The organism is Mycobacterium sp. (genome assembly GCF_036488105.1).
Taxonomy (GTDB): domain Bacteria; phylum Actinomycetota; class Actinomycetes; order Mycobacteriales; family Mycobacteriaceae; genus Mycobacterium.
This window is the reverse complement of the sequence record NZ_DASXHW010000082.1, coordinates 1-103,346: the sequence shown is the minus strand read 5'-3', so window position 1 is coordinate 103,346 and position 103,346 is coordinate 1. Positions and strand designations below refer to the sequence as shown.

Below are 103,346 nucleotides of genomic sequence, written 5' to 3'. Positions count from 1 at the left end.
CCACCGTCCGTGACATTTTCGCCCTTTCTTGTAACGCGCCCGCCGCAGGCTCAGCGTAATCGCAGCCACTCCCGCCTTCCATACTCGCGTCCATATCCGGGGTCTCAGACGTGGGCTCCGGATAGTTGGCGGGGCGTGAATTAGTGAGTTTAGACACGTTTGGAACGGGCTAATCGCTGCGGACAATCGCAGATTCGGTGCGCAAGGGCACCCTGGATTCAGGAGCGTGACCGCCATGAGTTTGGCCTATTTCCCAGTAGCGGAGATTGGTTACGACGAGCGTGACTACGACAACTGGCTTGCCACGCTGACTCAAGCGTCGGAGCGTCTTGACACCTTGCAGACCGTCGTCGACGAGCTGCGTGAGCTTTGCCGGCACGAAGACGTCGTCCAGAGCAGTGAAGTCCTAGAGGTGCTCGAGAAGCACCACGCCGTGGCCTGAGCGCCGCGCCGTCGCGGTCAGTACCGTGAGCCAGATGAAGTATCTGGACGTAGACGGCATCGGCAGAGTCAGCCGGATCGGACTGGGCACCTGGCAGTTCGGATCCCGCGAATGGGGTTACGGCGACAGTTACGCCTCCGGCCCCGCACGCGACATCGTCCATCGCGCACGCGCTTTGGGCGTCACCTTCTTCGACACCGCCGAGGTATACGGGCTCGGGAAGAGCGAGCGGATCCTCGGCGACGCACTTGGCGACGAGCGCGACCAGGTTGCCGTGGCCAGCAAGATCTTCCCGGTCGCGCCGTTTCCCGCGGTAGTGAAACAACGCGAGCGTGCCAGCGCGCGGCGGTTACAGCTCGAGCACATCCCGCTCTACCAGATTCACCAACCCAACCCGGTCGTCCCCGATTCGGTGATCATGCCGGGCATGCGCGACCTGCTCGACAGCGGTGCGATCGGCGCCGCAGGCGTCTCGAACTACTCGCTGTCTCGATGGAAGCAGGCCGATTCCGCACTCGGGCGACCGGTCATCAGCAACCAGGTGCATTTCTCACTTGCCCACCCGCAGGCGCTCAAAGGTCTGGTGCCGTTCGCCGAGCAGCAGAACCGCGTGGTGATCGCCTACAGCCCACTGGCCCAAGGACTTCTGGGCGGCAAGTACGGCGTGGAGAACCGGCCCGGCGGCGTTCGCGCGATCAACTCGCTGTTCGATACCGAGAACTTGCGCCGGATCGAGCCGCTGCTGCAGACGTTGCGCGACGTTGCCAAGGACGTCGACGCCAAGCCCGCGCAGGTGGCGCTGGCCTGGCTGATCAGCCTGCCCAACGTCGTCGCCATTCCCGGGGCATCCAGTGTCGAGCAGCTCGAATTCAATGTCGCCGCAGCCGATATCGAGCTGAGTGCGGATTCCCGCAAGGCACTGACCGACGCCGCCCTCAACTTCCACCCGGTGTCCACGAAGCGGTTTTTGGCCGACATGGTTCGGGAGCGACTCGGCTTGCACTGAGCTCCGCTAGCGCAAGCTCACGAGTTGGTCGACCGCTCTAGAGGATGTACAGCATCTCCTGATAGGTGGGCAGCGGCCAGAGATCATCGGCCACAATGCCTTCCAGTGCGTCGGCGGCGGTCCGGATCGTGTCCATCGCCGGCAGCAGCTCGTGCTGTGCATGCTTGGCCTCGTCCAGCACCGACTCCGCCGAATGGTCGGACAGCGCTGCTTTCAGCGTTGCCAGGCCCGCCTCGAGCTCAGTGATGGGAGCCGAAACCGCCTCCAGTGCAGTGATACTCGCTGCCAGGCCAGCCGCCTTCAGCGCCGCGACGTTCTGGGCTAGCTCCGTCTGGTAACGGATCGCGGCCGGCAGAATGATCGTCGAGCCGATCTCCAATGCGAGCTTGGCCTCAACGGCGATGGTCAGCGCATACTGCTCCAAACGCACCTCGTAGCGGCTGTGCAGCTCGCGCTCGCTGAACACCCCGTACTTCTCGAAGAGTTCGACCGCTTCCGGCTTGACCAGCTCCGGCACGGCGTCCAGCGTGGTCTTGAGGTTCGGCAAGCCGCGCTCGGCCGCCTCGATCTGCCACTTCTCCGAGTAGCCGTCGCCGTTGTACACCACGTCGCCATGTTCGGTGATGATCTCGGTAAGCAGCGCCTGCACTGCCTTGTCGAAGTCCTCACCGTTTTCGATGGCCTTCTCCAGCTTCGTTGCCATGTAGTCCAAGGAGTCCGCCATGATCGTGTTGAGCACGATCAGCGGCACCGCAACCGTCTGCCCGGAGCCGGGCGCCCGGAACTCAAACCGGTTGCCGGTGAACGCGAACGGGCTGGTGCGGTTGCGGTCACCCGGATCGGTCGGCAGCGGCGGCAGGGTGTCGACCCCGATGATCATGGTGCCCTTGCCCTTTGATGAGGTCGCGGCGCCCTTGGCGATCTGCTCGAACACGTCGGCCAATTGCTCGCCGAGGAAGATCGAAATGATGGCCGGCGGCGCTTCGTTGGCACCCAACCGGTGGTCGTTGGTGGCCGACGCGACCGAAACCCGCAGCAACCCGGAGAACTTATGCACGGCGCGGATCACCGCGGCACAGAACACCAGGAACTGGGCGTTCTCATGCGGGGTGTCGCCCGGGACCAGCAGCGAACCCAGCTCTGAGTTGCCCATCGAGAAGTTGACGTGCTTACCCGATCCGTTGACGCCGGCGAATGGCTTCTCGTGAAACAGACATTCCATGCCGTGCTTTTTGGCGATCGTCTTGAAGACAGTCATCGTCAGCTGCTGGTGGTCGGAGGCGATGTTGGCCCGCTCGAACATCGGCGCCAACTCGAACTGGCCGGGGGCCACCTCGTTGTGCCGGGTTTTGGCGGGAATACCGAGTTTGAACAGCTCGCGCTCGGTGTCCATCATGAAACCGAGGACACGCTCCGGGACCGCGCCGAAGTAGTGGTCGTCGAACTCCTGGCCCTTCGGCGGCTTGGTGCCAAACAAGGTCCTGCCGGCATTGATCAGGTCCGGGCGGGACAGGAAGAAGTGCCGGTCGACCAGGAAGTACTCCTGCTCAGGGCCGCAGAATGACACGACGTGATTGAGGTCTTTGTGCCCGAACAACTTCAAGACGCGCTCGGCGTGCACGCCCATGGCCTGCTGGCTGCGCAGCAGCGGTGTCTTGAAGTCGAGCGCTTCACCGGTCATCGAGACGAACACCGTCGGGATACACAGCGTGTTGCCGTTCGGGTTTTCCAGGATGTACGCCGGGCTGGTGACGTCCCAGCCGGTGTAGCCGCGCGCTTCGAAGGTGCTGCGCAGACCGCCGGACGGGAAGCTGGAGGCGTCGGGCTCACCCTGGATAAGCGTCTTGCCGGCGAATTCGGCCAGCGTCTGGCCGTCGGAGACGGGTTCCAGGAAGCTGTCGTGCTTTTCGGCGGTCAGGCCGGTCATCGGGTAGAAGACGTGGGCGTAGTGGGTGGCGCCCTTCTCCAGCGCCCAGTCCTTCATGGCAGCTGCGACGGAGTCGGCAACGGCGGGGTCTAACTTGGCGCCCTTGTCGATCGTCGCAACGATCGACTTGTACACGGCTTTGGGTAGCCGTGCCTGCATCTCTGCTTTGGTGAAGACGTTGGAGCCGAAGACCTGGCCCGGCGTCTCACCTGGATCAAAGCTGATAGCAGGAGGCACGTACGCCTCTACGTTGGTAATTGCCGCCAGGCGTACTGCGTTGCCGCTCAATCGAGCCCCTATCGCCACGATGCATCGCATCGGAATTGTCAGACCGTTGTGCGGCTGACGTTAGGGACGGTCGGTTCCGGGAATGTTACGTCGCTGTCAAACTCTTCGCGTGCACCGTGAATATTCCGGACAGATGGACCCGCTCGCGCGATTGGTCGGGCCCTAGAGCTTGAAACGGCCGGCAAACCCGCGCAGCGGCAGGTCAGCGCTGGTCATCAATCCCGGGGGTGCCGCGACTACGCCGGCAATGGCGGACAACGCGGGCATGCCCGTCACGGTCATTCCGATAGACGCGAAGTTTGCCGGATTGGACAGATCCACACCGGGCTTGGGGAAGATCATGTGCTTGTTGTAAACACGCGGGTCGCCGGTGATCTGGGTGATGTAGCAGCCCTTGATATGCCAGCTCGGGTCGGTGTGCGGAGTCATCTGCCACTCCAGATGCGTCTCGACGCGCGGGACGCCGTCCACCATTCCTTGATATTTGATGTAGTTGCCACCCAGTGATCCCTTGGGCAACGTGTACCAGCCCAGGTCCACGTCCTTCGTGCAGGCGCCTAGCTCATAGCTGAATTTCACCTCGTCCAGCGGCAGGTCGAAGCAGTCGGCCATCATCAGAACGCTGTCGGCGAATACCCGGGTGTACTTCTCCAGCTTCGTCGGGATCTCGGGATCGTCGACCGGAAGGCCGTAGCCGACCTCGATCCAGGTGTCCTTGGAGTGATGGCAGGAGACGTCCACCGATTCGATCGTGGTGACGTTCTCGATTTCGGCGACGTCGGCCGAACACACCACGCCCAGAATCTGATTCAGCCCGGGGTTCATGCCCGTGCCGTAGAACGATGCGCCACCCTTCTCGCAGGCCTCCTGCAGAAGCTGGCTCACCGGCTTGCCGGACGGGTGCGGGTGGTTGGTGTCGCGGTGCCACCCGGTGATCCAGTCCGCGGTGGTGACGATATTGATGCCCGCCTCAAGCACTTTGACGTAGAGGTCCTCGTCGGGAAACACCCCATGGAAGGTCAGCACGTCCGGCTTGGCCGCGATGATCTCCTCGATACTGCCGGTGGCCTTGACACCATTGGGCGCCGCGCCGGCCAGTTCACCACTGTCCTTGCCGACCTTATCCGGCGAGTAACAGTGCACGCCAACGAGTTCCAGATCCGGGCGCAGCGCGATCCGCTTGATCATCTCCGAACCGACGTTGCCGGTGGCCACTTGGAACACGCGCAGCGGTGCATTCATTCGGATCAGCCTTTCTGAGATGCGGCGTACACTTCGGCGGCGCTGCCACCGATGCCGTCGGGATAGAACTGCTTGGCCCACTTGCGAATTGCGGTGAAGCCCTCGTATTCAGCGGTCGCCAGCGCGGGCGGATCCGAGTACCGCTGGTGCCGCCAGATTTCGACGTCCTGCTCGAATTGGCGGATCACTTCTTCCCCGAATTCGCGCGCCTTGGTTTCGGCGCGCTCGGTGTCCTTGCCCGGTGTTCGGCCGATATAGACCATGAATCGGACGTCGGAGGTGGACTCGTCCACCGGGGTGATCGCCGAGATGGTCCGGTTGTCGATCATGCCCCAGCTCTTGGTCACCGCAATGCCCAAACCACCGTTGATGGCTTCCACCCGGCTGTCGATGTCCTCGATCTTCTGGTTGTCGTCGCCTTCGAAGGTGATGGTGAAGTCGACGAAAGAGACCGGTTCGGCGAAGTCGTGGCGGGTGAAGACGGGCACGATCGGCGTGTTGTGCACGTACTTGAAATGCGCGAAATCGACGCCGTTTTCGAGCACATACTGCGGGTGCATCTCCAGTCGCTCGCGATACAGCCGCTGCTGCGGGTAGTAGCCGTCGGCGCTGCTGCCGTCGTTGAATCCGGCGAAGATATCCGGCGCCTCGAAGAAGGGTTCACGGCCCTCGACGTCGTGCCAGATGTAGACCGACTCGTTGCGCTCCACGACCGGATAGGTGCGGATACGCCGGCCCCGGTTCGGGCGATCCTGATACGGAATACAGACGTTGCGACCCTCGTGGCTCCACTGCCATCCGTGAAACGGGCATTGCAGAATCTCGCCGACGACTTTGCCGCCGAAGCCCAGATGCGCGCCGAGGTGTTCGCAGAAGGCGTTCATCACGGTGAGCTGGCCGGACTCGGCGCGCCAGGCGACCATCTGTTGACCGAAGTAGGTCATTCTGTGGACGTCGCCCACGCCGATCTCGTCGGACCAGGCAACCTGGAACCAGCCGGTCGGCTTCATCGACAGCGGCGGTCTAGCCATGTCAGCGGATCCTTCCTGTTGGTCTCGGGCCGACGACATTGGATGTTAATGCCCCCGGCCGAAAATTCATAGTGGGTTCTATGAAATTCACGCAAGTCGGCTACCATCCAGTGCATGGCTCCCGCGGACGTGCAGCAGCGGCGCAGTAATAAGCGTGGCCTGGCCACCCGCGAAGCGATGCTGGACGCCGCGGTGCGCTCGTTGGCTTCCGGCGATCCGGGCGCGGTGTCGGCCAGTCGCATCGCTAAGGAAAGCGGCGCCACCTGGGGCGCGGTGCAGTATCAGTTCGGCGACGTCGACGGGTTCTGGGCCGCCGTCTTGCATCGCACCGCCGAGCGCCGTGACAAGACGATGTCGGCGTTCACCAGTGCCGAACCCGAGGCGCCCCTGCGCGACCGGGTCGGCGCGATCATCGACACCTTGTATCACGGTCTGGCGTCACGGGATTCGCGTGCGATCGAGAATCTGCGGGCCGCACTCCCCCGCGAACCCGACGAGCTGGAGCGGCTCTACCCACGCACCGCGGCCGAACTGTTCTCGTGGGGCAAAAGCTGGCAGGACACTTGCCAGCGCGCTTTCGCCGGTCTGGGCGTCGACCAGAAGAGGGTGCGCGAGGTGGCTGCCCTGATTCCCGGTGCGATGCGCGGTCTGGTGTCTGAGCGTCAGCTCGGCTCCTACGCCGACCTCGATGAAGCCCGCCGAGGGCTAACCAACGCGCTGGCAACCTATTTGGAGCACTCGCGTCCTACGTGACCCACTCGGGCTGCTGCTCGGTCTCGACCGCGGAGAAGTCCTTGTGACCCAGGCCTGCCGTGCACCCGCCGTCGACGACGAACTCCGAACCAGTCGAGTAGCTGGACTCGTCGCTGGCCAGGTAGATGACGAGGCTGGAGACTTCCCTGGGCTCGGCGGCACGCCCCAGTGCGGTCTGGAAGAGGTCGTCGGGCACCCATTCGGTCATCGGTGTCTTGATCAATCCCGGATGGATCGAGTTGACCCGAATTCCGCTGGGCCCCAACTCCAGAGCCGTGGATTTCGTCAGGCCGCGCACGGCGAACTTGGTGGCGGTGTAGCCGTGACAGGCGATGGTGCCGGCCATTCCCTCGATCGACGAGATGTTGATGATCGATCCGCGCCCGGCCGCCTTCATCGGCCCGACGACCGCTCGGATACCGAGGAAGACACCGGTCAGGTTGATGTCGAGAATGCGGTGCCACTCCGAGAGTTCGTATTCCTCGATCAGGCCGACGTTGATGATGCCGGCGTTGTTGACCAAGATGTCGACGCCGCCGAACGTTTCGACCGCGGTGGCGACGACACGCTCCCAATCGTCGGGTTGGGTGACATCGAGGTGTATGTAACGGGTCGCGCTGCCAACTTCTTTGGCGACCGCTTCACCTTCGGCGTCCAGGATGTCGCCGAAGACCACCTTGGCGCCCTCGTCGGCGAGCGCCCGAACATGCGATGCGCCCATGCCGCGGGCGCCGCCACTGACGACGGCGACCTTGCCCGCCAACCGACCTGCCATCGATTCCCCCTGCTGGAACGAGGCGACGTGAGTGTCGCCCAGCCAGGCAGCCTAGCGGCAGGACCGGATTGTCTTGCAGGTATTCAGAAAAGCACGCTGCCCGCGATTTGGAGCTGCGTCCACAACGCTTCGAGGCTGTTGACCATCGAGTCTTGGATGGTGAAGTAATTGGTCAAGCCGTCTACTACTGGAGCGCCCGCGGATGCGATTTCTTGCGCCGTCAAGCCAAGGTACTCGAGGTGGTCGCTCAATAGGCCCGCGTCGTTGAGGCCGTAGTCGTAATTCGTCCATCCATCCCCGGACAGCGCGTAGACGTCGGTCGGGTAGTAACTGTCGGGCGTTACCTGTCCCAGCACGACATCGGCGCCGAATGCTTTGAACATGTCGACGATGTACGGCTGCCACGATGTTGGGAATTCATCGACAAATGCAGTCAGGAATCCACCTTCAGCCGATGCACTGTCGCCCACCATGACAAAGTGCAGGTCGTCTGGCTTTATGGCGCCGTTGTCGTAGGCGGCGATCTGCTGTTCGGCCATTCCCATGACGACGTCGCTCTGTGAGTAGCCGAAGACATAAAGCGGACCATCGGCCATGTCACCGGCGTTGTAGTCAGCTTCTACGGTGCTTACCAGTGATGCCACGCCCTGGTTAATCGCGTCATTCAACGTGCCGCCCGGCACAACCTCCGGCATATCGAGCGTGGCGACGTTGCTGTAGCCGGGGTCAACGGTGAAACCTGCCGCATGGAGGTACAGATTCGCGGCGGCGTCCGCGTACTCCGGGTTGTCGACCGGAATGATGACTAGTGCTTCGTCGACCAATTTGTAGTCGACGTGTTGGGCATTGTGTGTCGGGGTGAGATAGGCCGCTCCGGCCATGAGCGTTGGTGCGGCAACAAGTGCACTGACAATTGCCTTTTTCATTGACTACGCTCCGCTGGCTTGAGAGGTAGCGGTGTTCACATACATCGGGCGGTTCCGATCTTGAGCTGAAAGCTCTTTTTGGTGGGCGGATATCGCATGGCGCTGGGGCCAGACTTGGGGCCGAATACCAGCTGGACTCCGTGTCGTCGATCCGCCGTGCCCGCGTGCTCGCGACAACGCGATGTGGCCGGCTGCGGCCACCGGACGCGCACCTGCGCGAACCGATACACGTCGTGCGGAAAATCGGGGGTAATACTCTCCCCTGACCCTGGGCGTCGAAGTCAGTCGCGGAAGACGACGGAAGTTACGGTAGCCCGTTCTTGTCCGGCTGTTCGGCAGTCTGAGAAATTCATAGGTAACGCCAAGCGGCCGTGCGATGCGGTTCTGACCTGATGGTGGGAACCGGGCGAGCAACGGCCGCCGCCCGCATCTCCCTCAGATCACCGGGCGTGTTCTGCCGTCACGGCATGTCGTGGGCAACCACGGTCACTCCGGTGCAGCGGATCGATTCTTGGACGACGAGGCCCCACGAATCGGCGGCGATTCCGCCGCCGTACCCCGTCCCGTCAGGAACGGACCCCCAGTAGTCGTCGCTCGATCACATCGGCGCCGTGCACAACGCCACCGGTTGCCTTGAATCCCTCGGCGACGCGCTTGGCGCCGGCAGTCATGGACATTGCTTGCAGAACTTTGGATTTCAACCTTGCCGCAGTGAGCTTCCGTGCCGGCAGCCGCTTCGAGGGTCACCTCGCGACAGGGCTTGCCGCACAATGAAATAACACGCCGCTGACGCGGAAACAGCTAAGCAAGCGGCCGCTAACTCGTTGAGCCGGCTCGAAATTCCTCCTCAACCTTCTTGCCGAGATCTGCGTCCACATTGCGCCAGTACTCGAAAACCCGCGACAGGACCGGCTCTTTCACACCCTTGGAGACATGGCCAACGATGTTGTGCACCAGCCGATCCCGCGCGTCGTCATCGAGCACGTCCCGCACCAGGGTTCCGGCCTGCCCCCAGTCGTCGTCTTCCTTGCGCAGTGTGTAGGCGGCACGGATCATCTCGCCATCAGCCTGCCAGCGCACCTCGGCGGCGCGCGCCGCGTCCGCGTGCGGGCCACCGTAGGAATTGGGCGCATACACCGGATCGGTGACGTTCTTGATCCGCATCGCGCCGTCTTTGGAGTAACTGTCGACCTCCACATGGGGGGTGTTGACCGGGATCTGCTTGTAGTTGGTTCCCAACCGGGCGCGGTGCGCGTCAGCATAGGAGAAGCCGCGGGCCAGCAGCATCTTGTCAGGGCTCAGCCCGGTGCCGGGCACGATGTTGTTCGGCTCGAAAGCGGCCTGTTCGATCTCGGTGTGGTAGTCGGTGACATTGCGGTCGAGCGTCAGCTTGCCCACGTCGATCAGCGGGTAGTCGCCGTGCGGCCACACTTTGGTCAGGTCGAACGGGTTGAACCGGTAGGTCTTGGCTTCCTCGAACGGCATGATCTGCATTTTCAGCGTCCAACTCGGGAAGTCACCACCCTCGATCGCGTTGTAGAGGTCGCGTTGGTGGTAGTCGCCATCCTCGCCGGCCAGCTGATCGCCCTCTTCCTGGGTCAGGAACTCGATGCCCTGATCGCTGATGAAGTGGTATTTCACCCAGAAAATCTCGTCGGCTGCGTTGATCCAGCTGTAGGTGTGGCTGCTGTAGCCGTTCATGTGTCGCCAGTTCCTGGGGATACCGCGGTCGCCCATAAGCCAGGTCACCTGGTGAGCAGACTCCGGTGACAAGCTCCAGAAGTCCCACTGCATGTTGTGGTCGCGCAAGTTCGTTGCCTGCATGCGCTTCTGGGAGCGGATGAAGTGCTGGAACTTCAGCGGGTCCCGCATGAAGAAGACGGGCGTGTTGTTGCCGACCATGTCGAAGTTGCCCTCCGACGTGTAGAACTTCAGCGAGAACCCCCGCGGATCGCGCCAGGTGTCTGGGCTGCCCCGCTCACCGGCGACGGTAGAGAAGCGAATCAGAGTGTCGGTCTTGGTGCCGGGCTGGAACACCGCGGCCCTGGTGTACTTGCTGACGTCGTTGGTCACCTCGAAGTGGCCGAACGCCCCGCCGCCCTTGGCGTGCGGTTGGCGCTCCGGGATGCGTTCCCGATTGAACTGCGCCATCTGCTCGATCAAGTAGTGGTCCTGCAGCAGGATTGGACCATCCGGCCCGACAGTCAGCGATCGTTCGTCGCTGGGCGCGGGTGCGCCGCCGTCGGTCGTGGTGTAACGCTCAGTCATGAAGTACCTCCTCGTCGCGCAGCGGCCCCAGGGCTGCGGGGCTGCTGTCCGGTAGTGGTACCCGCAACGAGCGCCAAATATCGACCCTCGGGCTACAGAAGTATCTTCGTCCGTTTTCTGTCCGCCGTACACCGATCGGCTTGCGGTCGGGAGATGAACATCTTCCGATGGTCGGCGACGGCGTTGATCGTTTCGGTCGCGCTCGCGGTGGCCGCGCCGGCGGGGAGTGATCGATGCAGCGAAGCACGAGCTCTGTCCGGACACACTGGGGCATTGAAGCCCGTAAGCGCTCGAGCGGGGCCGAAGGGTGCTGCCGGACCGCGCTGCATCTAAGTTGCGCCTGGGATCGAGAAACGCTTGGGAGCCAAACGATTAGAGCCGTACCCGCTCACCACAGAGCGGGTACGGCTTCTTAGTCTCGCGGGTGGGTTAGAGTGCCCGAACCTTGCTGGCCTGCGGACCCTTGGCACCCTGGGTGACCTCGAATTCCACCTGCTGGTTCTCTTCGAGGCTGCGGAAGCCTCCGCCGTCGATCTCGGAGTAGTGGACGAAGACGTCCGGACCCTCCGTTTGCGCGATGAAGCCGAAGCCTTTTTCAGCGTTGAACCACTTCACAGTTCCCTGTGTCATTTTGTATCTCCTGTGTCAGGATTCCGATCCGCGCCATGCGGAACGGCAGCCGAATGATCAGACGGCTACTTCTGGCTTGCCCTGCAAGGAGAAAGAGACGCCCGCACCAAGTTTCTGCGCGAGCGTGTGTGGAACACGAACACTTAGAATTTCGACTACCTGCATACTACGCGATCTACTGATGAAGTTGTTACACGGCCTCGGGGTGCGGGGCCCCGGCAGGCGGATTAGCTCATTCCACCGCGAGCGCCGCCGTTGACGGAGCCCTTACGACTCAACGGTTTCAGCCGAGAGCAGCGCCGACAACGTCGCACGCAACTCCCCGAATCGGCGTTCTCCCAAAACATCGCGCCAGCGCTTTTCCACTTCGAGCGCGTTGGATCGCATCACGCGCAACGCTTGGCGGCCCCGCGGCGTGAGCTCGATGATCCGCGCGCGAGCGTCGGAGGGATGCGGACCTCGAACGACGTAGTCGTGGCGTTCCAATTCGGCTACTGCCTGCGCCACGGCCTGCCGGCTAACCCTGAGCCGGTCAGCCAGATCTGACGCGTGCAAGCCGCCGGACGCCAGCGGCACCAAGGCGACCGCCTGCCCGGGCCGAATCCCGTCAAGCCCAGCGGCCGAGAAAGCCGCCCGCAACCCGGGCGCTCCGGACGCGGCCACCAGATTCACCAGAGCTGGCACCGTGGGCTCCCACTTGGCGTCTTGAGCGGCTCGCATGGCCTAAGAGTCTGCCACTAGCATCAAAATTGACAAGCTACTTGTCAAACATCCGCGGGGCTGCCACGATGGCGGCATACAATCTCGATACTTCCGGGCACTTGTTGTCAGTCTCCTGGCGGCCTCGGTGGTGGTACTCGGCGGATGCTTCGGTGGCGGCCACGCGCTGGGAACGCCGGGCGCGCAGTCAATTCCTGACGGGCAGTCCACACACACCATCGACGTCGGCGGGGTCGGCCGAACCTTCCATCTGTACCGTCCACCAGGGCTCAGCGGCGGCGCCCCGCTGGTCGTGATGATGCACGGCGGTTTCGGCACCGGGGCGCAGGCCGAACGCTCCTACCACTGGGACAGCGAAGCCGACGCCGGCCATTTCCTGGTCGCCTACCCTGATGGACTCATGCGCGCCTGGAACGCCGGGAGCTGCTGCGGCGAGCCGCAGCACACCAACGCCGATGACGTCGCCTTTATCACCGCCATGGTCGGCGCGATCGAGCAAGATATGCCGATCGACCGGGCGCGCGTCTATGCAACCGGCATGTCGAACGGTGCCATGATGGCGCTTCGCTTGGGTTGTCAGACAGACACATTCGCGGCGATCGCCCCGGTGGCCGGCACACTGCTCACCGGCTGCTCGGGAGCACGGCCGACATCGGTGTTGCAGATACACGGCACCGCCGACGACCGAGTCCCCTACAACGGCGGTCCAGGCAAGGCGTTCTCAGCCGACGGGAAGGCGCGCGTCGACGGCCCGTCGGTGGAGGCCGTCACTGCGACATGGCGCGGGATCGACGGCTGCGGACAACCCAATTCGACTACTGCCGGGGACGTGACGACCCAGACAGCCGGGTGCGCCGACGGGCACACCGTAGAACTGATCTCGGTGACGGGCGCGGGCCACCAGTGGCCCGGCGGCGAGCCGAGCCCGCTCGCGCAGAGGATCGGCAACATGCCGGAACCGTCGACAGCACTCAACGCTACCGACACCATCTGGCAGTTCTTCGCCACGAATCATCGATAGCGGGAAGCGGCCGGCCTTGAGCCACCGACCCTCGATCTGGCGGATAGTGAGCTTAACGGTCAGCGGGATCGACGAAGACTGGCTGCTCTCCCGACATTCCGGCCATAACGGCCGCGATCTGATTAGGTTTGCCGATCAACCCGACTTGTAGCTCGGATTCACGTATCAGGGCAGCGGCGGCGTCGTCACTGACCCATGTCTGGTCGTACAGGCGTTTGGCGGCACGGACGGCGTCAGGAGATTTCTGCGCGATCTCGTCTGCCAGTGCCAGCGCCGAGGCCAGCGGATCGTCACTATTTCGAGTGACCAGTCCGAGCGCCAAAGCGTCGCTTCCAGAAACGATGCGGCCGCTGAACGTCAACTCCTTGGCGACGTCGATAGGTACTAGTCGCGGGAGTGTCTGCGTGATGCCCATGTCGGGAACGAGGCCCCACTTGATCTCCATAATGGACAGCTTCGCTTCCGGCGCGGCGATCCGGATGTCGGCGCCCAGCGCGATCTGGAGACCGCCGCCGAAGCAATTCCCGTGAATCGCGGCGATCACCGGCGCCGGCACCAACGACCAGTCGTAGCTCACCCGCTGAGCAAAGTTGGCCAGCCGGTCGCCATCGCGCTCCAGCAGAACCCCGGTGCCACCCCCTCCGGACATGAAGCTGGCAACGTCCAGCCCCGAGCAGAAGCTCTTGCCTTCGCCGTGCAGCACCACCGCGCGAACCGAAGCGTCTTCTGCCAGTTGGGCTGCGGCATCCATCAAGCCCTCGAACATGGCTTGGTCAAGCGCATTGTGCTTGTCGGCGCGCACCATCGTCACCGTTGCCACGCCATTAGCACCAATTCGCACACGCACTCTGTCTTCGCTCACGTGTGGGAACTTACCGCGACGTCGAACCACACCAACCGCCGCGCATCTGCACTGGCGAGACCCCCAGTCAAAGAAAGCTGTTCGGACGCACAAACTGGCGCACAGCAATCACCGGTCGCCGCGCGGCGTCCAGATCGCTGGCCGTCACCCAGCCAAGCCGCCGATCGCCAGCAGCGGTCTCCCCCGCGGCACCGCACGCGAGGGCTATCCGATTGTCGGGCTGGGCGGCCATCGATGACCGTTCAACCAACCCGCTGGTAGAGGGCGACCGGCGGGGCGGCGTTAAGGGCAGGTGGCGTTCTGCAGACTGAGGTTGGCCGCAACCTTTTCCAGCAGTCGGTGCAATTCGGCGCGCTCGGCAGTGTCGAGTGCGGCGACGGTGCGCTCTTCCAACGTCTTTTGGGCGGCTTCGATTTCGGGACGAAGGGCGCGGCTGCTTTCCGTTGCTTCGACGAGCACGGCGCGTCGGTCGGCGGGGTCGGTGGTCCGGGTGACTTTGCCAGCGCGCTGTAGCCGCTGAAGCATCTTGGTCACGGTGGACGGGTCGAGACCCAGGGCGTTGATCAGGTCGGCCTGGCGCACGACCCCTGCTGCCCATAGATGCATCATCAGCACCTCCTGCCCCGGGTACAGGCCGGTGCTTTTGAGGAGTTCGCCCGCCGCGGCGCGGTGAAGCCGAACCACCTGGGCAAGGGCCCGGCTCACCGGGCCACCCGGCCCGACGTCGAGCGGATCGCGGCTCGGTTGCTGGGGTGTCATGCCGTCAGCCTAACTGGTTGGCCGGCCAAGTAACGTGCTACACTCACGGTAGAGCATTAGTTGGTCGGCCAATTATATCGAGGAGATCCGCACATGAAGCTGGGATTGGGCCTGCCGCACCATGGCGTCGAGGCCACTCCGCAGAGAATCGTGGAGTTCGCGCAACGCGCCGAGGCACTCGGTTTCGACTCGCTCTGGGTGTTTGAGCGGCTGCTACGAGCGGTGAAACCGGCGGAGGGGTGGCGGACTCCGGAGTGCTACGCCAACGTCTTCGCGGCCGTTGGAGACATTGACCTACGTTGCCGTCCATACCAGCACGATCCGCTTGGGGACCAGCGTCCTCGCTGCGCTCTTCCACGTGCCGGTAATGCTCGCCCGCCGCCTCGCGACGCTGGACCATTTGAGTGCCGGACGCCTCGTCGTGGGTCTGGGACAGGGCTGGTCGGCCGACGAGTTCGCTACCGCCAATGTGCCGATGGGACGCCGCGGTAGCGGTTTCGAGGAGTTCATCGAGGCGATGCGTGCCACCTGGGACCCCGACCCTGTCAGCTATCAGGGCCGTTTCTATCGGATCGCGCCGTCGCAAGTCAGCCCCAAACCGCTGCAGCCCGGCGGCCCGCCCATTCTCATCGCAGCAGCGCCGGGAGTCGACGCCTCCGTGCAGCGCGCCGCACGGTTAGGGGTCGGACTGAACCCGGGGATCCACGAGTGGAAATCCTTTGAACAGCAACTCGCGAGCTTCCGCACCGCCGTACCCGCTGGTGAGAGTCCCGGCCCGATCGTCGTGCGCGTCAACAACCCCGTGACCGAAGCCCCGCTCGAGGAGGCCGATCGCTTGCCGCTGTCCGGGTCCGTCGGCCAGATCAAACGCGACCTGCTCGGGGTTGCCGAACTCGGCGTCGACGAGGTCATGTGGGACCTCACCCAGGCCGAAGTTCCCTACAACGTCCAACTCACACTGCTGGACCAACTCATCACCGCGCGACCCGCCGAATCCGTCGGACGGCGTCGCGAACTCTAGACCTGCTCGCCGAGGCGAGACCAGGGCTTCGATTCGTCGAAGCAATTCCCAACCAATATCCGCAAATCAGTCAAAGGAGTAGAGGATGACCGAGAAGAAAATCATTGCGATAGTGGGCGCGACGGGCGTCCAGGGCGGCGGCCTGCTCAGGGCGATCATGGCCGACCCGGACAGCCCGTTCACCGCGCGGGCCCTGACCCGCAACACCGGCTCCGACCGGGCGTGTGAACTCGCCTCCCAAGGGGCCGAGGTCATCGAGGCAGACCTCGACGATGAGACCAGCCTGCGCACGGCCTTCGACGGCGCCTACGGCGCCTATGTGGTCACCAACTTCTGGGCCCAGCGCACCCCCGAACAGGAGCAGGCCCGTACCCGCGCCGAGATGGAACTCGATCAGGCCGCGGCCGCAGCCCGCGCCGCCAAGGACACCGAACTACGCCACGTGGTGTGGTCCACCCTTGAGGACACCCGGCCCCACTTTCGGCGACTCGGTATCGAGGTCCCCGACGCCCTGGGCAACTACAAGGTCCCGCACTTCGACGCCAAGGCCGAGGCCAACGCATCGTTCACCGCGCTCGGCGTGCCGACCACCTTCCTGCAGACCACGTTCTACTACGAGGCTTTCCTGCAAGGCCAAGGCCCGCACCGTGACGACAACGGCGAGCTGGTTCTGTCACTGCCGATGACCGACAAGAAGCTTGCGCTCGTCGCCGGTGAGGACATCGGCAAGACCGCGCTGGGTGTCTTTCGGCGCGGCGGACAATTCATCGACAAGACTGTCAGCATCGCCGGCACCCACGCCACCGGGGAGCAACTCGCCGCGATGTTCACCGCAGCGTTGGGCGAAAAGGTCATCTACCGACCGATTACCACCGATCAGATGCGGGCATCCGGCCAGCCCGGTGCCGTCGAGGTCGCCAACATGTTCCAGTTCTATTCCGACGCGTCGGATTACTTCACCGGAGTGCGCAACCTCGACCTGGTGCGTGAGCTCAACCCCGAACTCCAACCGCTCGACACCTGGCTGACCCAGCACAAGAACGAGATCCCGCTCGACTGAATTCCTTTGCGAGTTCCCCGAATTGATACCGGCACGATTCGCGCCGCGCATCGCGCGGCGCGAATCAAAGGAGGTTAATGATGAGTTCCTTGGCGGAGACTGACGAGCAGCCGCACTTCGACCGTAGCGATATGCTCATTATCCACAACATGTTCCGCCGCGAGTTCGCACTGATGCCCGGGCTCGTCGGCGCTATCGTAGCGGGCGACCACGACCGCGCCCAGATCATCGGTGATCACGTGGAAGCTGTGATCGCCCTGTTGCACGATCACCACACCCACGAAGACGAGGACATCTGGCCGCTGCTGCTCGATCGCTGTACCCGGGCGGCTCGGCTGGTGGGGCTGATGCAAGGTCAACACCAACAGGTCGCCACGCTGCTCCACGAGGTCGACGAGGCGTTGAGCATCTGGCGCGATGCCGTCACGGTCGAGTCTCGCGAGGTCCTGGCGGACGTTCTCGGCAGGCTGATCCCGGCGTTGAAGGAGCACCTGAGTGCGGAGGAGGACCGTGTCGTTCCCCTCATGGAGCAGTACATCACGGTCGCCGAGTGGCACCCGACCATGGGGAGCGAATTGGCCGCCGACCCAGCACAATCCGCACTCACGATCGGCCTGCTGATGTATGAGGGCGATCCCGACAGCATCGACCATTTCATCGCCGCCAGGCCCGCCGACGCCCGCCCCGTCATCAGGCAGCTGGGGGCAAAGACGTTCGCGGACCACTCCCAGCGGGTCCACGGCACCGCCACCCCACCGCGCAGCACCGAACTCTAACCAGGAGTCGAGGTGACTGACGAACCTCACGACCTGATGTTCGGCGCCCTCCGCGAACAGCCCCGAGAAGGCGCACTGAGCAACAGGTTTCGCCGAGGGCGTCGAGCTCGTGAAGGGCGCATCCACCTGCGCAACCTGTTGCGCCACAACAAAAGATCGTTCCGGCCAACGCCGGGCAACTCGGAGGAAAACGCCGGATCGCCCATTCGCCGGCCTGACCGGCCGACAGGGGAAGGAAACGACGCATGTCAATGCCGCCCGGGATCGCGTTCGGCACCGGCGCCAACCGCGACGTCGGCCGAAACACGGCGCTGGAGCCAGCCGACCCGCCGCACGAGCGCGGAGACGCCGCGCGCAATCGTGCCCAGTTTTTGGACGCGGCGCGCCGGCTAATCGCCGCGCGCGGCCCAGACACGGTCACCATGGACGAAATCGCAACGGCGGCCGGCGTCGGCAAGGGCACCCTGTTCCGGCGGTTCGGCAGCCGCTCAGGGCTGATGATCGTGCTGCTCGACGAGGACGAGCAGGCCGAGCAGCATGCGTTCCTGTTCGGTCCGGCGCCGCTGGGCCCTTTATCAGTCCGCGCACCGTCAAATATCACCTGAGCAAAGTGTTTATGAAGCTCGGCGTCACTTCGCGCAGCCAGCTGGACCGGGTCCTGCCCGCTGACTGACCACGCGGACTGTCCATCGGCGGATTCGAACGCAGCGGCGAGCGACCGACACTGGGCACAGTCGCCGACTCGTTGCGCGACGAGCAGCCCCTATGGAGATCTCGTGAGCACTTGGTTCAACGGCATCGAGCCAGAGTTCCGGACCATCGATGGATTGGCCATCCGCTTCGCCGAGAGCGAGAACCGAGACGACCACGCCCTGTTGCTCAGTCCGTGGCCGGAGAGCCTGTTCGCCTTCGAGCCGACGTGGGAGCGGCTGGCCGTGCACACACATCTGGTGGCGATCGACTTACCGGGATTCGGCCACTCCCAGCGCCGCGATGAGCTGCTCTCGCCGCGGGCCATGGGCGAGTTCGTCATTCGTGTCGCCGACGCATTCGGGCTCGACAGCCCGCATGTGATCGGTCCCGACATCGGCACCGGCGCGGCCCTTTTCGCGGCGGCCTTGTATCCGGGTCGGTTACGCAGCCTGATCGTCGGCAGTGGCGGTGCGGCGTTTCCCCTCCAGCTGGGCGGGGTGCTGAAGGACTGGGTCGAAGCCCCCGACCTCGAGGCATACCGCCACGTTGATCCGCGCCAGATCGTTGCCGCTGCTTTAACCGACATCCAGCGGTACGCGCTTCTCGACTTCGTTCGCGAGGACTACCTGTCCTCCTACGACGGCGACCGCTTCGTCGAATCGATGCGCTACGTGCGCAGCTACCCGACCGACCTCGCGGCGCTGCGTTTTCTGTTGCCGCAGATCAAGACGCCGGTGCAGATCATCGGCGGCGGCCGAGACCTGGTGGTGCCACCGGTCAACGCCGAGTTCCTCCATGAGCGCCTGCCCAACAGCAGGCTCAACTTCGTCGACGCCGGTCATTTCACCTGGGAAGACGCCGCCGACGAGTACGCGGCGCTCGCCACCGGCTGGTGGGAAGGAGGCTACGCGACCCTCGGATCAGCGCGAGCACGCTAATCGGGGCAGGACGGCGGGTAAGCGCCGTGCCGCTCCCGGCATCCGTCGAACTTCAGACTCTGACAGACAGGAGAACCCGATGTCCGTTGAGGACGTACACCTACGCACCGACGTGCCGAGCGAGCCCAGTGCGCGTTTCGCGTGTCGTCTGGACGGCCCGGTAGCGGTCGTCACCATGAACTACCGGCCTTACAACCTGATGAACCGCGAGTTCACCGAAGAGCTGATCGAGGCGCTTGGCTGGGTCCGGGACTCCGGTGCCCGGGCAGCGATCCTGCGCAGCGGACTGCGGCATTTCTCGGCCGGTGCGGACCTGGACGCGATGCTTGAGGCTGCCGGGCGCGGCAACGGCGTCTTGGGCTGGCCGATCCTGGAGATGCTGCGGGCCTTCGACGAGCTGCCCATCCCGATCGTGGCCGCCGTGCACGGCAACTGTCTGGGCGGCGGACTGGAGCTGGCGTTGGCCTGCGACCTGATCATCGCCACGGAGTCGGCCAAGATCGGCTCGGTGGAGGCCACCGTCGGGCTGCACCCACTGGCCGGTGGCATCCAACGACTCACCCAGCGCGCCGGGGCGGCGCGGGCCAAGGAGATGGCCATGCTCGCGCGCCGCTACGACGCGCGCACCCTTGAGCGCTGGAACGTGATCAACCGGGTGGTCGCCGACGAACAACTCGACCAAGCCGCGGCCACCCTGGCCCGTGAGCTCGCCGGAGGCCCCACCATCGCCCATGCCGCGACCAAGGCCCTGGTCACCGTCGCGATCAACGAGGGAGTCGGGGCCGCCGACATCGCCATGACCGAGCTGCAAAAGCCGATCTTCGCATCGGAGGACTTTCGCACCGGGGCCGCCTCGCTCAAGCAGAACGGCCCCGGCATGGCCAACTTTGAGGGACGCTGAAAGATGGCTGCACTGACCGGAATCCGCGTTGTCGACTTTTCCCGGGTGCTGGCCGGGCCGCACTGCGCGCAAACCTTACTCGACCTGGGCGCCGAGGTGATCAAGGTTGAACCCCCATCGGGGGATATGGCCCGGCGGGCCTTCCCTGGTACCGGCGAGATCTCCGGCTACTACGCCCAGCAGAACGCCGGCAAACGCAACATCTCCATCGACCTCAACGTCGACGGGGCACGCGAGATCGCGCTGCGGCTCTGCGATGAGGCCGACATCATCGTGGAGAACTTCCGCCCCGGCACCCTCGCCGGGTTCGGGCTGGGCTACGACGACGTCGCCGCACGCAACCCTCATGTTGTCTACGCCTCGATAAGCGGCTACGGCCAGCACGGGTCGTGGCGTGCACGCGCTGCCTACGCCCCAACAGTGCAGGCCGAGACTGGAATCACGGAGATGTCCAACGCGCACTGGGGCACCCCGCAAGACCGTCGCCGCAGCGATTCGCTCTCACACGCCGATGTCTATTCCGGGCTGCATGCCGCGATCGCCATCCTCGCGGCGCTGAATGAGCGCAGTGTGACCGGCCGCGGCCAGTACATCGATGTGGCGATGGCCGCGGTGATGCTGGCGGTCAACGAACGAGTCCACGTGGATTTATCCGATGCCGACCTTGGTGACGAGCCGCCCATCCTCGGCGCCACCGACTGCGTGTTTTTCATCGGACCCGACGGGAAACGGTTCATCAGCCCGCTAAGCCTGGTCAGCAGCTTGTCGTTCCCGTTCTACCTGGCCGCCATGCGCCGACCCGACCTCGCCGGGGACCCACGCTTCGCCACCCCAACGGATCGGCGACGCAACCTGGACGCGCTACACGAGATCGTGCAGCGCTGGATCTGGACCTTCACCGACATGGCGTCACTGGAGGCGCAGCTCGACGAGGCCAAGATCCCCACCGGCTCGCTGCGCGACATCTCCGAATTCGCCACGACCGACTGGGCGACCCAATGGGGAGCCACTCGCACTGTGCCCGACGGCGCCGGCGCACGGATCATCGTCCCAGGCCGGCCCTGGCACTTCACCGGCGGCTCCAAGACGGATGACAGCACCGATCCCGCCGAGACCGCCGACAACGGCCGCGAGCCCGACCGGGAGCCTGCCCGCCAGGGCGAGCACAACGAAGAGGTGCTACACGAACTCGGCTACAGCGACGAGGAGATCTCCGACTTCACCAATCGCGGGGTGCTGGTACACACCCGCGACACATACTGAGCACCGGGAATCAGGACAACCACCACGCGGCTGCGGCACCGTTTTCGGTGGACCTTGGGCACGGCCTTAAACACAAAGGCATTCAACGCATTACGAGAAGCTATGTCGGACGTGGCGGGTGGTCGTTCGGTGCATTCTTCACGTCGTCGCCAGTACTTAGTCTCATGGGTGTTTCATGATGTCGGGCGCGATCCAGGGGCCTTCGGGTTCGACCGCGTCGCGGTTCATCTCGATCGCCTGGATGCCACCTTCGGGCATGGTGAGCAGACGCAGGAACGTCTGGTCGGGATCGCGAAATATCAGCAACTGACCGGCGAGGGCCGTGATGACGGGTGAGTGCTCGATGCCGACCGCGTCGAGGTGATCGCTCCAGGCCTGCATGTCGTCGGCCACGAAACTGACCGGGTCATAGCCGGCAATGGCGGTGGCGGCATCGGGGGCCCACCGCAGCTCGATCGGGATGTCGATGCCGGGCAGCTGCAGGATCACGGCGTAGCGGGCGCCGGCGCCATCGTAGTGATCGAACTGGCTCAGGTGCTCCGCGTCGAACACCCGCTGATACCAGGTCAGGCTGGCCTCCAGGTCGCTGACCGGCAGTTTGACGTGATGTAGGCCTTTGAGCCGCGGTGCTGTCATGGTGAGGTCGTTTCAGGCGAGTTCGGACATGTGCAGGACCATCTGTTTACGTGCCGGTGGCAGGACGCCGATCAGGGAGAACACGGCGTTGCGGACCAGTTGGGCAGGGCGGTTGTCGACGATCGAGGCACGGGTCATCAGATTGGTGAAAATGACGGTGGCGCGGGCGATCGGTCGGCGGCGCTTTTCGTAGCCGTCGAGATCGGCGTGTTTGGCCCCGTTGAGCGACGCGGACAGGGTGTGCGCCAGATCGACGGCGTCTTGAATGCCCAGGTTCATGCCCTGGCCTCCGGCGGGGCTGTGCACGTGGGCGGCGTCGCCGGCCAGAAACACCGGTCCGTGGTGGAAGGTGCTGGCGATGCGGTGGTGGACATGGAATTGCGATGACCAAGTGAGTTCTTTGACCCGCGCTCCGGTGGGACCGCGCTCATCGAGGATGTGCTGAACGAAGTCGACGTCGATGACCTCGGGTGCCTTGTCGACCGTCGCGAGGACGCGGCGTTGGTTATCGGGCAACGGTCCGCTGACTACGATGCCCGCGGGCGAGAAGAAGTTCTGCACCTCATCGAAGCGCAGCGGCCAGTCGATCCGGGCGTCGGCGAGGGTGAACGACTGGTCATAGGTCCCGCCGGCGTAGTCGATTTTGGCGCTCTGCCGAACCACCGAGGAGACGCCGTCGGCGCCCACGACGTAGCGCGCGTGAACCACTTCGCGCCCATCTGGGCCGTCCACTTCGACCTCGGCGCCATCAGCGTCGATGCAGACACCCGCGACGCTGTAGGGACGCATCACCTGCCCACCGAGAGCATGCATCCGCTCGGTGAGGATCTTCTCGGTCCGATACTGCTGCAGCGTCAGCACGAACGGGTACGAGGTCGGCAGCGAGGAGAAGTCCAGTCGAGTCAAGATCCTGTCGCGATCGCGAAACGTGAACGTCGGCACTACGACGCCCTCGGCGATCAACCGGTCGGTGACGTCCAGCTCCCGCAGGACCTCCAAGGTCTTCGCGTGGATCGCCGCTGCGCGAGACGCGTTGGCCCCTTCCTCCTGCTTGTCCAGCGTCAGAACATCATGACCAGCCTGACGCAACGCGGCGGTGAGCACCAGGCCCGTCGGGCCGCCACCAACAACAACCACTTCAGCTTCGTTGGGCAGCACCTTTTCTCCTTCAATCGACTGTCATCGAGCGTTGTTCGCTCAGCCCGCGCTCGCATCGGCTTGTGGACAGTGCCAGTGGTCAGTCGTGCGTCGAGTCAGATGCCGCTCCCCGACCCTTGTCGAACAACCGCGCACCGCGCTTGCGCCACCACCGCGCGAGTGGACCGGCGGCATTGTTCACCTTCGTTCTGCTGAGGCGTGCTTCACTGGTGCGGGAGCCGCTCAATTCGCGTGTCGCCTAACACGCGCGACCAGAGCTCGTAGTCTTCGTTCCTCTGGCGTTCCAACGTAGAGGTCCAGCCAGGTTTTCAGCGTCGTTAGCAGCGCTGCAGGCAGTGGGAAACCTTCACGCACCACGACGGCGAGGATCCTCTCGGTCGCTAGATGGCTTTCGCCGCAACCTAATTGGGCGAAAATCATCGCACGCTCACCAGCGATTAGGCATGGGGAAGCCGCATCAGCTAGCTGCCAGGCCACGCTTGCGTCTGAGGTCATATCTGCGCCGTCGTCCACCCCAAGTAGCGCGAGCGGCGAATCACCGCGCGGTGCTCGCCGGACAACTGCGCGAGCGCGTCGCCGATCAGTTGCCGGACCAGTGCGGCATTCACCTGGTCGGGGCCGGTGCGCTCAGGCTCACCGTGCCCGGTTACGCCGCGTCGCATGAGATCGATCTCGCGCGTCGGGTTGTAGTAGCGCTTGCGGGTTCGGCGACGTCGTTCAGGATGCTGCGTAGTTGGCGTCGTCCGCGGTGGAGCCGGGAGTTCACGGTTCCTGGCGGGCTGTTCATGATTTCGGCGATCTCGCGGTGTTGGCGACCTTCGACGTCGGCGTAGTACACGACCACGCGGATTTGTTCGGGCAGGGCGTGCATTGCAGCTTTGATCCTGTTGTCCGGCAACGTGTCGAGCGCCTCGTCCTCCGCCGAGCGCAGCCCGGTCGAGGAGTGCGCCGCGTTGGCGGCCAGTTGCTGGTCGGTGATCTGCTGGGTCGGATATTGCGCCGCCCGCCGCTGCTTTTTGCGGTAGTCGTTGATGTAGGTGTTGGTCAGGATCCGGTGTAGCCAGGCGTTGAGGTTGGTCCCCTGCCGAAACGAGCGGAAGCTGGCGTACGCGGACATCATGGTGTCCTGAACCAGGTCCTCGGCGTCGGCGCGATTGTGAGTCATGCCCAGGGCCCTGCGGTAGAGCGGCGCCCGCAGCGGGATGACGTCGCGTTCGAATCGTGCGCTCAGCTCGGCGTTGGTCATGCGTGTTTGTCCAGTGTCAGAACATCATGACCAGCCCGACGCAACGCCGCGGTGAGCACCAGGCCCGTCGGGCCGCCACCAACAACAACCACTTCAGCTTCGTTGGGCAGCACCATTTCTCCTTCAATCGACTGTCATCGAGCGTTGTTCGCTCAGCCCGCGCTCGCATCCGCTAATGGACAGTGCGAGTGGTCAGTCGTGCGTCGAGTCAGATGCCGCTCCCCGACGCCCGCGCGGGCCCGTCGATCGGCGACTGGCCAGGTGCGCTGGCCACTGGCCGATGCGACCTTGGCCCTCCGCAACCGAGATTTGGGGAGAGGTGTTCGCCGAGCCACAGCGCGTTCGGATTGCCGGTCGAAGGGTCGGCGTAACGATGAGGTGGCTTTCAAAAGGCGGGCAGCGCCGCCAACAAAGAACGAACCGGCTTACCGTGCTGGTCAACCGAGGTGATCGACAGACTTACACATGTTAGGGGGATACCTGATGAACGAACTGCTTGCCAGAATTCTTGATGCCCACGGTGGCATGGATCGCTGGAATCGGTACAAAAAAGTTGACGCAACGATTGCGAGTGGTGGCGGCTTGTTTCCGCTCAAGGGAGTGCCACAGGACCCGAGCCCGCGCCGCATGACCGCTTGGTTGCACGAGGAACGCTCGTCAGTCTCGCCTTACGGGGCTCCCGATCAGCGCACGGTGTTCACGCCAGATCGGATTGCCATCGAGAAGCTCGATGGCACAGTAGTTGCGGAGCGCCGTGCGCCTAAAGACTCCTTCGCGGGCCACCAAATGAACACGCCGTGGGACGCGCTCCATCGTGCGTATTTCAATGGCGAAGCCGTATGGACCTACCTCACCACCCCATTTCTTCTCGCGATGGATGGCGTGCAGGTCGAGGAAACAGAGGGCTGGCAGGAAGGCACAGAGAAGTGGCGCGTGTTGCGCGCATACTTTCCTGGTTCGATCGAGACGCACAACCTCATTCAGGATTTTTTCTTCGGCGAGGATTTGAGGCTGCGCCGCCATGACTACAGCGTGAATATCGCAGGCGGTTTTCAAGCGGCGCAACTGACTTCGGATTATGTGGTGGCGAACGGCATAAGTCTGCCAACCAAGCGGCGCGCCTACACGCGGGGTCCCGATCGTCGGCCGATCATGGAAATGCTGATGGTCGCAATAGATTTCAGCGAGGTGCGGTTCGAATAGAGTCGTGAGAGACCGCCACGGGCTCATGCTGTCGGCCAGGCTGCATGATTACCACCACCACCGCCGCGACGGGTTCCGGGGCGCGGCCTAGTGCGGGCGGCCGGTGCTCGGGTCGCGAGGTAAGACTCGGTCAAGCTGGTTGCGTGATGTGATGTTGAGCTTGTTGAAGACTTTGCTCAGGTGGTATTTGACGGTGCGCGGACTGATGAATAGCCGGGCGCCGATCTCGGGGTTGGAGAGCCCATCGCGGGCCAGCCGCGCTATGAGGGCCTCTTGCGCGGTCAACTGGACGCTGGTTTCGACGGTGCGTTTCCGGGCGGTTTCCCCGGTGGCCGCCAGTTCGCGGCGAGCCCGCTCGGCGAACGCTTCGATGTCCATCGTTTCCAGCATGTCGTGGGCGATGCGTAGCTGGGCGCGCGCGTCGAGGCGGCGGCGTTCGCGTCGCAGCCATTCGCCGTACAGAAGGTGAGCGCGGGCCAGCTGAGCGCGGGCGCGGGTGCGGCCCAGGTGCTCGATCGACTCGCGGTAAAGCCTGTCGGCGGCTTCGCCCTCGCTGAGTAGGGCGCGGACGCGGGCTTCGATGCCCAGCGCCCAGTCGGTCGGCGTGACGCGTGTGCGTTCCGACAGCCAGTCGAGTGCGGCACGCACGAGCGCTGTGTCACCGGCGCGAGACGCCGCCTCGGCCAGCTCCGGCACGGCAAACGGGCCGCCACCGAGCTGATCGAGCTCAAATACCCGCCGGGCAGCGTCGCGGGCGGCGCCATGGCGACCGAGGCCGTTGTCGAGTACCGAGCGTGCGTAGGTCGCTACGGCGACCATCGAGCTCAGATCTCGGGTGGCTGGCTGCCGCACGGTGGACTCGATCAGCGCGGAGGCCTGCGTCTCCTGCCCACGCCAGGCCGCGAGCATCATTTCGGCGTACCCCGTTGGCGGATTCCCGGTGACCTCGGAAATCAGGCGATCTTCGTCGATCATCAGCTCCGCCGTCGTCAACTCGCCGGCCAGGAGGTGGGTCCTGGCGAGAGCATTGAGCGCATGCTGCAGCGACCCGAGTGCGCCGGCGTCCCGGGCGAATCGTGCCGTCCGAGCGGCCACGGCCTGCGCGGATTCGGCGTCCCACAGATCGAGCGCAACCTCGGCAGTGGTGCCTGCGCAAAGCAGCCACTGCCAACGACCGACTGTGTCGACAGGGACGTCAAAAGCCAGAAACAGTTCGACTGCTCGGGCAAGTGCCGGCGCGGCCGCCGCGTATCCCTCCGTCCAGCGCCGCGCCAACCCCTCGAGCAAGACGTCGACCGCACGCGCTGGTCCGGGACCCGCCGGCACCGCGCGAGCGGCCTCAGCAACCTCGGCCAAGACGCCGCCACTGCCGTGACCGGCCGCCCACATCGCGGCCCCGAGTGCTTCTAGATAGGTTTCGCGTGCCAAGTCGGCGTCAAGCGGTTCAAGACGTCTGGCGGCGCTCAGGAGCAGTCGAACCGCGTCGGGGTCGCGGCGCTGCATCATCGCGATCTGTCCGCGCAGACGCTGCAGCTCGATGGTCTGCACCGGGTCAAGCAGCGTAGCCTCGACCGCCACCAACAGTCCCAGCGCCGCGTCGAACGCGCCGGCGTCACGCTTCGTCTTGGCCGCGGCAAGCAGCCGCTGGGCACGACGATCAGGGTCGCGCGTCAGCATCGCCGCGCGTTCCAGAAACGCCGCCGCAGCGGCCAACCCACCGCGGGCCTGTGCTCGGCCGGCTGACTGTTCCAGCTCCGCCGCGACGTCGTCATCGGGGCCGGGTACGGCCTGCGCGCGGTGCCAGGCACGACGGTCGGGATCCAGCTGCGGATCGGTGGCCTCCGCCAGGGCGCGGTGCACGTCTTGTCTGTGCTCAAGCGGCGCCGAGCGGTAGACCGCCGATCGCACCAAGGGGTGACGAAACAGCACCCGGGATCCGACTTCCAGCAGACCGGCAGCTGCCGCGGGGGCCGCTGCGGCGTTACCAATCCCGAGCAGTTCGGCGGCCCGCCACACCAGCAGCGGGTCGCCGACCGGCTCGGCCGCGGCCACCAGCAACAGCCGCCGAGTCTCGGCCGGAAGTGCCGCCAGCCGCCGCTGAAACGCCTCCTCGATTCGTCCCGCCAGCGGCACCGAGTCGGCGAAGAACCCGCCCGCCAGCTGCGCGGGCGTCAACCCCCGTGGCAACTCCAACAGCGCCAAGGGGTTACCGCGCGTCTCGGCCACTATGCGGTCGCGCACCGCGGCGTCAAGTGGCCCGGGAAGAACCGAATCCAACAAGGTGCGCGCATCGTCCTCACCCAGACCCTCAAGCACCAGTTCCGGCAGTCCCGTCAGGTCGTCGCTGGGCTGGCGCGCAGCCAGCACCAAACCGACCGATTCGGCCTGCAGGCGCCGGGCCACGAACGCCAGGACTTGCACGGACGCGCGATCCAGCCACTGCTCGTCGTCCACCACGCAGATCAGCGGCCGCTGCTCAGCGGCCTCCGAGAGCAGGCCCAGCACCGCCAGCCCCACCAGGAACAGATCGGGCGCCGCACCGGAACTGATCCCCAACGCGGTCGCCAGCGCATCGCGTTGCGGAACCGGGAGCCGTTCGAGGTGATGGAGCATCGGCGCGCACAGCTGATGCAAGCCGGCGAACGCGAGTTCCATTTCGGACTGCACACCAGCCGCACGCGCCACCACACAGCCCGACGCGTGACCGCTCAGGTAATCCAACAGCGCGGTCTTGCCCACACCGACTTCGCCGCGCACCACCAGTACCCGGCTTTCACCCGCCGCGACAGCCTCGATCAGCCGGTCAAGCACCTGACATTCGCGCCGCCGGCCCCTCAGCTCCGCGACGCCTCCAGGGCGAGGGAAAACTACGGCCATCTAACTGGCGTCGGTGTTGGACCTGAACAAGATTGGCAAAACCGGCCGGATCTGCCCGCTCATCAGGCCAGCATACTGAGCGGACGGTGAAGCGCACGTCCACGGGCGAGTTGCATCGGGCGACCTCGATCCGCATCTTGAGGCACCCACGCGAGCCGATGACGCGGTGCGGGCGGGCTTTACGAACACCACACTGTTTCGTAGTCGAGGGGTGGACGAGCTCTTCCTTTTCCATCCGTCTCGCTCGTCAGTGACGGGACTTGCGCTGTGGCCATCCCGCCTCGACTGGATTGCTGAGGCATCCGACCCCGTCCACTCCGACCGTGACGGTGTCCCCAGGGTGCAGGAACTCTTGCGGGTTCCGTCCCACACCGGTCCCGCCGGCGGTGCCGCTACTCATCAGGTCGCCCGGCTGCAGGGTGACGGTCTGCGTGAGGAACTCGAGAAGCGTTGGGATGGAATAGATCATGGTGTCAGTGGTGGTGCGTTGCTTATAGACGCCGTTGACCCGAGTGCTGATCTCCAGCGGGTGGGAGTTGGGATCGGGCACTTCGTCCGCGGTCACGATATGCGGTCCCAGTGGGCAGAAGGTGTCCGGGCATTTACACAGCGTGATCTGCAACGGTTCGCGGTCCATGACGTCGCGAGCGCTGACGTCGTTGATCATCGTGTAGCCGAAGATGTATTGATGGGCACGCTCGGCTGGCACCCGATACGCGGGCTTGCTGATGATGATGGACAGTTCGGCTTCCCAGTCGGTGTGCGTCTCGGGGGTGGGAATCCTGATGGGTTCGTCGGGACCGATCACCGCTGAGCGAAGTTTGGAAAAGAACACCGGCTCGGTGGGATGTAGCCCGGTTTCGGCGAGGTGGTCGGTGTAGTTGCCGCCGGCGAGCAGAAGCGTGGATGTCGGCGAGATCGGAGCCCTCAGTCGGGTCGGGGAAACCAACTGGTGTGGGCTTTCACTGGCGCGGCGCAACCGATCCAGTTCTCGCGGTCCAGCTTTGATCAGTTCCGCTATGTCGGTGTGGCCGCTGGGCAGCACGCCCTCTTCGAGGCGGACTCCGATCGCCGGATGGCCGGCGTCATCGGTGTAGGCGACGATCTTCATTCGGATCTCCTCGCGGTGCGGTCAACTGGCAGCCGTTGGGCGGCGCACCGACAGGGCCCAGAACGGGGTATGGGTAACGAGGGCAAGCGGTTACGCGCCATAAAGTGTCTGCTGGCTGTCGTGAAGTCTCCGCGCCAGAAGTGGCGCCGCGTAGGTGTCTGTGATGACCTCGATGTAGGCGGCGGTGTCACCGCTGCCGGCGATCTTCATTGCGTGATCCAGTTCGGCGCAGGTGGTTACCCGGGCGGTGTACCAGTCCGGGCAACCTAGTGCGCGTGGAATATCTGCGTAGTTCCAGGAGGCGAGATCGTTGTAGGCGATGTCCGGGTCCCGACAGAGCAGCCGTTCAATGAGGTAACCGTTGTTGTTGAGCACAAAGATGATTGGCTTGAGACCGCGGCGCCCGAACTGGGTAATTTCTTGAACGGTGAGCTGGTGGGATCCCTCACCGGTTACGAGTACCACTCGGCCTTGCGGGTTTGCCACTGCGGCACCGAGCGAGGCGGGAGTTGCCCAACCGATGGATCCCCAGAGGGTCTGATTGTGAAAGGTGGCGCCGCGCGGCAGATGCGCAAATGCTAAACCCATTGATGCGGTGCCTGTTTCAGCGATGACGGTGTCGCCCGGCCGGAAGAACTTCTCCCAGCGCGGGTAGAGCGCGTCAGCGCTGATCGGGTCATCGTCGTCTCCGACAATGTGACCCAGTGAGCCGGCGCGCAGTGAGGTGGTCATGCTTCGCTTGATCACCCGCCCGCGCAATTCGGAAAGCATGTCGCGCATTTCGATGTTCGAGAACACCTGGGATCCCACTCGGGTGCGGTGGTGACCGATGTCGATGGTACGGGCCGGTTCGAGGCTGGCGGTGAAGGCGCCCGAGTTCAAGTCGGTCATCATCGTGCCTACACATACGACCTGGTCGCAGGATTCGACGAAAGCCCGGACGCCTTCGTCCATCAGCTTGCCGTCGTACATCCCGATGTATGACGGATGCTGTTCATCGAGGACCGACTTGTCGGCGAACATCGTCGCGAACGGGAGCCCCGCTGCGTCAACGAATTCCTGGAGGACATCCCGGGCACCGACGCGGGCGGCCAGCATTCCGGGCAGGACGCAGGCGGTGCGTGCCGCGTTGAGCGCGTTGACGATTGCGTCCAGTGCGGCGGCGAGGCTGGTCGGGTCGGTCAAGGGTGGAGCGAGGGCGTGGGCACGGCCTACGACAGGTTGGGTCGCGAGGTCCGATGGAAAAGCCAGGTAAACCGGCCGCCGATGGTAGAACGCAGCTGCGATCAACCGGTTTGTCTCGTAGGCGACGTTCTGCGGTGTCAGGATGGCGCTCGCGCACACCACCGGCTCGGCCATATATCGGAACAGATCGAATTCGCCGTTGCCCAAAGTGTGATGAACCAGCGAACGCGCCGACTGCACCGGCATGGTGGGCATCCCGGTGAGGTGGAAGACCGGAAGGTTCTCTGCGTAGGAGCCGCTGATAGCGTTGATGGCACTCAGTTCGCCGACCCCGTAGGTGGTGCTCAGTGAACCTACGCCGCGCAGGCGCGCGTAGCCGTCAGCCGCGTAGCCTGCGTTCAGTTCGTTGCAGCAGCCGATCCATTCGATACCGGGGTGGTTGACGATCGCATCTTGAACGCTGAACGCGAAGTCCCCAGGAACACCGAAGATCGCGTCGACGCCGATCTCTTTCAAACGACGCAGAACATGCTCAATCACCGTCTCCGACATACATTCTCCTCAATTGGTTTCGACCGGGTCTTCCTCGGCAAGCAACTCTTGCAGTGCCGGGTTGACGACGTGCCGTTCGACGGCGCTTGCACTGTCCGCCCTTCGAGGCGAAATATCGACGCCCTCCCTGCTCGCTGGACCGGCAGCGGCAGGCCACGTTCGCCGGCCGGGCGAGGGCGGTGAATCCCGCGATCGCTATCGCTGATGAGGAATGTGGTTTTTCCCGAAGGCCCACAGTTCCTTTCGCAGGGCATAGTCCAGCTCGCGCTTCCACTTCTGGCGCAAAAACTCCGCGATCTCGGCGCGGCCGGTGACGAACTGATCTCGGTTGCGCCACAACGAATCCTCGGTATACGCCAGTGCGACCCGTTCGGGATCGCAGGTGTTCCAGGCATCTTCGGCCCCCTGCACCTTCTGCGCCGCGGTGTCCAACCCTTTCCGACTCGGAGCGATTCCACTCCATCCGATAAGTGTCATTCGCTCAGGCCACGTTCGTATCCGCCGGTGGACAGTGAGAGGGGTCAGTCGCGGGCCCAGCCATACCCTGCGATGCCCCCCAACTCGATGTCAGCCAGCCCGGGCATCACGGCCAACCTTTGGCCGAACGGGCTGAGCCCAGAAAGCGCCGCGGTTGATCCGGTGGGAGTGAACTACGAATCCCCGCCCTGTGCCCGGGTGAACACGGACCGGGGGCGAGCGCCCCCGCTGGCCTTGGGCGCCTGCGATTCTTTTCCGGCGACTCACCGGTCTATTCATGTGGAAGTGCCGTGACATTTGTCGTGGCAGCGGCTGGAGTAGAGGACGACGACAACATGATTCTTGTGACAGGGGCGACCGGTTTGAGTGGGTCTGCGGTGATCCGGGCGTGCGTGGATGCGCGGTTGCCGGTGCGAGTGTTGGTGAGAGATCGGGGCAAGGTCGAAGCGCTCGCCATCCCGGACACCGTCGAGGTGGCCGAGGGCGACATGCTCAAACCGGCAACACTGGGCGGTGTTCTCGATGGCGTGCAGCGGGCCCTGATGATCTCCGGGCCTGACGCACACATGCTCGAAACGCAGTGCACCTTCATTGACGCCGCCAAGCGTGCCGGCGTTCGTCACATCGTGAAGCTCTCCGGTATGGGGTGTTGGAGCGACGCGAAGTTTCGGTTCGCGCGGATGCACGCTGAAATCGAACAGTATCTGGAGGGCTCGGGTGTGGCCTGGACCCATTTGCGCCCCAGCACATTTATGCAGACCTTCCTGCGTGAGGTGCCCACGATCCTGTACGACGGCACGTTGAATCTGCCGATGGCTGATGCGAAACTGTCGCCGGTCGACATCGACGACATCGCCCGAATCGCGGTCGCGTTGTTACGCGGTGCCGGTCACGAGGGCAAACGCTACGAGATGACCGGTCCTGAAGCAGTAACCATGAACGAGATCGCCGAACGAATCTCCTCGGCCATCGACCGACCGGTTCGCTACGTAGACACCGATCCGGCGGACTACCGGAACACTTTGCTTGCGGGCGGGATCCCCGCCTACTTCGCCGACGCGATGGACGAACTGTTCAGCGAACGGCGCCACGGCACAGACGAATCCAAAGTCGACCTCAGCACGCATCGGGTGTTCGGGGTGACCCCCACAACCTTTGCCCAGTTCGTCGGGCGAAACGCCGACGTATTCCGCGGCGAGGCGGCCGCTTCCCAGCGATGGGCGTCGGGCCGGCAGTCCACGGGCACCGCGCGGTGACCTGTGGGCAGACCGCTTCCGTTCCGGCCGCACCCAAGATCCATAGACGCAGAAAGGAACTGCGATGACCGTAAAACTCAACGAGACGGCGCGGGCGGTGCTCGACGGGCCGCACGTCGCAACGATTGCGACGTCGAATGCCGATGGCCGACCGCAGTCGTCAGTCATATTCGTCAAGCGTGATGGCGACACGGTGCTGTTCAGCACCATCACTGGCCGGTTGAAGACGCGAAACATGTTGCGCGACCCACGGATCAGCCTGTTGGTCCGGGACATCAACACAGGCCGGTATGTCGAGATCCGCGGGACCGTCGATATCACCGAGGACCCGGAGAAGACTTTGCTGAATGAGATGTACGACAGGTACATGGGCGGCACCGCGCCGCCTCCCGAGCCCGAGGCCGATCGACTGATCGTGCGAATCACACCGGAGAAGGTCTACCAGTGGCCACCCGTACCCGCGACCGCATGAGTGCCGTCGACCTCCCGGCGAGCGACGAAGAGTTCGTCCGCGACACCGAGCCGTTCCGGCGCGAACTGATGGCGCATTGCTACCGGATGCTCGGCTCCGTGCACGACGCCGAGGACATCGTCCAAGAGATTTACCTGCGGGCGTGGCGGTCCTACGGCGGATTCGAAAACCGGTCGTCGGTACGTACCTGGCTCTACCGGATCGCCACCAACGCCTGCCTGACCGCCCTGCACCACCGCAGCCGACGCGCATTGCCGTCGGCGCTCGGTGGCCCCGCCGACAATCCCTACGTTGAGCCCGTCGCGGCGGGGCCGGAAGTGGCGTGGCTCCAGCCGATTCCGACTGCATGGGTGAGCTCGCCATCGGACGACCCGGCAGCCGTCGTCGCGTTGCGAGAGAGTCTGCGGTTGGCACTTATCGCCAGCATGCAGCACCTGCCAGCGCAGCAGCGCGCGGTGCTGATGCTGCGCGACGTGCTCGCCTTCCCGGCCGCCGAGGTCGCCACCATGCTCGGCATCAGCATCCCCGCCGTCAAGAGCGCGCTGCAGCGAGCCCGTGCCCGGATCAAACAGGCGGCGCCGACCGCCGACGATGTCGTCGAACCGACCGAACCGCAAGCCCGCGCACTGCTTGAGCAGTACATCGCCGCCTTCGAAAACGCCGACCCGTCAATGTTGGAAAAGGCACTCCGGCAAGACGCCGCACTGGAGATGGTTGGATCTCGGACTTGGTTCGCCGGCCGCAAGACCTGCCTGCCGTTCATCGCGGCCCAGGTTCTGGGATCGCCCGGCGACTGGCGCATGCTGGCCATCGACGCGAACGGCCAGCCCGCCGCGGCCGCCTACCGCAGAGGCGAGGACGGCAGCTTGCACGCATTCGGGATCGCTTTGCTCACCGTCACTGCCACCGGCATCGCCCGGATCGTCGTATTCGAAGATCCGGGCCTGGTCACCATGTTCGATCTTCCGCAGATCGGCTAGCAAGCTCCTCGACCGCCAGGTCGGGGCGGTGAGTTTTCCTGGCGAGCGAAGGGATTCACCCTCGATTGAGCTGCCAGCATCTCGACCAACTGCGCGGCGTCACCGTCATAGGCCGAGTATTTCGACGCATCGTTCGTCCGCGACGATTTCGTCGATATCACCCGCAACAACTGCTCGCCCGAGTGAAATGCACTCCGACAGCATCTATTTGAGCTCGCCGAAACGGAAACTTCCGGCGCATTACGGCGCGGAGCCGCGGCCGCCCAGCGCATCCAGTGTCCGAATCTGTGGATTACTTGTCGCTCTTCGTACTGTAGCGATCACCCGCTTTCAGCGAGATTGGAATCAGTCAAACTAGGCCCGACCTACACCCCTACGCACCACAAGGGAGAAGAAATGGCATTCGAAGAAAACACCAGACCCCTGACCACCGCGGCGGGTGCACCCGTCACGAATAATCAGAACAGCGTGAGTGCCGGTCCACGCGGCCCGCTGCTCTTGCAAGATCTGTGGCTTATCGAGAAGCTCGCCCACTTCGCCCGCGAAGTCATCCCCGAGCGGCGCATGCACGCCAAGGGTTCCGGCGCCTTTGGCACGTTGCGCGTGACCCACGACATCACCCGGTACACGAAGGCTGAAATCTTCAGCCAGGTCGGCAACAGCTGTGAGATGTTCGCCCGGTTCTCCACGGTGGCCGGCGAGCGCGGCGCCGCCGACGCTGAGCGCGACATCCGCGGCTACGCGCTGCGGTTCTACACCACCGAAGGCAACTGGGATGTGGTCGGCAACAACACGCCGGTGTTCTTTCACCGCGATCCGCTGAAGTTCCCCGACCTCAACCGCGCGGTCAAGCGCGACCCGCGCACCAATCTGCGTGACCCCGAGAACAATTGGGGCTTTTGGACCAACCTGCCCGAATCGCTGCACCAGGTCACCATCACGATGAGTGACCGCGGCATCCCCAAGTCCTTCCGGCACATGCACGGCTACGGCTCACACGCCTTCAGCTTGATCAACGACGCCGGCGAACGCCACTGGGTCAAGTTCCACTTCCGCACCCAGCAGGGCATCGAGAATCTCACCGACGCCGAAGCCACGGAACTGATCGGCCGCGACCGCGAGTCCCACGGCCGCGACCTATTCGAGGCCATCGAACGCGGCGACTACCCGAAATGGGGCGTGTACATCCAGGTGATGCCCGAGGCCGACGCCCAGACCTACCGCTTCCACCCCTTCGACCTGACCAAGGTGTGGAGCCAGAAGGACTACCCGCTGATCGAGGTCGGAGAGTTTGAGCTCAACCGCAACCCGGACAACTACTTCGCGGACGTCGAGCAGGCCGCGTTCACTCCGGCCAACCTCATCCCGGGGATCTCGTTTAGCCCGGACAAGATGTTGCAGGGCCGGCTGTTCTCCTACGGAGACGCAGCCCGCTACCGGGTGGGCGTCAACCACCACCAGATCCCGGTGAACTACCCACGTGCAGCCAAGCTGGTCAATACCTATCACCGCGATGGGGCCATGCGCGTCGACGGCAACCAGGGCGGAGTCGCGGGTGTCGAGCCCAACAACTTCGGCCGCTGGGCTGAACAGCCCGCCTGCGCCGATCCCGCCCAGTCGATCGGGTCCACCGCGGATCACTTCGACTTTCGTGAAGACGACGACAACTACTTCGAACAACCCGGTGACCTGTTCCGACTCATGACCGGCGACGAGCAGCAGAGGCTCTTCGACAACACCGCACGCGCCATCAAGGGCGCCCGGCACCAGACCGTCGAAAAGCACATCGAGAACTGCACCCAGGCCGACCCCGCCTACGGCGAAGGCGTGCTTAAGGCGTGTGAGGCCTTCGGCGCGCTGTAGCAGCCAACCGAGCCCGACTCACCGGAACCCTTGCCGCCCCGCGTTGGGGGCGGGAAGGTCCGATGGTCGCTCAAGCTGATCAACAGGGAGTTGATATGACAGATCACGTCATTGACAGACCGGGCGGCACGCTCGATTGCGAAGTCCTGGACCTGGCATCACGAATATTCGATATGGCTCGCAGCGGCGACGCCGCAGTGTTGGCTGCCTACCTCGACGCGGGCGTACCCGTGAACCTCACCAACACCAACGGGGACACCCTGGTGATGCTAGCCAGTTATTACGGACACGAGTCCGCTGTCACGGCGCTGATCGCGCGCGGGGCCGACGTTGATCGACACAACAATCGAGGGCAGACCCCGTTGGCAGGCGCTGTCTTCAAGAACGACACAACAATCATCGAACTGCTGCTGTCAGCCGATGCCGATCCGCTGGCAGGCTCGCCGTCCGCGCTTGAGACCGCACGGTTCTTTGAAAGGGAGGAACTCGCGCGGCAACTGTTGCAACACGGCTATAACAGGTCATCACCGCTCGGTTAGCAGATCCCTCGACGACTCCCGCACGCGTCCCACTAGGTGCTGGTCGTCGTGCACTAGTGCGACGCGATGCTGCCCGGGTCGCCGGGTAGCACGCGGTCAAGCTGGCTGCGTGAGGTGATGTCGAGCTTGTTGAAGACTTTGCTCAGGTGGTATTTGACGGTGCGCGCACTGATGAACAGCCGGGCCCCGATCTCCGGGTTGGAGAGTCCGTCGCGGGCCAGCCGCGCGATTTGGGCCTCTTGGGCGGTCAGCTGCACGCTGGTGTCGACGGTGCGTTTGCGGGCGGTTTCCCCGGTGGCTGCCAGTTCGCGTTGAGCCCGCTCGGCGAACGCTTCGATGCCCATCGTGTCCAGCATGTCGTGGGCGATGCGCAGCTGCGCGCGCGCGTCACCGCGGCGCCGCTCGCGTCGCAGCCATTGACCGTAGAGCAGATGCCCGCGGGCCAGCTGCGCCCGGGCGCGGGTGCGGCCCAGGCGCGTGATCGACTCGCGGTAACAATGCTCGGCGGCCTCGCCCTCGCTGAGCAGGGCACGGATGCGCGCTTCGATGCCCAGTGCCCAATCGGTCGGCGTCACCGCCGTGCGCTCGGACAGCCACTCCAATGCGGACGTGACCAGCGCGGTGTCACCGGTGCGAGACGCCGCCTCGGCCAGCTCGGGCACCACAAACGGCCCGAACCCCAGCTGATCGCGCTCGAACACCGGCAACGCGGCGTCGCGGGCGGCGCCGTAACGACCAAGGCCGTTGTAGAGAACCGCGCTCGCGTAGGTCGCGAAGTCAACCGTCCTGCCCAGACCATGTTCGGTCGATTCCCGCAACGTGGCCTCGATCAGCTCAGCTGCCGGCGCCTCCCGGCCCCGCCACGCCGCGAGTGCCACCTGGGCATCCCCCAGCAGTGGATTCCCGGTCGCCTCAGCGATTACGCGATCTTCTTCGATCAGCGCCACCGCCGCGGTCAACTCGCCCGCCACGAGGTGGGTCCAGGCGAGAGTATTGAGCGCGAACTGCAAGCGCGCGACCGCGCCCATATCGCGGGCGGACTGCACGAGGCGAACGGCCAGCGCATGCGCCGATTCGGCGTCCCACAGCTCCAGGGCGGTGATGGCGCCGGCCCTTAAACTTGTGAGCCAGAGCCGGCAGTCATCGTCGGCGCCGCTGGGCGCGAGGGCCAGTTCAAGTGCTCGGGTAAGCGTTGGCGCGGCCGCTGTATATCCCTCGGTCAACCGCAGCGCGAACGCATCGAGCAGGACATCGACCACCCGCGGCGGTTCGGGGCCGGGGGGCGCAACGCGCGCGGCCTTGGCGGCCTCCAGCACGCTGGCGGTGTTGTCCAGGTGGCCCGCCCCCATCGCGGCCGCGAGCGCCTCCAGATGCGTCTCGCGCGCCAGGTCGGCGTCCAGCGGGTCAAGACGCCTGGCCGCGCCAAGCAGCAGTCGAACAGCATCGGTAGCGCGGCGCTGCATCAACGCGATCTGCCCGCGCAGCCGCTGCAGCTCGATCGCCTGCAGCGGGTCAAGCAGCGCCGCCTCGACGGCCACCAGCAGTCCCAGTGCCGCGTCGAACGCGCCGACGTCGCGCTTCGTCCGGGCCGCGGCGAGCAGGCGCTGGGCTCGGCGCGTCGGTTCGCGGGTCAGCGTCGCCGCGCGTTCGAGGAACGCGGCCGCCGCGGCCAAACCACCGCGGGCCTGCGCTCGAGCCGCTGAGCGTTCGAGTTCCTCGGCAACGTCCTCATCGGGCCCGGCCGCGGCCTGCGCGCCATGCCATGCACGCCGGTCGGGATCCCGAACCCCGTCGGTGACCTCGGCCAGGGCGCGGTGCACGTCGCGTCTGTCCTGAACAAGCGCCGAGCGGTAGGCCAGCGAGCGCACCAATGGGTGACGAAACAGCACCTGCGTCCCGAATTCGAGCAGGCCAGCCTCCGCCGCGGGGGTGGCGGCCTGGGTGCCGATCCCGAGCCGCTCGGCTGCCCGCCACACCAGCAGCGGATCACCGACCGGCTCGGCGGCGGCCACCAGCAACAGGAGTCCGGTGTCGGCCGGAAGAGCGTCCAGTCGGCGCTGAAACACCTGCTCGATGCGCCCCGACAACGGTGCCGCGGCGGCCAGTCCGAACCCGCCCGCCAGCTCCGCGGGGGTCAACCCCCGCGGCAACTCCACCAGCGCCAACGGGTTCCCGCGCGTCTCGGCCACGATGCGGTCGCGCACCTGCACGTCCAGCGGCCCAGTGAGCACTGAGTCCAACAGGGCGCGCGCATCGCCCGCCGCCAGACCCTCCACGACCATTTCCGGTATTCCCGCCAGGTCCTCGCCGGGCGTGCGAGCAGCGAACACCACACCGACTGATTCGGCCTGCAGCCGCCGGGCCACGAACGCCAACACCTGCGTTGAGGCGCGATCGAGCCACCGCACGTCGTCCACCACGCAGATCAGTGGGCGCTGTTCGGCGACCTCGGAGAACAGGCCCAAAACCGCGAGGCCGACCAGGAAACGATCCGGCGCCGAACCGGCGCTGAGGCCCAACGCCGTGCGCAGCGCATCGCGTTGGGGAACCGGCAGCCGATCGAGGTGATCGAGCATCGGCGCGCACAACTGATGCACCCCGGAAAACGCCAGCTCCATCTCCGACTGCACGCCACCGGCGCGAGCCACCACGCAGCCCGACGCGTGATCGACCAGGTAATCGAGCAGCGCCGTCCTACCCACACCCGGCTCGCCACTCACCACCAGTGCCCGGCTCTCACCCGCGCGCACCGCGTCGATCAGCCGGTCGAGCAGCCCGCACTCTCTGTGTCGACCCCGGAGCTGCGCGACGCCTCGCGCGGAGAAAAGTCTGGCCATCTGACCAGCACCGACGCTTCCCGTCCCACCGACCATGCCCGGCGGTGAGTTCACAGGCGGCGATGACGGCAAATGGAAACCATGCACTTGTGCGCCTTCATTGCGGGTTGTGGGAGGCGCGGCCGGCGTGTCCGTGGGCCTGGCGGTGACGGGACGATGCATTTCGTTTTCCTACCGGTTCAAGGAGGTAAACAGGCAAGTCAGACGGCCGCAGCCCATGGCGACAGCGCAAAGCGATCAGGTGGGAGCCGATAGCACCGTCGCTATCGTGGATCTCCGTGAATCGGCCATCCGAACGGCTGCCAGACCGTCAGTTTGAACACCCTACCTACTCCGCCAGGTTAAGCTACTACGCGTGAGTCCAGAAAGCAAACCTTCGCCACGAGTGTGCTCTGTCGCCGATGCGCTCTCGATCATCGGCGACCGCTATGCATTGCTGGTGGCCCGCGAGATTCGCTACGGACACACCCGCTTTCAAGACCTCGCCCTGAGCACCGGCGCACCACGCGACGTGCTCACAGCACGGCTGCGAAAGCTCGAACACGCGGGCGTGATCGAACGCCGGCAATATTCAGAGCGTCCGCCACGCCACGAATACCTGCTGACTGACGCCGGGCGAGACCTTCAGCCCATCCTCTTGGCACTCAAAGAATGGGGTGACCGGTACGTCAACCCCGGCGCCGAACCGGTCGTCTTCCAACACACCTGCGGCGCCGACTTCCACCCGCTCACCGTTTGCGCCGCCTGCAAGAAACCCATCCGCGACGGCGAGCTCACCGTGACAGGTGGCACCCACCCCGTGGAAGCCACGATGTAGCTGGGTGGTGTCAGTTGCGCGAGTCGTCGGCGGATACGCACAAGTCCGGCGTCGAGTAGGTCTGCTCGGGATTGCGCGCGCCGTCGTCGTAGCCATGAGTGGCGTACTGGCCACTTCGACTGTCCACCGGCAGATCCGATCGCCGGCCGAGGCGGACAACACTTGGATGGGTCGTGAACATGCAAAGCCGTTGGGTCGGCACCGGCTCATTCTGAGCCCAGGGAAAGGAATTTCTGCGTGACGGACGATCTCGTCGCCAACCCTACCGAGGCGGCCGGCTTTCAAATCAGCGGAATACGCTGCGCGGCCCAACCATCGACCTTTCGGCCGGCCGGTATGCGCGGTGAAAAGGGTGGCCGCCCGGTGCCGCATGTGACCAGACCCTCACCCGCCTGCATCGAAAGGACACAGTGCGATGACTGCGACGGCAGCCCATGACCTCCGCGCGGACACGCTCGACCGCTTCGCCAGCGCTCACGCAATCGCCACGCCCACGTCGGTGGAACTGATACAGGAGCAGCAATGTTGCGCACCGAAGTTTTAGGAGCCTGGGAGCTGGTGTCCTACACCGCCCAGGACACTCACGGCGGACCGATCACCTACCCGCTGGGTCCTGACGCGCTGGGCCTGATCATGTACACCGCTGACGGGTACATGTCCGCGCAAATCATGCGCCCCGACCGGCCCGCCGACGACCGCCCCGAAACAGACGGAGGCACCCCCGAACAGGCTGAGGCTGCCGCCGCCGGATACCTCGCCTACAGCGGCCCATTCACCGTCGACGAAAACACCGGCGTGCTACACCACCATCCCTGGGTGTCGCTGCTACCGAACTGGTTAAACCTGACCCAGCTACGGCACAGCAAGCTCGACGGAGACCATCTCAGGCTATCCGCCGTCACCGATGCGCCCGACGGTGTCGAAACCATCAGCACGCTGGTGTGGAAAAGGGCACCCATAAACCACATTTTTGGAGCGCAGCGCGACCGACGCTGAACCGCACGAACACCACCGCAGGGAGAGCGCCCATGCACGTCTTCGAGGTCCGCAACGCCGAACTACTCGAATCGATCACCCAACAAGCCGCCGAACACGGCATCACCTACGCCGCCATCGTCGCCCTGATCGGCGCCGTCGACAGCTTCACGGTGTCCACCAACCCCGCCGGCGACCCCACCGCACACACCTACTCCAGCTACCCGCTGCCCGCCGAGATGACCGCCACCGGTGAGATCGTCGACGGCAAGCCCCACATCCACGCTGTGATGGCGGTGCAAGGAGACCGCGCCATCGGCGGCCACCTGCATACGGCGCACCTTGGCACCTCGTTCGCGCGCGCCTACGTGATTCCCTCCGAGCACCACGTCGCCGTGCCCGCCCACGAGCAGATCGTGTTCGAACAGTTTCCCGATGAAGACGCCCCTGGAGGCCGGGGGCGGCTCAACGACACGCGAGTCGCCTCTCCGCACCCTTTGGCTACCGGCTCGCCTGGACTCGGCTCGTAGAGCGACCGAGCTTCTCGATCAACCGAAAGTGAAACGAACAAGAAAGTGAGTGAATACCCATGTCAGCTCAAACGGCATTGACCAAATACGACGGAGTCCTCGTGACGATCCGCTCCAAGAAGTCATTCTTCGAGGTGACCAAGGCCATCGAGTCGAGCCTGCAGCGCTTCTCGGTCCCACGGATGATGGAATACGTGGGGCACGCCGACCGTGACGGATTGGAGGCCTACGTCGCTGCGGTCTCAGCACCGAGCAAGTTCTCCATCTTCTGGGAAATGGAGCAGGGCACGACGATGCGACTGGCCGGAATCCCGATCGATTCGAAGTTCTACCTGGTCGGCAACGCCGTCATCGCGCGGGGTTTGTTCCGCTACACCGCCGCCTCCGGTCTCGGAGCGCCGGTACGTATCTGCGTCTCTCAGCGCGACGGTGAAGAAATCCGCATCGACTTGGACCAGGTCAGCGCCTTCTTCTCCAAATTCCCTGAAACCGCGCCCTCAGACGTTCCCCAACTGCTCGATGACGAGATGGTCAAGGCCTTCGAAGACGCCGCGTCCTAGCGATCGAGGAGTGCACCACTCGAGTGAAAGTCGCACCGCGGATCTCTTCGTCGAACCCACACCGCCCATCCAAGACAAACGGCTTCGCCGCCGACAGGATGCCGACGCAAGCAATGCCGCATAACCTGTCACATTTCGAGAGCCGGCCGGATACGAGTGAAAAAGGCGCCGATGACCACATCTGATCGGGACCCCACCGAGTACGCGTTCCAGCATGAGCAGCACCGCGATACCGTCGCGGAGGAGGAGGCGTTCCTCGCCGGCCCGGGCGACCGCGAGGCCGCCGACTACGACTACGCCGCCGTCGCGCGCGCTCTCGCCATCGGGCCGGACTCGTCTGTGGCCGAGCGCACGATCGACATCACGACGCTAGGCGCGCGCAGCGGCACCCCGCGTCGCGTCGAGGTGTGGTTCCACCGCGTGGGCGGTCGCTGGTATCTGACCGGCATGCCCGTACCCCGCAGCTGGTATGCGAACCTGCGGGCCAATCCGCGGTTCATCGTGCATCTCAAGCACGGCGTCACCGCCGACCTGCCCGCGACTGCGGCGCCGGTCGACGAGCCGACACGGCGGCGGGTGATCACCGCGGTCCTCGACCTACAAAACCGACCCGACATCGCGGCGCGGGTCAGCCGGCCCCAGGACCTCGACGACTGGCTCGCGCGCAGCCCGTTGATCGAGATCGTGTTCGACGACGAGCGGTTGCGGACGTCGCCCTCGGCGCTGTCCGGGTAGTCCGAACCCCAGGGTCGGTGATGGCTTTCACCGGCCTCGAGGCACACCGCTTCGGAGCGGACGCTGGAGAAGTGACCTGACTACCAGCAAGTGGTTACGTCTTTCGCGGCGATCGAGGAGATCTGCGAGCGAGCCGATGTCGCCAACCGAACGTTCTTCAATCACTTTCCCACGCGACACGCAATGATGGCCGCGCTGACACCTCGGGCCTTACGAGCGTTGTACCCCGATGCCCTCCCCTTGTTCATGCCGCGCCAACCTCAGATGAAGTCCGAACCGCCGTCGACGTTCACAGTCGCTCCCGTGACATACCCGTTTCGCCGAGACGCCAGATAGGTTGTCAACGAGGCGATCTCGTCAGGGGATCCGGCACGGCCGAGATCGCACGGGTGGTGAAAATGTTGCTCCACCCAATGCATCACATCGCGTGGGTCGGCGGCGTTAAGTCCTTCAGCAGCCAGGGTTTCTCGCAGGTCTTCGGTGAAGCTGGCGGTGACAATCGTCCCGGGGCACACGCAATTCACCAGAATACCCTCTGGTGCTAGGGATTTGGCGAGGTTCTTTGTCAGGCTCGACAGCGCCGCCTTCGACGCGGTGTAGGCGACGAGTCCTGGACTCTGACGTTGAATCGAGTGCGCCGACAGGGTAACGATCCGGGCCCATGACGCGGCGCGGAGCATGGGTAGGGCCAGACGTACGCTTCGGACCGCCGACATGGTGCCGAGATCGATCGTTGCCTGCCAGCCGACGTCGTCGAGATCGTCAAATGCACCTGGAGGTGGGCCTACCGTGTGCACAAACACGTTGAGCGCGCCCCACTTCCTGGCAAGGGTCGCGAAGCCGGCGGCAATGGAGTCCGGATCGGACATGTCTACGCTAATTCCGAGCACCTCGGGGGCCCCGGCGTCGCGTAACCGCGCGACTGCAGCATCCAGGGCGGACTGGCCGCGAGCCATGATGGCCACCGAGGCACCCTCGGCGGCAATGCATTCAGCGATCGCCAAGCCCATACCCTTGCTGCCACCGGTGACGACGGCTGACGCCCCCGCAAGTCCAAGATCCAAGGTCTAATCCTTTGCCAGATCCGCGTGGGCAGCGTGAGGCGGTGACTCCGGCCCAACAACGTTATATATATTATAAAATATCTAGCCACGCAAAGTGATTGCCAGCCCCGAAAGCCGAAACAAGCGTCGGTAGCGTGCTTCTGGCACACACCGGGTCAGCTACGTTGCTGGCGTCGCCCCCCGCGCTCGTTGAACTCGGCGACGCGTTGCTTGTGCTCATCACCGAACGCCAGCACGGCATTGGCGATCTGCTCCACCTGCCGCGCGGATGTCGGGTCGGTGTTCTCGCACAAGTCCACCGCCAGCTTGGCGATGCCGACCGCCTGACGCGGCAAACCCGCCAGATGCCTGGCGAACGCATGCACCCGGTCGTGGAACTCGGCGTCCGGATACACCTCGTGAACCAACCCGATCTCGCGGGCCCGGTCAGCGTCGATCGACTGACCAGCCATCGCAAGCCATTTGACCCATTGCGGACCCACCAGGCGCGAAAGCCGGCTGATTCCGCCGCTGCCGGGGATCACGGCGAGCTTGATCTCGGGAAGTCGGAACGTCGCCGACGGCGCCGCAAAGCGGAAGTCGCACGACGCCGCCATTTCCACCCCCGCCCCGAAGCAATGGCCTTGGGCTGCGAGGATGACCGGCCGGTCGAGCTGCTCGAAAGCGTCATACAGCGCGGTGTGCTCGCGGTAGTCGCGCAGATATTGCGACGGGGTGCGCTCGGAGATGTCAATAGCGGAGATGTCAATGCCCGCAGTGAAGTACGGGCCCACCGCGCGGATCACCATCGCCCCGAGATCGTCGCGGGTTTGCAGGGCTCGTACCGCCTTCCAGAGCACGCCGGTCATCGCGTCGCTGATGGCGTTGTGCTTGTCGGGCCGGTTGAACGTCACTGTCACGACGCCGTCCGTGTCGGTCAGCTGCGCGTGAGACGTGTCGGTCATCGCCGGCCCTCCTGTGTTGGCATAGGTCCTCGAATACTGTCCCAGCCTGCCGTTTCGCAGACGCTGGCATCCCCCAGTTTGCCGCCGGTCGTTGCGACCGCTGTCGCCGCCCAGAGCGGGCGTGAATCGGTTCTCGGGTCCTGATGGTTGCAGTGCGTCGGCATGTTGGATCGGTCGCTTTCGCGGGCCGACCGTCCCGGGCGCCAGGACGGCTCGCGGCGGGCGCCAGACACCGGTTAGGCCTCCTCGCGAATCATGTTGGACGACAAGATGTCTGGGCTGCCGCAGGCAAACGGTGGCCGGCTTTGAACATTATATAATGGATATTCTAGACTCAAAGGTGTGAGCGCGTATCGAACGCCGGCCGAAGCCAAGCCGCTTTCCGGCGTGCGGATCCTGGCTATCGAGCAGATGCAGGCGCTGCCGTTCGCGACCCAGCTGCTCGCCCGCCTCGGCGCCGACGTCGTCAAGGTCGAATCCGTCAACGGCGGTGATCAGGCCCGCGGCTCGCTGCCCGCCATCGCCGATCCGCAGGGCCGGCGGGTGGGCGCCACGTTCCTGCGCAACAACCTCAACAAGCGCAGCGTGTGCATCGACCTGAAGTCGCCAGCGGGGCGCGACCTGGTGTTAAGCCTGGCCAAGGGCTTCGACGTGGTGGCCGAGAACGGCCGGCCGGGCTCCATGGACCGGCTCGGGCTGGGCTACAACCACATCGCCGAGGTCAACCCGCGCGCGATCTACGTGTCGGTCTCCGGATTCGGCAACACCGTCGACACCCCCTACCGCGACTGGCCGGCGTTCGCCCCGGTCGTCGAGGCCATGTCAGGCCTCTACGAGATGAAGCGCGTCGACGGGCACCCTCCCCAGCCGGCGCCGGCCGGCGCACTGGGCGACATCGGCGCCGCGCTGTTCGCCACCATCGGCATCCTCGCCGCGCTGCGGCACCGCGAGATGACGGGCGCGGGGCAATACGTGGACATCGCGATGCTCGACAGCGTGGTGGCGATCACCGACATCATCACCAACTTCTGGTCCATGGGTACCAGCGCGCGCTCTGTCGGGCAGTTGATCCTGCGCGGCTTTCAGGCCAAGGACGGCTGGTTCATGCTGCAGGTCGGCCGCGAGCACCACTTCGAGCGCTTGGCCAACCTCATCGGCCACCCAGAGTGGCTCCAGGATCCACGGCTGGCCAGTCGCCAAGGCTGGGTCGATCACATGGACGACGTCATCGTGCCCGCGATCGAAGGCTGGGCCGTGGGCATGACCAAAATCGAGGTCTGCCACGTGCTGGCCCAAGCCGGAATCGCCGCCGGGCCATGTCTGCGCGACGACGAGGTCGCCGCGGACCCGCACCTGGCCGCCCGTCAGATGCTGGTGCAGATCAAGCGTGATGACCAGCCTGACCGGCCGGTGCTGGTGCCCGCCAGCCCGGTGCGCCTGTCGGCGATGATCGCCGACGCCGACGAGCCGGTGCCCTGGCTGGGCCAACACACCGATGAAGTGCTGCAGTCCGAGCTCGGGCTAGGTGCCGACGAACTGTCGGCACTGCGGACCCACCAGGTCATCGCCTAGACAACTACGGATGACGACACAGAAATGACAACGCCGCCACCAGCAGATCAGCCCACCGACACCCGGTCAGGCTTGACCGCTTTCCTGTTCGACCATCCAGCCGCCCCCGACGACGCCATCGCGTATTGGTTCGACGGCCAGATGACGCGCGCGCAGATGGAGCGAGCCGCCGCAAACCTGGCCGACACCCTCTGCGAGTGCGGTGTGCGCGAGGGCCAGCCCGTCGCTCACATCGTCGAGTCGGGCCCAACCGCGCTGTCGGTGATGTTCGGGTGCTGGCTGGTCGGCGCGGTGTACGTGCCAATCAACGGCCGAATCACCGAAGCCGAGATCAGCGGCCAGATCGCCGCGAGTGAGCCCGCCGCGGTCGTCGCACAGCGGGCCCGACAGAGCGACGACTCGATCGCGTGGGTGCTCACTACACCGGAATGGGAATGGGTCAGCCGGGCGGCGGCACGCCCGTGGACCGGTGAGTTCTCTCCGCCGGGCACCGCGCTGGTGATGCGGACATCGGGAACCACCGGCACGGCCAAACCTGTACTGCTGCGACACGACGGCGTGGCCGAGGGGATCGACACCGTGTTGTCGAGCCTTCGGGCCAAACGCGCCACGGACACCAAGCCCGCCGGCCCGGCGATGCCGAACCTGATTCCGACCAGCCTGGCGTTGTGGGCCGGCATCTGGAATGTGCTGTTCGCGTTGCGCGCCGGCAGCCCGGTGGTGCTGATGGACCGCTTCGACACCGCCGAGTTCGCCGATCTGGTGCGCCGGCACAACATCCGCTCCACCGTGCTGGCGCCGGCGATGATGGCGATGTTGAGCGAGGACCCGCGCGTCGACGATCTGGCACCACTGACGATGGTGCGCAGCGTCACCGCGCCGTTGACCCCGCACCAGGCCCGAGCGTTCAAGGCGAAGTTCCGCGTCGGCATCATGAACTGCTACGGCCAGACCGAATTGGGCGGTGAGGTCGTCGGGTGGACAGCCAAGGACATGCGCGAGCACGGCGACGACAAATTGGGCTCGGTCGGCCGGGCCCACGACGGTATCGACATCCGCGTCCTCGACGACACCGGTGCGGACCTGGCCACCGGTGAGGTGGGCGAGATCTGGATCCGCTCGCCGTATGCCAGCCGTGACGCGGCGGTCAGCGAGCGTCTCGTCGACGGGTACCTGCGCACCGGCGACATCGGACACCTCGATCCCGAGGGGTTCTTGTGGTTGGAGGGCCGCGCCTCGGATGTGATCAACCGCGGCGGGCTCAAGGTGTTGCCGCACGAGATCGAAGAGCAGCTATGCGGGCTCCCGGATGTGGCCGAGGCGTGCGTAGCCGGTATGCCCGACGAGCGGCTTGGCGAGGTTCCGGTCGCGTGGGTGCGCGCCACTGCCGGAGCGACACTTGAGCCGGCCGCGGTGCTGGCCAACCTGCGCAACACGCTCGCCGGATACAAGGTTCCGGTGCACGTCGAGCTGGTTAACGAGTTCCCGCGCAACGAGATCGGCAAGGTGCTACGCCGGACACTGGTCGAGCAGTGGGCTGCCCGCCACGAGGGCGATCGTGAAGGAGCGGGGTAACGGTGTTGAACGTCTCTGAACCATTGGCCGTGGGCGAGCGACTTCCGGTGCGCAAGTTCGAAGTGACGCTGACCGAGGTGGTGCGCTACGCCGGCGCGTCGGGTGATTTCAATCCGCTGCACCACGATGAGGCGGCGGCGAAAGCGGCGGGCATGGACGGCGCGTTCGCCCACGGGATGTTTTCGGCTGGTCGTCTGGCCACCGCCGTGACCGATGCGGTCGGTATCGAATCGCTGGCCCGGCTCGCGGTGCGCTTCCGCGCGCAGGCCCGGCGAGGCGCCACGCTGACCTCCGACATCGTGGTGGCCGACATCCAGCGAGAGAACAACCATGTCGCGATCGAGCTGGACTGCCGGCTCGTGGACGAGCAAGAAACGGTCGTCGTCAGCGGTTCGGTCGCGTTGAAGACCACTCCGCCGGCCCCGCAACCCGACGAGGCGACGCCGAGTGCGGCTTCCGGCGCGGAGCTGGTCGGCAAGCGGCTGGCACCGGCTGTGGTCGCGGTGGAGCGCGGCCCGGTGCAGATCTTCGCTACCGCGGTCGGCGACGACAACCCGGTGTATCGCTCGGCTGGGGCCGCCGCGGCGGCGGGTCTGGACGGCATCCCCGTACCGCCGACGTTTGTCTTCGCCTCGGCCTACTGGGGCGCTTTCGCCGACAAGCAACCTGCGCCCGCCGCGGGTGACGCGTCACTGGTGGAGCTGATCGCCTTGCTGCGCAACGGGCGCAAGGGTGTGATCCTGCACGGCGAGCAGGAGTTCACTTATTACCGGCCGATCCGCGTCGGCGATGAGTTGCACGTCAACGGCGTCGTGGAAAGCGTTGAGGACAAGCCGGGCAACGGCTCTCGGCCCGGGATGACGGTCATGGTGGTGCGCACCGACTATCGCGATCAGACCGCGCAGCTGCTCACCACGGCTCGCAGCACCTTCCTGTTCCGGCCGGCAACGCGCTGACGATCGCCGCAAATCCGCAGGACTGAGCCGAAATCGTATACTTGATCCTTCGAGCAGTTTTCGCCGAGTAGGTAGGAACGCATGTCTCCGTCAAAATCCGAATCCCGGGTCCCTCGCGCGCTACTGCCGCCCGCCGACACTCCGCGTAGCACTGCGGAGAAGGTCGCCAACTACATTCGGACGCTCATCTTCAACGGCTACCTACAACACGGCGAGCGGATCCGTCAGGACGAGCTCGCCGAAGCGCTCAACGTCAGCCGAATCCCGGTGCGCGAAGCGCTCATCGCGTTGGATCGCGAAGGCTGGCTGACCAGCAAGCCGCACCGCGGCTCGTTCGTGAACGGGTTCCACAGCGACGGCATCGAAGACCATTACGAGCTGCTGGGCATGCTGTTCGGGCTCGCCGCCCGACGAGCGACCGAGCACGCGACACCCGAGCAGATTGAGGGGCTGATCGCCCAGCAGCATGCGCTACGCGCCACCGACGACCCCGACGAGTTCCGCCGCGAAAGCGACCAGCTGATCCGGCAGATGTTCCGTATCGCCGACTCCCCACGGTTATCGGCGGTGCGCCGAGTCATGACCGGGATCGTGCCCGGCAATTTCTTCGCCGAAGTTCCCGGCACCATCGCCGATCAGAAGCGCACCACCGCCCGCATCGTTAAGGCGATCGCTGCGCGCGACGCCGATAAGGCTGCCGATGAATGGATCAAGCTGATGCGCCGACATGGCCTGCATGTGATCGAGTTGCTGCGCGAACGCGATCTGCTCAAGGCCGGCTAGGTGCCCACCGCCGGCGCTACGACGTTGACCCCGCGGCGACGAGGTCGGCGACTGCTGCAGCACCATCGGTGAAGCTCAGGAAGGCGTGCGGCAGGTCGACCGGCAGGATCGCGGATTGCACTTCGGCGCCGCGAGCGCGAAACCGCAAGTGGGCCTGCTTAATCCTGGCCGCCGAGACGATCGCATCACCGGCCGAGCCGATGAGTAGCACACGGCGGCCGCGCCAGTCTTCGCGCAGCACCGAGCGAGCCCGCAGCAGGCGCAGCGGCACACCGACATGCTCCGGACCGTCATACCGGGCCAGCACCGTGTCACTGAGCACGCGCTTGGCGGGCGTGCCGTAAATCATGACGGCGGCAGTTGCCGGGAAACACCGAGTGTGGAACAGACTCGTCAGCCGCATCCGGGTCAGCGAGTTCGCGGCGGCCGAGGCCCTCGTCGCATGCGCCATCGCCGCGAGCCCAGGGATCGAGGCACCGGTGATCACGAACCGATCGATGCCGCGGCCGAATTCGCCGATGAGGCGGGCGATGTCGACGATCCCGGCCGAATGCGACAGCAGCTGAATGCTCGTCGAACGCGGCTGCCAGCGGACGATCATCATGCGACCGACTTCATGGCGGACCGCACCGCTGGCACGCGAGACCAGCGCGCGCGCCGGCGTGTCGGGCCCCAGCATGCCCTCAGGGGTGTGGCCCGGCATGTCGAAGGCGACAAGGCGGATATGGTGTGCGGCAAGATGTTCGGCGAGCAGCGCCAGCATCGCGCCGGACATGCCGCCGCCGCTGAAGCCCAATACGGTTGGAGCCTGCTGCCAGGATACGGCGCTAGCGTGCAGGTACTCGACGATTGGCAGGCCTGCGGCCGTGTCCACGATCTCGGCTCGCATCGAAATCGGCTCATGCCGGTCGACCGCATCGATCAGCACGTCCATATCTGCCTATCCCTATCACTCAATTTGCGGGCGAACGACGAGTCAGTCGGTGGAAAGGATCATTCCGGAATGACCCGAGGCGACCAACGCGTTGCGCGCGCCGTCAACCTGGTTGGCCGCGGTTCCGCGCAGTTGGCGAACCGCCTCGATGATGTTGTTGACCCCGTGGATATAGCCCTCGCCGAGCAGCCCACCGTGGGTGTTGACCGGAATCGCGCCATCGATCGCGATGTTGCCGTCGGCGATGAAGTCCCTGGCCTCGCCGTGGCCGCAGAAGCCGAACGCTTCCAACTGATAAAACACCACCGGGCTGAAGTTCTCGTAGAGCATCGCCACGTCGATGTCTGACGGCTGTAGTTCGGCTGTGGCGTAGAGCGATTCGGCGACCGCCTCGGCCTCGGTGAAGCGCGCCAGATCGGGATGGAAGTAGTTGAAGATGATTCCGCTATCGCGCAGGTTGGCGTAGGTGGCGGCGGCGACCCGCACCACCGGGTGGGCCAGGTCGCGGGCGCGCGACTCGCTGGTCACGACCACCGCGACTCCCCCGTCGCTTTCCTGGCAGCAGTCCAGCAGCCGCAGGATGGGTTCGACGATCCACCGCGAGTTCTGGTGATCGTCAAGGGTGATGGGGCGCTTGTAGAACCACGCGCGCGGGTTGGTGGCCGCGTATTTGCGGGCCTGCACGCTGTAGAGGCCGAAGTCGGCGTTGCTCAGCCCGTAGGTGTCCATGTAGCGCTGGAACCACAGCGAGTACATCTTGGCTGGGGTGTCCAGTCCGAAGGGCAGGTACAGATTCAGCGGGGCGAGTTGCACCTTGGCGGGCTGGCCGAATCGCTGGCCCGAGCGTTCGTTGAAGGCCCGGAAGATGACCACGGCGTCGGCCATGCCCGAGATCACGGCCGCGGCGGCCTGCTGGACGGTGGCCGCCGACCCGCTGCCTCCGAACGGCGTGCGTGACACCCACCGGGTCTGTGAGATCCCGACGCTGCGCATCAGGTCGAGTTCGTCGTTGTCGTCCTGGGTGAAGGTGACCAGCCCGTCGATATCGGCTGGCGTCAGGCCCGCGTCGTCGATGGCGGCCTTGACCGCCTCGGCGGCCAGCTGAAGCTCGCTGCGGCCCGAGTTTTTGGAGAACTCGGTCTGACCCACGCCGACGATCGCCGCTTTCGGCGTTTGCAACGCATCGGGCATGGTTAGGCGGCCTCCTCGTCAAGGATGAACTGCGGCAAGGTGACATCGCCGAACCGTGCGAAGGTCACCTTCACCGGCATGCCGGTGCGCACCGGGGTCCCCGGCTCTGCGGCGATGTTGCTGACCATCCGGATGCCCTCCTCGAGGTCGATGAGGGCCACGATGCGCGAGTCCGACTCGGGAACCGACGGGTGCCGCGACACGATCCAGCTGTAGATGACGCCCCGGCCGGACAGGTCCTCGACGGTGAAGTCGAGCGACTGGCAGTGTGGACACATCGGGGTGGGCGGATGCTGCAGTGCACCACAGTTTGCGCATCGGCGTGCGACTAGCCGCGATTCGCGGGCCGCGGCCCAGAAGTATTCATCGCTTCGCGACGGCACCGGCGGTATCACGGTAATCATCTGTGCTCCTGTGGGTTTGAGTCCGCGACGCTTCGGTGGCCTCGGCGCGGCATGGTGCGTGCGGCACGGGCTATCACCGCCGCGAGCTCAGTCAGATGAGGGAAGCTGTTTGGCGGCTTCGATTTCCATCGGGCGGCCGTCGATGGTCAGGGTGCCCTCGCCGGCGGTGACACACAACAGCTGGACATTTGCCTCGGCGTCGACGTAGCGCTTACCCATCACGCTGCCGCCCAGCATAGCCGGGTCGGCGGCCTGCTTGTCTTGCCCCGCATCGGATTTCGCGTCCACCATCGGCACCCCGCCGCAGCTGAGCACGACCGTTTCATCCTTCGGCGCGCGCAACACGATGACTTTGCCCGAACAGACGACGCTTCGCATTTGTTGTCCGGTTTTCATTTCAGGACTCCTTCGTTGGAGTGCAGGAATCTAGTGTGGCTGACCCTGCAGACGCGGTCACGATGTGGTCGGCCAGGGACCAACCGATGAGACGACATCCGCCCACCCGAGCAGGCGCCGCCACAGCCGTTGCCGAGTGGCCGCGATGTTGTGGTTGTGCGCGGAGTCGGCCAATGAATAGAAGGTGATGTCGGCGCTGTTCGCGAACGCGGGCACCAACTGGGCGGCCTTGTGCCAGGGCTCGTGATCGCCGCCGCCGAGAAAGACCGGAACCGTGATTTCGCGGATGTAGTCGGTGATGTTGCCGGGCACGATCGACAACATTGATGGCAGCGGCACCAGATTGGTCATGACGGCCCGCAGCGCGGCCACCCCGACCGGATCAGTGCCGGGCAGGTTGAACGGGAACGGTGCGGGCGCAGGCTGGTCGGGGGCCGAGCCGGACAACCGCAGGCGCGCCATGGCTGTCAGGACTTCCAGCGAGACCGGCCCCGCCGTGGCGATGCGACGTTCTTCTCGAGTCAGCGCGTCTGGCAGCCCGGCTGTAGAGAACCCCAGGCAGGCGACCGCGGTGTGCTGGGGTTTGATGGCCTCGCCGATTAGCGCAAGCATCGCGCCCATCGAATGGCCCACCGCCACCGTGTTGACCCTGATGGTCGCCGGCAGCAATGCCCGTAAGTCGTCGGCCGCCAACCGAAACGCTTCGACACCGGCGCGTGCGACGGTCCGGGGCGAGAGCCACAGGTTGTCGCCCGGCGTCGACTGTCCGGTGCCGAGATTGTCGATCAGCACGCAGGCGAACCCGGCTGCGCTGGCGTAGCGGGCGAAGCTGAATCCCGCATCGGGTTCACCCAGGTCGAAGTAGTCGCCCGTGCACCCGCCACCGGGCGTACAGCACAGCAGCGTCAGGTGGTTGGTGTGCTTTGCCACGGCCGGAATGATCAACTCGGCACGCATCAGCCACTCCCCCGGCTCGTCGACGACAGCGCTGACGTCGTAGCGGGCGCGGATACGCCGTGGAAGAGTCGGTGCCGCTGGGGGCTCGGCGATGCGCACAGCACGTTCTCCTTCGTTACTTCGGTCCCGGGCGCAGCGCAAGATCAATGACGAAGAGCTGCATAGCTTCTGCGCCGTCGACGGACCGAACTCACTCGATATCGCCCGTTCACGCCGTAGCCGGCTCTTCCTCCGTCTGGACGATGACATTGGCGCCGATCAGTTCGTCGATCTGGTCGCTGCCGTATCCGAGGATGTCGGAGAGGATCTGCCCGCTGTGGGTGCCGACGGTCAACGGCGGACCCTGGATGACGCCGGGCGTATCGGACAGGTCGACTCCGAGGCCGGTCTGGTCGAACTTGCCGACATGGGGCTGCCGGTACGAGGTGACCCACCTGCGCGCGATCAACTCTGCGTCGTCGAACACGTTGCGGGAGAACTGCGGATCGCTGACCTCGGCGGGCACGCCCGCCGCGTCGAGCGCATCGCGCCAATCCAGCGCGCTGCGGGTCAAGAAGACCGCTTCGAGTTCCTTGCGCAAAGCCGCGTCGTTGGTGCCGCGTCCGATGGGGTCGGTCGGCTCGCTCGAGGTCAGTGCGTCGATGCCCACCGCGCCGGCCAACGCACTGCGCTGGTTCTCGGTGAGTGCCGCGATGGTCAGCCAGCCGTCGGCAGTCTGGTAAATGCCGTGCAGCGCATTGAATCCGAACAGCATCTTGTCGACCTTGGGCCGGTTGGCCTCCCGGCCGTTGGCGTCCACGTAGGTGCCTGACGCCGTCAGTAGGCAGGCGTACAGGATGGAGGTGTCGACGAATTGGCCCTTACCGGTCTTCAGGCGGTCGTAGTACGCGGCGAGCATCCCGATCGCGGACAGGAAGCCGTTTCCGGTGTCGCCCAGCGAGGTCAGCGACCACACCGGGGTTCCGCCGTCGTCCATTCCGCCGTCGGCCCATTCCAGTCCGGCCAGGGCGGCTCCGGTCTGGTCGTTGCCGGGCTGACCGTCACGGTAGCCGCGGTCGAAACCGCGTGTGTGGCAGTAGATCACCTCAGGATTGGTCTCCGCGACCGTGTCGTAGTCCAGTCCCAAGCGTACCGCCGCGCCGTAGCGCATGTTGTGCTGCACGATGTCGGCTTTGTCGATGAGTCGCCGCACCACCTCCAGGCCGCGGGGATCCTTGAGGTTGACCGACAGGCTGTGCTTGCCGCGGTTGGCGGCGAACGCGATATGGGTGGAGTGCCAGAAGCCGTCCCACAGCGTGTTCACCTTGATCACCGTGGCACCCAGATCGGACAGCAGCTGGGTGCCGAACGGACCCGCGATGGCCAGGCCGAGGTCGACAACCAACACACCGTCCAGAGGTGGTTTCCCTTCGGAGGGTGCAGCCGCCGACTGCGGTGCGCCAGCCGGCAATTCGGCGGCCTCGGCGCGTACCACATCGGTGTGCTCGCCGCGGCGCGCCGCGCCGACCGTGGGTGTGCCGAGGCTGCGGTCCAGCCGCAGCACGGAACCCACTTGGTTCAGCGGTCCCAGCTCGGGATCGTTGAGCACCACGACGCAGCCGTCGGCGAGCATGTGTTCGTCGGTGAGCGCTTCGGCCGGTGACTGCACGACCTGCAGGCACACACCGGCCACCCGGGCCGCCTCGAGCCACTCGGCGGAGGTGAACTTGGCGAACGCGGCGCGCATCAACGGCAGGTAGTGCCAGTAGACGATGAGGTCCTCCGGTCCGGTCAGGATCCGATCGGGGTCCTCGGACGGACGAACGCCGGCGGGCTCGAGCTTGTCGCCCTCCGACGACCCGAGCACGAATTTCGGGTTGGGCACCCAGTGCTGAATCCAGCGGCCGTCCGCGCATTCGAAGAAACCCTTGGAGGCGCGCTGATCGAACACCCACGTCCAAAACATCGGTGCCTCGACGTCGGCGGCACGCTGCAGCGCGCCGGTGCCTGCCCCCAAAGCGCCCTGCAGCAGCGAGGTTTCCACGTGCTGGCCGCGGCCCGTGGACTCCCGAGCGACTAGTGCGGCAGCGACACCCATCGCCGCGAAATAGGCCGCGCTCACGCTCGGCCAGGGCGAAGCCGAGAACATCGGTCCGTCGCGCTGTGGCCCGTCGGTGCTGCCTTCGGGTGTGTCCAAATCCTTTAGCGGGTATTCGGGCTCGCGGTTGATGTGGTGCAAATGGCCGCCGACACGCCCGAGTTGGTCGAACTGCAGTCCGGTGCGTGCCATCACCAGACTGTCGTAGCCCGGCCGGTCGGCGACGCGGATGTTTGTGCCGTATCCGGTGATCGATACGTAGATCAGCCGGGGGTTGATCTCAGCGAGGAGGTCGTATCCGAGGCCCAGCCTGTCCATGACGCCGGGTGCGAAGCTTTCGACGAGGATGTCGGCGGCCGCGGCCAGCCGCAGGAACACCTCGTGGTCGTCGCGATCCTTCAGATCGAGCACGGCGCTGCGTTTGCCGCGGTGCCACACCTTGTACCCGGGGTGTGCGGAGAACGGATCACCTTGTGGCCGTTCGATTCTGGTGACCTGCGCACCGTGATCGGCCAGCAGCATGGTGGCGATCGGACCAGCGATACCCCATGACAGGTCGAGGACCTTCAGGCCGTCGAATACGCCCGACATTATTACCTTTCAGCGAAGACTCGAGACGAGCTGTCAGAGATTCCAGACCCGCTCGGCGTTTTTGAACAGCAGTTTGTCGCGCTCCTCGTCGGTCGCGTCGAGGAACAGGTGGGATGCGATGTCCTGGGAGTGCGGCCAACTCGACACCGGGTGGGGGTAGTCCGAGGACCACATGATGTTGTCCACCCCGAGACGCTCACGGCCGTGTTGCAAGATGCCGGGCTCGTCGATGAATGTGACATACACGTTCTGCCGGAAGTAGTGGCTGGGCAGCTCTTTGAGACCGGGGAACTCGTAGCCCTGACGGGTGTTCATGTCATCGACGGTGTAGAGCCACCAGCTGACCCAGCCCACGCCGGGTTCGACGAACACCGTCTTCAGTCGCGGAAAGCGTTCGAAGATGCCGGTCAGCAGCCACATTCCGATGGATTCTGCGCTTGACAGCGGCACCATCGGGACGAATATGCCGCGCTGCGGGGTGGGATCGCGCCGCGCGAGGCCGTCGAGAGTGGTGTTGAGGCCGATGTGCAGGGCGATCGGGATGCCGGTTTCTTCGATGGTCGCCAGCAGCGGACTGTAGCGTTCGTCCCAATAGTCGGGCAGGCCGAGTTCGGACGGATAAACCGGCATCTGGATCGACTTGATCCCAACGTCGGCGGCATGCTTGACCTCCGCCACCGCGGCATCGATGTCGTGGATGGGGATCTGGAAGTTGATGTGCAGGCGGTCGGGATCCTCAGAGGCCCACTGCGCAAGGGTGGTGTTGAACGCACGGGTGGCTTCCTTGGAGCCCTCTTTGAGCATGAACAGGTAGCGGAACGCGCTGACCTCGCAGTAGGTGATGGACGACTCGATACCGTCAAAGTCCATGTCGGCCAACCGCTCCTTGGCCACGGTGTGACCGGGGCGCCCCTTGGCGGGATGATTGCCGGTGGCGAACCCGTAGAGCTCGTCGTCGCCGTCGACTTCTTGCCCATTCTGCTTCTTCCATAGCTGGTTGGTCGACGCCGAGAGCATCGGCATCATCTGCTGGACGAATTCGCCGACTGCGTTGTCGTAGTCCTGATGGAATTTCGTAGCCAGATTGGACTTGATCTGTTCGTGCGATAGGTCGACGTGGTCGTCAGCCGAGATCAGACGGTACTTGTCCTGGGTGAGCGTCATGGTGGTCTCCAACGTCGAAGTGACAGCTCACTCCACGTTATAGTAGTCACTATAAGAGTTCAAGGACGGGTTGGAGCCCTTGATTGGCGGCGGTCCCGGAATCGCCCAGATCGCACACGTCCGCGGCGTGTGGCGTCTCGCCCGATACCGGCTGACCCGACTTCAGAACCGTTGGCCTGTCGAGGAAATCGCCGGTCGGGGACGGCGCTTGGCGTGCGTTGGGTCCGGCGCCAGGTCACCGGAAGTAGTTGTTTGCGCACGGCCAATGTGGTCTGATGTTCGACAATCCCATAGCAAGGACTATGCCAATAGTTCAGTTCGTATGCAGGGGCGATGGGCCACCTCGTCGATGCGGGGCCGGCATGGTGTGGCAGTGAGGAGAACAGACGTGGGGATCATCGACGAGGTTTCAGCGCTGGGGCATTTGATCGACGGGCGCATCGTGCGAAATGACGCCCTGTTCCAAATCGTCAGTCCGTCCTCCGGAGAGATCGTCGCGATGTGTCCACATGCCACGGTGGAGTTGCTCGATGAAGCGATGACTGCTGCCGAGCGCGCCCAGCCGCAGTGGTATGCGCTCGGTGAGACCGCGCGGCAGAAGGTCATCGCCGCGATGAGCGACACGCTGGTAGCGCATCTCGACGAGATCGTCGCGGTCTCCGCACTCGAAAAGGGTGGCATCGGTGGGGCGGCCGAGGCCTATACCGCCCCCATGTTCATGTCCCACCTCGCGACCACCGCGGTTCCCGTCGACGTGCTCGAAGACACCCCGGAACGTACGGTCACGGTGGTGCGCAAGCCGGTTGGCGTCGTCGCGGCGATCAGCCCATGGAACGCCCCGATCCTGATCATGTGCGAGAAGATCGCCAGCGCGCTGCTCGTTGGCAACACTGTCGTCGCCAAGCCCTCGCCGTTCACCCCGCTGGCGACCCTGGCACTCGGCCGAATCTGGCAAGACATCGTGCCGCCCGGCGTGCTCAACATCGTGGCCGGCGGCAACGACCTCGGCGCGCAGATGGTGACCCATCGAGTCACCCGGATGATCTCGTTCACCGGCTCGGTGGCGGCGGGGCAGCAGATCGCCGCCGCGGCGGCGCCGTCTTTGAAAAACCTTGTGCTCGAACTCGGTGGCAACGACGCGGCGATTGTGCTGCCCGATGTCGACGTGGAGACCGTCGCCGAGGCCGTCTTCAACACCGCGTTCCTGATGAGCGGTCAGGTGTGCGCGGCGATCAAACGCCTTTATGTACACGAGTCGATATACGAGGACATGGTCGATGCCCTGGTCCGTCGCGCCGACGGGGCCGTGCCGGCACCCGAAACAGACGGCGGCACTTTTGGTCCGCTGACCACCCGGCCGCAGTACGAGCGGGTGCGAATGTTGTTGGACGACGCGCTATCCCACGGCGCCCGAGCAGCCACCAGCGCGACGCAAACGACATCGCGCGGTTACTTCCTTGCACCGACGATCCTTACCGATGCCAAACCGGGCATGAAGGTCGTCGACGAGGAACAGTTCGGACCCGTGTTGCCGGTGATGAGTTTTCGCGACGTCGATGAGGCGATCGACGCCGCCAACGCCACCGAATACGGTCTGTGCGGATCGATTTGGACCGCAGATATCGAAGCCGGCGCCGCGTTGGCCGCCCGGCTGGATTGCGGCACCGCGTGGGTCAACAACCACGCGGAGGTTGCGCCGCATGTGCCGTTCGGCGGCACCAAGTTCTCCGGCATCGGCCGCAACTGCGGCACGCCCGGCATCGACGGATACGCCGAGCTTCAGACCAGATACGTCTACAAGTCCGTCGACCGTGTCAGCGCACGCTGAATACGGCGGGCGCGGAGCAGCGGTGGCCAGGGATCTGACCGGAGATGTCGCGGTCATCACGGGTGGCGGCAGCCCGGTGGGCATCGGCGCAGCGACCGGGCGGCTCCTCGCCCAGTACGGCTGCCGAGTGGTGCTGTCCGACGTCAACCCGGTGACGTTGGCGACAACAGTCGCCTCACAGCGTGCTGCCGGCCTCGACGTGACCGGAATCGTCGCCGAGGTCTCCGAACTGACGTCGATGCAGTCGCTGGCCGATCAGGTGTTCACCGAATACGGACACGTCGATATCGCGTTCCTCAACGCGGGCATCGGTTATGCCGGAAGCTATTTCGAGGACGACATCGATGGCTGGCGTCAGGTTTACGGTGTCAACTTCTTTGGGGTGCTGCACGGCATCAAGGCGTTCGTGCCCAGGATGGTCGCCCAAGGCACCCCCGGCGACGTGCTGGGAACCACCTCAGGCTCGGGGGCTGTCGGTGTGATGTACCAGACGCCCGCCTACTCGTCGAGCAAGGCCGCTGTCCTCACGCTGATGGAGGGTTTGTACGCGACACTGCGCGATCAGAATTCGCTGATTCGCGCTCACGCTGTCTTTCCTCCGCTGACGAAGACGAATCTGGGTGGGGACCCCAGCGTCATGACGATGGTGCAGCAAGGCCTCGAATCGGCCGGTGTCGCAGCGGTTCTCGCCGAGCCGGAGGAAGTGGCAGTCACCGTGCTGGAATCCATCCAAAGCGGGAGCTTCTGGGCCCATCACGACCACGAGGCCGACTCGCGGCTGTCCAACGGCCGGTTCGAGGCCGATATCGACTGGCAGGACGAGATCGTGCGCACGCGCGCAGCGGCGATCATCGCCCGCACACCACCCGACCCCTACTTGTGGGGGCTGGCGCAGATCACGGGCGCGCAGTAGCGCCGGGCGTCACCCCTGCCAGGGCTTTCCTGGGCCGCGCTTGTATCCACGCCCACTCGACGTTAGCGAACATGGATGCTCGATATAATATTGGATATATAATCTCTCCCATTCCCGGCTCAAGGCGAGGCCGACTCGATCTGCGGGCGGCATTCGGCCGGGGATGGGGGCCCGACAATTCAACCAGCCGATCTTGCCCTGCATCACAGCTTTTCAGAAAGAAAGAACGACAAGAGCCGCCGTCACCCGCAGTCGGGGTAAGTCCCCCCGCGTGCCGATCTCGACCGCAGTGCAATCGCCGCCCTTGCGAAAGATATAGTATGTACTATATCTTGACGTCGGTCGCCTTCGCCGAATACGACCCACACACCGGGTAGTACGCGACACCGGATGGACACGTGTTCCGCCAGAGCGGCCTCGTTTCCCCCGATGCCGCCAGAACATGGAAAGACCTTCTCCCCTAGTGAATTCGGACGACACTCAAGATTGGCGCCCCATCGAGGCAGCCGCCGCGGCGGTGACGGCTCCGCCATCGGAATCAGCCGCGCAGGACAGAAACGGTCTCGTGCGACTCCGCACCAAGAAAGCCGGCCTCACACTGGCCTCGGCCGAGCCGATTCAGCCGGACTGGGTGTACAAGCTCGGGCGCCGCGAGTTGCGCGCGCAGGGCGACGACTGCAGGTTCCGGCTCACTGTGGTGGCACCGACGGTGGCCGATGTGGTGTCCTGTGTCGGCGGCTGGTTGGTCGACCGCGCCATGCTGGGTTGGGACATCACCGTTCTGATCGCTCAACCGCAGCAGGATCTGCGGCCGCTGAGCATCCTTGGTGTCAGATCGTTTGCATTTGACGCTGTGCTGAAAGCGCGGATGCGGCTACCGATACGTGACGGCATGTCGGTGGCTGCGGATCTGTACTTTGGCGACGCACGGGTACGGCGCTACGTGATACGACGGGTGCATCAACGGCAAAGCGAGTTCACATTGTGGGGCCAGGACCGGCTTGTGAATTCAGATGATGACCAGACCACAACGACAAGCGCCGTCACGATTGAGCACCAGCTCAGCGCGGCGGCGCGCACGTTCAAGGCGCACGCGCTGGGCGCTGCGCTCGGGTCGCGGCCGGCAGGGGTGGTGGGAGCGACCGAGACCTTTTGTGACGGTTGGCCGCGAAATGGACTGCACCAGACGTCGTTGCGCGTCGTGCGGAACGATATTGCCGGCGCAGCTCACCCTTCGTCCCCACCCTGAGTCCAACCGCGGATCCGGCGCATAGCGGCGACTATACGAGCCATACACTAAAATAGCTTCGGTCCCATATATCGAGCAAAGGATCTCAGCGTGAAGGTGGATGCTGTCGCCGACAATCAGGTCGCTGGGCGGCGCGCACGCGTTCAGTCTGCGCAGCAACCCAAGGCGGACGGGGAAAGCACGCCCCAACGCGTCATCGACGCGGCGATCGACTGCATTCTGGCCAAGGGCTACTACCGTGCCAGCTCCAATGAAATTGCTCGATGGGCCGGCCTCACATGGGGAGTGATCCAATACCATTTCGGAACGCGTGAGCGCCTGATGCTCGACGCATTTCGCGATCAAGTGCAGAAGCTCATTGACCACGCCGAGAATTTCGTCTTCACCGGCGACACGACCCTCGAGCAGCTCTGGTCGGTTTTCCAATACCTCAATGACTTCTTCGGTCGCCGAGAATACCTCGCATCGCTGGAGATCAACCTCAATCTGGTGCGCACGCCGTCGACCGAAGAAGAGATTCGCGCCGAGGTTCAGCGCCTGCATGACGCGATGACGCAGGTCGGGGCTCGCCACCCTGCCCACGTGGTGAGCAATGAGATGGTTGTTGAAGTGGTGCGCAGTGTGATCGTGACGCACCGGTTGCGCGCGGATTCCTCGCTCACCGCGTTCGTGGACGACCAAAAGGCCTATCGCGAACGAGTCGAAATGCTCATCGGTGCGCTTGCCGAAGACCTCGAGAAGGCGTGAGGGCGATCACGTAGCAGGTAGGTGTTGCATTGTGGGGCACCGGTATTCGGGACAGTCTGCGCTCGTGGGCGGCCTGGGGTCGGCGCCGCTGGCCGGTGATCGTTCATGTTGAACCGTCGGCGGGCCGGTTGGACTCGGTACGCCGATAGCCCCTGGTGGTCGACAGATAGGTGATCTTCTTGTCTGCCGCTGCGAGATGTTGCTCGGGCGCGATGGGTATCGACGAGATGACCCAGCCAAGATGTGCATCGAGATCGTCGTGCGCGGTGTGCCAAAGCTGGAGCCCAGCGATCACTATGCGCGGCAGCATAATCCGCTCGCGCGCCGCAACCGAGATCAGGTCGATGATCGCCCTGTCTGTGTCACCGCTGCCCAGCGCCGCATAGACCCGGTGTCGTTCCAGGGTCAGGAGGTATTCGTGGACGCTATCGGCCAGCTTCCAGGCCAACTCGACGGCACCCATGTAAGCCGCCATGCCACTAGTAGGACCGGGGTAGCGACACACTGTGTTGCGCCACGTAGTTGATGATCATCTCCCGGCTGACCGCTCCGATCGCCGAGCGAAGGCCGCGATGCCCGGTGGGTTCTGAGAAGCCCACTATGTCTTCAGCATTTCTGGGATATCGGTGTGCAGAGCTCGGACGTACTCGCCGAGCCCCTTGGCTTGCGGGTCGGTGCTGGTGCACGACGCGACACCCTCGCCGAGGAACCCGACAATGACGAAGTTCAGCGCCTTGAGGTTGGGAAATTCGTAGCGGCGCACCGGTAGTCCGGCGGCTTCGGGCACCAGCTGCGTGAAGCGTTCGATAGTCAGATGCGACCGTAGCCAGTCCCACCGCTCGTCGGTGTCCGTCCACAAACCGACGTTGGCGTTGCCACCCTTGTCACCGGACCTCGCGGCGATCACACTGCCCAACGGACTGCGGCTGGTCGGCCCGAAATCGGCGATGACGGATTGCGCAGGCCCGGTCGGCCCGGCGGGTAATTGTGCGACTTCGGGGCTGTGCGGGATGGTTTCGGCGGTGCCATTGGCGTGCATGACGGTGTGGGTGACCGCGTCCGCGGGCACGATGGTAGGCCAGTAGACACCGAATCCGCTTGCCGACGTCGGCGGAGTGGTGGTGTGAAAGCCCGGGTACCCGGCGACAGCCAGTTCGATGACGGCATCGGAGAACGCGCGGTCCACCTTCGCTCTGTCGCGGTCCTTGACGGTCACCCGAAGGTGCGCAGTGGCGTCGACCAGCGAGGCCGGATCGGGTTTGTCGTAGCGCAGCAGCTGCAGGTCGACGGCGTCGAAGCTGTCTTGGCCGCCAAGGATGGTGAACAGTTCATCGACCGCCCAGGCGGCCTTGTCCTCGATGTTCAGCCCGGTCAGCACCATGGTCATGGTGTTGCGGTAGCCGCCGAGGTAGTTCATCGCCACCTTGAGCGTGGCCGGCGGCGGGCTGCCGGTGGCGCCGCTGATCCGGACCCGGTCCGTTCCGTCCTGCTCGACGGCCAGGGTGTCAAAGTGGGCGACGACATCGGGGTTGACATAAGCGGGTGCATCGACCTCGTACAGGAGTTGGGCGATCACCGTTCCCGGCGACACCAGTCCCCCGGTGTCATCGGGTTTGGTGATGAGGAAGCTGCCGTCGTGGGCGAGTTCGGCGATCGGCGAGCCGGGGTAACGCCGGTCGGCGGTCTCGGCCAGCTGCGAGTAGTTGCCGCCGGTGGCCTGCGGGCCGCATTCGATGATATGCCCGGCGGCCACCGCGCCGGCTAGCGCGTCGTAGTCGGTGCGCGACCAGTCGTGCCACCAGGCACCGGCGCCCACGACCAGCGCGGCGTCGGTGACCCGGCCGGTGATGACGATGTCGGCGCCGCCGGCCAGCGCGCTCGCGATGCCCCAGCCGCCCAGATACGCGTTGGCCGACACCGGATCAGCGCCGGCAGTGCAAAGGTCGGCACCGCTGTCGAGGTGGGTGAACGGCGTTCCGGCGGCGCGCAGCGCGGCAAGTTGTGGCATCAGGTCGTCGCCGAAGACGTACGCGACGCTTAATGACACACCGGCGTCGGCGATGACGGCGCGCACCGCCTCTGCCATTCCCGCCGGGTTGAGCCCGCCGGCATTGGTGATCACTTTGACCCCACGTGCCGCGCACTCGTTGACGACCTGTTTGAATTGGGTGAGAAAGGTTCGGGCGTAACCGCTTTCGGGATCCTTCTGCTTGGCTTTCCAGAGGATCAGCATGGTCAGCTCGGCCAGGTAGTCCCCGGTGATGACGTCGACGTCGGCGGCGGCGATTAGCTCACGCATGGCCGCCAGCCGGTCACCGTAGAACGCCGAGGTGTTGGCGATGCGTACCGGGCGCTTCATTAACGTGGCGCCCGCTGCGTCGGCGCCCCGGCGAACGCTTGGGCGATGTCGAGCCATCGCGATGCGACCGTCCCCTGGGCCTGCAGCGCGGTCTGGGTCCAGTGCCGGCGCTGGGTCACGGTAAGCGCGAAGTCCAGCGCCGGACCGCTAACCCGGTTGGCGGCATCTTCCGGGCCCCAGGTCCAGCTGTCCCCGTCGGGGGAAACCAGTTCGATGCGCACCGACTCGCCCGGGACCTCGAGCCCGTTGATCGTGTGCGCGAATCCGAACGTCGTCACGCCCAGGTGGGCAACGTTGCGCAGCCCGGGGCTGAGTGGATGCTCGACCCCCAGGGCCTCGTAGATGTCATGACCGTGTGCCCAGGTCTCCATCAGTCGCGCGGTCGCCGAGGACGCCACACTCATGTCGGGACCGAACCACGGCAGGCGCCGGCGGGGCTCCTCGCCGGCGAATTCGCTCTGCAGGTTTCGCCGCGCATCGGTGAACCAGCCCAGCAAGGCCTCGGGGGTGAGGATGCGGTGCTGCATGGCGATCCGGTCGGGGAAGTCCATGCCGCCGGTGGTCAATGCATCGGCCAGACCGCGGAACTCGTCGGGCGTCGTCATCGCCAGCCGGGCGGCGTCGTCGAAGAACGCCAGGTGCGAGACCTGGTCCTGGATGCTCCACCCGGCGGCGGGCGTCGCCAGCCCCCACCGTTCGTAGGCCAGGCCGCTCAGGTGCTCGATCAACCGGTCGGACTCGTGCTGCAGATCGGCGAGCAGACCGGGGTAGTCCAGGCCCATCAGGCTCCTGTCCATTGCGGGGAGCGTCCCTCTTTGAACGCACGCGGGCCCTCCTGGGCGTCGTCGCTGAGATAGACCGGCGCCCAGAGGGTTTCGGCGAGGTCGTAGGCCTCGCTGAGCGGATGCTCGGCGGTCAGGACGGCGGTCTGCTTGCCGGCGGTCACCGACAGTGGCGCGTTGGCGGCGATCTGCTCGGCCAGCGCCTGGGTGACCTCGACGAGTTCGTCGGGCTCGGCGAGGCGGTTGACGAACCCGATCTCGTAGGCGCGCGCGGCCGACAGCGGCGCGCCGGTGAGCACGAGTTCCATCACGATGCGCCGCGGAATCATCAGTGGAAGCGGCGCGGCCCAGGGGGAGCCTCGTCCCACCTTGACCTCGGTGATCCCGAACTTCGCCGTGGTGGCGGCCACGCACAGATCGCAGATCTGGGCCAACAGGAAACCGCCGGCGAAGGCCACCCCATTGATCGCGGCGATCGTCGGTTTGTCCACCGTGATGTTGCGGCCGAACTGCGGGATGAAGTCGACCGGCGGGATGGTCAGCCCGTCTTCGGACATCTCCTTGAGATCACCGCCCGCGCAGAACGCCTTGTCGCCGGCACCGGTGAGCACCAGGACCTTGGCGGTGTCGTCGGCGTTGAAGGTGCGGACGCCGTCGAACAAGCCATCGCGCACCGCCTTGTTCAGCGCGTTGCGCGCTTCGGGCCGCTCGATGGTCAGCCAGGCGACGCCGTTGCGGACCTGGTAGCTGACGCTCACTGCTGTTCGCCTTGCACGACGGCCAGCACCGCGCCCGAATCGACCTGCTGGCCTTGAGTGACCGGAATCGAGGTGACGACTCCGTCGGCCGGGGCTCGTACGGTGTGCTCCATCTTCATGGCCTCCAGCACCACGATCGGCGTGCCCGCCGCGACCGCGTCGCCTTCGCCGGCCGCCACGCGCACGACGGTGCCGGGCATCGGGGCCAGCAGCGAGCCGACTTCGATCGATGCGGTGGGGTCGGGGAATCGCTCGACCTCGACCAAGGTGGTCGAACCCAGCGCGCTGTCGATGTACTGCGTTGCGCCGCAGCGTGTCACCGCATAGCGGCGGCGCACGCCGTCGATCTCGGCGTCGACCAGCGTGGCCGAGGCGTTCAGGATCCGTACCTCGCGCGATTCGCCGTTCACTGCCGCGCTCAGCCGACCCCGGTCAAATCGGTAGCTGACGTCGACAGTGTCCTCGCCGAGCGCATACGACACCGTCTGGTCCTGGCTGGGCAGGGTGCGCCAGCCCGACGGCAAGCCGGGCAGCACCGCGGTCTGCGCGCGCCGGGCCGCCTGGGCGGCCAGCGCGGCCACCAGGGCGTGGTTGCGCACCGCGGTCCCGCTGCTCCGAGGAGCCGTCAACTGAGCAGGGTCGTGTCGTTCGAGATATCCGGTATCGATGGCGCCGGAACGGAATTCGGCCTCACCGAGAATCCCGACCAACAGGTCGCGGTTGGTGGTCACGCCGTGCACCCGGGTGTCACGCAACGCGCGCGCGAGCCGGCTGCAGGCCTCATCGCGGGTCGCGCCGTAGCCGATGACCTTGGCCAGCATCGGGTCGTAGAAGGTGCTGACGTGCGAGCCGGAGGTGAATCCGGCGTCTACGCGGATGCCGTCGAACTGCGGGAATTCCAGCGTCGTCAGGGTTCCCGACACGGGAATGAACCCGGCCGCAACGTCTTCGGCATACAGCCGGGCCTCGATGGCGTGCCCGGTGGAGGTACTGTCCAGCATCTCGGGCGGCAGCGGTGCACCGGAGGCGACGAGCAGTTGCGCGCGGACCAAGTCGATGCCGGTCACCAGTTCGGTGACGGGGTGTTCGACCTGCAGCCGGGTGTTGACTTCCAGGAAGTAGAACGAACCGTCCTGGGCCATGACGAATTCGACGGTGCCCGCACCCTCATAGGACAGCGCCTTGCCGGCGGCCACCGCGGCGCGGCCCAGCTCGTCGCGCAGCGCCTCGTCGACGGCCGTCGACGGAGCCTCCTCGATGATCTTCTGATAGCGGCGCTGGATTGAGCATTCCCGCTCCCCCAGGTGCACGACGGTCCCGCGGCTGTCGCCGAAGATCTGCACTTCGATGTGGCGGGGCGCCTCGACGAACTTCTCCAAGAAGACGGTGCCGTCACCGAACGCCGAGGCGGCTTCGCTGTGCGCGCTGGTGACGGCTTCGATCAGATGTGCTTCGTCGCGCACAATTCGCATGCCGCGGCCACCGCCGCCGAACGCGGCTTTGACCAGAATCGGGTAGCCGATGACGCCGGCCGCCGCGCGCAACGCTTCGGGGTCCTCGTGCCGCTCGGATCCCACGGTCGCACCGGGCAGCACGGGTACCCCCGCGGCCCGCATCATCTCTTTGGCCGCGATCTTCGATCCCATCGCCTCGATGGCCTGTGGGCTAGGCCCGACGAACACCACGCCCGCGTGCGCGCAGGCGCGCGCGAAATCAGCGTTCTCCGAAAGGAAACCGTAGCCGGGGTGTACGGCGTCGGCGCCGGTGCGGGCGGCAGCGGCCAGCACCAGATCTGAGCGTAGGTAGGTGTCGGCGGACGCCGTGCCGCGCAGGTGCACGGACTCGTCGGCCTGCGCCACGTAGGGGGCGTCCTGGTCGGCGTCGGAGAACAGCGCGACGGTGGTGATGTCCATCGCGTGTGCGGTGCGGATGATGCGCGCGGCGATTTCACCGCGGTTGGCGACGAGCAGTTTGGTGATCACGATTTCACATCCTGAAGACGCCGAAACCGCGGCGCCCTGCAACAACGTTGGAGTGGGCGGCCGACAGCGCCATGGCGAGCACCGAGCGGGTGTCGCGGGGGTCGATCACGCCGTCGTCGTAGATACGCGCGGAGACGAAGAACGCGTGCGATTCACGTTCGATCTGCTCCTCGATTTCGGCGGTGCGCTTGGCATCGGCCCCGTGGTCGAATTCGCGCCCGGCGGCCGCGGCGGCTGCCTTGCCCACGATGGACAGCACGCCCGCCAGCTGCGCGGCACCCATCACCGCGAGCTTGGCGTTGACCCAGCTGAACATGAACCGCGGGTCGTAGGCCCGCCCAGACATGCCGTAGTTGCCCGCGCCGAAGGAGCCACCCATGTTGATCGTGATGTGCGGCACGGTGCTGTTGGTCACGGCGTTGATCATCTTGGCGCCGTCTTTGATGATGCCGCCCTGCTCGTATGTGGTGCCGACCATGTAGCCGGTAACGTTCTGCAAGAAGATCAACGGGGTGTCGGTCTGGTTGGCCAGCAGAATGAATTCGGTTGCCTTCTTTGACTCCTCGCTGAACAGCACCCCTCGGGTGTTGGCCAGGATGCCGACGGGGAAGCCGTGGATGCGGGCCCAACCGGTGGCGATGCTGGTGCCCCAGCGCGGTTTGTATTCAGAGAACCGGGATCCATCGACGACGCGGGCGATGACTTCGCGTGGGTCGAACGGGACGCGCGAGTCGCCCGAAGCGATGCCCAGCAGTTCCTCGGCGTCGTAGAGCGGCTCGTCGGCGGGCTGGCTGGGGCCGGGACCGAGCTTGCGCCAGTTGAGGTGCGCGACGATATCGCGACCGATGCGGATCGCGTCGACTTCGTCGATTGCGAAGTAGTCGCCAAGGCCTGAGACGCGGGTGTGCATGTCGGCACCGCCGAGCGCCTCGTCGTCGGCGTCCTCGCCGGTGGCCATCTTCACCAGCGGCGGCCCGCCGAGAAACACCTTGGCCTGTTTATCCACCAGTACCGCGTAGTCGCACATGCCGGGCACGTAGGCGCCGCCGGCGGTGGAGTTGCCGAAGACCAGCGCGATGCTGGGGATGCCCATCGCCGACAGCTCGGTCAGGTCGTGAAAGATCTTGCCGGCGTGGACGAAAAGGTCTGACTGGGTGGGCAGATCGGCGCCCCCGGACTCGACCAGATACACCACCGGCAGGCGGTTGACGCGCGCGATCTCCAGTGCGCGCAGGTTTTTGCGCAGGGTGTAGGGGTTCATGGTGCCGCCGCGCACCGTCGGATCGTGGGCGATGATCATGCACTCGACATCGCTGATCACCCCGACGCCGGCGACAATCGCGGCGCCGACATTGAACTCTGTACCCCAGGCGGCCAGCGCCGAAAGCTCCATGAATGGTGCGTCGCGGTCCACGAGCAACTCGATGCGTTCACGCGCCAGCAGCCGGCCGCGGTCGTGGTGGCGCTTGACATATCGGTCTCCGCCACCGGCGGCCACGAGCTGTAGCTGCTCATTGAGTGCGGCCACCGCGGCGGACTGTACCTCGTGGTTCTTCAGATAGGTCTCGGAGGTGACGTCCACCTCCGATGTCAGGACTGTCATTGCCGTCCTTTGAGGTCAAACTGGAAACGAACACGATTAGTGAATCTATATACACTAAACGAACGCGGACCTGACCGGAAGGGGACGGTGAGAATCACCTCGATTAGCTGGCGCGGCACCGGGCGCCCAGCTGTCGAAGGTACAGCGCTTATCCTAAGTAACATCGCATATATCGCTTCCCACACAGCCTGCGTCGCGCAGACAGTGCAACGCGCAAGGCCATGAGTGGAGCCCTTTGACAGCGCACGGATCACGATGATCCGGGCTGATAAGTTAGTAAATGAGCAATAACTAACTCGCTGACAACGGCAAATGCGATCGCGGCTGTCCAAGACCGGCGACTGGGACACCATGACCGGACTGGTCGACGATGAGCGCTTCGACCATAACGATCGTCGGAGAGCCCAAAACCGTTGGTGCAGAGATCGTCCGCCGTTTCACCGATTCGACACCCGTGCCGCTGCCTTGGGCATTTGCGGGTGAATTTGGCTAAAGGTGTTGACCTGGCTCACGTTCTGTGATCGTGACGCCGAATCCGAAGAACTGCGCGGCGTCGAAATGCACTTGCCGCCCCCCTGGCTCACCGAATTCATACTGAACCCCGTAGCCCCGGTCGACGATTGCTTTGGTGGCCTCGTCGAGATCGTCGACCTTCCACACCAGCGGTCCGATTCCACCCCGACCTTTGGCTTGGAACAGGGGCGCGATCTGGCTTGTCGCCGACGCGGGCGCCAGAAGCTCGAGCCCCACGAAATCGTCGGTCGATGACAGAATGTCGGGCCCCGGGTAATGACGCGTCGGTGAGAATGACGCGCCCAACAGCTCAGCGAATGCCTCGCGTGCGGACTCTATGTGCTCACCGTCGAGCATCAATTCGACTCGCTGAAACTTGGCTCCGAAATTCAGTGGCGAGCCCGCATCCTCGCGGCTTTGCTCGGTGAAGGTAAGCCCGAATCCAAACAGCTGGTCCTCGTCAAGATGGATCTGGCGCTGGCCGGGCGAGCCGAACTCGTAGACAACACCGTAGCCCTGACTTTCGACAAAAGCGCGGGTCGCATCAAGGTCTTCCACCTCCCAGACGATCGGGCCGATGGAGCCGCGTCGCGGCTTCCTGTCGAAAACCCCTGCTAATGGGCTTGTGTCGTCCAGGGGCCCGAACAGCTCGATACCCATCGCGAAGTCGGTCGTGGTACGCACTTTCACGTCGTCCAGGTCCTCAGGCTCAGGGAGATGGCCTCCCAGAGCATCATTGAAAACCTGCGCTGCGTCCGGAATGTCCTCTGCCGGCAGCAGCAGTTCGACCCTGTTCAACCGACGCACCCGCACATTTACTCCTGTAAGCCTGATCGCCGAAACAATAGCGGCTGCTATGCCAGCAGCATCATCGCCGTCCGATTCGCATACGTCAACCGTCGTCGGCTACTCCCGGATGCATCGCACGTGCGTGTTAGATTTTTCGCATAGTAATTGCTATGTGACGCGGCCGAAAACCCGGCGGCACCGGAGTGGATGCAGCGGACCGCGAACATAGTGATTACTATGTAGGCGTGAACATGTTGCCGCGCCCTGCTCCGGTTGTCACCGATGACAACGAGGGATTTTGGATCGCCGCGTCGCAGCGCCGGTTCGTTGCTCAGCGCTGTAACGGCTGCAGTCAGCTACACCATCCTCCACGACCGATGTGCCCCCATTGTCGATCGCTGGACCACGAATGGGTCGAGTTATCGGGGCGGGGGACGCTCTACAGTTACGCCCTCCTTCATTACCCCCAGCACCCGGCGTTCACCTACCCGCTCGCGGCTGCTGTCGTCGAACTCGAGGAGGGTCTGAGGTTCGTGACCAATGTCGTCAACATCGATCCGAACGACCTCGCTATCGGAATGGCGCTTGCGGTGACATTCGTCGAGATTGACGACGAGATGGCCTTGCCTGTGTTCGAACCCCGGCGGGAGTCGTGAGCGCGGAGTTCGCCGATGGGACGGCGATTGTGGGGATCGGCCAGACGGAGTACTCCAAGGCGGCCGGTCGAAGCGAGACCCAGTTGGCCTGCGAGTCGATCACGTCCGCCTTGGCCGACTGCGGACTCCTTCCTGGCGACGTCGACGGACTGGTCAGCTACACCGTTGATCCGGTGGAGGAGACGGAACTGGCCCGTGCCATCGGCTTCCGGGAGATCAAATGGTCGAGCCGCGTTCCGTACGGTGGGGGAGGATCGCAGGGCGTAGTGCAACACGCGGCGGCCGCGGTGGCCTCGGGTGCCGCCGACGTCGTCGTCGCCTACCGCGCGATCAAGGCGCGGTCGGGCGGAAGATTCGGTCGAGCCGACGCGAGGCCGCAAGCGGGCTTCAATCACGCCGGTACGACGGCCGCCCAGTGGTGCATGCCCTACGGCATCTTCACACCGGCGTCGTGGATGGCCCTCAACGTCACGAGGTATATGCACGATTCAGGGGCGACCAGCAAGGATTTCGGCAGGGCAGTGGTCCAGTTCCGTGACTATGCGGCGGCCAATCCGAACTCCCACTTTTACGGCCGTCCGATCACATTGGAAGACCATCAGGCGTCGCGCTGGGTGGCCGAGCCGGGTATCCGGCTCTTCGACTGTTGCCAGGAGACCGACGGCTCCGCGGCGTTGGTCATCACCCGCGCCGATCGAGCCGCCGATACCTTGGCGCACGTGCGAATTGCCGCAGTCGCCAGCGCGGGACTGTTTGAGGAGGAGATCGCCACCGATCACTACACCCCGAACCTGGCGATCATGGATAGCTCGGTCGCCGTTGCCCGTTCGTTGTTCGAAGGCTGCGGTGTGACGCGTGACGATATCGATGTTGCGTTGATCTACGATGCGTTTTCGCCGATGCTGCTGATGCAGCTTGAGGGCCTGGGATTTTGCGGCTTCGGTGAGGCCAAGGACTTCGTCGCCGATGGGCAACTCGGACCAGACGGTCAACTGCCGTGCAACACCAACGGCGGGCTGATTGGCGAAGGCTACATTCACGGACTGAATCTGACTCTGGAAGCGGTTCGTCAGCTGCGCGGCACCGCGATCAATCAAATCGCAGGTGCCCGCACAGCATTGGTCAGCGCCAGCCGCACCGCAACGATACTGCAGGTCGACTGAGTTCGGCACCCCGGCGATGGACGCAACGGGGTAAGCAAGCGCCGATCAACATGGCGCAGGCGTTCCAACGCAGCGCGTTCATCGGTATCGAGCACCGGGCCAGTACGCGGGCCGCCTACCGAGTAGCCGTACGCCGCTGGTGGCCGGAGCCCAAAATCGCGCGCGCGGCCGCGGTGAGCAGCTCGCGCAACCTGTCCGCCGCCAGGCCCGTGTTGTGGAATAGCGGTGATTGGATCGCACCGACCGCAGCATGCACGATGGTGCGTGCGTCAGCGTCGGACAGGTCCCCGCGCAACTCGCTGATCAGGTGCACCCACTCTTCGAGGTACAACCGCTGTTTTCGGCGCAGCCGGCGACGGTCGTCGTCGGGCAGATTGTTGATTTCGCTGTAGTAGACCTGGGCGAGCTCACGATCACCGACGACGAATTCGACTTGGCCGGCGATAAGCTGGTCCAACGCGGCGCTCAGATCGGTTCCGGACGCCAGGATTTCCGCCTCGTCGCGCAGTAGGTCGTCGATGATCCGGTCGAACAACGCGACAAGTACCGCCGACTTGCCTTCGAAGTGCCGATACACGCCAGAGCCGGTGATGCCCGCGGCGGCGCCGATCTCGGCCACCGTTACGGCGTGAAAGCCTCTGTGGGCGACCAGATCCGCAGCCGCAACCAAGATCCGGTTCCTGCGTTCGGGATCTCGAGTGCGGACATGGTCGGGTGGAGCTGGCCTCCGCGCGGCGATGGGTCACCTCCCAATGCGGTTGACCACTCATTATGCACACGCATTCACTAGGCGGTCTTTGCCTCGTGGTCGAGGTGGTGGTGCCGATTGCACCGCCTTGTACAGCTCGGGCGTGGCTGATCTCGGCTAGCGACATCCCAGGGGTGTAACTCGTCAAGTCGCGGCTGAGGTGCGGTGAGCCCGGGCGGTGTTCAGCACCTCAACGCCTTGTTCATGCGGCCGGAACAACGACGACGTGAATTCTGTTGATGCCGGCCGGCGTTCGCTGTAGTCGGTCCGCCGACCGACGACGAAGGTGGCTCCTACCCGCAGTCAGGCGGTGTACCCGCCGTTGGAATCGATCACGGCGCCGGTGATGTACGACGCGGCTGGGCTGGCCAGAAACGCGATGACCGGCGCTGTCTCGGCCGGGTCACTGACCCGCTGGATGGCCAGGGCCGACACCATGACCTTGAGGGCCTCCGGGCTCGGCGGCTCCATAGAGGTCTGCATGAGTCCGGCTTGCACGATGTTGACGGTGATGCCTCGCTGCGCCAAGTCGCGTGCCGCGCCCTTGGTGTAACCGATCAGACCTGCCTTCGTGGCGGCGTAGTCGGTGAAGCCGGGGCTCCCGGCGCGGGAACCGATGCCCGAGCCGATGTTGACGATCCGGCCGTTGTCCCGCAGTACCTTCGCGGCCGCGCGGATGGTCGCGATTACGCCGGTGTAGTTGGTGGCATGCATCCGGTCGAGCTCGGCGGTGTCGATGCTGGGATCGTCGATGGTCTTGCCCGACTCCACCCCGATGGCGGCGTTGTTGACCAGGATGTCCAGCCCGCCGAACCGGGCGACCACGTCCTCGATCAACTGCGGGGCTCGTGCCGTGTCCGCCTGGTCAGCCTGGAAAGCCGCGGCCCGCACACCCGTGTCCTCCAGCTGCTTGACCACCGCGGCGGCCTTGTCGGCAGAGGCGGTGTAGGTGATCGCGACGTCCGCGCCTGCGTCGGCCAGGGACCGTGCGGTGGCGGCGCCCAGTCCTCGGGAACCACCTGTGACAAGGGCGACCTTGCCTTGCAGAGCTTTTGACATGTTATTCCTTCCTTGCGACAGTTCTTGACTTATTCGTCCAGAACACTAGTTGTTCTGGACTGTTGCGTCAAGAATTGTGTAGACTGATCTGCATGGCAAGACCGCGCGGCTTCGACGAGACGACGGTGCTACGGCGCGCTCGAGACCGGTTCTGGCCCACCGGGTTCGCCGGCACGAGCATCGACGACATCGCGGCGGCGACAGGGCTGGGCAAGGGCAGCCTCTATGGAGCCTTCGGCGATAAGCGTCAGCTCTACCTGCGCGTGTTCGATCGGTACTGCGCGGAGGTAACCGAGGCGACGGTACGGTCGCTGACTGGGCCGGACGAGGGCGCATACGCCCGATTACGTGCACATGTCCTGGCTGTCGCCAGAGCTACCGCGCGCGACACCGACCACCTCGGCTGCCTGCTCGCGAATGGCACCGCCGAGCTGGCCGGCCAGGACCCCGCCGTCGCCCTTCGGGCCCGCCGGACCTTCAAAGCCCTTGAAGACGCTCTGGTCGAATGCATCCAACAGGCTCAGCGACATGGCGACATCGACCCCGCCGCCGACGCGCGTCGACACGCCCGGCTGCTACTGGCCGTCCTACGCGGCATCGAAGCCCTGGGCAAGGGCAGCGTGGGCAGGCAGTCGCTGCGCTCGATCGCCGAAGCCGCGGTCGACACACTTCCGCGCCCTTGAACATCAAGGACGCAAACGTGGGGGCGCGTGGTCGCCGGGCACGGGCGCGGGCCACATCGGTTGCATCCCGGCGGTCCTCTGCTCGCGCATCTCGAACCAGCCCGCGTCTGGGTCAGGGCCGACGTCAGACGTCACGACACCCGCTGATCTCGGCTAGGCCGACATCCAGGCGATCGCCTTGGTTTCGAGGTGCTGCTCGAAACCCTCACGGCCGCACTGGCGTCCGATGCCGCTCTGTTTGTAACCGCCATACGGCGAATCGGCTCCGTACCACATGCCACCGTTGACTCCGATCGACCCGGTGCGGATCCGGCGCGCGACGCCGGTCGCACGCTCCTCGTCGGCGGAGAACACCCCACCCGACAGGCCGTAAGCGGAGTCGTTGGCGATCCGGATCGCGTCCTCGTCGTCGTCGAAGGGGATGACGACCTGCACCGGACCGAAGATCTCCTCCTGGGCGATGGTCATCTTGTTGTCGACGTTGACGAACAACGTGGGCTCGACGAAAAACCCCTTGGGCAGATGGGCGGGACGCCCGCCACCAACCACGACCTCGGCGCCTTCGGCCCTGCCTTTCTCGATGTAACCCAGGACCCGCTCCTGCTGCTTGCGACTGACCTGCGGGCCGCTGATGTTCGCCGGGTCGGTGGGGTCGCCGTAGGGCACCGTCTGGAAGCCGGCCATGAGGATCTGGACGACCTCGTCGTAGTGCCGGCGCGGCACCAGCACGCGGGTCTGGATTGCGCAGCCCTGCCCGGCGTGGGTGCACGCCATCATCGGCGCTGCGGCCAGCACCGCGCCCAGATCGGCATCGTCGAGCACGATCATCGCCGACTTACCGCCAAGCTCGAGGAACACCCGCTTGAGCGTCTTGGCGCCCTTCTCCGAGATGCGCTTGCCGGTGGCGGTCGAGCCGGTGAACGAGATCATGTCGACGCGCGGGTCGAGGGTGAGCACCTCGCCGACGAGATGGTCTGAGGACGGTATGACGTTGAGCACCCCGGCGGGAATGTCGGTGTGCTCAGCCACCAGGCGCCCGAGACGCGTTGCGTTGAAAGGAGTGTCGGGCGCCGGTTTCAGCACGCAGGTGTTGCCCGTGGCCAGGATCGGGCCCAGCTTGTTCAGCGTCACCTCGACGGGGAAATTCCACGGAACGATGGCGCCGATGACCCCGATCGCCTCCTTGTACACCCCGCGTCGGCTCGGCAGTCCGACCTGATTGCTGACCGGCAGGTCGCGCTCCCACTCGAACTCATCGATGTACTCCATCGGCCAGCTCAGCGCATCGGCCAGCGGCCAATCCAGTTGGGCGCCGTAGGTCATCATGACCGGAGTGCCGGTCTCTTCGACGAGTTCCTGGCGCAGCTGCTCCTGTTCGGACACCAAGGCGTCCTGCAACTGCTGCAGGCAGCGTTTGCGCAACGCCCTGTTGGTCGACCAGTCGGTGTCGTCGAACGCGCGTCGCGCCGCACCGATGGCGCGGGTCATGTCGTCGGCGTCGGCGTCGGTGACCTCGCCGAGGACCTCCTCGGTGGCCGGGTTGACGTTGGCGAACCGCTTGCCTGACCCTGCCTCGGCGAGTTCACCGTCGATGAGCATGCGGACTTCACCCATGGTTAGGCCTTCCCGACGTTGGCGCGCACCTCACGCGTCGTGTCCGCCGCGGTGCCGGCGGCAGCCGGCGCGCCGTCGCCCCCAACCCGGGGCCCGGGGGTGAACCGGATGGGCAAGCGGCGCACGGCATATACCGAGCCGGCGTCAGCGAACCGTTCGACCTCGCCGCTGATCGTGTAGTCCGGCATACGGGTCAAGATCTCCGACATCATCACCTGGAACATCATCCGGGCGTGGTTGGAGCCCATGCAGCGATGCGGACCGGCACCAAAAGCCAAGTGCCGGTTGCCTATCCGGTCGAAATCGATCCGGTCAGGATCCTCGAACATTTTGGGGTCGCGATTGGCGGCGGCGAACATCAACAGCACCCTGTCACCCTCGGCGAAGCGCTGCCCGTTGAACTCACAGTCCTTGGTGACGATGCGCGGCAGACCCTGCGTGGGAGTGTCGTGGCGGAGGAACTCCTCGGTGGCCTTGGGCAGCAGCTCGGGCTCGTTGATCAGCCGCTGCCGAAGCTCGGGTTGTTCCTCCAGGCGCACCAGCGCGTTGCCGGTCAGGCCGCTCGTGGTGTCCATGCCACCCAGCAGCATCAAGAACGCGTAGCCGAGGACCTGCATGTCGTCGAGTCCCTCACCGTTGACCTTGGCCTGCATCACCGTGCTCAGCAGGTCGTCGCCGCAGCGCTCGGTGCGCCGCTTTTGAATCTCGGTGCTGATGTTGGCATAGATCTGGGCTGCGGCCGCCCCGCTCTTCTCCGGGTCGAGGGCCAGGTCGTGCACCGTGGAGTGAATCAGTTCCACCCATTCCGGCCAGTTGCTTTCATCGAACCCCAGCATCTGCAGAATCCAGCGCGCCGGGAGTGGAGTAGTCAGCTGCCCGATGATGTCGGCCTCGCCGGACTCGATGAACTCATCGATCAGCTCGGTGGCCAACCGCCGAAAGGTCGGCTCCAGCGCCTTGGCGGCACCGGGTGAGAAGAACGGCAGCGCGATTTTGCGGTAGTCCTGGACCAGCGGCGGGTCGTAGTCGATTGGAATGAACGGGAGACTTCCTTCGACCCCCGGCACCTCCTTGCCCGCCCCGGAGCTGAAGATTTCGGCGACCTGCTCGGCATCATAGACGTCCTGGTAATCCAGGAAAGCCCAGAAACCACCCCACTTTTCGGAGTGCACCATCGGGCACTGTGTACGCAGCTGCTTATAGATGTCGTACACGTTCTCCCGGAAATAGTCTGAGTGCTGGTCGAGCTGTGTCGCCAGATCCTCCTTCGACGACTCCACTCCGGTCACGACTTGGCCCCTTCCCGTTCCACGGTGATCGCCCGCTCCGGGCATTCCTGTTCGGCTTCGAGCAGCACCGCGGCGTCGACGCGGTTCACCGCGTCAGGGTCGGCCTCGGCGCGGTCCTCAAGGTCGAGGAAATGAAACGCCTCAGGGGCCAGCGCGATGCACCGGGCATGGCCGCGGCAGCGCTGCGGATCCACGTGGACTTTCATGATCTGGCTCCTTCTGTTCGAAACCTCGGGGGTCACCGTCGTAGGGGCTGTGGCAGCTCTGTCCCCTAACGCGCTAAACCCACCGGCACCGACACGATCCGCACGCCCTGGTCGTGGGCCTGCGTCAGCGCCTACCCACGTCAGGCAATGCATACTTTATATGACATAGTACGCACTATATAGTGATCGTTGCTGCGACGGGACGAGGGGGCGGAGTCAACGAACGTGACAGCCGTTAGACCGAAAGATTCTGTGGCGCTTGATGATGCTGAGATCCGTAACCTGATCGCGCGGATTGCGCACCTGGCCGACACCGGCGACGCCAGGCAATACGGACGGTGTTTCACCAGCGACGCCCGCTGGAACATGCCCGGAGCGCCGCGGCGCGGCCGCGCCGACATCATCGCCGGTAGCCATGAGCGGCGGGCGGCCGGGGAAATCGGCCCAGGTAGTGCCACCCGCCACATGGTGGGCACCGTCGCCGTAGACCTGCACGGCGACAACGCGCGTGCCAGGTCCTATTTTCAGTTTTTCGCGCAGACGACGACGGCCCCGCAGCTGCGCTCGGTCGGGCAATACGACGACGAGTTCGTCCGCGCGCCCGAGGGCTGGCTGCTCGATCATCGCCGGATCACGCTGGGATGAGCGGCGCGCTTTCGTCGAAGCTGGTGGCGCACGCGGTGGTAGCCGGTGTCGGTCGTGTACACCTCAACGACCCGCGGCACCGCAACGCACTGTCCAAGCAGCTCAGCGACCAACTGGCCGCTGCGGTCAGCGACGTGATCGCGGACGGGGCCGCGGCGATCGTTCTGACCGCCGAGCCGCCGGTGTTCTGCGCCGGTGGGTCGCTGGAAGGGTTGCTCAAACGAGACGTGCCGTTGGCCGAAACCTATGCCGGGTACCGGGCGCTCACCGAGGCGTCGGTACCGACGATCGCGGCGGTGGCCGGTGCGGCGGTGGGCGCAGGCGTCAACCTTCCGCTGGCCTGTGATGTCGTCATCGCCGCGGAGTCGGCACGGTTCGACCCACGGTTCCTGGACGTCGGCATCCATCCCGGCGGGGCGCACCTGTGGCGGCTGGTGCAGCGTGTCGGCGTCCAGGGCGCCGCGGCGCTGAGCCTGCTCGGAGACACGCTGACCGGCGCCGAGGCGCAAGCCCGCGGGTTGGCCTGGCGATGTGTGCCCGACGCCGACCTCGAATCGGTCGCCCTGGCCCTGGCGACACGGGCCACCCTGCGCTCGGCGCCGTTGGTGCGGCGCACCAAGCAGACGCTGCGCGCGACCGTGGCTGCAACGTCATTCGACGAGGCCTTCGCCATGGAACTGGATGCGCAGGAGTGGTCGGTCAATCAACCCGAGTTCGCCGAAACCGTCCGCAGGGTCCAAGCCGACATCGCCGCGCGAAAGTCCACGCCCACAACGACATCGCCGCGTGTAACCACATGACTACGATCGGTAGCGAGGGCCGCAGCCATGGCCGCAGACCTGCGTGAACTCGTGAGACCGGCCACGACGGTGCTGCTGACCCAGGAATGCCAGCGCGGCGTGGTCGGGCCCGACAGCATGATCCCGGCGCTCGCCGAGGCGGCTCGGACCTCGGGCGCGCTCGCCAACGTCACCCGGTTGGTGCATGCTGCCCGCGCGGCGAACGTCGGCGTGCTGCACGCGCTGGCCGCGCGCCGGCGCGACGGGCGCGGCGCCAACACCAATGCCCGGCTGTTCGTCAGCGTGGCGCGCGAGGCGAACCAGCAGTGGCTGGACAGCGATGCCGCGCTGCCGTTGGAGGAGTTCGGCCCCGATGACTCCGATCTGACCTCCACACGACTGCACGGGCTCTCGCCGATCTTCGGCCAAGACGTCGATGGGCTGCTGCGCAACCTTGGCTGCCGCACACTCATCATCGTGGGAGTGTCGACGAATGTGGCGATCCCCAATGCCGTGTTCGACGCTGTCAATCTGGGCTACCAGGTGGTGCTTCCCGTCGACGCGGTCGCCGGTGTGCCGGTGGGGTACAGCGACATAATCATCCGCAACAGCCTGAGTCTGGTCGCCACCACCACAAGCACCGACGAGGTGCTGGCCTGCTGGTGCTGACCGGGCCGAGAATCGCACCGGCCGCGGGCACGAAAGTGAACTCACCTCGATCACTTCACTCCGCCTTTCACCAGTTGCGTTGGGGCGCATGGGCTCACCAGCCGCGGAAGACCGGTGCGCGGCGCTCGACGAACGCCCGCACGCCCTCCTGGGAGTCGGCCGTGGCCATGATGGCCTCCTGCGTCCAGGCCTCTTCGGCCAGCGCGGTGTCGCGGTCGACCTCCAGTGCGTGGTTGATCAGCCGCTTGGTGGCACCCAGTGTTCGGGTGGGCCCGGCGGCCAGGCGCCGCGCCAGCGCCAGCGCGGTGGGGACCGTGTCGGCGTGCGGCACGACCTGCAACACCAGGCCTAGTCGCTGCGCGTCGGCCGCCGACACGTCGTCGCCGAACAGGTACAGGTGCTTGGCCACGTGCGGGCCGACCAGGCGGGTCAGCAGGTAGGCGCCGCCGCCGTCGGGCACGATGCCGCGCCGGATGAACACCGGCACCAAGCGCGCGGTGTCGGCCATCACCACCACGTCGGCGGCCAACGCCAGGTGCATGCCCGCGCCGGCGGCGGTGCCGTTGACCGCAGCAATGACCGGTTTTTCGCAGTCCAGCACCGCGGTGAGCACCCGCTGCCACCCCGCGGCGATGTGGCGCGCGACGTCGCCGTGCACGCGATCGGGGGCGCCTTGCGGTTTGGTCGGCGTCGGGGGCGGCATCCGCAGGTCGGCGCCGGTGCAAAAGGCTTTCTCGCCGGCGCCGGTGACGACGACGGCCCGCACGAACGCGTCGCCGCTGGCCTGCTCGAGCTGCTCAGCCAGCGCGTCGCGGATGGGCCAAGTCAACGCGTTGTGGACCTCGGCCCGGTCAAGGGTCAAGACAAGCACCCCGTCGTCACCGAGCTCGCGCCTCAATCCCTCGGTGATGGCGACCTCCTTAGCCGGCGATAATCATTAAATATATAATGTACATTGTGTACGGCATCCAGGGCTGGGGCACCTATGTCCCCTATCGGCGCCTCGACCGAAGTCAAATCGTCTCTGTCACAGGCACACACGGCGGGTCCGGCACCCGTGCGGTAGCTGGCTACGATGAGGACGCCACCACGATGGGCGTCGAGGCCGCGCGGCGGGCACTGGCGAACCGTGCGACGACACCGGCTGCGGTCTGGTTCGCCACCGCCGCGCCCACCTATCTGGACCGAACAAACGCCACCGCGCTGCACGCCGCGCTGCGACTCGACCGCGACGTGGCCGCCTACGATGCGCTGGGCAGTGTCCGCTCGGCGTTCGGCGCCCTTTCAGCCGCGCTGTCGGTCAGCCCACCCACGCTGGTGGTCACCGCCGACCTGCGCTACGGACTGCCCGGCAGCGCCGACGAATCCACCGCAGGTGATGGGGCCGCTGCGGTCCTGGTGGGCGACGACGCCAGCGCACCGGTGCTGGCCGAGGTCATCGCCCGCACGTCGCTGACCGAGGAGTTCGTCGACCGGTGGCGCCAGCCGAACCGACCCACCTCACAGCTGTGGGAGGAGCGGTTCGGCGAGACCCGCTATGTGCCGTTGGCGCGCCAGGCGCTCAAGGGCGTGCTCGAGCGGGCCGGCCTCGACACTGATGACGTCACGAAGCTCATCGTCGCGGGGCTGCACGAGCGGGCGTGCGCGGCGGCGGCCAAACAGTCCGGGGTGGCCCCGGAGCGCGTCGCCGACCGGCTCGGCTCGGTCATCGGCAATGTCGGTGTGGCCCAACCGCTGCTGCTGCTGGCCTCGGCACTGGAGAGCGCACGCCCCGGCGACGTGATCGTCGTTCTGGGCCTGGCCGACGGCGCAGAGGGGCTCGCTCTGCGGGTCACCGACGCGATCACCGCGTACCGGCCCCGGCCCACGCTGAGCGCTCAGATCGCCGGCGGTGCCCCGATCAGCTACGGACGATTCCTGACCTGGCGGGGCTTGCTGACGGTGGAACCGCCGCGACGCCCGGAACCCGCGCGCCCGTCAGCCAGTGCCGCCGTGCGCAACGCCGAATGGAAGTTCGGGCTCGTCGGGCCGGCCGGGGTGCTGGCCGAGCAGCGCGGCACCGTCACCACTTTCACCGTCGACAAGTTGGCCTACTCCCTCAGCCCGCCGGTGGTCTTCGCCGTTGTCGACTTCGACGACGGCACCCGCCTACCCGTCGAACTCACCGACGTGGACGTCGAGGAGCTCGCCATCGGCACCCGCGTCGAAATGACCTTCCGCAGGCTGTTCGTGGCCGACGGCATCGCCAACTACTTCTGGAAGGCCCGCCCGATCCGCGACGTCGCGCCGCGCGCAGCGCAGGAGGGATCCGCATGAGCAGCAACGGAATTCGCGACCGGGTGGCCATCATCGGGGTCGGCTGCACGCATTTCGGTGAACGCTTCGACCTCGGCCTCGACGACTTGATCCGCCAAGCCGCCGGCGAGGCGTTCGCCACCGCCGGGGTGACCAAGGATGACGTCGACGCTTACTGGTTCGGCACCGCCCAGTCGGGCATGAGCGGCATCACCGTGGCCCGGCCGCTGGGTCTGGTCGACAAGCCGGTCACCCGGGTCGAGAACTTCTGCGCCACCGGCTCAGAAGCGCTGCGCCAGGCCGCCTACGCCGTAGCCAGTGGCGCCTATGACGTCGCCATGGCGATCGGCGCGGAAAAGGTCAAAGACTCCGGTTACCAAGGACTTAACGCCTTCCCGATACCCAACGACGGCACGGCGCGCACCTTGACCGCGGCGGCGATGTTCTCCATGGTGGTTCCCGCCTACGCCAAGCGCTACGGCGTCGATGAGGACGAGCTGCGCGGTGTGCTCGCCCGCATCGCGGCCAAGAACCACGCCAACGGCGCACGCAACCCCCGAGCGCAGTTCCGCAAGCAGGTCAGCGCCGACGCGATCTGCAACATGCCCGCCGTCGCCGGGCGGCTGTCGGTGTTCGACTGCGCGGGCGTGGCCGACGGTGCGGCCGCGGCGATCGTCGTGCGCGCCGAAGACGCCCACCGCTACACCGACAAGCCGCTGCTGATCAAGGCGCTGTCGTTGGTCGCGGGTAACGGCAGCGGATTGGCCGACCCCACCTACGATTACACCTACTTCCCCGAAGTCGCCGCATCGGCCGCCGACGCCTACCGGCAGGCGGGCATCACCGATCCGCGTGCCGAGCTGGCGATGGCCGAAGTGCACGACTGCTTCACCCCGACCGAGCTGGTGCTGGCCGAAGACCTCGGGTTGTGCGCGCGCGGCACCGCCTGGAAGGAAGTCCTGGCCGGGACGTTCGACCTCGACGGTGCGATGCCGGTCAACCCCGACGGCGGGCTCAAGTCGTTCGGCCATCCGACCGGGGCGTCGGGGTTGCGGATGATCTTCGAGGCGTGGCTGCAGCTGCGTGGGGAGGCTCCGGCGGATCGGCGCATCGCCACCTACGGCAAGCGGTCCAAAGCGCTGACGCACAACCTTGGCGGCTATCCGGGCGAGATGGTGTCGTTCGTCGGCATTTTCGGCACCGATTAGGCCTGACCCAACACATCCCGAGGAGGACAGAATGCCGGTGCGTGCCCCGCTGGACGGGTTGCGAGTTGTCGAGGTGTCGATGCTGGGGCCGGCAGCTATCACCACCGCCCTGGTCGATCTCGGCGCGGACGTCGTCAAGGTGGAGCCACCAGCGGGCGACTATGTGCGCCAGATGACATGGCCTATCGTGCAAGGAATTTCGCTGATGCATTTGCATGTCAATCGTGGCAAGCGCAGCGTCGCCCTCGACCTGCGCAACGGCGAGGCCAAGCAAGTGTTCCGGGATCTGGCCGCGAGTGCCGATGTCGTGGTGGAGGCGATGCGCCCGGGTGCGTTGCAACGATTGGGACTGGGGCCGACGGTGTTGCGCGAAGTCAACGAGAAGCTGGTCTTCGCCACCATTTCGGGCTACGGCGCCACCGGCCCCTACCGTGACTACCCCAGCCACGGGATCGCCTACGACGCCTGGGCGGGGATCGTCACTCCGGCGGTTGACGACGAGGGCTTCACCTATGTGCCGGAGCATGTTTCGGTCGGCATCAACGCGGCGCCGCTGTATGGGGCGCTGGCCATTCTGGCGGCGGTGATCCGCGCGCGCGAGACCGGGGTTGGCGCCGAGCTGGAGCTGGCCCAGTCCGACTGCGCGGCGGCGTTCGACTGGTACCGATCTGAAACTTACCGCGCCTACCAGCGCCCCGAGGACGAGGTGACAGGCAACGCATCGGACAACTATGAGCGGCGACCACCGGCGACGGCCGGCATGCGTGAGGGCGTGCGTTATCAGATCTATGCGTGTAAGGACGGCCATGTCCTGTTCATGGCCAGCGAACAGGAGTTCTGGCGCAACTTCTGCGACGGTGTCGGGCGGATGGACTTGTTCGAGCGCTGGCCGGGATCGCGTTACGCCGACCACGCCCGGGGTAACCGCGAACTGCAGTCGCATCTGCGCGAGATCTTCGCGACTCGCACGGCCGCCGAATGGGTCGACTTCGGTGGCCGCTACAACACCCCGATCGCGCCGGTGAACACCCCCGCAACACTGCCGGCCGATCCGCAGTTCGAGGACCGGTTCGACTGGATCCCCGCCGACCGGCTCGGCGCCGATGAGCTGCCGTTTCCGGTCAACTTCCGCGATGAGCAGCTGCCGGTGCCGCAAATGGCGCCGCGGGCCGGCGAACACACCGACGACGTGCTGCGCAAGGTCTGCTCGTATGACGACGCGCGGCTGACGGCGTTGCGCGCGGCGGGGGCGTTCGGCCAACAGCCGTCGACCGATGCAGTGCATTCGGCAGGCTGAGCGGCGTGATGCTGGTAGCCGAAATACGCGCGACAGCACAGCGTTTCGGCGAAGTAACCATGATGGTCGCCGAAGACGGCGCACTGACGTACCACTCGCTGGATTCTCGTTCGCAGCGCATCGCTGCGGGGCTGTGGCGCAGCGGGGTCCGCGCGGGTGACCGTATCGCGCTACGGCTGCCCAGTGGGACCTCATACCTGCTTGCCTACGCGGCTGCGGCGAAACTGGGTGCGGCCGTTGCCGGCATCAACTCGGGCCTGGCGAGCGCCGAGCAGAACAAGCTTGTCGAGCTGGCCGATCCCGCGCTGGTGTTGGACTCGGTGGACGCGGTGCTCGCACTCGAAGACCACGCCGGGTCCGCGCAGGTGCCCACTCTGCCTGCCGATCCGGCCCGGTTGGCCGCGCTGGTGTTCACCAGCGGAACCAGCGGGCTGCCACGAGCGGCGATGTTCACCGAGGCACAACTAGCAGCGGTGATGGCGCTGGAAACCGGTGGGGTGTGGGCTGATCGGCCGGGCACACCCATGGTGATCTCGACCCACCTGGCTCATGTCGGGCCGATGCTCAAGCTGCCGTGGTATCTGCGCCGCGGCCTGCGCATGCAGGTGATGCCGCGGTGGCGCGCGGCCGAGTACCTAAAGTTGGTGGCCGACCTGCGGCTGTCGGAAATCGGCGCTATCCCACCGCAATTGGCGTTGATGCTGGCCACGCCGGGCATCGACGAGCTCGACCTGACCTGTGTGCAGCGCGTCATCGCCGGCGGCGCCGCCTCATCACCGGACCTGGTGGAGGCGGTGCGACAGCGATTCGACGCCCAATACCTGGTGCGTTATTCCTCCACTGAGTCCGGTGGCGTCGGTCTCGGCACGTCCGGGGAGCGCCCCGCCGAGGCGTTGCGCGGCATCGGCAGGCCCCGGACCGGGGTGCAGGCGTGCATCCTCGACCCCGACGGGAAGCCGCTGCCTGACGGACGGGTCGGCGAGCTGTGCCTGACCACCCCGACGGCGATGGTCGGCTACTGGCGCGACGAACAGGCCACCGCCGCAGCGTTTCACGGTCGATGGCTTCGCACCGGTGACCTGGCAGCCCGCAACAACGACGGCACCTTCACCCTCAAAGGTCGCCTCAAGGAGATGTATATCCGCGGCGGCTACAACGTTTACCCGGCGGAGGTGGAGGCCGAACTGGGCTGCCATCCCGGGGTTTCGGCGTGCGCGGTGGTGGCGCGCCCGGACCCGACGATGGGTGAGATCGGGGTCGCCGTTATCGCGGTCAACGAACCTGCGCACGCGCCGAGCCTGGCCGATCTGCGCGCGTTTCTCGACCGACGGGTGGCGCGGTGGAAGCTGCCCGAAGATTTACTCGTGGTCGATAAGCTGCCGCTCAACAGTACCCACAAGCCGGATCGGCGCCTGCTCACCGAGATGGTTCGTGGCGCGGCGGGTTAGGCAGCGCAGCAGCGTCAGAAACGCATGCCGGGGTGGCGGGTTTCGAAGATCTCGGTCGACATAATCGTCCCGAGACTCTTTGCGTCCCACTTCTTTCCGCCCGCACTAACGGCTCTGCGCTCCTTCCAGCCCTGCATCCATATGATGCGGTCCTCGATCGAGCGGATCACTTGACCGGTCACGTGCGCCGCCTCATCACTGGCGAGCCACGCGACCAGCGGCGAGGAGTTCGCCGGGTCCATGGGGTGGTACTGATCTTCGGGCACCTCGTCGGGCTCGAAGGATTCGCCCATCCCGGGCATCGTCGCGGTGATCCGGGTCAGGCCCGACGGCCCGACGGCGTTGGCGGTCACGCCGACGCGATGCAACTCCAGCGCCAACGTCAGCGTCATCCCGACGATGGCGCCTTTGGCCGCCGCGTAGTTGGTCTGCCCGAAGTTGCCGCCGAGCCCGGCGCCCGAGGTGGTGTTGATGATGCGGCCGTTGACATTGGCCTCGCCGGCCTTGTTGCGCGCCCGCCAGTGCAGCGCTGCATGGTGGCAGATGGTCCAGGTGCCCTTTACGTGCACCCGCATGACGGCGTCGAAGTCCTGCTCGGACATGTTCCAGATTGCGGCGTCGCGCACTATGCCGGCGTTGTTGACCACGATGTCGAGGTGACCGTAGGTGTCGACGGCCTGACGCACCATCTCGCCGGCCGCGGCGAAGTCGGACACGTCGCCGTAATTGGCCACCGCGACGCCGCCGGCCTTTTCGATCAGGCGCACGGTTTCCTCGGCCGCGGTGCTGACGCCCTCCCCGCGGACCGAGGTCCCCAGGTCGTTGACGACGACGCTGGCGCCGTGCTTGGCCAGCTCCATCGCGTGCCCGCGACCGATGCCGTGACCGCCTCCGGTCACCAGCGCGACTTTCCCGTCGAGCAGACCCACGCCCGCCTCTCCTCCTGTGTTTTGCCTGCGGTATGTGCGGTACGTGCCGTTCTCAGAGCGGCATGTCGGGCAGCTCGAGACCGAGCAGCTTGATCGCGTTGCCGCGGGCGATCTTGTCGATCTGGTCCTGTGGAAGGTGCCCGAACTGCAGCGCGGCGGCCTCGCGTGACTGCGGCCAGGTGCCATCCTGGTGCGGGTAATCGGTTTCGAACAGCACGTTGTCTACCCCGACGCGATCCAGCACGCTGACCCCGACCGGGTCCTTGAAAAAGCAGCTGTACACCTGCCGGTAGTAGTAGGTCGACGGCAGCTCGGGACAGTTGTCCTGGCCGTGGGCCCAGCCGCGGTGGGTGTGCCAGACGTCGTCGGTGCGCTCCAAAACATATGGGATCCAGCCGATCTGAGCCTCTGCGTAGAGCAGCTTGAGGTTCGGGAATCGGTGCAGCACGCCGGAGAACAGGAAGTCGACCAGGCTGCCGACGGAGTTGCCGAAGATGATGGTGCCCTGCACGGCCTCCGGTGCGTCGTCGGAGGTCTTCGGGGTCTTGGTGCCCGAACCGATGTGCATCGACAACACCGTGCCGGTCTCTTGGCACGCCGCAAAGAACGGATCCCAGTACCCGGAGTGGATGCTGGGCAGGTCCAGATACGACGGCAGCTCGCTGAAGGCCACCGCCGGAACTCCGCGGGCCGCGTTTCGGCGGACCTCTGCGGCAGCCAGCTGCACATCCCACAACGGCACGATGCACAGCGGGATCAGTCGCCCGTCGCTGCCCCCGCACCATTCCTCGACCATCCAGTCGTTGTAGGCCTCCACGCAGAGCCGGGCAAGCTCTTTGTCCTTGCCCCACAGAAACAATTGACCGCAGAAGCGCGGGTAGTTGGGGAAGCACATCTGCGCTTGCACGCCGTTGATGGTCATGTCGGCGATCCGCTCGGGCGCCCGGAAGCAGCCCGGCCGCATATCTTCATAAGTCACTCCAGTTAGCGTGACCTCGTCAGCCGGCACACCGGCAGCGGCAATGTAACGCTTCAGGCTGGTTTGGCGGTCCTCGTAGAACCACCACGCGACGTCGGAGCCCTCGGTGCCGGGCGCCTCGATATAGGAGGAGCCGACCAGCTTGATGTCTCCGGCCGGCGCGTACACCACCCGCGGCCCTACCTCGCGGTACTTCGCGGGCAAGCGGGAGGTCCAAACATCAGGCGGCTCAACGACATGCGCATCGACGTCGACGATCGCCGGAATCCGCGCCAGCCGCTCGTCGAGGAGATCGGCTTCCTGAACATTCTGCGACATGAAGGTGCCTCACTATGGGAAATTAATATTGATATTATATACACAATCCGAAATCGAGAAATTGAGTGATGCTCGGTATGCCCGATTCGCGAATCGTCAGTCCTCCCAGTCGGTGCGGTCCGAGCGGGCCGGTTGCCGTCCGGTACGCAGCGGCGAGAGCGGGGCGTCCACGAGCAGCACGCGGTGACGCGACCGCACATGCTTCTCGGCACTGCCCACCAGCAGCTCGGGCGTACTGAGCAATGCCTGCTCGGCCAGGCTCCACGCCTCCCACGACGGAATGGCCCACAGCAGGATGCATTCGTCGTCGGCCACCATCGCGGTGCGCCAGGCGCCCAGAAGCCGCCAACCGAACCGGTCGTGCGCCGCCGGGGCAGCCTCGATCGCGGCGTCAAGAAACGCCTCGGGCCGCCCACGTTCCAGCCGAATCAGTTCGTGGGCATAGGTCGCCGCGCCGATGCCTTCGGCGCACAGCTGCGCGATGGTCTTGGTCTGCGGGTGCGGGACCAGGACGCGGTCGAATCCGCCTGAGCGCAAATCGGCTGCCGACGCCCACCACTTGGCCAGTGCAGGATCTTGCATCCCGACGCCGCCCGTCTCATGGCCCAAGCTGCGCGCCAGTCCATCGAATCCGTCCTCCTCCCAGATGTTGACGACCTCCGGCCACGTACCGGTCGAGCCGATGGTCCCCCAGACGCCGTAACACAGCTGGTTGCGTTGCTCCTGCGCGATCGGGCTCCAGTTCGCCGTCATGTGGTGCATGTAGCGGGCCCGGTTTTGCTTGGTGATGGAGATGAACTCGTGGATGTAAACCTTGGAATTGCCGGTCGCAACGCCTGACTCAGCCACGGGGCACCTCTCTCCACGGCCGGCCCTCCCACGGATCCGGCTCCTTCGGCATCCCCAGCACGCGCTCAGCGAGGATGTTCTTGTTCACCTCGGTCGTGCCGCCCTCGATCGTGTTGGCGCGGCTTCGCAGCATCCCGCGCACTTCGGCGGGCATCGACTCGCTATAGGTGCCGGGCTCGCCGTACCACGCGGTGCCCGAAGAGCCGAGCATCTCAGCGGCCAGCTTCTGGATCCGCTGGTTCAGATCGGAGCCGTGCACCTTGCCAATGGAGCTCTCCGGCCCCGGGGGCAGGCCCGCCCGCAGTCCAGCGCGGATCCGGTCGTTGGTCCAGCCGCGGATCTGTTCCTCTGCCCACAGCCGGACCAACTGGCCGCGGATCTGGGCGTCGTCCCACCCGCCGGCCAACCCCGCCTTCTCCCGCTCACGGGCCAGGCGCACCAGCCGTCGGGTCCCTGACCCGCCGATGCGGTCGACACCACCGGAACCCGATCCCGAGACCATCTGACGCTCGCCGGATAGCGTTGAGCGCGCGACCTTCCAGCCCGCGTTGACTTCGCCGACGCGCTGGTCGTCGGGAACGAACGCGCCGTCCAAGAACACCTCGTTGAAGTCGACCTCACCGCCGATGTGCCGCAGCGGCTTGACCTCTACGCCGGGCTGATGCAGGTCAATAAGGAAGTAGGTGATGCCATTGCGTTTGGCCACCTCCGGATCGGTACGTGCGAGCAGGACAGCCATGTCGGCCAGATGGGCCCATGTGGTCCATACCTTTTGGCCGGTGATGCGCCAGCCGTCGCCATCGCGCACGGCGCGGGTAGCCAGCGATGCCAGATCAGAACCGGCACCGGGCTCAGAAAACAGCTGGCACCACACCTGCTCGTTGCGCACGATCGGCGGCAGGAAACGCAGTCGCTGGTCCTCGGTGCCATCGGAGAACAGCGCCGGGGCAGCAAGGTTGAGTCCCAACGGGTTCAGTCGCGGCAGGTGATAGCGCGTGAGGATCTGTTCGGCTGCCCGCGCCAGTGGCCGGTCCCAGCCCAGGCCCCCGTACTCCGGGTTCCACTGCGGCACAACCAGCCCCGCGGCGGCCAGGGTCGGATACCACGCCCGGTATTCGTCGGGCGTGCGGACACTGCGCACGGCGCTGGGGCCGTCGGCCTCGGCCGCTTCCCGCCACGCCGCCGGAATCGCCTCGCTCACCCACGACCGCACAGCCGTTTGCACCTCGACCGGCGTGCTGGCGGCCAACAGGTCCTCTCGCGTGATCACGGCACCTCCTCGGTCAATGGTTCTGCGGCCTGCCCCCGAGCCACCCGTGCCCGGGTGGTCTCCAGCGACGCCCACAGCTGTTTCTTGAGCGCGGCCAACGTCACCGCATCGGCGCTGTCGGCGATGCGCTGCGCGATGTCGGCGGCCACTTCGGTCAGACGCTCGGGCGGGTCGACGACTTCGCTGACCCAGCCCAGTTGGTAGGCCCGCCGCGCGTCGACGCGTTCGTGTGCACCAATCAGCGCCATGCGCGCGACGGGCCCGAACGCCGCACGCCGAGCCAGCCCGATGGTCTCGAATGCCGACGCCTGCCCGACGCTGACGTGTGGGTCGAGGAAGGTGGCGTCCGACGACGCGATCACGACGTCGGAATCGACCACGAAATGCAGTCCGCCCCCGGCGCATACCCCGTTGATCGCGGTGACGACCGGCTTGGTGACACCACAATGCCAGCCGGTCAGCTGAAGGTCGGCGCGCTTGGTGCGTCGCGACATCTCCCGCAGCGCCGCCGGGTCACGAGCGAGCTGCACCATGTCCAGGCCCGTTTGAAACGCTCGACCAACCCCGGTGACCACGATGACGCGAATCGAGTTGTCCGCGTTTAGTTCTCGCCATGCTTCCGGCAGCGCCGTCATCATCGCGGCGTCCATCGCGTTCCCCGCCTGCGGCCGGTTGAAGATCAGCCAGCCCAGCATGCCGTCGCGCCGGATCAGCAGCGATTCCTCGGCCACGGCCACGGCACCCCCTCGGATCGGGTCTTGAGCTAAAGATATATATTTTATCCGTTATCCAGACGGCGTTCGCTTGGGGGTCGTCGCCGACCTGGCGAGAGGTGGAAGATGGCAGGCGCCGAGGGTCAGATCACCGACGAGGGCGTGGCGGCGTTGTGCGCCCGAATCGGCAAGCCGCAGGTGTATCCGGCGCCGCCGCACTACCGCCGGCCCGGAGTCGACGCCTTCCGCCACGTCGCATGGTCGTACGGTGACGACAACCCGCTGTGGAGCAACGTCGACTACGCCGCTCAATCGGTGTGGAAAGAGCCCATCGCCCCGCCCGCGATCGTCGGCGGCGACAGCCTGATCGGTGAAGACGAGCTCAGCGCAGAGGAGCTCGCCGCCCAGCAGGAGTTACGCGGCGACCCGCTGCGCGGTGTGCACGCCTTTTATGCCGCCAGCGAGCGGGAATGGTGGGCCCCGTTGCGGCCGGATCACCGCGTATCGCGGCGCACCGCGCTCGTAGGAGTCATCGACAAGCCTAGTGAGTTCGGCGGCCGCGGCGTTCAGGAGTGGACCGCGCAGGCATTTCGGACCGACGACGGCACCCTGCTGGGCGCCCAGTACCGGATGATGTACCGCACCGAGCGACAGAAGGCGCGCGAACGCAAAAAGTACGACAGCGTCGAGATCGCGCCGTGGACCGACGACGGCATCGCCGAGATCGACGCCCACTATGCGGCCGAGCGCGCGCGTGGCGCCGAGCCGCGGTGGTGGGAAGACGTCGCCGAAGGCGACACGATCGGCCCGCTGGCGAAGGGACCGCTGACGGTGACCGACATGATCTGCTGGCACGTCGGCATGGGTATGGGAATGTACAACGTGGCGCCGCTGCGCCTGGCGTACCGCAACCGCCAGCGGGTCCCGCGCTTCTACCATCGTGATGAGCTGGGCGTCCCCGACGCGATGCAGCGCGTGCACTGGGATCCGGCGTTCGCCCGGAAATCCGGCAACCCCACCACGTTTGACTACGGCCGCATGCGTGAGGCATGGATGATCCACGCCTGCACCGACTGGATGGGTGACGACGCCTGGCTGTGGCGGCTGCGCGTCGAATTCCGCCAGTTCAACTACGTCGGAGACGTCCAGTGGGTGGAAGGCACCGTCAGCCGGCGCTACCTTGCCGACGGTGATCGCCCCGCCGTCGATGTCGAATTGCGCACCCGCAACCAGCGCGATGCGGTGACCTCACCCGGTAGCGCCACCATCCTGTTACCCAGCCGCGAACACGGCCCGGTCCGGCTACCGGAACCCCCGGGCGGCGCGACCACCCTGGCGGAGGCATTCGCCGCAACCATCGACGGATTTGACCGTCGATGAGCCACGACGGCGGCCTCGCCGACGCACAGCTGCTCCAACGCACCGCGCGCGAGGTTTTCACGGAGCTGTTCCCCAGTACGCGGGTGCGCGAATTGATGGCCACGCAGTCGGGCTTTGACCGCCAGGACTGGCATCGGCTCACCGGCGAGCTCGGCGTTACCGGACTGATGGTCGGCGAGCAGTTCGGCGGCAGCGGCATGAGCGCGCGCGAACTCGGCGTGGTGTTCGAGGAGGCCGGCCGCAGCCTCGGTGGGGCACCGCTGTTCGCCGTCGCCGGCCTGGCCATACCGCTGCTGCTGGAGGTCGACAACGCCGACGCATGCGCGCGGTGGCTGCCCGGATTGTGCGACGGCAGCCTGCTGGCCACCGTGATCTATGCCGACGCCGACGGTCGTTGGGGCCCAGCACAAGTGGACATCCACGCCGACGGAGACCGACTGTTCGGGCGAGGCGGCTACGTCATCGACGCCGCCGAATCCGATCTGATCTTCACCCCGGCGCGCACACCGGAGGGGCCGGTGGTGTTCGCCGTCGAACGTCACGGCACCGGCGTCGAGGTGACACGGCTGATCACCCTCGACCAGACGCGCAAACAGGCCCACGTTGAGTTCTCCGGTGCCCCCGGGGTACGCCTCTGCGGCGCTGACCACCCGCTCGACCGCGCCTACGCTACCTCCTGCGCCTTGTTGGCCTGCGAATCGGCCGGTGTGGCGGCTCGCTGCCTGGACATGACCGCCGAATACGCCCGCGAGCGCGTGCAATTCGGCCGGCCGATCGGCAGCTTTCAGGCGATCAAGCAGAAGTTGGCCGACCTTCTCATTCAGGTGGAGTCGGCGCGCTCGGCGGCTACCGCCGCCGTCGAAGCCGTGGCCACCGACAGCCCCGACCTGTGGTGGACCGCATCGTTGGCCAAGGCGTACTGCTCGGAGGCGGCCATGCATGCCAGCGAGGAGACCATCCAGATCCACGGCGGGATCGGCTTCACCTGGGAGCACGACGCCCATCTGTATTTCAAGCGCGCCCGCACCGGCCAAGAGCTGCTCGGCGCCGCCCGAAGGCATTACGACATTGTGGCCGAACACCTTTCACGTATCTGAGCCAAACGTTAGGAGAAGCAATGGAATACGAAACGCTCAAGGTCGAGCGGCGCGGCCACGTCGGCTGGCTGCTGTTCAACCGCCCGGAGCGGCGGAACGCGATGAACAACGCCATGCGCGACGAGCTGCGGCAGGCCTGGCAGCAGCTCGCCGATGACCCCGCGGTGCGCGTCATCGTCAACAGCGGCCTGGGCCCCCATTTTCAGACCGGCGCCGACGTCGTCGAAATCGCCACCGACGGCCAGGGTTTCGGCCGCTACCGGCAATCGGTCGAGGACTGGGACCTCGGTTTCACGTCGTGGTTTTTACAGCTGGACAAACCGGTCATCGCCGCGGTCAACGGGATCTGTGCCGGCGGTGGTCTGCACTTCGTCGCGGACGCCGATATCGTCATCGCCGCCTCGGACGCCCAGTTCACCGATCCGCATGTCTCGGTCGGCCAGGTCACCGCGATCGAGGCGATCGGTCTGATGCGCAAGATTCCGGCCGAGGCAGTGCTGCGCATGGCGCTGGTCGGCCGCTACGAACGGATGTCAGCCCAGCGTGCCTTTGAAATCGGTTTGATCAGCGAGATCGTCGACCCGCCGGAGCGCCTGCACGAGGCCGCGCAAGATCTGGCCGAAAAGGTGGCGCGCAACTCACCTGCGGCGTTGCGCGCCACCAAACGTGCGCTATGGCAGGCCATGGAGGTCGGTTTGACCGACGCCTGCCGCGCCGGCGCCAAGGAGCTGGTTGGCCTGTGGGGACATCCCGATCAAACCGAAGGCCCCGCTGCATTCGCCGAGAAGCGCGAGGCCCGCTGGCAAGACTAGATCGGTTGTGGTCCAACTGCATTCGTCCACAAATTGCCGGTGGCGTTTGCACTATGGCGCTGCTCTGACGATGCTGTCGTTAGCGGCCTTCAAACTTCGGGTCACGGCGCTCGGTGAACGCCACCAGCCCCTCGCGGAAATCCGGGCTGCGTGAGCTCAACTCCATCGCGAAGGCCTCGCCGACGAGCTGCTGTTCCAGCGACTGCGAATAGCCGGCGTTGAGCAGCGACTTCGTCAAACCGATGGCGACGGTGGGCCCGTTAGCCAGCTTGTCGGCAAGCTCGTCTACGGCCGCATCCAACTCAGCGTCATCGACAGCTGCGTGAGCCAACCCCCAGTCCGCCGCCTCGGTCCCCGACAGTTGCCTGCCCAGGATGAGCAGTTCGCGTGCCCGAGCACGGCCCACGATGCGCGGCAACAACCACGTGCTGCCCGAATCCGGGGTGAAACCACGCGACAGAAACGGATACCACCACCGTGCATCATGCGATGTAACCGTGAAGTCCGCGGCGAGCGCGAGCTGCGCGCCGATTCCGACCGCCCATCCCCGCACCGAACACACAATCGGCAGCTGAGTTTCCAGCAAAAGTGGGATCAATCGATTGGCCTGGGTGGGCAGACGGCGCTGAATGCTGGCTGTGCGCGGTTTGGCCTCGCGCGCAGCGTTTCGGCCGACGATGTCGAAACCACTGCAGAAGTTCTGATTTGCGCCGCGCACCACGATCACCCGTAGCTCGTCGTGGGTGGCTGCGGCCTCCAGATTATCGATGAACGCCGCCATCGTCGTGTCGTCGAGCGCGTTGCGGTGCCGGGGCCGATCGATCGTGAGGGTCAGCCGGGTGCCGTCCAGGTCGGCGTGTAGACCCGTTGTGGTAACGAATTCCGCACTCATCAGCTGCCTTTCAGTTCTGCGGGCGAGCCGCCGACGGCACGCGAACGCAGATGGTTTTTCAGTACCTTTCCGCTGGCATTGACCGGCAGTTCATCGACGATGTAGACGTGGCGGGGCGCCTTGTAGTTGGCCATGTTGGTGCGGCTGAACGCAATGACGTCGTCAGACGTGATAGTGCGGCCCGCCCGCGCGATGACGAACGCGGCGCCCACCTCGCCCAATCGCTCGTCGGGGACGCCGATCACCGCAACCTGGGCGATGTTGGGATGTCGGCTCAGAATCTGTTCGATCTCGGCCGGGTAGGCGTTGAAACCGCCGACGATGAACATGTCCTTGAGCCGGTCGGTGATGTGTAATCGCCCGCCCTCGTCGAGTACGCCGATGTCACCGGTGTGCAGCCAGCCGTGCGCGTCGATCGTCGAGGCGGTCTGCGCCGGCTCGTCGAGGTATCCCCGCATCAATACGTAGCCGCGCACCACGATCTCACCTTCGGTGCCTGCCGGCTCCACCGCGCCATCGGGTGCGACGATGCGCACCTCTATCCCGGGCAGCGGGCGTCCAGCGCTTGAGGCAACGACGTCGAGCGGGTCGGTGTAACGGCTCATCGACACGATCCCGCACGTCTCGGTCAATCCGTAACCGGTGACGATGTGCTCGAATCCCACCTCGTCGCGGATGCGGTGCAGCAGTTCAGCGGGAACGGTGGACGCTCCGGTGACCACCAGCCTCAGCGTGTCAACGCCGTCACGACTATAGGCGGGGTGTTCGAGCATGGTCTGGAAGAGCGTGGGCGTTCCCGGTAGCACGGTGATGCACTCGGCCCGGACCACCTCGAGAACTGTTGGCACATCAAGTGTTTGCAGCGGCAAAATCGTTGCGCCGGCCAGAATCGCTGCCAGCCAGCCTGCCTTGTATCCGAAGCCGTGGAAGAACGGGTTCACGATCAGATACCGGTCACCTTCGCGCAGACCAACGACATTGTTCCACACTGCGTACGCGCGCAACGTCTGCCCGTGGGTGCACATGGCGCCCTTCGGTCGCCCGGTGGTGCCGGAGGTGAACAGGATGTCGGACAGATCGTCGGGGGTCACAGAGACTGCACGGTCCTCGACATCGGCGGCGGCGACAACGCGGCCCAGCGCGAGAAAGTCGTACCAGGACTGCGTGCCGCGGCTCGGTGCCCCAGTCAGTGTCACGATGTGTTCAAGAGCAGTCAGGTCCGCCACGGGCCACTGCGCGCCGTAACCGCCAGCCGCCTCCGCCAGCGACGCTGGATAGTCCTTGCCGAGGAAATCGGTGGTGGTGAACAAAAGCTTCGCCTGGCTCTTTTGCAGGATGAACGCCGCCTCCTCGCCCAGGAATCGGGTATTGATCGGTATAAGGACCGCGCCTGCACGTTGCAGGCCCAGCGCCGCCACCACCCACAGCGGTGAGTTGGGCGCCCAGATGGCGACACGGTCACCCTTGAGAATGCCTGCACCGATGATTGCGGCGGCCGCAATGCTGACGGCCTCATCGAGCTGCGCGTACGTAAGGCGCAAGTCGGCGCCGACGATCGCCTCCGCGCTGCCCAGGCGCCGGGCTGCGTCGGCCAAAAGTCGTGACGTCGTTCCGTAGCGCAAGTCCGCCCGCGGGTCATCCTCAGTTTGCATATTCTATACTCTATTCATCATATTTCTTGCTGGTTTACTCCGGGGCGCAAAACCGTTGGTGCCCACTTACGGCAGTGCGCTGTCCTCGACTTGTCGTATAGCGACGGCCGACTGGCCCCTGGTGCACGCCTCCGCACTTCAACCCTGAGTGCTCGACTTCGGGTCCTCGACGACCATCTCCCGGGAAGGAAGGAAACGTCTTGAACAACGACGACATGATTCTGATCAGCGTGGATGACCACATCATCGAGCCGCCGGACATGTTCGCGAATCACCTGCCTGACAAGTACAAGCTCGACGCCCCACGGCTGGTGCACAACCCCGACGGCTCCGACGTCTGGTCATTTCGCGACGTCGTTATCCCTAACGTGGCGCTGAACGCTGTCGCCGGCCGGCCCAAGGAGGAGTATGGCCTGGAGCCGCAGGGCCTCGATGAGATCCGGCCCGGTTGCTACAACGTCGACGAGCGGATCAAGGACATGAACGCCGGCGGCGTGCTGGCGTCGATGAACTTCCCCTCGTTCCCGGGCTTCGCCGCACGGCTGTTTGCCACCGAGGATTCGTACTTTTCGCTGGCATTGGTGCAGGCGTACAACGACTGGCACATCGACGAGTGGTGCGGCGCTTATCCCGGACGCTTCATCCCGATGGCGCTCCCGGTCATCTGGGATGCCGAACTGTGCGCGGCCGAGGTGCGGCGCTGCTCGAAGAAGGGCGTGCACTCGTTGACCTTCTCGGAAAACCCTGCGGCCCTGGGATATCCGAGTTTCCATGATCCGTACTGGAATCCCGTCTGGGAGGCCCTCGTCGACACGAACTCAGTGCTCAGCGTGCACATCGGGTCCTCGGGCAAACTGTCGATCCCGGCAGTCGACTCACCGCCGGATGTGATGATCACCTTGCAGCCCATGAACATCGTGCAAGCGGCCGCCGATCTGCTGTGGTCACGGCCGGTGAAGGACTACCCCGACCTGAAGATCGCGCTCTCCGAGGGCGGCACGGGATGGATCCCCTACTTCCTCGACCGGGCGGACCGAACGTTTGACATGCACTCGACCTGGACGATGCAGGACTTCAGCGGCAAGCTGCCCTCGGAGGTGTTCCGCGAACACTTCCTGACCTGTTTCATCAGCGACCCGGTCGGCGTCAGACTGCGCCATGACATCGGCATCGACAACATCGCCTGGGAGATGGACTACCCGCACAGCGACTCGATGTGGCCGGGTGCGCCCGAAGAGCTCGGCGCCGTGCTGGCTGATGACCATGTGCCCGATGACGAGATCAATAAGATGACCTACGAAAACGCTTGTCGCTGGTACTCATTCAACCCGTTCAAACACATTCCTCGGGAGAACGCCACGGTGGGTGCGCTGCGCCGAGCGGCCGAAGGCCACGACGTCAGCATCCAGGCCCGCAGTCATCACGCCCGTGACGCGGCAGACAAACTCAGCAGCTTCCAGGACCAGATCGCCGCTGCAAGCGCGCAGCTCACCTAGTCGAAGCGGGGCGCGGGTCACGAAGTGCGGCAGGGGCTCTCGGGGCTCTACACCCGCCCAACGAATGACGCCTTAAATCGTGTGCTTCCGGTCATCGCGACTCGGCATGCAACTTTTCCTCGACATGATGGGTTGGGTTGCCAACATGTGGCCGCTGCTGCCGATACCTGTATTCAGGCCCATGGCTGGTGGTTTCGGCCTGACTCACGTGCGTCCGCGCGTCGCTGATCGTGACTTTCCAAGGCGCGGTTCAGGAGTTCGGTCGTGGCGATCATATAGTCGGTGACATACGAACCATCAAAACCCTTGCTCGGCGACGTCGGACGTGCTTTGCGGTTGAATAGTATGCCGCTACGGCCATTGAGCTCCGGGGTAAACAGCAAGGGGACAACGCGTCTGGCGTATTGGTCCGGCGATTGCAGGAACACGCCGACGGCGCCCTCGAATAGGCGGTAGCCCAGGCTTCTACTGCGGCCCATCCAGTTTTCGCGGATGCCGGTCTTGATGAGCCCGGGTCCAAGGCCAAAGTATGCCGGTCCGGGGAACATCCCGTTGGCGCCCAACGCGAGGACCTCGTTGCCGGCGACGGTGTTGGCGTGGGCTGCCATGGCTTTATACCGCAACTCTGAGTTGAGGTCGCCGGTATTTCCGAGCTGACCGCTGCCTGGTGAGCCCATGACGAACACGCGGGGTTGGGGCGCGTCGGCGGGACGTGCGATTCCGAGCCGGCCACTGATCCCTTTGAGGATGGCTACCCGGTTGAGGAAGCTGACTGCCATGTCGCGCTCGATGCCCTCGGCGGTTTGCTCGCGCGTTGGAGCGGCGATGATGCCGGCGGTGAACAGCGCCACGTCGACATCCTCGACGGCGAGGTCCTCACCGAGCCGCAATGCGTCAGTCATCAACGAGAGATCAGCCCGCACGAATTTCGGTTGTCCTTGAGGAAATTCACGCAGAGTGCGGCCGACGACGGTGACGTCGGCACCGCGGGCCATCGCTAGGCCAGCGATCGCCCGCCCCAGGCCGTTGGTACCCCCGATGACGAGGAGTCTCTTGGACGACAGGTCCAGCTCGTCGATCGACTGCGGACGGATGCTGACTTTGCCAGCGCTCAATCGTCGGTTCATCATTGCCTGCCTTTCGGATGGCCGCAGCTCGGCACGGTGCCACCAAAGATGCTGCGGGGCGGTCCAGACGCTGGATCACACAAACGGACTATACCCCGCTTACGTCGATCCAGTAAAGTTCCCTGCATGGACCAGCTGGCGGTGACACCACCAACGCCTAGTGGGGAACGTGCTGACGCGGCACGCAACCGCCGCCAACTGCTGAGCACAGCACGAGAACTAATGGCCGAAGTGGGCGCCGCACGGGTCACTATGGACGGCCTCGCTGCCCGCGCCGATCTGGGTAAAGGCACCGTATTTCGGCGCTTCGGTAGCCGCGCGGGCATCTTTCAGGCGCTGCTCGACGACGAAGAACGCGCACTGCAACTAGCGGTCATGTCCGGAAAGCCGCCATTGGGACCCGGGGCACCGCCGCGAGATCGGTTGATCGCCTACGGGCATGCGCGCGTACGGTTTCTGTTCGACAACCACGAGATCGCGCGCGCCTCGCTTGACGGCGGTCAGCCCGTGCCCACCGGACGTGAAACCCCCCTCTCGCGCATCCACATTCGAATGCTTCTCGGTCAAATCCGTCCGGAAGTAACAGACCTCGATGTCCTGGCCATTCAACTCACCGCCGCATTAGACGGACCCTTGCTGCTACAACTCACAGCCACCGAACTCTCCAAGCCGGCGATCGCCCGCAACCGCCGACGACTCAAAACCGGGTGGACAGAGCTCATCGACCGAATCTGCCCCGCGTGACACAAGGAACCACACAACGCCGCGGGCCGCGGCGGCATGTGATCGGACTGCGGTAAGGATGTCTGGCGAGTTTTCCGGCCTCCTACCTCACTCGGAGAATTATCGTCACTGCGTGAGGCGTCGAACGGTGCTAACGCTCCCAGTGCTGCTGGCGGCAGGCCCTGCATTGACAAAGACACCCCGCGCCGCTGCAGAGCAAAGCCGATGGTCGCCTGATCGGGCCAACCACTGGTATCAGGCGCAAGGGTGGCGCGTCGGCGCAAACTACATCACCTCGAACGCCATCAACCAGCTCGAGATGTTTCAGGCCGACACCTTCGACCCCCGGCGTATCGATACCGAGCTCGGCTGGGCCCAGTCACACGGACTCAACACGGTGCGGGTCTTCCTCCACGATCAGCTTTGGGCCCAAAACCATCGAGGCTTCCAGAGCCGTCTCGAGCAGTTCGTCGCCATTGCGGCGCGCCACCGCATCAAACCGCTCTTTGTCTTCTTCGACTCATGTTGGGATCCGTTCCCCAAACCGGGACGCCAGCGCGCCCCGAAGCCTGGGGTCCACAACTCCGGCTGGGTGCAAAGCCCGGGCGCTGAACACCTCGATGACCTCGACTACCGTCGCACTCTGCTTGAATATGTCACGGGAGTGTTGACCCAATTCCGCACGGATGACCGTGTTTTGGGTTGGGACCTGTGGAATGAGCCCGACAATCCCGCCCGCGTGTATCGCAAGGTCGAAAGGAAAGACAAGCTGGAGCGTGTCGCCGACCTGCTCTCGCTGGCGTTCGGGTGGGCACGTTCGGTTGATCCGAGTCAACCGTTAACGAGTGGCGTGTGGGACGGCGAGTGGGGAGATCCCCAGCGGCGCAGCGAAATCGCTAACATCCAACTGGACAACTCCGATGTGGTCACCTTCCACTGCTATGACGAACCAGCAGGCTTCGAGGCCCGGATCGCGGAACTGTCCCCATTGGGACGGCCGATGCTCTGCACGGAGTACCTGGCTCGGACCCTGGGCAGTACCGTCGACGGGGTCCTGCCAGTTGCGAAGCGGCACAACGTTGGTGCGATCAATTGGGGTTTGGTCGCCGGTAAGACCCAGACCTACTTTCCATGGGACTCCTGGGATCACCCGTACACGACAGCTCCGAAGCTCTGGTTTCAAGACCTGGCCCAACCCGATGGACGGCCCTACCGGGACACCGGAATTCAAACTATCAGCAAGTTGACCAGGCTCTAGTGGTCATTCGCGCTCGAACACGTCGGGATTGCTGTCGGGAACGGGCATGAGTACTTTGTCCAGCGTCATCACAGGCTGCCTGTTCCAGCCCCGGCCGTCGATCGCGGCTGCCCCAGGGTCTCAAGGTGACACGCGTCTGGCCCCATCAAAGTTCCCGACGTCCTTCCGCTCCCGGCGCGCTTACCTGGCGCAGTCGTTCGGCGTTGGATATCAGTACGCTCTTGCCCTCCAACGTGATCCAGCCGCGGTGGGCGAAGTCGCCCAACGCCTTGTTCACCGTTTCGCGTGACGCCCCGACCAACTGAGCGATCTCCGCCTGCGTCAGGTCATGAGTAACCCGCAGCGCGCCGTCCTCCTGCGTGCCGAATCGCTGTGCGAGCTGCAGCAACTGCTTGGCGACCCGGCCCGGGACGTCGGTGAAGATCAGATCGGCCACATTGTCATTGGTGCGCCGCAGCCGGCGGGCCACCACTCGCAGTAATCGCTCAATGATTTCGGGTGTCGATGCCCGGCGTCCGCGTGTCGTAGGCCGTGAATCCGTGGTAGGTCTCGGTGCCCGTGATTTCGCGCTCGAACACGTCGGGATTCCTGTCGGGAACGGGCATGAGTACTTTGTCCAGCGTCATCACAGGCTGCCTGTTCCAGCCCCG

At 65.3% G+C, this 103,346-nt stretch carries 93 protein-coding genes and 5 pseudogenes; 47 read left to right on the top strand and 51 right to left on the bottom strand.

What is annotated here, in order from left to right:
- Positions 1–235 precede the first annotated feature (235 nt).
- Together VGH54_RS04775 and VGH54_RS04770 are read left to right on the top strand one after the other, a co-directional pair.
- Positions 236–442 (top strand): hypothetical protein, encoded by a 207-nt coding sequence (locus VGH54_RS04775; protein ID WP_331510788.1) that lies wholly within the window; start codon positions 236–238, stop codon positions 440–442.
- Positions 443–476: 34 nt separating this feature from the next.
- The gene (locus VGH54_RS04770; RefSeq protein ID WP_331510787.1) at positions 477–1,448 is read left to right on the top strand and encodes an aldo/keto reductase; all 972 of its coding nucleotides are present in this window, start codon (positions 477–479) and stop codon (positions 1,446–1,448) included.
- Positions 1,449–1,485: 37 nt separating this feature from the next.
- Here VGH54_RS04770 and VGH54_RS04765 read toward each other — a convergent pair whose 3' ends face one another.
- From VGH54_RS04765 to VGH54_RS04755, 3 genes are all read right to left on the bottom strand, one after another.
- Positions 1,486–3,663: a glutamine synthetase III gene (locus VGH54_RS04765; RefSeq protein ID WP_331510786.1), complete on the bottom strand. Its 2,178-nt coding sequence runs from the start codon at positions 3,661–3,663 to the stop codon at positions 1,486–1,488.
- A gap of 162 nt (positions 3,664–3,825) precedes the next feature.
- The gene (locus tag VGH54_RS04760; RefSeq protein ID WP_331510785.1) at positions 3,826–4,905 is read right to left on the bottom strand and encodes a dihydrodipicolinate reductase; all 1,080 of its coding nucleotides are present in this window, start codon (positions 4,903–4,905) and stop codon (positions 3,826–3,828) included.
- Between the two features lie 5 nt (positions 4,906–4,910).
- Positions 4,911–5,936, bottom strand: coding sequence for a Rieske 2Fe-2S domain-containing protein (locus VGH54_RS04755; RefSeq protein WP_331510783.1), 1,026 nt, complete (start codon positions 5,934–5,936; stop codon positions 4,911–4,913).
- Between the two features lie 114 nt (positions 5,937–6,050).
- Here VGH54_RS04755 and VGH54_RS04750 point away from each other — a divergent pair, with 114 nt between their 5' ends.
- A complete protein-coding gene (locus VGH54_RS04750) occupies positions 6,051–6,689 on the top strand; it encodes a TetR/AcrR family transcriptional regulator (RefSeq protein ID WP_414688639.1) in 639 nt (212 codons plus the stop codon).
- On the opposite strand, the gene VGH54_RS04745 is transcribed toward VGH54_RS04750, so the two are convergent.
- The 5 genes from VGH54_RS04745 to VGH54_RS04720 all read right to left on the bottom strand — a co-directional run bounded on the left by VGH54_RS04745 (position 6,682) and on the right by VGH54_RS04720 (position 12,008).
- A complete protein-coding gene (locus tag VGH54_RS04745; RefSeq protein WP_331510782.1) occupies positions 6,682–7,464 on the bottom strand; it encodes an SDR family oxidoreductase in 783 nt (260 codons plus the stop codon). The two genes, VGH54_RS04750 and VGH54_RS04745, sit on opposite strands and share 8 nt — an antisense overlap.
- Positions 7,465–7,547: 83 nt before the next feature.
- Positions 7,548–8,345: a PE-PPE domain-containing protein gene (locus VGH54_RS04740; RefSeq protein ID WP_331510781.1), complete on the bottom strand. Its 798-nt coding sequence runs from the start codon at positions 8,343–8,345 to the stop codon at positions 7,548–7,550.
- 861 nt (positions 8,346–9,206) lie between these two features.
- The gene (locus VGH54_RS04730; RefSeq protein ID WP_331510780.1) at positions 9,207–10,658 is read right to left on the bottom strand and encodes a catalase; all 1,452 of its coding nucleotides are present in this window, start codon (positions 10,656–10,658) and stop codon (positions 9,207–9,209) included.
- 429 nt (positions 10,659–11,087) lie between these two features.
- Entirely contained in the window at positions 11,088–11,288 is a 201-nt protein-coding gene (locus VGH54_RS04725) for a cold-shock protein (RefSeq protein ID WP_331510779.1), read from the bottom strand.
- Positions 11,289–11,555: 267 nt separating this feature from the next.
- On the bottom strand, positions 11,556–12,008 hold the full coding sequence (locus VGH54_RS04720; RefSeq protein ID WP_331510778.1) for a MarR family winged helix-turn-helix transcriptional regulator: 453 nt from the start codon (positions 12,006–12,008) through the stop codon (positions 11,556–11,558).
- Positions 12,009–12,084: 76 nt separating this feature from the next.
- Between VGH54_RS04720 and VGH54_RS04715 the strand changes: the two genes are divergently transcribed.
- The gene (locus VGH54_RS04715) at positions 12,085–13,029 is read left to right on the top strand and encodes an alpha/beta hydrolase family esterase (protein WP_414688642.1); all 945 of its coding nucleotides are present in this window, start codon (positions 12,085–12,087) and stop codon (positions 13,027–13,029) included.
- Positions 13,030–13,081: 52 nt separating this feature from the next.
- Here VGH54_RS04715 and VGH54_RS04710 read toward each other — a convergent pair whose 3' ends face one another.
- Positions 13,082–13,891 carry a crotonase/enoyl-CoA hydratase family protein gene (locus tag VGH54_RS04710; RefSeq protein WP_331510777.1) on the bottom strand — a complete coding sequence of 270 codons (810 nt, stop codon included), beginning with the start codon at positions 13,889–13,891 and terminating at the stop codon, positions 13,082–13,084.
- Between the two features lie 282 nt (positions 13,892–14,173).
- Complete coding sequence (locus VGH54_RS04705; RefSeq protein ID WP_331510776.1) at positions 14,174–14,650, bottom strand: MarR family winged helix-turn-helix transcriptional regulator; 477 nt, start codon at positions 14,648–14,650, stop codon at positions 14,174–14,176.
- Between the two features lie 277 nt (positions 14,651–14,927).
- Between VGH54_RS04705 and VGH54_RS04700 the strand changes: the two are divergent.
- From VGH54_RS04700 to VGH54_RS04665, 8 genes and pseudogenes are all read left to right on the top strand, one after another.
- Positions 14,928–15,671, top strand: a pseudogene (locus VGH54_RS04700) (LLM class flavin-dependent oxidoreductase); the annotation flags it as partial.
- A gap of 85 nt (positions 15,672–15,756) precedes the next feature.
- Complete coding sequence (locus tag VGH54_RS04695) at positions 15,757–16,731, top strand: NmrA/HSCARG family protein (protein ID WP_331510775.1); 975 nt, start codon at positions 15,757–15,759, stop codon at positions 16,729–16,731.
- A gap of 80 nt (positions 16,732–16,811) precedes the next feature.
- Positions 16,812–17,507, top strand: a complete 696-nt coding sequence (locus VGH54_RS04690) for a hemerythrin domain-containing protein (RefSeq protein WP_331510774.1) — start codon at positions 16,812–16,814, stop codon at positions 17,505–17,507.
- A gap of 251 nt (positions 17,508–17,758) precedes the next feature.
- Positions 17,759–18,079: pseudogene (locus VGH54_RS04685) on the top strand (helix-turn-helix domain-containing protein); the annotation flags it as partial.
- Positions 18,080–18,081: 2 nt separating this feature from the next.
- On the top strand, positions 18,082–18,180 hold the full coding sequence (locus VGH54_RS04680; protein WP_331510792.1) for a LuxR C-terminal-related transcriptional regulator: 99 nt from the start codon (positions 18,082–18,084) through the stop codon (positions 18,178–18,180).
- Positions 18,181–18,283: 103 nt separating this feature from the next.
- Complete coding sequence (locus tag VGH54_RS04675) at positions 18,284–19,138, top strand: alpha/beta hydrolase (RefSeq protein WP_331510773.1); 855 nt, start codon at positions 18,284–18,286, stop codon at positions 19,136–19,138.
- 79 nt (positions 19,139–19,217) lie between these two features.
- Positions 19,218–20,039: an enoyl-CoA hydratase/isomerase family protein gene (locus VGH54_RS04670; protein ID WP_331510772.1), complete on the top strand. Its 822-nt coding sequence runs from the start codon at positions 19,218–19,220 to the stop codon at positions 20,037–20,039.
- A gap of 3 nt (positions 20,040–20,042) precedes the next feature.
- Positions 20,043–21,302, top strand: coding sequence for a CaiB/BaiF CoA-transferase family protein (locus VGH54_RS04665; RefSeq protein ID WP_331510771.1), 1,260 nt, complete (start codon positions 20,043–20,045; stop codon positions 21,300–21,302).
- Positions 21,303–21,464: 162 nt separating this feature from the next.
- Here the strand turns inward: VGH54_RS04665 and VGH54_RS04660 are convergent, their stop codons facing one another.
- From VGH54_RS04660 to VGH54_RS04640, 5 genes and pseudogenes are all read right to left on the bottom strand, one after another.
- Positions 21,465–21,938 carry a VOC family protein gene (locus VGH54_RS04660; RefSeq protein WP_331510770.1) on the bottom strand — a complete coding sequence of 158 codons (474 nt, stop codon included), beginning with the start codon at positions 21,936–21,938 and terminating at the stop codon, positions 21,465–21,467.
- A 12-nt stretch (positions 21,939–21,950) separates the two neighbouring features.
- Positions 21,951–23,096 (bottom strand): FAD-dependent oxidoreductase, encoded by a 1,146-nt coding sequence (locus tag VGH54_RS04655; protein ID WP_331510768.1) that lies wholly within the window; start codon positions 23,094–23,096, stop codon positions 21,951–21,953.
- 494 nt (positions 23,097–23,590) lie between these two features.
- A pseudogene (locus VGH54_RS04650) lies at positions 23,591–23,734 on the bottom strand (RNA polymerase subunit sigma); the annotation flags it as partial.
- An 8-nt stretch (positions 23,735–23,742) separates the two neighbouring features.
- Complete coding sequence (locus tag VGH54_RS04645) at positions 23,743–24,342, bottom strand: sigma-70 family RNA polymerase sigma factor (protein ID WP_331510767.1); 600 nt, start codon at positions 24,340–24,342, stop codon at positions 23,743–23,745.
- Positions 24,339–24,458: an FAD/NAD(P)-binding protein gene (locus VGH54_RS04640; RefSeq protein ID WP_331510766.1), complete on the bottom strand. Its 120-nt coding sequence runs from the start codon at positions 24,456–24,458 to the stop codon at positions 24,339–24,341. Before VGH54_RS04640 ends, VGH54_RS04645 begins: the two co-directional genes overlap by 4 nt.
- Before the next feature lie 367 nt (positions 24,459–24,825).
- On the opposite strand from VGH54_RS04640, the gene VGH54_RS04635 reads away from it, so the two are divergent.
- The gene (locus tag VGH54_RS04635) at positions 24,826–25,545 is read left to right on the top strand and encodes a hypothetical protein (protein WP_331510765.1); all 720 of its coding nucleotides are present in this window, start codon (positions 24,826–24,828) and stop codon (positions 25,543–25,545) included.
- An 87-nt stretch (positions 25,546–25,632) separates the two neighbouring features.
- Here VGH54_RS04635 and VGH54_RS04630 read toward each other — a convergent pair whose 3' ends face one another.
- The 4 genes and pseudogenes from VGH54_RS04630 to VGH54_RS04615 all read right to left on the bottom strand — a co-directional run.
- Positions 25,633–28,422: a helix-turn-helix transcriptional regulator gene (locus VGH54_RS04630; protein WP_331510763.1), complete on the bottom strand. Its 2,790-nt coding sequence runs from the start codon at positions 28,420–28,422 to the stop codon at positions 25,633–25,635.
- A 247-nt stretch (positions 28,423–28,669) separates the two neighbouring features.
- Positions 28,670–29,533: a fumarylacetoacetate hydrolase family protein gene (locus VGH54_RS04625; RefSeq protein WP_331510762.1), complete on the bottom strand. Its 864-nt coding sequence runs from the start codon at positions 29,531–29,533 to the stop codon at positions 28,670–28,672.
- A 90-nt stretch (positions 29,534–29,623) separates the two neighbouring features.
- Entirely contained in the window at positions 29,624–31,270 is a 1,647-nt protein-coding gene (locus tag VGH54_RS04620) for an alpha-keto acid decarboxylase family protein (protein WP_331510761.1), read from the bottom strand.
- A gap of 210 nt (positions 31,271–31,480) precedes the next feature.
- A pseudogene (locus VGH54_RS04615) lies at positions 31,481–31,747 on the bottom strand (DUF1348 family protein); the annotation flags it as partial.
- Between the two features lie 344 nt (positions 31,748–32,091).
- Between VGH54_RS04615 and VGH54_RS04610 the strand changes: the two are divergent.
- The 5 genes from VGH54_RS04610 to VGH54_RS04590 all read left to right on the top strand — a co-directional run bounded on the left by VGH54_RS04610 (position 32,092) and on the right by VGH54_RS04590 (position 36,857).
- The gene (locus tag VGH54_RS04610) at positions 32,092–33,003 is read left to right on the top strand and encodes an SDR family oxidoreductase (RefSeq protein WP_331510760.1); all 912 of its coding nucleotides are present in this window, start codon (positions 32,092–32,094) and stop codon (positions 33,001–33,003) included.
- A 64-nt stretch (positions 33,004–33,067) separates the two neighbouring features.
- Positions 33,068–33,475 carry a PPOX class F420-dependent oxidoreductase gene (locus tag VGH54_RS04605; protein ID WP_331510759.1) on the top strand — a complete coding sequence of 136 codons (408 nt, stop codon included), beginning with the start codon at positions 33,068–33,070 and terminating at the stop codon, positions 33,473–33,475.
- Positions 33,448–34,455 carry a sigma-70 family RNA polymerase sigma factor gene (locus VGH54_RS04600; RefSeq protein ID WP_331510758.1) on the top strand — a complete coding sequence of 336 codons (1,008 nt, stop codon included), beginning with the start codon at positions 33,448–33,450 and terminating at the stop codon, positions 34,453–34,455. The genes VGH54_RS04605 and VGH54_RS04600 overlap by 28 nt, the downstream gene beginning before the upstream one ends.
- A 396-nt stretch (positions 34,456–34,851) precedes the next feature.
- Positions 34,852–36,318 (top strand): catalase, encoded by a 1,467-nt coding sequence (locus tag VGH54_RS04595; RefSeq protein WP_331510757.1) that lies wholly within the window; start codon positions 34,852–34,854, stop codon positions 36,316–36,318.
- A 95-nt stretch (positions 36,319–36,413) separates the two neighbouring features.
- On the top strand, positions 36,414–36,857 hold the full coding sequence (locus VGH54_RS04590) for an ankyrin repeat domain-containing protein (RefSeq protein WP_331510756.1): 444 nt from the start codon (positions 36,414–36,416) through the stop codon (positions 36,855–36,857).
- A gap of 53 nt (positions 36,858–36,910) precedes the next feature.
- On the opposite strand, the gene VGH54_RS04585 is transcribed toward VGH54_RS04590, so the two are convergent.
- Positions 36,911–39,694, bottom strand: coding sequence for an ATP-binding protein (locus tag VGH54_RS04585; protein ID WP_331510755.1), 2,784 nt, complete (start codon positions 39,692–39,694; stop codon positions 36,911–36,913).
- Between the two features lie 355 nt (positions 39,695–40,049).
- Between VGH54_RS04585 and VGH54_RS04580 the strand changes: the two genes are divergently transcribed.
- From VGH54_RS04580 to VGH54_RS04560, 5 genes are all read left to right on the top strand, one after another.
- A complete protein-coding gene (locus VGH54_RS04580; RefSeq protein WP_331510754.1) occupies positions 40,050–40,511 on the top strand; it encodes a helix-turn-helix domain-containing protein in 462 nt (153 codons plus the stop codon).
- Positions 40,512–41,033: 522 nt separating this feature from the next.
- Positions 41,034–41,507, top strand: a complete 474-nt coding sequence (locus VGH54_RS04575; RefSeq protein ID WP_331510753.1) for a lipocalin-like domain-containing protein — start codon at positions 41,034–41,036, stop codon at positions 41,505–41,507.
- Positions 41,508–41,539: 32 nt separating this feature from the next.
- A complete protein-coding gene (locus VGH54_RS04570) occupies positions 41,540–42,016 on the top strand; it encodes a PCC domain-containing protein (RefSeq protein WP_331510752.1) in 477 nt (158 codons plus the stop codon).
- A gap of 101 nt (positions 42,017–42,117) precedes the next feature.
- Positions 42,118–42,576 (top strand): hypothetical protein, encoded by a 459-nt coding sequence (locus VGH54_RS04565; protein WP_331510751.1) that lies wholly within the window; start codon positions 42,118–42,120, stop codon positions 42,574–42,576.
- A 171-nt stretch (positions 42,577–42,747) separates the two neighbouring features.
- Positions 42,748–43,311, top strand: coding sequence for a nitroreductase/quinone reductase family protein (locus tag VGH54_RS04560; RefSeq protein WP_331510750.1), 564 nt, complete (start codon positions 42,748–42,750; stop codon positions 43,309–43,311).
- 260 nt (positions 43,312–43,571) lie between these two features.
- On the opposite strand, the gene VGH54_RS04555 is transcribed toward VGH54_RS04560, so the two are convergent.
- Both VGH54_RS04555 and VGH54_RS04550 read right to left on the bottom strand, forming a co-directional pair.
- The gene (locus tag VGH54_RS04555) at positions 43,572–44,375 is read right to left on the bottom strand and encodes an SDR family NAD(P)-dependent oxidoreductase (protein WP_331510749.1); all 804 of its coding nucleotides are present in this window, start codon (positions 44,373–44,375) and stop codon (positions 43,572–43,574) included.
- A 155-nt stretch (positions 44,376–44,530) separates the two neighbouring features.
- Positions 44,531–45,319, bottom strand: a complete 789-nt coding sequence (locus VGH54_RS04550) for an enoyl-CoA hydratase/isomerase family protein (protein ID WP_331510748.1) — start codon at positions 45,317–45,319, stop codon at positions 44,531–44,533.
- A gap of 342 nt (positions 45,320–45,661) precedes the next feature.
- Here VGH54_RS04550 and VGH54_RS04545 point away from each other — a divergent pair, with 342 nt between their 5' ends.
- From VGH54_RS04545 to VGH54_RS04530, 4 genes are all read left to right on the top strand, one after another.
- The gene (locus VGH54_RS04545; protein ID WP_331510747.1) at positions 45,662–46,891 is read left to right on the top strand and encodes a CaiB/BaiF CoA-transferase family protein; all 1,230 of its coding nucleotides are present in this window, start codon (positions 45,662–45,664) and stop codon (positions 46,889–46,891) included.
- A 24-nt stretch (positions 46,892–46,915) separates the two neighbouring features.
- Positions 46,916–48,466, top strand: coding sequence for a class I adenylate-forming enzyme family protein (locus tag VGH54_RS04540; RefSeq protein ID WP_331510746.1), 1,551 nt, complete (start codon positions 46,916–46,918; stop codon positions 48,464–48,466).
- A 2-nt stretch (positions 48,467–48,468) separates the two neighbouring features.
- On the top strand, positions 48,469–49,422 hold the full coding sequence (locus tag VGH54_RS04535) for an FAS1-like dehydratase domain-containing protein (RefSeq protein WP_331510745.1): 954 nt from the start codon (positions 48,469–48,471) through the stop codon (positions 49,420–49,422).
- A gap of 81 nt (positions 49,423–49,503) precedes the next feature.
- Positions 49,504–50,205: a GntR family transcriptional regulator gene (locus VGH54_RS04530; RefSeq protein ID WP_331510744.1), complete on the top strand. Its 702-nt coding sequence runs from the start codon at positions 49,504–49,506 to the stop codon at positions 50,203–50,205.
- Between the two features lie 16 nt (positions 50,206–50,221).
- Here the strand turns inward: VGH54_RS04530 and VGH54_RS04525 are convergent, their stop codons facing one another.
- The 7 genes from VGH54_RS04525 to VGH54_RS04495 form a co-directional block, all read right to left on the bottom strand.
- Positions 50,222–51,139, bottom strand: a complete 918-nt coding sequence (locus tag VGH54_RS04525; protein WP_331510743.1) for a hypothetical protein — start codon at positions 51,137–51,139, stop codon at positions 50,222–50,224.
- Positions 51,140–51,181: 42 nt separating this feature from the next.
- Positions 51,182–52,330: a thiolase C-terminal domain-containing protein gene (locus tag VGH54_RS04520; protein ID WP_331510742.1), complete on the bottom strand. Its 1,149-nt coding sequence runs from the start codon at positions 52,328–52,330 to the stop codon at positions 51,182–51,184.
- Between the two features lie 2 nt (positions 52,331–52,332).
- On the bottom strand, positions 52,333–52,734 hold the full coding sequence (locus tag VGH54_RS04515; protein ID WP_331510741.1) for a Zn-ribbon domain-containing OB-fold protein: 402 nt from the start codon (positions 52,732–52,734) through the stop codon (positions 52,333–52,335).
- Positions 52,735–52,821: 87 nt separating this feature from the next.
- A complete protein-coding gene (locus VGH54_RS04510) occupies positions 52,822–53,130 on the bottom strand; it encodes a hypothetical protein (RefSeq protein ID WP_331510740.1) in 309 nt (102 codons plus the stop codon).
- Positions 53,131–53,187: 57 nt separating this feature from the next.
- Positions 53,188–54,186: an alpha/beta hydrolase gene (locus VGH54_RS04505; RefSeq protein ID WP_331510739.1), complete on the bottom strand. Its 999-nt coding sequence runs from the start codon at positions 54,184–54,186 to the stop codon at positions 53,188–53,190.
- 109 nt (positions 54,187–54,295) lie between these two features.
- Positions 54,296–56,755, bottom strand: a complete 2,460-nt coding sequence (locus VGH54_RS04500; RefSeq protein ID WP_331510738.1) for a CoA transferase — start codon at positions 56,753–56,755, stop codon at positions 54,296–54,298.
- 33 nt (positions 56,756–56,788) lie between these two features.
- Positions 56,789–57,919 carry an amidohydrolase family protein gene (locus tag VGH54_RS04495; protein WP_331510737.1) on the bottom strand — a complete coding sequence of 377 codons (1,131 nt, stop codon included), beginning with the start codon at positions 57,917–57,919 and terminating at the stop codon, positions 56,789–56,791.
- A gap of 388 nt (positions 57,920–58,307) precedes the next feature.
- Here VGH54_RS04495 and VGH54_RS04490 point away from each other — a divergent pair, with 388 nt between their 5' ends.
- From VGH54_RS04490 to VGH54_RS04475, 4 genes are all read left to right on the top strand, one after another.
- A complete protein-coding gene (locus tag VGH54_RS04490) occupies positions 58,308–59,747 on the top strand; it encodes an aldehyde dehydrogenase family protein (RefSeq protein ID WP_331510736.1) in 1,440 nt (479 codons plus the stop codon).
- 22 nt (positions 59,748–59,769) lie between these two features.
- A complete protein-coding gene (locus tag VGH54_RS04485) occupies positions 59,770–60,660 on the top strand; it encodes an SDR family NAD(P)-dependent oxidoreductase (RefSeq protein WP_331510735.1) in 891 nt (296 codons plus the stop codon).
- A gap of 565 nt (positions 60,661–61,225) precedes the next feature.
- Complete coding sequence (locus VGH54_RS04480; RefSeq protein ID WP_331510734.1) at positions 61,226–61,909, top strand: hypothetical protein; 684 nt, start codon at positions 61,226–61,228, stop codon at positions 61,907–61,909.
- A gap of 90 nt (positions 61,910–61,999) precedes the next feature.
- Positions 62,000–62,656, top strand: coding sequence for a TetR/AcrR family transcriptional regulator (locus VGH54_RS04475; protein WP_331510733.1), 657 nt, complete (start codon positions 62,000–62,002; stop codon positions 62,654–62,656).
- 103 nt (positions 62,657–62,759) lie between these two features.
- Here VGH54_RS04475 and VGH54_RS04470 read toward each other — a convergent pair whose 3' ends face one another.
- From VGH54_RS04470 to VGH54_RS04440, 7 genes are all read right to left on the bottom strand, one after another.
- The gene (locus tag VGH54_RS04470) at positions 62,760–63,119 is read right to left on the bottom strand and encodes a hypothetical protein (RefSeq protein WP_331510732.1); all 360 of its coding nucleotides are present in this window, start codon (positions 63,117–63,119) and stop codon (positions 62,760–62,762) included.
- A gap of 135 nt (positions 63,120–63,254) precedes the next feature.
- On the bottom strand, positions 63,255–65,015 hold the full coding sequence (locus VGH54_RS04465) for an acyclic terpene utilization AtuA family protein (protein WP_331510731.1): 1,761 nt from the start codon (positions 65,013–65,015) through the stop codon (positions 63,255–63,257).
- On the bottom strand, positions 65,015–65,797 hold the full coding sequence (locus VGH54_RS04460; RefSeq protein ID WP_414688641.1) for a TIGR03084 family metal-binding protein: 783 nt from the start codon (positions 65,795–65,797) through the stop codon (positions 65,015–65,017). The genes VGH54_RS04465 and VGH54_RS04460 overlap by 1 nt, the downstream gene beginning before the upstream one ends.
- Complete coding sequence (locus tag VGH54_RS04455) at positions 65,797–66,555, bottom strand: enoyl-CoA hydratase/isomerase family protein (RefSeq protein ID WP_331510729.1); 759 nt, start codon at positions 66,553–66,555, stop codon at positions 65,797–65,799. Before VGH54_RS04455 ends, VGH54_RS04460 begins: the two co-directional genes overlap by 1 nt.
- Positions 66,552–68,537 carry an acetyl/propionyl/methylcrotonyl-CoA carboxylase subunit alpha gene (locus VGH54_RS04450; RefSeq protein WP_331510728.1) on the bottom strand — a complete coding sequence of 662 codons (1,986 nt, stop codon included), beginning with the start codon at positions 68,535–68,537 and terminating at the stop codon, positions 66,552–66,554. Before VGH54_RS04450 ends, VGH54_RS04455 begins: the two co-directional genes overlap by 4 nt.
- A 4-nt stretch (positions 68,538–68,541) precedes the next feature.
- Positions 68,542–70,140: an acyl-CoA carboxylase subunit beta gene (locus tag VGH54_RS04445; protein ID WP_331510727.1), complete on the bottom strand. Its 1,599-nt coding sequence runs from the start codon at positions 70,138–70,140 to the stop codon at positions 68,542–68,544.
- Between the two features lie 489 nt (positions 70,141–70,629).
- Positions 70,630–71,451, bottom strand: a complete 822-nt coding sequence (locus VGH54_RS04440; RefSeq protein ID WP_331510726.1) for a hypothetical protein — start codon at positions 71,449–71,451, stop codon at positions 70,630–70,632.
- Positions 71,452–71,645: 194 nt separating this feature from the next.
- Between VGH54_RS04440 and VGH54_RS04435 the strand changes: the two genes are divergently transcribed.
- Both VGH54_RS04435 and VGH54_RS04430 read left to right on the top strand, forming a co-directional pair.
- Positions 71,646–72,098, top strand: coding sequence for a Zn-ribbon domain-containing OB-fold protein (locus VGH54_RS04435; RefSeq protein WP_331510725.1), 453 nt, complete (start codon positions 71,646–71,648; stop codon positions 72,096–72,098).
- A complete protein-coding gene (locus VGH54_RS04430) occupies positions 72,095–73,261 on the top strand; it encodes a thiolase C-terminal domain-containing protein (protein WP_331510724.1) in 1,167 nt (388 codons plus the stop codon). Before VGH54_RS04435 ends, VGH54_RS04430 begins: the two co-directional genes overlap by 4 nt.
- 115 nt (positions 73,262–73,376) lie before the next feature.
- Here the strand turns inward: VGH54_RS04430 and VGH54_RS04425 are convergent, their stop codons facing one another.
- On the bottom strand, positions 73,377–73,931 hold the full coding sequence (locus VGH54_RS04425) for a helix-turn-helix domain-containing protein (RefSeq protein ID WP_331510723.1): 555 nt from the start codon (positions 73,929–73,931) through the stop codon (positions 73,377–73,379).
- A 381-nt stretch (positions 73,932–74,312) separates the two neighbouring features.
- Entirely contained in the window at positions 74,313–75,068 is a 756-nt protein-coding gene (locus VGH54_RS04420; protein ID WP_331510722.1) for an SDR family NAD(P)-dependent oxidoreductase, read from the bottom strand.
- Between the two features lie 92 nt (positions 75,069–75,160).
- Between VGH54_RS04420 and VGH54_RS04415 the strand changes: the two genes are divergently transcribed.
- Positions 75,161–75,751, top strand: coding sequence for a TetR/AcrR family transcriptional regulator (locus VGH54_RS04415; protein ID WP_331510721.1), 591 nt, complete (start codon positions 75,161–75,163; stop codon positions 75,749–75,751).
- 153 nt (positions 75,752–75,904) lie between these two features.
- Here VGH54_RS04415 and VGH54_RS04410 read toward each other — a convergent pair whose 3' ends face one another.
- From VGH54_RS04410 to VGH54_RS04400, 3 genes are read right to left on the bottom strand one after another with little or no spacing between them, the layout of a single operon-like run.
- On the bottom strand, positions 75,905–77,350 hold the full coding sequence (locus VGH54_RS04410) for an aldehyde dehydrogenase family protein (protein WP_331510791.1): 1,446 nt from the start codon (positions 77,348–77,350) through the stop codon (positions 75,905–75,907).
- A 17-nt stretch (positions 77,351–77,367) separates the two neighbouring features.
- Positions 77,368–78,654 (bottom strand): cytochrome P450, encoded by a 1,287-nt coding sequence (locus VGH54_RS04405; RefSeq protein ID WP_331510720.1) that lies wholly within the window; start codon positions 78,652–78,654, stop codon positions 77,368–77,370.
- On the bottom strand, positions 78,651–78,860 hold the full coding sequence (locus tag VGH54_RS04400) for a ferredoxin (RefSeq protein WP_331510719.1): 210 nt from the start codon (positions 78,858–78,860) through the stop codon (positions 78,651–78,653). Before VGH54_RS04400 ends, VGH54_RS04405 begins: the two co-directional genes overlap by 4 nt.
- A gap of 252 nt (positions 78,861–79,112) precedes the next feature.
- Between VGH54_RS04400 and VGH54_RS04395 the strand changes: the two genes are divergently transcribed.
- The 3 genes from VGH54_RS04395 to VGH54_RS04385 are packed head-to-tail and all read left to right on the top strand — an operon-like array spanning position 79,113 to position 80,953.
- The gene (locus tag VGH54_RS04395) at positions 79,113–79,505 is read left to right on the top strand and encodes a nuclear transport factor 2 family protein (RefSeq protein ID WP_331510718.1); all 393 of its coding nucleotides are present in this window, start codon (positions 79,113–79,115) and stop codon (positions 79,503–79,505) included.
- Positions 79,502–80,305, top strand: a complete 804-nt coding sequence (locus VGH54_RS04390; RefSeq protein WP_331510717.1) for an enoyl-CoA hydratase-related protein — start codon at positions 79,502–79,504, stop codon at positions 80,303–80,305. The genes VGH54_RS04395 and VGH54_RS04390 overlap by 4 nt, the downstream gene beginning before the upstream one ends.
- Positions 80,306–80,332: 27 nt before the next feature.
- Entirely contained in the window at positions 80,333–80,953 is a 621-nt protein-coding gene (locus VGH54_RS04385; protein ID WP_331510716.1) for an isochorismatase family protein, read from the top strand.
- Positions 80,954–81,047: 94 nt separating this feature from the next.
- Here VGH54_RS04385 and VGH54_RS04380 read toward each other — a convergent pair whose 3' ends face one another.
- Complete coding sequence (locus VGH54_RS04380) at positions 81,048–81,824, bottom strand: enoyl-CoA hydratase/isomerase family protein (RefSeq protein ID WP_331510790.1); 777 nt, start codon at positions 81,822–81,824, stop codon at positions 81,048–81,050.
- Positions 81,825–81,901: 77 nt separating this feature from the next.
- Here VGH54_RS04380 and VGH54_RS04375 point away from each other — a divergent pair, with 77 nt between their 5' ends.
- Genes VGH54_RS04375 through VGH54_RS04360 form a run of 4 tightly spaced genes read left to right on the top strand, consistent with a single transcriptional unit; the run spans position 81,902 to position 87,201 of the window.
- Positions 81,902–83,269, top strand: a complete 1,368-nt coding sequence (locus VGH54_RS04375) for an OB-fold domain-containing protein (protein WP_331510715.1) — start codon at positions 81,902–81,904, stop codon at positions 83,267–83,269.
- Positions 83,266–84,456, top strand: a complete 1,191-nt coding sequence (locus tag VGH54_RS04370; RefSeq protein ID WP_331510714.1) for an acetyl-CoA acetyltransferase — start codon at positions 83,266–83,268, stop codon at positions 84,454–84,456. The genes VGH54_RS04375 and VGH54_RS04370 overlap by 4 nt, the downstream gene beginning before the upstream one ends.
- A gap of 31 nt (positions 84,457–84,487) precedes the next feature.
- Positions 84,488–85,753 carry a CoA transferase gene (locus VGH54_RS04365; RefSeq protein WP_331510713.1) on the top strand — a complete coding sequence of 422 codons (1,266 nt, stop codon included), beginning with the start codon at positions 84,488–84,490 and terminating at the stop codon, positions 85,751–85,753.
- An 8-nt stretch (positions 85,754–85,761) separates the two neighbouring features.
- Positions 85,762–87,201 carry a class I adenylate-forming enzyme family protein gene (locus VGH54_RS04360; RefSeq protein ID WP_331510789.1) on the top strand — a complete coding sequence of 480 codons (1,440 nt, stop codon included), beginning with the start codon at positions 85,762–85,764 and terminating at the stop codon, positions 87,199–87,201.
- Between the two features lie 14 nt (positions 87,202–87,215).
- On the opposite strand, the gene VGH54_RS04355 is transcribed toward VGH54_RS04360, so the two are convergent.
- From VGH54_RS04355 to VGH54_RS04335, 5 genes are all read right to left on the bottom strand, one after another.
- Entirely contained in the window at positions 87,216–88,130 is a 915-nt protein-coding gene (locus VGH54_RS04355; protein ID WP_331510711.1) for an SDR family NAD(P)-dependent oxidoreductase, read from the bottom strand.
- A 52-nt stretch (positions 88,131–88,182) separates the two neighbouring features.
- A complete protein-coding gene (locus VGH54_RS04350) occupies positions 88,183–89,427 on the bottom strand; it encodes an amidohydrolase family protein (RefSeq protein ID WP_331510710.1) in 1,245 nt (414 codons plus the stop codon).
- Between the two features lie 96 nt (positions 89,428–89,523).
- On the bottom strand, positions 89,524–90,276 hold the full coding sequence (locus VGH54_RS04345; protein WP_331510709.1) for a hypothetical protein: 753 nt from the start codon (positions 90,274–90,276) through the stop codon (positions 89,524–89,526).
- Entirely contained in the window at positions 90,269–91,543 is a 1,275-nt protein-coding gene (locus VGH54_RS04340) for an acyl-CoA dehydrogenase family protein (RefSeq protein ID WP_414688640.1), read from the bottom strand. Before VGH54_RS04340 ends, VGH54_RS04345 begins: the two co-directional genes overlap by 8 nt.
- Entirely contained in the window at positions 91,543–92,283 is a 741-nt protein-coding gene (locus tag VGH54_RS04335; protein WP_331510706.1) for an enoyl-CoA hydratase/isomerase family protein, read from the bottom strand. Before VGH54_RS04335 ends, VGH54_RS04340 begins: the two co-directional genes overlap by 1 nt.
- Positions 92,284–92,385: 102 nt before the next feature.
- Between VGH54_RS04335 and VGH54_RS04330 the strand changes: the two genes are divergently transcribed.
- Genes VGH54_RS04330 through VGH54_RS04320 form a run of 3 tightly spaced genes read left to right on the top strand, consistent with a single transcriptional unit; the run spans position 92,386 to position 95,548 of the window.
- Positions 92,386–93,639: a hypothetical protein gene (locus tag VGH54_RS04330; protein WP_331510705.1), complete on the top strand. Its 1,254-nt coding sequence runs from the start codon at positions 92,386–92,388 to the stop codon at positions 93,637–93,639.
- Positions 93,636–94,736 carry an acyl-CoA dehydrogenase family protein gene (locus VGH54_RS04325; RefSeq protein WP_331510704.1) on the top strand — a complete coding sequence of 367 codons (1,101 nt, stop codon included), beginning with the start codon at positions 93,636–93,638 and terminating at the stop codon, positions 94,734–94,736. Before VGH54_RS04330 ends, VGH54_RS04325 begins: the two co-directional genes overlap by 4 nt.
- Before the next feature lie 20 nt (positions 94,737–94,756).
- Positions 94,757–95,548: an enoyl-CoA hydratase/isomerase family protein gene (locus VGH54_RS04320; protein WP_331510703.1), complete on the top strand. Its 792-nt coding sequence runs from the start codon at positions 94,757–94,759 to the stop codon at positions 95,546–95,548.
- Positions 95,549–95,627: 79 nt separating this feature from the next.
- Here VGH54_RS04320 and VGH54_RS04315 read toward each other — a convergent pair whose 3' ends face one another.
- Both VGH54_RS04315 and VGH54_RS04310 read right to left on the bottom strand, forming a co-directional pair.
- A complete protein-coding gene (locus tag VGH54_RS04315) occupies positions 95,628–96,440 on the bottom strand; it encodes an enoyl-CoA hydratase/isomerase family protein (protein WP_331510702.1) in 813 nt (270 codons plus the stop codon).
- A complete protein-coding gene (locus VGH54_RS04310) occupies positions 96,440–98,092 on the bottom strand; it encodes a FadD3 family acyl-CoA ligase (RefSeq protein WP_331510701.1) in 1,653 nt (550 codons plus the stop codon). The genes VGH54_RS04315 and VGH54_RS04310 overlap by 1 nt, the downstream gene beginning before the upstream one ends.
- Before the next feature lie 200 nt (positions 98,093–98,292).
- Here VGH54_RS04310 and VGH54_RS04305 point away from each other — a divergent pair, with 200 nt between their 5' ends.
- The gene (locus tag VGH54_RS04305; protein ID WP_331510700.1) at positions 98,293–99,588 is read left to right on the top strand and encodes an amidohydrolase family protein; all 1,296 of its coding nucleotides are present in this window, start codon (positions 98,293–98,295) and stop codon (positions 99,586–99,588) included.
- 173 nt (positions 99,589–99,761) lie between these two features.
- Here the strand turns inward: VGH54_RS04305 and VGH54_RS04300 are convergent, their stop codons facing one another.
- Positions 99,762–100,715, bottom strand: a complete 954-nt coding sequence (locus VGH54_RS04300) for an SDR family NAD(P)-dependent oxidoreductase (RefSeq protein WP_331510699.1) — start codon at positions 100,713–100,715, stop codon at positions 99,762–99,764.
- Between the two features lie 126 nt (positions 100,716–100,841).
- Here VGH54_RS04300 and VGH54_RS04295 point away from each other — a divergent pair, with 126 nt between their 5' ends.
- Together VGH54_RS04295 and VGH54_RS04290 are read left to right on the top strand one after the other, a co-directional pair.
- A complete protein-coding gene (locus VGH54_RS04295; protein ID WP_331510698.1) occupies positions 100,842–101,459 on the top strand; it encodes a helix-turn-helix domain-containing protein in 618 nt (205 codons plus the stop codon).
- Between the two features lie 112 nt (positions 101,460–101,571).
- Positions 101,572–102,696, top strand: coding sequence for a 1,4-beta-xylanase (locus tag VGH54_RS04290; RefSeq protein WP_331510697.1), 1,125 nt, complete (start codon positions 101,572–101,574; stop codon positions 102,694–102,696).
- A gap of 145 nt (positions 102,697–102,841) precedes the next feature.
- Here the strand turns inward: VGH54_RS04290 and VGH54_RS04285 are convergent.
- Positions 102,842–103,204, bottom strand: a pseudogene (locus VGH54_RS04285) (Crp/Fnr family transcriptional regulator); the annotation flags it as partial.
- Positions 103,205–103,346: the final 142 nt, after the last annotated feature.

Excerpts from the sequence above, each read along its gene's own strand:
- VGH54_RS04775 (WP_331510788.1), top strand. The coding sequence starts at position 236 with ATGAGTTTGGCCTATTTCCCAGTAGCGGAGATTGGTTACGACGAGCGT.
- VGH54_RS04770 (WP_331510787.1), top strand. The coding sequence starts at position 477 with ATGAAGTATCTGGACGTAGACGGCATCGGCAGAGTCAGCCGGATCGGA.
- VGH54_RS04760 (WP_331510785.1), bottom strand. The coding sequence starts at position 4,905 with ATGAATGCACCGCTGCGCGTGTTCCAAGTGGCCACCGGCAACGTCGGT.
- VGH54_RS04755 (WP_331510783.1), bottom strand. The coding sequence starts at position 5,936 with ATGGCTAGACCGCCGCTGTCGATGAAGCCGACCGGCTGGTTCCAGGTT.
- VGH54_RS04750 (WP_414688639.1), top strand. The coding sequence starts at position 6,051 with ATGGCTCCCGCGGACGTGCAGCAGCGGCGCAGTAATAAGCGTGGCCTG.
- VGH54_RS04745 (WP_331510782.1), bottom strand. The coding sequence starts at position 7,464 with ATGGCAGGTCGGTTGGCGGGCAAGGTCGCCGTCGTCAGTGGCGGCGCC.
- VGH54_RS04740 (WP_331510781.1), bottom strand. The coding sequence starts at position 8,345 with ATGGCCGGAGCGGCCTATCTCACCCCGACACACAATGCCCAACACGTC.
- VGH54_RS04730 (WP_331510780.1), bottom strand. The coding sequence starts at position 10,658 with ATGACTGAGCGTTACACCACGACCGACGGCGGCGCACCCGCGCCCAGC.
- VGH54_RS04725 (WP_331510779.1), bottom strand. The coding sequence starts at position 11,288 with ATGACACAGGGAACTGTGAAGTGGTTCAACGCTGAAAAAGGCTTCGGC.
- VGH54_RS04720 (WP_331510778.1), bottom strand. The coding sequence starts at position 12,008 with ATGCGAGCCGCTCAAGACGCCAAGTGGGAGCCCACGGTGCCAGCTCTG.
- VGH54_RS04705 (WP_331510776.1), bottom strand. The coding sequence starts at position 14,650 with ATGACACCCCAGCAACCGAGCCGCGATCCGCTCGACGTCGGGCCGGGT.
- VGH54_RS04695 (WP_331510775.1), top strand. The coding sequence starts at position 15,757 with ATGACCGAGAAGAAAATCATTGCGATAGTGGGCGCGACGGGCGTCCAG.
- VGH54_RS04690 (WP_331510774.1), top strand. The coding sequence starts at position 16,812 with ATGAGTTCCTTGGCGGAGACTGACGAGCAGCCGCACTTCGACCGTAGC.
- VGH54_RS04670 (WP_331510772.1), top strand. The coding sequence starts at position 19,218 with ATGTCCGTTGAGGACGTACACCTACGCACCGACGTGCCGAGCGAGCCC.
- VGH54_RS04665 (WP_331510771.1), top strand. The coding sequence starts at position 20,043 with ATGGCTGCACTGACCGGAATCCGCGTTGTCGACTTTTCCCGGGTGCTG.
- VGH54_RS04660 (WP_331510770.1), bottom strand. The coding sequence starts at position 21,938 with ATGACAGCACCGCGGCTCAAAGGCCTACATCACGTCAAACTGCCGGTC.
- VGH54_RS04645 (WP_331510767.1), bottom strand. The coding sequence starts at position 24,342 with ATGACCAACGCCGAGCTGAGCGCACGATTCGAACGCGACGTCATCCCG.
- VGH54_RS04640 (WP_331510766.1), bottom strand. The coding sequence starts at position 24,458 with ATGGTGCTGCCCAACGAAGCTGAAGTGGTTGTTGTTGGTGGCGGCCCG.
- VGH54_RS04635 (WP_331510765.1), top strand. The coding sequence starts at position 24,826 with ATGAACGAACTGCTTGCCAGAATTCTTGATGCCCACGGTGGCATGGAT.
- VGH54_RS04630 (WP_331510763.1), bottom strand. The coding sequence starts at position 28,422 with ATGGCCGTAGTTTTCCCTCGCCCTGGAGGCGTCGCGGAGCTGAGGGGC.
- VGH54_RS04625 (WP_331510762.1), bottom strand. The coding sequence starts at position 29,533 with ATGAAGATCGTCGCCTACACCGATGACGCCGGCCATCCGGCGATCGGA.
- VGH54_RS04620 (WP_331510761.1), bottom strand. The coding sequence starts at position 31,270 with ATGTCGGAGACGGTGATTGAGCATGTTCTGCGTCGTTTGAAAGAGATC.
- VGH54_RS04605 (WP_331510759.1), top strand. The coding sequence starts at position 33,068 with ATGACCGTAAAACTCAACGAGACGGCGCGGGCGGTGCTCGACGGGCCG.
- VGH54_RS04595 (WP_331510757.1), top strand. The coding sequence starts at position 34,852 with ATGGCATTCGAAGAAAACACCAGACCCCTGACCACCGCGGCGGGTGCA.
- VGH54_RS04590 (WP_331510756.1), top strand. The coding sequence starts at position 36,414 with ATGACAGATCACGTCATTGACAGACCGGGCGGCACGCTCGATTGCGAA.
- VGH54_RS04585 (WP_331510755.1), bottom strand. The coding sequence starts at position 39,694 with ATGGCCAGACTTTTCTCCGCGCGAGGCGTCGCGCAGCTCCGGGGTCGA.
- VGH54_RS04575 (WP_331510753.1), top strand. The coding sequence starts at position 41,034 with ATGTTGCGCACCGAAGTTTTAGGAGCCTGGGAGCTGGTGTCCTACACC.
- VGH54_RS04570 (WP_331510752.1), top strand. The coding sequence starts at position 41,540 with ATGCACGTCTTCGAGGTCCGCAACGCCGAACTACTCGAATCGATCACC.
- VGH54_RS04560 (WP_331510750.1), top strand. The coding sequence starts at position 42,748 with ATGACCACATCTGATCGGGACCCCACCGAGTACGCGTTCCAGCATGAG.
- VGH54_RS04550 (WP_331510748.1), bottom strand. The coding sequence starts at position 45,319 with ATGACCGACACGTCTCACGCGCAGCTGACCGACACGGACGGCGTCGTG.
- VGH54_RS04540 (WP_331510746.1), top strand. The coding sequence starts at position 46,916 with ATGACAACGCCGCCACCAGCAGATCAGCCCACCGACACCCGGTCAGGC.
- VGH54_RS04530 (WP_331510744.1), top strand. The coding sequence starts at position 49,504 with ATGTCTCCGTCAAAATCCGAATCCCGGGTCCCTCGCGCGCTACTGCCG.
- VGH54_RS04525 (WP_331510743.1), bottom strand. The coding sequence starts at position 51,139 with ATGGACGTGCTGATCGATGCGGTCGACCGGCATGAGCCGATTTCGATG.
- VGH54_RS04520 (WP_331510742.1), bottom strand. The coding sequence starts at position 52,330 with ATGCCCGATGCGTTGCAAACGCCGAAAGCGGCGATCGTCGGCGTGGGT.
- VGH54_RS04515 (WP_331510741.1), bottom strand. The coding sequence starts at position 52,734 with ATGATTACCGTGATACCGCCGGTGCCGTCGCGAAGCGATGAATACTTC.
- VGH54_RS04510 (WP_331510740.1), bottom strand. The coding sequence starts at position 53,130 with ATGAAAACCGGACAACAAATGCGAAGCGTCGTCTGTTCGGGCAAAGTC.
- VGH54_RS04500 (WP_331510738.1), bottom strand. The coding sequence starts at position 56,755 with ATGTCGGGCGTATTCGACGGCCTGAAGGTCCTCGACCTGTCATGGGGT.
- VGH54_RS04495 (WP_331510737.1), bottom strand. The coding sequence starts at position 57,919 with ATGACGCTCACCCAGGACAAGTACCGTCTGATCTCGGCTGACGACCAC.
- VGH54_RS04470 (WP_331510732.1), bottom strand. The coding sequence starts at position 63,119 with ATGGGTGCCGTCGAGTTGGCCTGGAAGCTGGCCGATAGCGTCCACGAA.
- VGH54_RS04465 (WP_331510731.1), bottom strand. The coding sequence starts at position 65,015 with ATGAAGCGCCCGGTACGCATCGCCAACACCTCGGCGTTCTACGGTGAC.
- VGH54_RS04460 (WP_414688641.1), bottom strand. The coding sequence starts at position 65,797 with ATGGGCCTGGACTACCCCGGTCTGCTCGCCGATCTGCAGCACGAGTCC.
- VGH54_RS04445 (WP_331510727.1), bottom strand. The coding sequence starts at position 70,140 with ATGACAGTCCTGACATCGGAGGTGGACGTCACCTCCGAGACCTATCTG.
- VGH54_RS04420 (WP_331510722.1), bottom strand. The coding sequence starts at position 75,068 with ATGTCAAAAGCTCTGCAAGGCAAGGTCGCCCTTGTCACAGGTGGTTCC.
- VGH54_RS04415 (WP_331510721.1), top strand. The coding sequence starts at position 75,161 with ATGGCAAGACCGCGCGGCTTCGACGAGACGACGGTGCTACGGCGCGCT.
- VGH54_RS04410 (WP_331510791.1), bottom strand. The coding sequence starts at position 77,350 with ATGCTCATCGACGGTGAACTCGCCGAGGCAGGGTCAGGCAAGCGGTTC.
- VGH54_RS04400 (WP_331510719.1), bottom strand. The coding sequence starts at position 78,860 with ATGAAAGTCCACGTGGATCCGCAGCGCTGCCGCGGCCATGCCCGGTGC.
- VGH54_RS04390 (WP_331510717.1), top strand. The coding sequence starts at position 79,502 with ATGAGCGGCGCGCTTTCGTCGAAGCTGGTGGCGCACGCGGTGGTAGCC.
- VGH54_RS04385 (WP_331510716.1), top strand. The coding sequence starts at position 80,333 with ATGGCCGCAGACCTGCGTGAACTCGTGAGACCGGCCACGACGGTGCTG.
- VGH54_RS04375 (WP_331510715.1), top strand. The coding sequence starts at position 81,902 with ATGTACATTGTGTACGGCATCCAGGGCTGGGGCACCTATGTCCCCTAT.
- VGH54_RS04370 (WP_331510714.1), top strand. The coding sequence starts at position 83,266 with ATGAGCAGCAACGGAATTCGCGACCGGGTGGCCATCATCGGGGTCGGC.
- VGH54_RS04365 (WP_331510713.1), top strand. The coding sequence starts at position 84,488 with ATGCCGGTGCGTGCCCCGCTGGACGGGTTGCGAGTTGTCGAGGTGTCG.
- VGH54_RS04360 (WP_331510789.1), top strand. The coding sequence starts at position 85,762 with ATGCTGGTAGCCGAAATACGCGCGACAGCACAGCGTTTCGGCGAAGTA.
- VGH54_RS04350 (WP_331510710.1), bottom strand. The coding sequence starts at position 89,427 with ATGTCGCAGAATGTTCAGGAAGCCGATCTCCTCGACGAGCGGCTGGCG.
- VGH54_RS04330 (WP_331510705.1), top strand. The coding sequence starts at position 92,386 with ATGGCAGGCGCCGAGGGTCAGATCACCGACGAGGGCGTGGCGGCGTTG.
- VGH54_RS04325 (WP_331510704.1), top strand. The coding sequence starts at position 93,636 with ATGAGCCACGACGGCGGCCTCGCCGACGCACAGCTGCTCCAACGCACC.
- VGH54_RS04320 (WP_331510703.1), top strand. The coding sequence starts at position 94,757 with ATGGAATACGAAACGCTCAAGGTCGAGCGGCGCGGCCACGTCGGCTGG.
- VGH54_RS04315 (WP_331510702.1), bottom strand. The coding sequence starts at position 96,440 with ATGAGTGCGGAATTCGTTACCACAACGGGTCTACACGCCGACCTGGAC.
- VGH54_RS04310 (WP_331510701.1), bottom strand. The coding sequence starts at position 98,092 with ATGCAAACTGAGGATGACCCGCGGGCGGACTTGCGCTACGGAACGACG.
- VGH54_RS04300 (WP_331510699.1), bottom strand. The coding sequence starts at position 100,715 with ATGAACCGACGATTGAGCGCTGGCAAAGTCAGCATCCGTCCGCAGTCG.
- VGH54_RS04295 (WP_331510698.1), top strand. The coding sequence starts at position 100,842 with ATGGACCAGCTGGCGGTGACACCACCAACGCCTAGTGGGGAACGTGCT.